Here is a 103,581-nt window from a genome sequence, read left to right on the forward strand (position 1 = left end):
ACGCCGTCGATGCCGCGTTGACCGAGCTGCGGGCCGTCGTGCCGGCACAACCTCTCGACCGCATCGTGGACCTCGGCGAGTGGGGTCTGCGCGTCGATGACTTCCTCCTGACCCGTGTCATGGAGCTGGTCGTGCACGTCGACGATCTGGCCGTCAGCCTCAGCTTGCCGACGCCCTCGATGCCGGCGGCAGCGACCGAAGCGACGATCCATCTGTTGACCAGCCTCGCCGCCTGGCGACACGGTTCCCTGAACGTGATGCGCGCACTTGCTCGACAAGAACGAGCTCCCACCTCGATCGCCGCCCTCTGAACGCCGCAAAGCAGTGCGGCGTCGCCGTGATCTCCGCCAAGCTCACCGCTCCGGCACACCAGCAATCGCCGATGTTTGCCGCCTAGCACTGCGCAGGATGGGACGCTGGCACCTGGACTGGGCAGGAAGTCGGGGGAACCTGGCATCGGGATTACGGTGAACGGCCTCTGATGCGTACCGCGTTGATCGTAGTAGCCGCGCTGGCGGCGGCGGTGGTCGTGGACTTGATCTCCGGCTTGCTGATTCGTCGGGTAGCCCGTGGCCGTTATCGGTGGCTGCTGGAGCCGTTGCGGCATTCCTGCCGGCGCCCGGCGGCAGCGGTGCTGCTGACCGGGGCGCTGTACTACGCGCTGCCGCTGGATTCGGTCGGTTGGCAGCGTCATCTGCGGCACGCGGTCCTGGTGGCCCTGGTTCTGTCCGGGGCCTGGTTGGTGATCAGGGCGTTGCACGTCGCCGAGGCGGTCGCGTTCAGCCGGCTGCCGGGTGACCCGGTCGCCAGTCGGCGGGTCCGGCGTGCTCGGACGCAGATTCGTCCCGTGCGACGGCTCACCGTCGCCGTGGTCACGATCGTCGCGATCGGCCTGATACTGATCACCTTTCGACCGGTACGCCTCTTCGGTGTCTCCGTGTTGACGTCGGCGGGGGTGGTCGGGGCGTTGATCGGTCTGTCCGCCCGTACCGCGCTGGGCAACGCGTTCGCCGGCGTCCAGGTCGCCTTCGCCGACGGGCTGCATGTCGGCGACGTTCTGGTGGTGGACGGTGAGTGGGGCCGGGTCGAGGAGGTGAAGCTCACCAACGTGGTGATCCGGCTCTGGGATGAACGGATGCTCATCCTGCCGACGACGTACTTCACCGAGCGGCCGTTTCAGAACTGGACCCGAAACGAGTCCCGCGTGATCGGCAAGGTCCAGATTCACGTCGACCACACCGCCGACCTGGATGACCTGCGCCAGGAAGCGCGCCGGCTGGTCGAGTCCTCACCGCTCTGGGATCGCGGCCAGTGGGTGCTCCAGATGGTCGACTCCACACCGCAGACGGTGGTCATCCAGGTGCAGGCCTCGGCCGCCGACGGCGCCAGCGCCTGGGACCTGCGCTGCGACCTACGCGAGGGACTGGTCTGCTACCTGCGCGACCATCATCCGCAGTGGCTTCCCCGCACCCGCAGTCAGTATCAGCCCTGAAGGACGCCGCAGGACACGCATCCGGCCACCGGGCGCGTCGCGGTGGCCGGATGCGGGTGGTCGTCAGGGCTTGAGAACGACCTTCTCGCAGTTGTCCTGCTTGTTTTTGAAGATCTCAAAGCCGCGCTCCGCCTGGTCGAGCGGCAGGGTGTGGGTGATGACCCGGGTCGGGTCGATTTCCCCCCGTTCAATGCGCTGGAGCAGCGGTTTCATGTAGCGCTGCACGTGGCATTGACCGGTACGCAGGGTCAGCGCCCGGTTCATCCACGCCCCGGCGGGGAACTTGTCGAGGAAGCCGCCGTACACGCCGATGACCGACACGATGCCGCCGCTGCGGCAGGACAGGATCGCCTGGCGTAGCGCGTGCGGCCGCTCGGTCTCCGAGCGGACTGCCTGCTTGATCCGGTCGTACGCGTGCACGTGCGCGGCACCGTGGGTGGATTCCATGCCGACCGCGTCGATGCACTTGTCCGGCCCCCGCCCACCGGTCAGTTCCAGCAGTCGGGACCGCACGTCCACGTTCTCGAAGTTCACCGTCGTGTGGCCCGCACGTTCGGCCATCTGCAGCCGGTACGGCTCTTTGTCGATGGCGATGACCTTCGCGGCGCCGAGTGCCCGGGCGCTGTCCATCGCGAACTGCCCGACCGGGCCAGCGCCCCACACCGCAACCACGTCGGTGGGCTGGATGTCGCACATCTCGGCGCCCATGTAGCCGGTGGGCAGGATGTCGGAGAGGAACAGCACCTGCTCGTCGGTGAGGTCGGCCTCGATCTTCAGGGGACCGACGTCGGCGAACGGAACCCTCGCGTACTGCGCCTGACCGCCGGCGAAGCCACCGGTCAGATGCGAATAGCCGAAGATCCCGGCGACCGGATGGCCGAACATCTTCTCGGCGATTCCGGCGTTCGGGTTGGAGTTCTCGCAGCAGGAGTAGAGCTCTGCGGCGCAGGCGCCGCACGCGCCGCATGCGATCGGGAACGGCACGACGACCCGGTCCCCGACGCGTAGCCGACCCGGGTCGACGCCCCGGCCGACCTCGATTACCTCGCCCATGAACTCGTGGCCCATGACGTCGCCGTCCTGCATGGTGGGCACGTACCCGTCGAGGAGGTGCAGGTCCGAGCCGCAGATCGCGGTAGAGGTGATGCGTACGACGGCATCGCGATCGTTCAGGATCTTCGGGTCCGGCACGTCACGGACCTTGACCTTGTTGCGGCCCGCCCAGGTGTTCGCCCTCACGCGCCTGCCCCCTTGGCCAGCTCGGAGTCCGACAGCGGCTGCGCCGGACGCTGCGGGAACTCCTTGCGGGCCCGCTTGCCCCACGGGGCGCCCTCGGATCGGACCACCTGCCCGGTCTCCAGCACCTGCTTGAGCCGGCGCAGGTCGTCGTCGAGCTGCTGGTGCGGTTCCTCACCGAAGTACCTGGCGACCGCCTTGCCGACCGCGCCGCCCGGGAGGTCGTAGGACATGACGACGTGCACCTCGGTGCTGGCACCATCCGGAGCGGGCACGAAGCGGACCGTGCCGGCGTTCGGCACGTCGGCGTTACCGGTGGACCGCCACGCGATCTTCTCCCCGGGCGCCTCGTCGGTGATCTCCGCGTCCCACTCGACGTTCCTGCCGAAGGGAGCGCTCGCGGACCAGTGGCTCGTGCGGTCGCCGGTGGCACGGATCGTCTCGAGATGTGCCATGAACGTCGGGAGGTTGTCCAGGTCACGCCAGAACGCGTACACGGTGGGTGGGGATTTGCGGATTGTCGTCGTGGCTGTCAGCTCCATGGATCCTCCTCCGCGTGAACCTCGTATCGCCGGCGCCGAACCGATCCTCTTGACGCGGGTGGCCTGCACGGCGGTCAGCAGGTCCACCACCGTGATTCCGACGATGGCGCTGGTGACACCGACGAGGCGACGCCGGCGGTGCCCGCCACGGTGGGGCATGGCCACCCCGAGAGAGGCCAGGTCCATCGCATCGCCCAGCACTCGGGTCCACACCCAGATGCCCTTGCGACGGCTCGTCAGGAGCCCGGCCGCATGGACCAACTCCCGCGCCCCGACAAGCGGCACCACCGCCCGGGAGGTCGACGAGTCGTCCACCCCGCTGATCCGGCGCACCGTGTCCGGTGCCGCGAGCTGTGCCACGCCCAGACCGAGAATTCATCCAGCCCAGCCGGCGTCCTCGCCGTCGCACGTCGTCCTGCCTGGCCTGCGCTGCCTCTCGGGTTGCTAGTTGAGTCACGGGTGGCCCTCCGTATCCGGTCGCTTCCCGGCCGAGCCATTGCGGCCCACGGAAGTCCGGGGACGCGACCTGTAGAGCCCGCATACCCCTCGAAAACCACCTCAATCCGTGCATCGGTCGCGTCATGGAGGTGATCCCTGTCCCGCTGCTCAGCACGGGGTCCGGGCCGCGACCGCCAGCGGCAGCCGCTCAGGCCCGGGCTGATCCACCGGAACCTGAACCCCACCGTGTCAGGCCGACGCCATCTGACGAACGTTCTCGCCCTGGGCGAACACCTCGACCATCTTGGCGCAGAAGGCCGGAAGGTCGCTGGGGTTGCGGCTGGTGACCAGGCCGTTGTCGACCTGTACCTGTTGGTCAACCCAGTTGCCGCCCGCGTTACGGATGTCGGTACGCAGGCTCGGGAATGAGGTGAGGGTTCGGCCCTTGACCATGCCGGTCTCGACCAACGACCAAGGGCCGTGGCAGATCGCCGCCACCGGCTTCTGTTGCTGGAAGAACGCCCGGACGAAGTCCATCGCCTGCGGGTTCATCCGGAGCCGGTCGGGGTTGACAGTCCCGCCCGGCAGCAGCAGGGCGTCGTAGTCGGCCGCATTGGCATCGTTCACGGTCCGGTCCACCCGAAAGCGGTTGGCCGGGTCGATGTCCTGGTTCATCGACTGGATCTCGCCGGAGTTCAAGGAGATCAGGTGGACCTCGGCGCCCGCCTGCTCCGCTGCGGCTCGGGACTGGGTGTACTCCACGTCCTCCACCCCGTCGGCGGCGAGGCAGGCGATTCGTTTGCCGGTCAGTGGCTGCTGGCTCTGCGCCATCTTGGGCGGCCTCTCCTTCGCGGCGCCGCCCCGTCGGCGGCGCATCGTTCGTTCGCGGTCGTCTTCCCGGTGGCAGAACCGGGAAACAGCTCACCGAGCGCCGCTCAAGGGCGGACGGGTCGATCCGCTCGCCGATCAGGCAGGTCTGCGCACCCTACGAGAGTGCTTGCTGTCGGAGCGGGTAACGCACACAACCACCGGTGCCGAGGCCCAGAAAGGCCGACATGACCCTCCCTACCGCTCCCATCGAACTGCCCTCCGGTCAGACCATGCCCGTGCTCGGCCAGGGCACGTGGTACCTGGGGGAGCGCCCCGCGCGGCGACGGGACGAGATAGCCGCCCTGCACACTGGCCTGGACCTGGGTATGACCTTGATCGACACCGCGGAGATGTACGGCGATGGCGCGTCCGAGGAACTTGTCGGCGAGGCTATTGTCGGACGACGCGGCGATGTGTTCCTGGTCGACAAGGTGCTGCCGTCCAACGCCAGCCGGCAGGGAGCCGTGCAGGCCTGCCGCCGCAGCCTGCAACGACTCGGCGTCGACCACATCGACCTCTATCTGCTGCACTGGCGCGGCACACATCCACTGGCGGAGACGATCGAAGCATTCGCCGAACTCGTCGACGCCGGCGACATCGGGCAGTGGGGCGTGAGCAACTTCGACCTTTCCGACATGACCGAGCTACTCGACGCGGGCGGAAACGGCTGCGCCACCAACCAGATCCTGTACAACCTCACCCGCCGCGGCCCCGAGTACGACCTGCTGCCCTGGCTACGTGAACACCGGATCCCAGTGATGGCGTACTCCCCGATCGAGCAGGGCAGACTGCTTGGCCACGAACAGGTCGCGGAGGTCGCCGCGCGGCATGAGGCGACGCCCGCCCAGGTCGCGCTGGCCTGGGTGCTGAGGCAGGAAGCGGTCGCGGCCATTCCCCGATCGTCCAACTCGGAACACACCCGGGAGAACGCGGAAGCACGCGACCTGAATCTGACCGACGATGACCTCACGTCACTCGACAAAGCATTCCCGCCTCCTACCGGCCCGCAACCGCTGGAGATGTTGTAGGGCTGCCTGCGGCGGCCCAAACCGCTGCGGCGACGTCCTGCCGAGTGCCTGCCGGTCCGATCGCGACGCACGAGTGCGTGCGCCCACTCACCTCCCGTTACGAGACTGTCCGTGGCCTTTCTCGTCCCGCCAGCTGCCGGGTTGAGGGTGGTAGCCGTAGGCGGCCGACCGGACCGTCTCCTCGTTTTCCAGCCCTGAGCCGATCGCGCCGCCGACGGTGGCCAGTGAGCTGGTGATCCAGGCGAGCGTCAGATAATCGCTGGCATTCGCCGGGCGCTGCAGTACCTGTTCGAGCACTGATGTGTCGATCAGTAGCGCTCCGACGAGCACCGTTCCCACGAACAGCACCACGTAGGACACCGCCGTCGCCAGAGTGAGAGTGAGGATCGTACCCAGGTTGAACAGCCGTGCAAGCTCAGCCGGGGTTTCGCGGCTCGGCTTCTCCCACAGGTCGTGCGCAACGATCAACCAGGCCACCAACGCACTCAGCCCGAGCAGCATGATCACGGTGAGCCGGAGTCCGCCGAGGGCATCGCCCATCTGCCAGATGGTGTCCGTGGTGAGCGCGAACGCAGCCGTGCCGAACGCGCCGACCAGGAGTTTGGACAGGCCCAGCAGGGCGCGTCCCGGGCGATTGGCGCGGACCATGCCGGTCAACAGGCGCGCCCGGCCGATCAGCCCTGATGCCAGGTAACGCCGCTCACCGTCGTCGGCTTCGCCGCTCACGCGATGGACTGCGGGAATATGCCGTGTCGTCCCGGCTGGTGCCCGGTCGGCCAGTGGCACCCGGCCGGGGGCCTCTGCCAGCAGCCGGCCCACCAGATCCGGGACGGCTGCGCGGACCGAGCGCAGCTGGTGGAGTCCCAGCGCGGGCAGGGAAATCATCCCGACCTGGCGCCGACCGGAGGTCTGGGCGACCAAGGGCACCCGCTCGGCGTGCAGTGGCAGGTCGGTCAAGCAGATGGCGACGTCCCACTGGTCGTCCGTGCGCCGCCGGGCAAGATCGTCGAGCAGCGCGTCCGCGCCGCCGTCGCGGCGCGGCGCCACCTCTCCCCAGCCTTCCCGGACGATCCACCGCACGTCCGCGCTCACCTGCTCGGTGAGTCCGCTGGCCAGTTCCGTAGCGAGCCTCGCGGCCACCCGAGCCGGCTGGTCGGGCGGAGTTGCCACCAGTCCCACGACGATCTCCGGGCGATGCCGTTCGGTCTGGGTCACCGCTGCTCCTCACCGATAGCCGGGCTCGGACGCCGACGGCGAAAATCAGGGCATCACGGGACGTCGCGGCAGTTCCCGCTCCGGCTGACGTGGTGGTAGAGCCAGGCCGCAAGGGGAACGCCCCGACCAGTCCGAACAGCGCCACACGATGCTGCGTCGAACCGGGCGGCCCGCCCATGCAGCCTAAAAGACCATCCCGAATGGTGCAGCGGATTCGATGGGCTCAGGCCGGCCCGAAGGCAGCCCATAGGTGGGCCAGGCGAGGGCTCGCTGCTTCCCGGCGCAGACTGCCTGCCCGGGAAAGCGAATCAAACGTTGTCGCAGCGGCAGGCCCAGCTATGTCGATGAGCGGATATCCGCCACCGCCGCGATGATCAAAGATGTAGCCATGAGCCACGTACACCGCACCTTTCACAACCCTCCGCCGGCAACGCCGGCCGATGTGCGGCGGGCTCTCGACCGCAACGACATCGCCGGGGCTACGGATGCCATGGTCGGATGCGCCCTGTACGGCGACGGCGACTGGAGGGAATTGCAGGAGCTCTACCTGACCCTGCTCGATCACCCTGACCGTCAGGTGCAGGCGCTTGCAGCCACGTGCCTCGGGCACCTCGCGAGGGTCTACGGTCAACTCGATGAGGATCGTGTCGTCCCCGCACTCCGCCACGTACGCGCCAGGCCTCACGTCAGGGGGACTGCCGGCACCGCGCTGGAGGACATCGAGGCCTTCCTGCATCCGCGGCGTGCGCGCTGGCGCGGGCGTCTGTGGCGACTGACGCGACCGGGCACCTGGTTCTGACGCAGCTTGGCGGACGACGCCTTCCACACATTCACCAGGGTGCACACCCAGCTATTCCTGAGCACATGTACTCCCCGCCGGAGCGGTGTCGCTCCTTCCCGCAGGTCGTGGCCGACGGCATCGCAAGCTCAGGGTTCCGGTACGCGGATCTGCGGTCGACCGCGCTACGCCCAGTCGCGATGCAGTACTCACTCGAGTAGCGCGGCCGCCGCGGCCAGAGTGGCCAGCGACAGTGTCGTGGTGACCACCACCGCCCGATTGGCCACCGCCTCGCCGACGCCGTACTCCTGGCCGAAGATGAACGTGTTCTCCGCTGTCGGCAGGCCCGCGCACACCACCACGGCGAGCAACTGCGGCGCGGACAGGTGCAAGGCCAGGCCGGCCGCGTACGCGATGACCGGCTGTGCGACGAGCTTCAGCGCGGTGATCACGGCCAGCTCGACCGGCGCGGTCGGCTCTGCCGTTGACGGCACCGTGCGGTGCAGTGACGCGCCGAGCGCGACGAGAGCAGTCGGGACGGCGGCGCCCGCCAGCAGGGTGAGCGACGCGTCGGCCGCCGACGGCAGGTGCAACTCGGCAGCCGAGAACGCGACACCGAGCAGCGACGCCAGGATCACTGGGTTGCGTACCGGCAGGGAGGCGATACGGCGGACCCGTACCCGCCCGGTCGGGTCACTGTGCCGGTCCAGGGCGATCAGAATCACGGGACTCACCACCAGCACCTGTAGCAGCACCACCTCCGCCAGGAAGGACACGTTGCCGAGGACCTGCGTTGCGATCGGGATGCCGAGGTTCGCGGAGTTCACGTACCCGGCGGCCATGCCCCAGATCGGCCGTTCTCCGGGAGTGCGACCGAACAGCCAGCTCGCGGCGACCCAGCCGAAACCGACGACTGCGGCTGTGCTCACCCCGAAGGCGAGCAGCGAGCGGCCGGCGAACCCGGACAGCGGCATTCGGGACAGGGTCAGGAACAGGGCGGACGGCATCGCGAGATGGAATACGAACCGGCCGAGCACCGACGCCACCGCCTCGCCCAGCAGGCCGCAACGACAGGCCGCGTAACCGACTGCGGTGAGGGCCCAGATCGGCACGAACGCCGATACCAGACTCATACGGGCGTCACCGGTGGCGGGCGTCGGGCCGGCTCAGGGCATGAAGGGCGTCCGGGGGGTACGAGCCGGAAGATCCGGCGACAATGTACGTCGATCGGGGAGCCTGCTGTTGCTTGGCCGCGTCGTCGGCGGTGATGTCCGGGCTGGCGTCAAGTCTGGCGGTGATCTGGGCCCGCAGTTGATAGGGATGTTCGACAGGCAGGTGAGCTGCCGCCGCGTGCTCGTGTCCGCTGCGCAGAAGGTCCCGGATCCGATGAACGGTGGGGGTGATGTCCGTGACGGCCACAATCCAGTCGTCAACGTATCGATCGACCGCCTCGCCCGACAATCCGACCTGCAGCGACCGGTACGGCAGCGCCTTCAGGTGCAGTGATCGTTCTGGATCCCACTGCACTCGTACGGGGCTGGTCTTCAGTTGCCGGGTCCAGGAAGCCCTGTCGCCGTGCAGGTCGCGGTCGTAGTGGCTCAGGCTGGCTCGTGCCAGCGCCCACTCGAATCCCTCCCGCGTGATGTCGATGGACAGCACGTGCTCCTGCCCGGGCTTGGTGGCCCAGCCGCAGCGGTACATCATCCACAGGAATGAGGGCTTGATCCACGTCATTCGGTCCCGCTTGAAGGGGGCCACGAAACGGCCGGCCTCCACCGCTGGCAGCGCAACCTGCGGAGGGTATGCCTGGTAGACGGTGATGGTGTCGGTCGAGTGGCGGGCGCGAATCTGACGGGCGGGTACGGACACGGCTTGATCGTCACGGATCGGGACTCGCCTGCGCCACCGAGATTGCGGGTCAACACCAGCACCGGCCGACATGGACCCGCGGCTGCACCCGATTCGGCGCACTTCCGGTGCTGACGTCGACGTGCTTTGGTAATCACATCACCGCCAACCATCAATGGGAGTAGAGATGATGCGATTTGTTGGCAACCGTTTATTGGCCAGTCTGACCGCAGGCACCCTCATCGCGACGCTGGGCCTGCCCGGCGTCGCCACGGCCGAGTCGACGCACCAGAGCGTCTCGACCTGTGCGCTACAAACCCTGCCCTATCCGACGGACATGCATGGTCGAGCTACGGCCGTCGACCCGACCGGCAAGTTCATCGCCGGTATCGGTTACGGGGTCGATGACGACGGGTGGCGGCCGCGGCTGCTGCTCTGGGCCGGAGCGCGCCCCGGGGCGTGGAACCAGCCGCGCCTCACCATCGTCGAGACAGCAGTGGTGGAGGAGGTCGAGGGCATCAATCGCAACGGCGTCGCCGTTGGCAACGCCGTCGTCGACCACATCTACCGCCCCTGGCGCTACCGCGACGGGCGGCTGGAGTGGCTGCCCGTCCTGCCGGGGGCCTCCAACGTCTTCACCTCTGGGATCAACTCGCGCGGCGACATCGTCGGACGTGCCTCCGTTGAGGAGACCGAGACATCTCTGCCGCTGCTCTGGCCGGTCGACCGACCGGGCACCGTCGAGGTGATCGACGCCCCGTACGACGCCGGCGCGACGGAGATCCTCGACGACGGCACCATCATCGGCGGCGCTGGCGGCTTCGGCTGGGTACGCCATCCCGACGGAACGACTGATCGACTCACCGTCCCCGGCGCCCGGTGGGCGGGGATCGTCGCGGCTCGGGGGACCTGGGCGGTCGGTAGCATCGGTACCGGCCCCGGGGAAGAGGACAGGGCCCCGGTGCGCTGGGACCTACGGACTGGCGTGGCGACCGCCGTGCCCCCGGCGTTGGTGTCAACTCTGGACGTCAACAGTCAGGGCGCGGTGCTCGGTGACCGGGCCGTCGCCCACGGCGACCGGATCGTCCCACTGGGCGGCGTCATCCCCGGTGTCCAAGACCCCTTCGGCTGGGGAATCGCCGACAACGGCCTCGTCGTAGGCTCCGTCAACGGCTCCCGACTGCGCCCGGCGCGCTGGACCAACTGCTGATATCCATGCATCGGGCATCCTCGCGCGAGGATGAGACGTTTGCGGGCAGGGCGCTAGAGCACACGGCGGCGTACCCGCCACACCACCACACCGATCAGGACCATCGCGACGGCGGCGAACAGGGCCGCCTCGACCAGCTGGAACGTCCAGAACCGCTCGGCCGGATGGTAGACGCCGAACTGCTGGATGCCGCGCGCGTGCAGGAACTGGTTGAGGTTGGTGCCGGCCCGGTTGGCGGCGTCCTCCAGTTCGAGGTACTCGGTCGAGCTCAGCCTCCGCCCGGTGGCGTCTGCGTAGCCGCGTTCGATCATCCAGCCGGCGAAGCTGGGCACGGGTCGGTGCCCCGCCTGGTCCTCCGCGCCGCCGACGGGGACCGGTGCCATGGTGGTGAGCGGGGTGGCGTACGCGGGACGGGCCAACAGCGCCACCGCCATCCGGGCGGCGAGGAACGCCCCGAACGCGACGCCGAACGCGGGCAGACTGCGCCGCAGGATCGCCCCGGCGGCGGTGGCGACGGCGAACGCGAACAGCGCGTACGCCAGCGGGACAAGTCCTTCCAGGTCGAAGGCGTCGTACTGGAACCGCCCTTCCCAGGCGTCGAATGGCTGACGGAACCAGGTGAGCACGGCGGTGAAGACCCCGGTGAGCGCGACGGTGACGCCGGCCAGTGCCGCGAGCTTGGCCGCCAGCCAACGCATGCGCGGCACGGCCTGTGTCCAGGCGAGCTGCCAGGTGCCGTCCTCCAGTTCGCGGGCGAGCAGTGGCGCACCGAGGAACGCACCGATGACGACGGGGATCAGATAGAAGGCCGCCAGGAGGTTCTCGACGTACCCGTACTCCTCGTCGAGCCGGCGGAAGGAGGCCGTGCAGCCCTCGTTGACACCGGCCTCTCCCGCACACCGGGCGGGACCGCCCGGGAACAGGTCGTGGGCCTGCGTCCCGAGCACGAGCAGGGCGATGCCGAACAGGCCGACGAGCAGACCCAGGACGAAGACCTCGGTCCGGTGCTGGCGCCAGATCAACCACGTCATGCCGCCACCCCCGACGTGACCGCGGCGCTCGGCTCGGGCGGCCGGCGCAGGTACGCCAGCACCAGGTCCTCCAGCGCGACCGGCTGGGTCTGCCACCCGGGCGCGGCCGGGAGCGCGCCGTCGCGTACCAGCAAGGTTGTGTGCCGGTCGCTGTGGACGGCCTCCACGACGGTGCCGGCCCGGTCGAGGTCGGTGGCCGTGCGCGGGCCGACGAGCAGTCGGTGCTCGGCGAGGAGGGTGTCGATGTCGCCGGTGAGCGTGACCCGGCCCTGGTTGAGCACGACCAGGTGGTCGCAGACGCGCTCCAGCTCGTGCAGGACGTGGGAGGAGAACAGGACGGTCACTCCGCCGTCGGCCACCGCGCCCATGAGGATCTGTAGGAACTCGTGCCGGGCCAGCGGGTCGAGGCTGGCCACCGGCTCGTCGAGGACGAGCAGGTCCGGCCGTTTCGCCAGCGCCAGAGCCAGAGCCACCTGGGCCTGCTGCCCGCCGGAGAGCGTACCGGCCCTGCGGTCGAGCGGGATGCCCAGCTTCGCCAGTCGGCGCTCGGCCAGCCCCTGGTCGAACCGCAGGTTGCAGGCCCGGCCGAAGCGGAGCATCTCGGCGACGGTGAAGCGCCTGTACAGCGGGTGGTCCTGGGCCAGGAACCCGACCCGGGACAGAGTCTGCGGGGTGCTGGCGGTGACGTCGTGGCCGAGGACCTCCACCGTGCCGGTGCTCGGCGCCAGCAATCCGACGGCCATGCGCAGCAGCGTGGTCTTGCCCGCGCCGTTCGGCCCGACCAGCGCGATCACGCCGCCCGCCGGCAGGGCCAGTGTGCAGTCGCGCAGCGCCCAGCCCTTCCGGTACCGCTTGCCCACACCATCGGTGCGCAGCGCCAAATCGACCGCTGTCACGCCACGTCCTCATTCCTCGTCTGCCGGTGGACGGAAGTAAAGAGCGCGTTGACCGCCTGCTCGTCGAGGCCGGCCGCGTAGGCGCGGCGCAGCCAGGTCGCCAGGCTGCGGTGCAGCGAGGTGTACGTCGATGCCGACATCACCGCCGACTGCTGCTCGTTGACGAACGTGCCCTGGCCGGGCCGGCCGGTGACCAGGTCCTCCTGCTCCATCTGCCGGTAGGCCTTGGCGACCGTGTTCGGATTGATCGCCAGGTCCTCGACCACCTCGCGGATGAGCGGGAGTCGGTCACCGGGTTGGAGGAAGCCCAGCAGCACCGCCTGGCGGACCTGCTGGACGAGTTGCAGGTACGGCGGCACACCGGAGTGGGTGTCGAGCCGGAAGACGAACACGGTCGCTCCTTAACTGCTTTCCTAGTGCCATAGTAAAGCAACAGGAGGCTCGGCCGGCCTCGTCCGGTGGGTATCGGGGTCGCCGGACCGGTCCCGACCCGGCATGATCCTCAAGCCGCCGCACCCGACGGGCCGGTCATCCTGCGCGTGATGACGTGAAATATCGAGCTCATCCTGGCTGGCAGAGGCTTGGTTGCGCTGCTGAGCAGAACACTGTGCGCTGCACGACATGCGGGACCGAACTTGAAAGCCCCGGCCAAGGTCATACGTGTCGGTCATCGGCACCTCCGCCCGCGCCCAGGGCGGCAGGTTGGGACGTCGCGACCTGGTTCGTGGCCGGGTTCGCCATCCTCTACGCGCTAGCCGCGATCGCCGCAGCCATCTTCGGCAGCGCATCGAGCGACCCTGCCCGGCCGCTGCGGTTGTCCTCGGCCAGCACCGACGCCGCGATCGGGTTCGTCCTGGCCAGCCTGATCCTTGTCGTCGCCATCATCGGCCTGGCCGTCAGCGGGCTGATCTGGGGCCGCGCCACTCGTCGGATCGCCGAAGCGAACGGCTCCCCGGGCCGCTCCTACAGCCGCCACTGGGGCCTGCGCGTCTTCTCCTCCTGCCTGGTCTTGAGCACCGCGATGTCCTGTTTGGCCACCGACCGGACCGTCCCGGCCGTCCTGTTCGGTCAGGCGGCCCTGCGCACCCTCGGAGCGGCCGCGCTGATCGGCGGCGTGCTGCACAGCCGGACGCGGGTTCTGCGGCTGATCGCCCAGGTCGACCGGGTCATCGCGGGGCACCACTCGCCGGTCGCCCGGCAGGACCCGGCGTGGCCGCTGTCGCCCACTCCGACCAGCGCCGACTGGAATGCCAGCCAATGGGACCCGGAGGTGTTGCGCGACATCGAAGCCCGCCGGCACCGTGACAGCACCTGATCTCGCTCGTCGAGAAATTCGAGGTCGTGTGCACCTGCGTCAGCGGATCTCGTTGTCGGGGTGGTCGCTGTCGTAGGCCTGACGGGCTTCGGAGATGACTGCGCGGTGTGCCAGTGACCAGTCCGCGAGTGCCTTGACGAGATGGGTGAGGCTTGTGCCGGTCTCGGTGAGGCGGTAGTCGACCTGGGCGGGCACGGTCGGGTACGCGGTCCGAAGGACGAGGCCGTCTCGTTCCAGGCGGCGCACCGTGAGGGTCAGCATGCGCTGGGAGATCCCGTCGATGGCGCGCTGGAGCTGGCGGAAGCGTCGCGGCCCGTTGGCGAGTTCGACGATCACGAGAACCGACCACTTGTCGCCCACCCGGTCAAGAACGTCTCGGATGCCGCAGTCCGGGTGATCCGGCTGTCCGCATGGTTCGAGGTCGGCGGCGCCCGTGGTTACTTCGGTGTGCGCTGGTGACACGAGACTGCCTCCTTGTGGGCCGCCGGGCGGGCGTCCAGGCTCTCACTGTAGTTACTGAAGAGAACCACGGTGGGAGGCCGATCCGCGTGATCATGGTGACCGGTGCCAACGGACAGCTCGCTGCGCTCACACTCACGGAGCTCAGCCAGCGGGAGATATCTGTCCTGGCGGGGAGCCGCACTCCCACCGGCGCACAGCGCCACCTTGACTTCGACGACCGCGTAACCCTCGACCTCACAGGCGTCTCGACCCTGGTCCTCGTCTCGGCCGGATATGCCGAGGACGACCAGGTCATCGCGCGTCACCGGACTCTCCTCGACGCTGCACGCCGCGACGGCGTGAGCCACGTCGTCTACACCAGCCTGACCAGCGCGGGGGACCACCTCGGGTTCGCACTCGCCCACCGGGCCACCGAGCGGATGATCAGAACCAGCGGGCTCGCCTGGACCATCCTGCGCAACGGGCTGTACGCCGAGCTCTTCGGCGCCTTGCTCACGTGGACACCCGACGGCCTGGAATCAGCATTCGGAGCCGGCGCGCTCTGCGCGGTAGCGCGGGCTGACCTGGCGGCCGCCGCAGCCGTGGTCGCCAGCGAGCCCACCGCGCACATCGGCAAGGTCTACGACCTGGTCGGTGCCCCGATCACCGCTGGCGATGTCGCCGACCGTCTCGGCGTCGCGCACCGCACAATCGAACTGGGTGAGTACCGAACCCGCCTCCTCGGCGACGCCAACCTGCTGCCGTTCCAGCCGCCGATGCTCGCCTCGATCGCCACCAGTGTCCGCCACGGGTTCCTCGACAACGCCAGCCCCGACCTCGTTCAACTACTGGATCGACCGCTCACCGATCCACTCACCGTCGCTGCGGATGTCACGGCCGCCCTGCGCCCAGGCACCCACTGACGCACGTGCTTCGAAAGAGGGCCGTCGGTGCGCGGAGAGGTCACAGACCCCGTTCGTGGAACTGGGCGAGTCGGTCCGGTGGGAGGCAACCGATCAGGTTCCGTTCCAGGTCGACCAGTTCGAGGTCGACCGCGTACACCACGAAATCTTCGGTGACCGGCAGTGTGGCCGACCAGTCGCGCAGGTTCAGTCGAGCCGCAACCGCGCACAACAGTCGCCGGCCGGTTTCGGACCCGGCGGCCACGTCGTGATCGTCCGCGTCGAGCAGGGCGAGTTCCTGCCGTACCAGCCGCGAGGGCCCCGTGTCGTCGAGGCCGATGTCGGTGTTCGTCTCGAACTCCTCCGCCGCCCAGGCAGCCTGGGCATCGATCGTGCTCAGGTCGCCGCGCTCAGCCTCGGTAGCCACGCTGATGCCGATCGACAACTGCGTGGGTTCGGCATAGCTGAGGGCGAGGCAGGCGATGGGCTCGTCGACGTCCAGCCGTGCCGCAGCCTCCGGGATCAGCGCGACCAACTCGTCCTCGACGGCACGGCACGCCGCATCAAGATCGAAATCCGCTGGTGGCCGGACGTACAGTACGTGCGATTCGTTGCTCGTGGTCTGGACGAGGCGGAGCAGGCCGAGGTCGTCGTGCTCGGCGGCCAGTACGGCGTGCGGGCCGCCGTTGTGCTCGACCTCGACGCGGCTGATCCGCCCGTCGGTGTACGTATACGACTCTCGCCCCGAGCCGCGCCGCGCGACCATGGTGGCCGAGCGCATCAGCCCGCCTCCGAAGCGGTACTCGTGGAGGTAGATCGGATCCTCCGTGGCAAAGTGCGCCACCTGCACGAGGTCATCGTCGTGGCGGAAGAACGTCTCGGCGTGCAGCTTCCCGTGCAGGAATCCGCTGTACTCCGCGATCACGGTCAGGCGCCCCCGGGCATCAAACCCGATCCGCAGGACATCCCGATTCTCCGGCGGACGGTCGTCCAGGCGACGCCCAGGCTTGAGGAGATCCCGCTCGAAGTGCAACGGGCGCAGATCAAGGCCCGGCCAGGTGTACCAGTCCCAGCCCTCAACGAGCGCGTGTGCCGCCCGCTTCCGGGACTCGTATTCGTTGCCAAGCTGGCCGAACCGCGCGGCAGGATCAGGCATGTCCGGGATCGTACGGATGCCATGCCCGGCTGACCCGACTCGTAAACGCCCGACGGTGGGAGCCTCCTCATAAGAACCTGCCGTCGGACTCTGCCCTCGACTCGGCCGCCCCTGGGAAACAGGCCATTGCCACCTGAGAGGAGAGTGCACGCGGGCCGAGTCGACAACCTTGCGGCGGGTTTGGGGTTTTCCGACCGTGTCCGAGATTGACGAGAAGCGTCAGCTGGCGGACGAGACACCGAGCTGTGCATCGGTCGATAGTGGCCGGCATGACTCGTCTCAACGTCGCGCTCGAACCGCCCGCGCCCGTCGCAGCAAGACTCGTTCATCTGGCGGCGGAACTCGTGCCCTCCGACTCGGTCTTCCGCATCGGTGAGGACGGTCGACATCCTCACCTGACGCTCTACATGGCCGATTTTGAGCCGTGGGCGTTGGACGCCGTGCTGGCCAATATTGCCGACGCCGCCCGCGAGGCGCCCGGCGCGGCGGTCTGCACCGGGCAGAGCCTGGCGTGCACCGCGGGCGGTTACGTGGAGCTCGGCTATGCCAAGACGGGGGCGTTGCTCGGCCAGCAACTCAAGATCGCCGACCGGCTTCGGGACCTGGCGGTCCCGGCAACTATGCCGCCGCATCTCACCCCGACCGACGACCAATGGCGCAACCTTGAGTCCTACCATTACGAGCTGATGGGGGACAGTTTCCGCCCGCACGTCACCCTCGGCCGGCTGGCCTCGAACGGGCGCTCGTCCCTGTTCGACGCGGGATTCCCGGCCTTCTCCTTCGTGCCGACCGCCCTCATGGTCGCCGTCGCGGACGACCAGGGCGCCGCCCGGCACATCGTTCTCCGGGCGGCGCTAGCGGTTCGCTGACCCGTCATCCACCTCGCGCCGGCGTTCGGCACACCGGGATCTCACCATTGTGCCCGGCAGGGGTGGTGTACTTCGCGAGAACCCATCCGACATACGGATCACCGGGCGAGTCGAATCTTGCGGTCACGTCGCCGGGAGTATTGGTCGGCCACGTGATCGCCAGCCAGTCGGTGGTCGTGTCGTTACCGTTGAAGCCAGAATCGAAATGGCACCGTGCATAGATCAGACTCGCATTGCGGGCGAGCCCGATCTTTTCGCACAGTGCGTTTTTGCAGCCGCAGAGCTGGTACGGGCAGGACCGCACGGTCAGACCCAGGTCGGTACCTGCGACGACAGTGTCGGCGACCCGGAAGGCCCACGGCCCGGGACCCGGCGGTGTCTGGTCGGTCCGATATGGAGTCTTCTCTTCGATAGGCCCTGGGTTGCAGTAGGCAGTGCCGTTGTTGCCCATGTTGACGCAGTTTCCATTGCCGTTGTTGATCGCCACACCGCTGTTCGCTGGCGAATCCTTGTGGTTCTGTACGTAGACTGTGGCTCCGGCGGTGACGAGCGCGGCCACCAGCACCGGAATGCCGGTGATCATTACTTTCTTGAGGCTGGGCACGAGCGGACTCCTCCCCGGTGAAAGCTTGGTCATTCGAATATGACCGATCGACCCATCAGCGTCGTGTCCGCCGACTGCCAAGTTGTGTCAGTGGATGCACAACGCCCGGACGAGGGGTGATCTTGTCCTCGAAGCGAGCACCGAGCGCGCGCTCCGCCGCGCGGGTCACCTGGGGCAACGTCGTCGCCGAAGCGCTGCGCAAGCGGAATCTGTCGGTCAACGCCGCCGCCCGGGCGATCGACGTCAGTCGCAACACCCTGCAGAATTGGCTCAACGGCGAGGCCGACGCCGACCTGCGCACGTTCGATCGACTTTCCGAACTCACCGGACTGTCGCATGTGCTGTTGCTGGAGCTGGCAGGGGTCCTGCCACCCGAGCTGGGGCCGATCGCGTACCAGACCCAGGCTGCGCACGAGCTGCGGGAGGGTCTTCGCCGGGTCAAGCGCTGGGTCGACCAAGCCATCGACGTGGCCGACTCGCCGCCCGCCGCTCAGGTGGCTGCGGCGCTGCTGTCCCGAAGCAGGGAGTGGGAGGTCACGCTTCGCCCGGCGCTGCGCGGACGCGAACACCGTCTGCTTCAGCACACCTACCTCGCGTTGAAGCCCATACATGAGCCCGCCCTGCCCGAGGAGGTCGCCCGCGAGGAAGTTCATCACCTGCTGGCCGACCTCTACGTGCCGTACGGCCTGACTTGGCGGGAGCAGGAGGCGCACGACTTTGTCGGCCATCCACCGTTCGTCCTTCAGGTGCCCGACCACGAGCGCCCGCGCGGGCCGCGGGCGGCCGATCCGCACGCGCCGCCGTCGATCCTGGCGCTGGGCCTCCCGTACGCCCACGCGGAGTTCCTCGGCAGCTACGTCGCCCACGCACTCGGCTACGGCTATGCCGACCTTCGCTACGGTCCGCGCGCACCGAGCGCGATGCGCGATGAGGACGGGCGTGTCGCGGCGATGATCGAGCACGCCCAGCACCTGATGGCCGATGACACCCGCCGCCAGGTCTGGTCGCTGGCCGACCACCGGGTGCTACGTGCGCTCGACGAGGAGTTGGGCAGCGCGAGCCTTCCGCTCGTACTGGTCGTGGAGCCCGGGCCACGGCTTCGCGCTCGAGGCTGCGAGGTGTGGAACGTGCCCGCGGAGGAGATGGCCACGCGCTACCGACAGATGCGTCGTTATCTCGAGGACCCGCCCTGGCCGATCGTCCACCTGTCGGTCGACGACGACCTGGGGCCGGACGGTGCCGTCGACCCCGACACGCTGGTGGACGTCATGGCACGGCTGTCGATCGAGGCTCTCACCGCTATCCACCGCGACCACAACGGGCCCGGCCCCCGGCGGTGGCTGACCTTGCCGGGCCATCCGTAGCGGGTGCCGGGGCCATTGCGTGTGTAGAGCAGCCGGCTGGGGCGCGGGAGGATGCCCGGTCGAGCCCGGTCGACGGATCTCTCGCCGCAATCGTGGCCACGATCAGCCACGGCGTCGGCCCGTGAGGTCGTACCTCGTCGTCTAGAATTCGCCGCCCGCGGACGCCGCGGGGACCGCCGGTGCCGCCAGTTTGGCGCGCGGGCGGTCGGCGTCCGGGTGACGCAGCTCGTCGAAGATCGTCAGTGCCTCGCGCCAGGCCCGACGCGCGGCGTCGAGGTCACCGGCGGCCCGCAGGCTGTCGCCCAGGTTGTCCAGCACCTCCGCCTCGTCGTACCGGTCGCCGAGTTCCCGGTGTAGCGCCAGCGCCCGCCGGTAGCAGTCCGCGGCCTGGTCGTGGTCGCCGAGGCCGTGCCGGACGTACCCGAGACTGTCCCAGGTCAGCGCCGCGCCGTGCCGGTCGCCGGTCTGCTCGTGCAGCCGCAGGGCGGCCTGGCAGCAGTGCAGCGCCGGCCCCGGCTCGCCGAGCCGGGCGTGCATCCAGCCCAGATTGTTGAGCGCCTTGGCCTGCCCGACCCGGTAGTCGGTCGCCCGGTAGAGGTCGAGGGCCAGCCTGGTCTCGTCGAGAGCGGCGCGCAGCCGGCCCTGCCGTGCCAGTACCCAGCTCACACCGAGGTGCGTGTGCGCCCGTCCGGTGTCGTCGCCCAACTCGCGGTACAGCTCCAGGTCGCGTTGGTAGTGCCGGTGTGCCGCCTCGTGATTGCCGGACCAGGTGCAGGCGATGGCGAGGCCCCGGTGCGCCAGGGCCTGACCCGCCAGGTCACCGCGGCGCAGCGCCGCCGCCAGGGCGGTCCGCTGCGCGCCGGCCAGCTCCGGCCAGTGCCCGCTGCGATCGAGGTACGTGGTGAGGGCCGCCGCCAGCGTCCACGCGTGCCGGTCCAGGCCGGTGTCCGCCGCCTGCTCCACACAGGCCAGCAGCACGTGGTGCTCGGCGGCGAACCAGGCGGTCGCCCACGCGTGCTCCGGGCGGTCACCGACCGTCACCCCGGGCGCGGGCGGCGGCAGCGCGGCCGGCCGCGCCAACCGGTACGGGTCGAGCAGGTGGTCCGCTGCGTGCGAGGCGTGCAGATAGTGGTCGAACAGGCGGCGTCGGGCGGCTGTGCGCTCGGCCTCGGGATCGGCGTCCTGACACAGCTCCCAGGCGTACGCGCGAAGCAGGTCGTGCATCGCGTACCGGCCCGAGGTGCGCTCGGTGAGCAGGTTCGCCCGCGTGAGGTCGGCCAGCAGTGGGCCGACCCGGGCGGGCGGCAGGCCTGCGAGGCTGGCCACCGCCGCCCGTCCGACGTCGGGACCCGGGTGCAGCCCGAGCAGCCGGAACAGCCGGGCCGAGTCGGCGGCCAACGCCCGGTACGACCAGGAGAACACCGCTCGCACGTCGGTCATGGGGTCGCCGGTGGCCAACGCGGTGAGCCGCTCCGAGTCGGTGTCCCGCAGTTCGGCGGCGAGCGCCGTCAGCGGCACGTCGGGCTGCCCGACGGCGCGGGCCGCGACGACGGCCAGGGCCAGCGGCAGGCCGGCGCAGCGGCGCACGATCTCGTCCAGCGCCGCCGTGTCGCGCGCGGCGCGCCCGCGACCGAGCCGACCGGCCAGCAGCTCCCGGGCCTCGGCCGGCGGAAGCAGGTCCAGCGTCACCGGGTGGGCCCCGGCGTTGACCACCAGGCCGGTGAGCCGGTTGCGGCTGGTCACCACGACCAGGCTGCCCGAGGAGCCCGGCAGCAGAGGTCGCACCTGCTCGTCGTCGCGCGCGTTGTCGAGCAGCACCAGGACGCGCCGGTCGGCGAGCAGGGTCCGGAACAGCGCGGCCTGCCCGGGCAGGCCGCTGGGCATCCGTGGGGGCGGCACGTGCAGCGCCTCCAGGAAGCCGCGCAGCGCCTCACCCGGCGACACGGCCCGGCCGTCGAGGTCGAACCCGCGCAGGTTGACGTAGAGCTGCCCGTCCGGGTACCGGTGCGCGACCCGATGTGCCCAGTGCACCGCGAGGGTGGTCTTGCCGACCCCGGCGGTGCCGGCGATGGCGGAGATGACCACCGCGCGGCATGGGCCGCCGTCCCGGGTGTCGCTGGTCGGCTCGGCGGGCAGCAGCGCGTCCAGTTGTCGCAGCGCCGCCGCGCGGCCGGTGAACCAGGCGGGGGCGCTGGGAAGCTGCGCCGGAGGCCGGCCGCCCGGCTTCGCGGGTGACGGCTCGGTCGGCGTCTCCCCCCGCAGCACCCGCAGGTGGGCCCCGCTCAACTCGGGACCGGGCTCCACGCCCAACTCGTCGACGAGGTGGCGGCGGGTCTCGGCGTAGAGCCGCAGCGCGGCGGCCTGCTGGCCACAGCCGGCCAGGGCGAGCAGGTACCCGGCCACCAGCGGCTCCCGCAGCGGATGCTCGGCCACCAGGGGGCGCAGGGTACGCGCGGTCGCGGCGAACCGGCCGAGGCCGAGCTCCACGGCGGCGAGCCGTTCGTACGCGAGCAACCGCTGCTCGTCCAGGCCGGCGGCGGCAGCGTCGACGAAGGCGCCGGTCGCGCCGGCCAGCGCCGGCCCCCGCCACAGCGCCAGGCCGTCGCGTAGCAGTCGCGCCGCCTCCGCACCGCGACCGGCCGCCTCCTCGGCGCGGGCCCGCTCGACCGCCGCGGTGAACTCGGCGAGGTCCAGATCGGTGACGCGTACGGCGAGCCGGTAGCCACCGCCCTGCGTCGTCAGCAGATCGGCCGCACCCGCCTCGCGCAGGGCCGACCGGATCCGGGAGACGCAGACCTGGACCTGGGTCCGGGCGCTGGCCGGAGGGTCGTCGGCCCAGAGCGCCGCGACGATCTGCCCGAGGGACACCAACCGGTCGGCGTTGAGGAGCAGCAGCCCGAGCACCGCGCGTTGCTGAGGGCGGTCGATGGGAAGGACCCGCCCTCCGGCGGTCACCTGGACGGGGCCGAGGAGGGACCACCGCATGGCTTTCCTCATCAGTCGTGATCGGACGATCACAGTCTATGGACGACGCGGACGGCACGGCCGGCGCCAAGCGGTCGGATAGCGGACGACAAGCGAGCCCGCCCAGGCTCTCCTCAGCCGTCGGACCCGAGAGTCCGGCGGGCGAGGCCGGCACGGCGTCGGCCGAGGCGGACAGGGAGAGCGACATGCGAGTAACCAAGGGACGGGGCATGCTGACGGCCGTCGTGTCGACGGCTGCCGTGGTGGCCGGCATGGGCTGGGCGACACCGGCCTCGGCGGAACCGGCGGGGCTGGAGACGGTCACCCAGTCGGCGGCCGAGAGCAGTCTGGACAAGTCCGCGTTCGCGTCCTGCCCGGCCGGCAAGGTGGTCACCGGGGGTGGCGGCTTCCTCCCTGCCGGCTCGTCGGCCGCTGGACGGGTCGGGTTGGACCGGTTGGAGCCGCTGGCGAACGGCACCGGGTTCTTCGTGACCATGCGGGAGGCGGGCCCGGTCAACTTCGCGGGCGACTGGGGGCTACAGGCCCTCGCCCAGTGTGCCACCGCGCCGGCCGGCTACCAGGTCGTGGCCGCGACGGGGGCGGTCGGAACGGAGTTCGTCACGGCGAGCTGCGGGACCAAGAAGGTCATCGGCATGGGTGGGCGGATCAACAGCGGTCTGGGCGACGTCGTGCTCGACCAGGTGGTGCCGTCGTTCGACCTGACGTCGGTGACCGTCCGGGCGGTTGCGGTGCAGGGCACCTCGCCGGCCGGCTGGAGCGCCACCTCGATCGCGGTCTGCGCCAACGGACCCGCCGGGCTGGAGCGGGTCGTGACGACGGGGGCGAGCGCGAGCGACCCGTCCTCCACCCACCTCAAGGCGTGCCCGGCCGGCAAGGGCCTCTACAGCGCGGGTGCGGACATCAACGCCGGGAACGGTCAGGTACTGCTGACCGCGATCAACATCACCGGGGGGAACACGGCGCGGGTGCGGGCGGATGAGGACGCCGACGGCCTCGCCGGCTCGTGGAGCCTCAACGCGTACGGCATCTGCGGAAGTTGACCTGACCGGGGCCGGGGCCGCCAGTGGCGGCCCCGGTCGTCGTTCGGTTCGGGGCGACGGCCGGACAGGAATTCAAGCTTCTCTCCAGCTTTCCTGTAGGCCCGCCCGGCACCTTTGCACCAGTGGAGCGGTCGACGGGGGCCGCCCGGACGTGTGAGGAGTGTTCGATGATCTCGAAGATCGAGTCTTTGGGCAGCAGGCTTCTGGCCAGGCTGGTGCCCGCGGTGGAGGCCTCGGCGGCGACGTGCTCGTCCCCGTGGGGTCCGAAGTTCTTCCCGAGCTGCTACCAGTGCGCCGGCGGAGCCGCCTGCACCGCATGCTGCCGGAGCGGATACGGGTGCAAGGCACCCTACCAGTGCTACTACTGACCGACGCTCTGATGCCGTCCGGTGGGAGGGCGGAAGCCTCCTCCCGCCGGGCGGGTCCGCGTGATCGCGATGGAGAGGATGCCTGCGGTGCAGTACCTTGCGATCGGTGTTCGTTGCCTGCTGGTGATGGTGTTTCTGACCGCCGTCGTCGGTAAGGTGGCGCCCCGGGGTGGCTTCGGTCTGTTCGTCGCCTCGATACGTGACATGCGGTTGCTGCCCGTGGGTTTGGCCCGGCCAACGGCACTCCTGGTGCTGGCCGCCGAGTGCTCGGTGTGCGTGTTACTCGCCTCCCCGGCCGCCGGCGTCGCCTCGATCGGCTTGGGCCTGGCCACGCTGCTGCTGATCGGGCTGACCGCGGCCGTCGTGCTCGTCAACCGCCGCGTGGACGCCGTCTCCTGCCGGTGTTTCGGCGCGTCCAGCAGCCCGTTGGGCGCTCGCCACGTGTTCCGTAACGCCTTCCTGACCGTGCTGGGCGCGGCGGGCGTCATCGCCAGCCGCAGCGATGGACCCATGGACGCCGACGGCGTCGTGGTGGCGGTCTGCGCGGGAGCCCTGCTCGCCCTGCTGATCGTCAAACTCGACATTTTTGTCGATCTCTTTCAGACCTCCGCGAGGCCCTCCCCGGGCCGCCGGGAAGGTCGATGAAGACGAGGAGAATCCGATGCTCTTTCTTATCGCCGCTGTGATTCTGGTCGGCCTGGTGTGTGTGCTCGACCTGGTTCTCACGCTCGGTGTCATCAGGCGGCTCCGCGAGCACACCGAGCTGTTGAAAGCGGTTGAGAACCCGTCGCACGACCTGACGGTCGGTGACGCGATCGAGGCGTTCTCCGTCGAGGACGTGGAGGGGCGGCGGCTCAGCGCGGACCGACTGCCGGCGGGCACGGTCGTCGGGTTCTTCTCGGTGGGTTGTCAGCCGTGCCGGGCGGCGCTGCCGAAGTTCGTCGACCACGCCGCGACGATGCCGGGTGGGCGCGACCAGGTCGTTGCCGTGGTGGCCGGAGCGGACGCGGCGGATGCCGAGAGCCTGGTGGCGGCGCTGCGGCCGGTGGCCAGGGTGGTGTTCGGGGACTACGAGGGGGTTCTCCCCACCGCGTTCAAGATCAAGGGCTATCCGTCCGTGCTGATGGTCGACCCGCTGGCCGACGGACGGCTCGTGGTCACCAACGACAACGTGGACCTCAGCCGGGCCGAGTTGGTCGCCGCGGCATGAGTTCCCGGGGCAGCCGGCCGGCGGACGAGGAAGAAGGTGGGTCGGCCAGTTCCGACCTGGCCTTCCGTCCACCGGTCGGCATCAGGGAACTGGCCAGGTTGGTCCTCGCCGCAGGGGCCATCGCCGTCCGGGCCGCACCGCGGGCGCTCGCCTGCTACCTGGCCCTGACGGTGCTGGACGCACTGCTACCGGTGGCGGTCGCCTGGCTGATGAAGACCCTGCTCGACCACCTGGCCGGGTCGGCTGCCGGCGTCGACCCGGCCGTGGTCGTGGTAGCCGTCGGCGTAGCGGTGACCGCGCTGCTGGTCGGGCTGCTTCCCCACTCGTCGCAGTACCTACGCGCCGAGATGGATCGCGAGGTCGGCCTGCTCGCCCAGGACCGGCTGTACGCCGCGGTGGAGCGCTTCGTCGGCCTGGGGCGTTTCGAGGACCCGAATTTCCTGAATCGGCTACGGCTGGCACAGATGAGCGCGGGGTCGATGCCCAATCAGGTGGTCGACGGCCTGCTGGGCTGCGGCCGGAGCGTCATTCTGATGTCCGGCTTCCTGGTCTCGCTGCTGGTGATCGACCCGCTGATGGCGCTCCTGGTGGTCGGCGCGGGTCTGCCCGCCCTGGGTGCCGAGATGGCGCTCTCCCGGCTGCGCGCCGGAATGTTCTGGCAGGTCGGCCCCACTGAGCGTCGGGAGATGTTCTACAGCCAGCTGCTGTCGAACGTGGTGGCGGCAAAGGAGATCCGGCTCTTCGGCACGGGCGCGTTCCTGCGTGGTCTGATGCTCGCCGCACGGCGCTCGGCCAACTCGGCGAAACGCGCGGTGGACCGTCGGGAGGCACTCGTCCAGTCGGCGCTCGGGCTGCTGGCGGGGCTCGCCTCGGGCGCGGGGCTGTTGTGGGCCGTCGACGCGGCCGTTCGAGGGGCGTTGTCGATCGGTGACATCACACTCTTCGTGGCGGCCGTCGCGGGTGTGCAGGCAGCGCTGGCATCGCTGGCCGGTGAGTTCGCCCGTACCCATCAGGCCGTACTCATGTTCGGGCACTTTCGCACGGTCGCCACTGCGGGGCCGGACCTGCCGGTCGTGCCGGCGGCGCCACCGGTGCCCAGGCTGTCCGGCGAGATCGAGTTCCGCGACGTGTGGTTCCGTTACGCGGACGGGCATCCGTGGATCCTCCGTGGCGTCAACCTGCGGATTCCGTACGGCGAGACGCTCGCGGTGGTCGGGCTCAACGGCGCGGGGAAGTCCACGATCGCCAAACTGTTGTGTCGCCTGTACGACCCCACCCGCGGCGCGGTGCTCTGGGACGGCGTGGACATCCGCGCCGTCGAGGTGACCGCGCTGCGACAACGGGTGGCCGCCGTGTTCCAGGACTACATGCAGTACGACCTGTCGGCAGCGGAGAACATCGCCCTCGGAGACATCGACGCTCTCCACGACCGGGCTCGGATCGAGGCCGCTGCCCGTCGGGCCGGAGTCCACCACGTACTCGACGGTCTGCCCCGAGGTTACGACACGCTGCTGTCCCGGACGTTCTCCGGTCCGACCGACGACCGGGACGAGCCCGAGGTCGGTGTCGTCCTGTCGGGCGGGCAGTGGCAGCGGCTGGCCCTGGCGCGAGCCCTGCTGCGCGACCGGTGTGACCTGATGATCCTGGACGAGCCCAGCGCCGGGTTGGACGCCGAGGCCGAAGCCGAGATACACGACTCACTGCGCCGGCATCGCGCCGGCCGGACCAACGTGCTCGTGTCACACCGGCTCGGTGCGGTACGCGACGCCGACCGCATCGTCGTACTGGCGAACGGGCGGTTGGTGGAGGAGGGTGACCACGCCTCCCTGATGGCTGCCGACGGGGCGTACGCCCGGCTCTTCCGCTTGCAGGCCGCCGGCTACCAGAGCACCGGGGGACAGGACCAGCCCGACACGCCGCAGGCCGATCGGTCTGCCCGTCCGAGGATCGTGGCGATCACATGAGCCTGGTGAGGACAGGTCCCAGGTCGAAGGGACATGCTGCCCGTCCAGGGCGGGCGACGGGCCGCCGGGCGGCTCTGGTGGTGGAGCTGGCGCTCTGGGTGGCCGGAGTCGCCCTGCTGTGCGCCCGCGTACCGATCCGGGTCGTGGGTGGCGTGCTGCTGCTGGCGGCGCTGGGCCGCGCGATGGTCGCGTGGTCCCGGCTCAGCAGGCGGTTCATGGTGGTGACGGTCCGCGGCCAGAGCATGGAGCCGACCTTCTCGGAAGGCGACCGGGTGCTGATCAGGCGTGGACAGAGACTGCAGGCAGGTGACGTGGTCGTGCTGCGGACGGCGGCAGCCCGCAGCACCGCAGCCGCTCGGCCGTCCTGTGTCATCAAGCGGGTGGCCGCCGTCGCGGGCGAGGTCGTGCCGCCGTACATCGGTCCAGCAGGTGACCGGGTGCCCACCGGACGGCTCGTGCTCCTCGGAGACAACCGAAGTGCCAGCTTCGACTCGCGTCAGGTCGGTTACTTCCGAATCGACGATCTGCTCGGCACGGTGGTACGCCGGCTGGGCAGCCCATCTGCCCCACCTCGTCGCAACGCGCAACCAACAGATACCCAACATCCCGTTGCAAGACTGCGCCCAGCCAAGTCGGTCAATCTCAGATCGGAGACACTGTGGTGCGATCAGTCAAACGGCGAGGGCTCTTCATGGTGGTCGTGACGGCGATCCTGTCCCTGGTGCTGCCCGCGAGCCTCGCCTCCGCAGCACCCGCCGAGTCCGCGACCTCGACGGCGATGAGCAGGCAGGCCGCTGAATCGGCGCTGCTCGAATACGCGGCGCTGCATTCCCCGGCCGCCGTCGCCGCCGGCAACCGCATCGGCAATGCCTGGGGCGGCGGTCTCGGCGTCATCCACGTCCGCGACGGGAAATACACGTACGGCACGCACGACGCCGTCCTGCCCTTCGACCAGTGGTCCGACGCGTGGTTCGGTTGGGCCACGACCGCCGGCTGGTACACGGGGGCCGGCTACTGCACCATGCAGCTACGTTCCGACGGCGGTGGCCCCTGGTATCGCCAGCTACCGGATCTCGGGGCCGGTCAACACTTCATCGGTTTGCAGACCAGCTACATCGTCAGCATCTACGGCTGCTAGCGGAGCGGCGTGGCAGGGGAGATCCATCGCGGAGGTGGGTCTCCCCTTCACGAAGAGCGTCGCGCGCGCCGAGGTGGCGGCGCGTCCTCCGGTGCCGGCGCGGCGGAGCTGTCGGACAGCAACGCGGACAACAGACCGCGCATCTCGTCGAGGCGACGGTCGCCGAGCGGTTCGAGGATGGTGACGGCCTCGTGCAGTGCCGCGACGGCGGCGGGCAGATCTCGTCGCGCTGCCGCCACGTCGGAGCATCCGTGCAGGGCCCACGCCTCCCGCATCCGATCGCCGGTGCTGCGGGCGAGGCGGACCGCGGTGTCGTAGTGGTGTCCTGCCTCATCGAGATTGCCCCGCAGAAAGTGCACCCTGCCCAGATTGGTGTGGACGCTCGCCGACAGCCAGTCCCGGTTGTCGGACCGCTCGGCGGCCGACAACGCCGAGGTGTACGCGTCGAGCGCCTCCTGTTGGCGGTCAGCGCGCCGGTGCAGGTAACCGAGATTGAGTTCTACCTTGAAGATGAGATCGGGATCGTCGAGCGGGGCCGCGAGTTCGCGGGCGCGTAGCAGGGGCGCGAGTGCCTCGTCGAGCGCGCCGCTGTCGGCCAACATCGCACCCAGGCTCGCCTCGACGTCCGCCACGCCGGCGTGGTCGCCGTGGTCGGCGAAGAGCGCGCTGGCCCGCTGGTAGGCGGTCCGGGCTTCGGACCGTTGCAGCAGCAGACTGTGTGCCACGCCGAGGCTCCCGTACAGGGTGGCCTCGCCGGTGCCGCTGCCGGCCAGGACCGCGGCACGGATGCCCTGCTCGGTGACGGAGATCCAGGTGTCGCGCGGTGCCCGACGTTGCAGCCAGCCACGCATGTTCACGGCGAGGGGCCAGACGAGATCGGGGTGGGTCTGCCCGTGCTGGGCGATCAATCTGGCGATGGTGTCCGCCTCGGTGTCGGCCCACCGCAGAGCCGCCGCGGTGTCGGTCAGATCGGGTACGAAGAGGTGCCCTGCACCCCGGACCCCCGCACCGTCACGTGGGCTGGTCGTGGGCCGGATGCGCCGCTGCGCACGACCGCTCACCTGCCCGTACCAGTCGAGGGCCTGCCGTTCCGCGATCCGCCGGTCGACCGCGCTGTCCTCCCGTTGGGCCTGCTGGTGGGCGAACATGCGCGTCAGTTGGTGCAGAGCGATCCGGCTGCTCGCCTCGACGGTGACGAGGTTGGCCGAGGCGAGCCCGTTCACCAGTTCGGTCAGCGCGCTGACCGTGGTCGTGCCGGCCAGCGCGGCGGCGGCACCGAATCCGATGGCGGCAACATCCAGCAGTCCGAGCCGGCGCAGCAGCCGACGTTCCGCTGCGGTGAGCCGATGGTAGGAGACGGCGATGACGGCTCGTACGCTCACGTCTCCGTCGCTCGTGGCGAGCCGGGCCAGGCGGGTCTGCTCGTCGCGCAGGGCGGCGACGAGGACGTCCGGTCGGGCGTCCAGCCGGAGGCGTGCGCCGACGATCCGGATGGCCAACGGCATACCGTGGCACAGCTTCACCAGAGCGGGGATGTCGTCTGTGGCGGAGCCGGACAGTCCGGCGACCGCCCGCAGCAGGCGGGTGGCCGGCTCCTCGGGCAGCGCGCCGAGCACCAGCAGGTGAGTGCCCTCGCGAGCGATGAGCCCGTCCAGCCGGTTTCGGCTGATGATCACGAGCAGGCTGTCACCGCTGCCGGGGAAGAACGGCCGAGCCTGCCCGGCGCTGCTCACGTTGTCCAGGACCAGCAACATCGTGCGGTCGGACAGCAGTGAACGCAGTCGCGCCGCCCGTGCCTCCACCTGGCGTGGCAGGTCGTCGGGGGCGACGCCGAGGTCGACGAGAGCGCGGGCCAGCGCCACCGTCGCGGGAACGTCGTCATCGAGATCCAGGTAGAGCTGCCCGTCCGGAAAGCAGTGCCGGTTCTGGTCGGCCCACTGCGCGACCAGAGCGGTCTTGCCCATGCCGCCCGCGCCGGTCACGAGTACCGATCCGGAGCGGTGCTGACCAGAGCGCGATGCTCGTTGTACGGCGTCGAGGGCCGCCAACTCGTCGTCGCGCCCGACGAAGGTTCGGGGTGGCGCTGGTAGCTGCGCCGGCCGGACCGCGACGACCACGGCCGGCGTGACCGTGGGAGTGACGCCGCGCAGGATCGCCGTGTAGAGCTGTTGGAGTCGGCTGCCGGGGTCGGTTCCCAGCTCGTCGGCGAGCATGCGCCGGGTCCGCTCGTACACGGCCAGGGCCTCGGCCCGTCGGTCACTGCGCACCAGCGCCAGCATCAGCTGCGCCTGGAGGCGCTCGCGCAGCGCGTACTCCCTTGCCAGGGTCGACAGCTCCGCACACAACTCGCGGTGCAGCCCGAGGCTGAGCTCGATGTCGACACAGCTCTCGTGGACGCTCAGCCGCTGCTCGCCGAGGTGGTGCGCCGCCGCCCTGACCTGGTCGGTGTCGGCGGTGCCCTGGTAGGCGTCCGATCCCCGCCACAGGCGCAGTGCAGCCCGGTAGCGCACGCGCGCCTCGGTGAGCCGGCCCTGCGCCTCGTGCCGTGCGGCGGTCTCGGCGAACGTGACGAACTCGTCGGCGTCCAGCTGGTGGTCGTCCAGCCTGATCCGGTAGCCACCGCCGGCCCGGACTATCGTCCCGGTGCCCAGAACGCGACGCAGATGATGGACGAGAACCCGCAGTGCCCCGTGCTTGCGGTCGCTCGGATCACGGCCCCACAGGGCCTCCATCAGGACGCCGTCGGTGACCGTCCGTCCGTCCGCGGCCAGGAGGCAGGCGAGCAGCACTTCGTGCTGACGTCTGCCGACCGGCACCACCGATCCCGATGCGTCGACGGCTCGCAGTGGCCCCAGGACTTCGAACCGCATGATCCCTTCCCCGGCTGCGAGCAGGGCTGGCGCCGCGATGGTGGCACCGACATCACACGGCGGTGGGCGCGACTCCGACCGTCAACCAGCGACCGAATTCTTCGCCAACATCCAGCCAACATCCTCTCGTCAGACTCTGGCTGCACGGTTCGACGAAGTCCATCGTCCTGGAGGGGGAAACCATGAAAACCACGGGTGTACGACGAAGCCTCGCCGCCGCGGTCGGTCTGGGAGTTGTCGGGGCGCTCGCGCTCGCGCCCGCACCAGCGTCCGCTCACGACACCATGGCCTATGTCTACAACAACGCCGGCGTCGCGGTCGGCGAGGGATACATCTTCATCAGCCACACACTCTTCCGGGTCTGCGACATCAAGGCCGACAACGTGGGTGTCTACGGCCGGATGAAGCTCCGGAACGGCACCATCAAGGACATCCCGGACCTCGACGGGGCGGGGGGCTCCTGCGGCCAGGGGACCACGAGCTACGAGAACTACATCGTGTCCTACGAGGTCGTCTGGCGCGGGGGCAAGAGCTCCGGCTGGCGGACGGCCTGATTGGTCGGACCGTTCACGGGTGCTGTCGACGGAGGTGGGTTGTGTATCGGGGGGCGCCTCCGTCGTCGGCCACGCGTGAGCAGCTTCTTGTGCCTCCCGAGTATGGTGGTCGATGTCCAGCCGGTGGTGCCGAGGGGAGTGGCGTTGCGGGTACGGATCCTCGCGGATGGTCCCGCCGAGCTCAACGCCCTGTACGGCTGGCTGCGCATCGACCCGGCACTCGCCCGGAAGGCCGACGTACGGTCCGCCCCGCCGCCCGCGGGCAGCATGGGCGCTCTCGACGTGGTGGACGTGGTCCTGACCCACGCGACCGCGGTGTCCAGCCTCGCGGTGTCGGTGCTGGCCTGGTGGCAGAGCCGGCCCAGGTCCTCCTCGGTCACCATCGTCCGGTCCGACGGACACCGCCTCACCGTCGACGACGCGTCGCAGGTGACCGCCGAGATGATCGCCCAGTTCCTGGCCGCCGACCACACAGCCAGCGACGGTCCTGACGGGGACGCCCGCCCTCCGTCGCCGTGACCGTCGGTCTGCCCGATCCGGCGGGCTCACGGGCCGTCCTGATCGGAGTGTCCCGATACCAGGCGATGCCCGGCATCCCCGGTGCCGAGCGCAACGTGCGCCGCCTCTACGCCCTGCTGACCGATCCGACCGTCTGGGGCCTGCCACCCGAGCACTGTCGTATGGTCATCGACCCCACCTCCGGCGAGGAGGTGCTGAGGGCCGTGCACGAGGCGTCCTTGGCCGCGACCGACGCGCTGGTGGTGTACTTCGCCGGTCACGGCCTGCTCGACGACGTCGCCGAGCTGTACCTCGCGTTGCCCGAGGCCAGCCGCGAGCGGCTGTGGGGCGCCGTCCGCTTCGCCGACGTCCGCCGCGAGATCGTCACCGCCGCCCGGGGCTGCCGCGCGAAGGTCGTGCTGCTCGACTGCTGCTACAGCGGACGGGCCATGGCCGGATTCATGTCCGAGCCGGGTCAACTGGCCGACCAGGCCGTCGTCGAGGGCGCCTACCTGATGACGGCCACCGCCGAGAACATGCCGGCGATCGCCGCGGTCGGTGACGAGTACACCGCCTTCACCGGCGCGCTGGTGCAGGTGCTCCAGGACGGCGTACCTGGCGGGCCCCGCCTGCTCGACATGGACACCCTGTTCACCGAGGTCGACCAGAGCCTGCACGCGCGGAACCGTCCGCGGCCGCAGCGCCGCAGCCGAAACGGCGGGCACCGGATCGCCATCGCCCGCAACCGCGCCGCCGCCACCGAGCCGGACGGCACCTCGCACGAGGTGCGGGTCGAGGAGCCGGCTTCGCCCGGACCGGCCATTCGACCGGGGCACCGGTGGACGCGCGGGCGGTCGGTGTGGGCCGGCGTCCTCGGCGCACTTGTGTCGCTCCTGGCGGTCGTTGGTTGGCAGACTGGCCTGCTGGGGGGCGGGCCGGGGGCCTCCGATGGCAGGAGCGCGACCCAGAGGCCCAGCACCTCCACGGCTCCGTCCGGCCCTGCTCCCTCCGGCCCTGCTCCCTCCAGTTCCGCTCCCTCCAGCTCTGCCCCGCCGGCGGTCACGGCGTCGCCCGCGCCCGCGCGGGGTGGCGCGCCCGTCGAGATCGCCCTGTCGGAAGCTTCCGACCGCAAGATGCCCGTCGGCAGCACCCCCGACGGGTCGATCCGGGTCCGCGTTCTTGAGTGGGACACCAGTGAACAGCGAATCGGCTTCTTCGTGGTGAATGCGGAACAGACCTGCACGGTCAGCGCCGCGAGGGTCGGCCAGTCAGTGGTGATTCCGGAATCCGGTGGTGGGTGGATCTGGATCGTCGTGGAAGACGTCCGGACCGAGGTCCTCGGGGATGATGCCGGCGAGGTCTACCTCCGTGGGCTCCTCTCGGTGTCCCGTGGTGCCGGCTCCCCTCCCAGGAACGACGTCGCCTGTACGAGGCCCGGTCCAGCCGGTTCCGGTTGATGGCGACCGCACCGAGCAGGTGAGCCGTCAGCTGCCGCTGCGACGGCGGTGAACGTGCGTGTCGTGCCTGGTAGAGCGGCTGCCGCGGGGTGTGACGGCTACCGTGTCCGGATGGCTATCTCGTCGCACCTGGCTCGGCTGCGGGCCGTCATCGGCCACGAGTTGATCCAGCTGCCGTCGGTGGTGGTCCTCGTCGTCGACGACGACGCACGCCTCCTGCTCGTACGTCACACCGGCGAGCAGAACGGTTGGGCGGTGCCCGGGGGTGCGGTCGACATCGGAGAATCCGCGGCCGAGGCGGCCGCGCGTGAGATCCGTGAGGAGATCGGCGTCCAGATCAGCCAGCCGCGGCTGCTGACGGTGCTCGGTGGCACCGACTACGAGGTGACCTACGCCAACGGCGATCGGGTCGCCTACGTCCCCGCCGTCTACGAGGCAGGGATCGTCGACGGGACACCGGTCCCGGACCAGGAGGAGATCAGCGAGCTGGACTGGTTCACCCGGTCGCAGCTCCAGAGCGTGGACCTCAACCGGTTCAGCCGGGCGCTGCTGCGGGCCACGGGCCACCTCGCCAGTTGACGGCGGCACAGTTTCCACAGGACCGGGTCTGGCCTGTCGGAGCGAGCTCACGCGGTCCTGGCCCTCTGCGTGACGCGATGCGCGTCCACCTACGGCCGCTGTCGGGCGTTCGGGGGCAGCGGACGGCGGGGCGCATCACTACGGTGCCAAGGGTGGACAGTTGCGATCCGTTGGTGGCCGGCGTCGTGCACCACGCGCCCGGCTCGACCGTACGGCTGCGTCCGGTGGTCGAGGACGACGTGGCGATGTTGCGCCGGTTCGCGGTCGAGCCCGGGCTGATCGGGCTCGACTGGGCTGGCTTCCGGGATGCCGCCGCGCCGGCTCGCCGCCTCGCCGAGGACGGCTATCTCGGCGAGCGCACCGGCGGCCTGATCGTGCAGGTCGAGCCGGCGGCGGACTCCCGGGCGGGCTTCCTCAGCTATTCCCAGGGCCAGTACGGCGGTCGGGCGCCCTATTGGGAGATCGGGATCGTCCTACTGCCCGAGTGGCGCGGCCAGGGCATCGGCTGGCGGGCCCAGGCACTGCTCTGCGACTACCTGTTCAGCCACACCCCGGCCCAGCGCATCCAGGCCAGCACGCATGCGGAGAACGTCGCCGAGCAGCGGTCGCTGGAGAAGGCTGGTTTCCAGTTGGAGGGCGTCGTGCGGGCGTGCGAGTTCCGGGCCGGTGCCTGGCGCGACGGGTGGCTCTACAGCCGGCTGCGCGACGACCGTTCACCGCTGTGATCACCGTCCACCGCCTCGAGCGGGATCGGGAGAACTGCCTGTCGGTAACCGTCTGTCTGCCTGGCCTGCTGGTTGTGCACGCCCCTCACCTCCCGACGCGCGGGGTGGACCGGTGAGCGACAGTCTTCGTGAGATCGCTCGCCAGACGGTGGCGATCGCCGAGTCGGGGCGCTACCGCAGTGGCAACGGTGTTGATGTCGTCCTCGGCGAGGCGGTACGCGCCGCGGTCGCCGGCACGCGGCATCACCTCCCGGACGAAATGCTCGCGGTGCCGGACGCGGCACCCGGCGCCGCGCGGGTGGAGGTGACACACGAGTCGACGTTGCAGGCGGCGTACCGCCTCGGGCCCGGTGCGGCGTGTCTGGTGTTCGCGTCGGCGAGGAGCCCGGGCGGCGGGTTCCTGAACGGGGCACAGGCGCAGGAGGAGAGCATCGCTCGCTCGTCGGCGTTGTACCCGTGTCTGAGCGCCGCGCCCGAGTTCTACGCGTTCCACCGTGGGCAGCACGATCTGCGGTACAGCGACAGGGTCATCTACTCCCCGCTCGTGCCGGTGTTCCGGGACGACGACGCAAATCTGCTCGAGCAGCCGTACACGACGTCGTTCCTGACCGCCGCGGCACCGAACCTCGGCGCGATCGTCCGTAACCAGCCCGCGCATGTGCCGGACGTGCCGGCGGTGCTGGCCCGGCGTGCGCGGCGGGTGCTGGAGGTCGCCGCCGCCCACGGACACCGTTCGATCGTGTTGGGCGCCTGGGGGTGCGGGGTGTTCCGCAACGATCCCGCCACGGTGGCCGGCGCGTTCGCCGAGGCTCTGCACGTGGTCGACCGATTCGACCACGTGGTGTTCGCCATCCACGACGGCCTTCCGGGCACCCCCGTGTATCGCGCCTTCGTGAAACGCCTGGCGGGATCTGCCGAGGATGCGCCAGCGTCGGGTTAGTGCCGCACGGGACGACGAGAAGCTGCCCGACTACCTGCGTGAGTACGGCGAGATTTGGACGGCAAAGCCGAAGGTGCTCGTGTCCCGGGGCGTCACGATGCACCGGTACACCGTCCGCCTGCCCTGACGACGCCAGCTACGCCGAAGGCGCACGCTCCTGCCGTACGGCGACATCCCCGGCAGCGGGTACGCGATCCGGTCGGGCGACGAAGGCGGGGCGACGGGTGTTGCTGAACGCCGGCCCCGCCGCCACCGACGAATCGATCGCCGGGCTGGCTGAGTACGGCGAGATCCTCGGCTAGGTGCTCGACCCCGGCGACTACCCGGAGTTGACCGCAGCCGTACGCGCCAACGCCTTCGGTGCCGCCGAGGAATGGATCGACGACTCTGATGTCGCCTTCGGGATCGATCTGCTCCTCGACGGCATCGAGGCGCTCATCGCCCGCAGCGCCCGCGACGAGCCCGCGCGCGACTAGCGCCTGTTCCACAAGAACTGGCTGGCTGCGGCGGGCCCGGACGACATCCGGCGGCGTTGCGGTGGCGAGCCGCCGCCACTACGTCGCTTTCGGGTACGCCGTCAACCCCTCAGCGGCCACCCCGCACCCAGGCGAGGGCGGCGACGTCTGCCGTCATGAGTGGGAGCGGTGAGAGGCGACCCAGTCGGCGAACCCCGCGCGTACGTCGTCCAGGCTGATCGGCGCGGTCATGCCCCACCGCGGCCGGGCCGCGTTGAGCTTGCCGGCCATCGACCGGATCATGTCCTCCTCCGGGTATGGATACGGACCGCCCGCGACGAACAGTTGCGCGTATCGGATGGTGTCCACGATGGAGGATTTGATGCGCTCGTGGCCGAGGTACCCGTCGAGATCCGGCTCCCACCGGGCCAGATGCTCGGCCGGCATGGCAGCCTGCCAATGCTCGAGCAACACCGTCTCCTCGGCCGGCAGGTACGTCATCTTGTGGAGGTGAACGGCGAGGTCGTAGACCGGATCACCCCACAGGGCCAGCTCCCAGTCCAGGAAGACGCTGGCGCCGTTGTCGACAATGATGTTCTTGCGGTGCACGTCGGCGTGGACGCAGACGAACGGCCGAGACGTGAACGTGGGCCACATGTGGTCAAGCGCCGTCAGCGGGTCATCCGGAATGCCGAACCTGTCGAACAGTGGTCGGTACTCGTCGACCGAGGTGTCGTAGATCCACTGGGTGATTCGGGCTAGACGGCGTCCGAAGCCGCCGCTGTCGCCGTCGGCAGGCCAGTCGTCGGGTATCGGCGGCAGCTTGTCCCTGGGGACGTCGACTAGCTGCCGAAAGAGCCTCGCCACGTCATCCGGGACGTGCGGCGGGCAGGCGGTGCCGCGTGGTGCGATGTCGTTGAGCACGTCACCGGGGATGAACTGGTGGATCTGGAAGGCCGGATCGTCGTTGAGGAACAGCAGCCGCGGCGCCTCGATAACGTACGGCGCGATGGCCGGCAGCAGATCCTCCTCGCGCCACAATCGCAGGTCCATGACGTCCGCGCCGTGGATAGGGATCCGGACGATGACTGGTCCCGACTCGACCTCGACCCGGATGTTGTGGTTGTAGTAGCCGGCGGCGGCATCCACCCGCGACCGGGCCCGGTCGTAGATTTCCGTCCACGTCATGCCCGTTCCTCCAGGAGCGCCGCCACCAGTTGCCTGCCACGTTCCTCTAACGCGACGAGGGTGTCCAGCGCATCGATCTGGTCGCGGGCCACCGCAACGGAGTCGGTAACCCGCTGGTCGCGTTCGCCGAGGGCGTCGAGGAGCTGCCCAGCCAACACGATCAGGTTCGGGTAGACCTCCGCCTCGACCAGTTCGGTGACGGCCCAACGCGCGGCGTCCACAGCGTCGGCGCGGCGCCCCCGCCTGACGTCGAGGAAGGCCCGGAACAGCTCCGCCCGAGCACGCCCGGAGCGATAACCCGCCTTGTCCAAGGCCTCGGCTGCGGCCCGGAACGAGCCGGCCGACTCGTCGTACCGGCCGAGCCGGAGCTGCGCGATGGCCAGTGCCGTGAACGCCTTGCCGATCTCGTGCTGGGCGCCCATGGTGCGCTGCACCTCGATCGCCACCATCGCGGCCGGCACCGCGTCCGCCGGGTTAGTCCAGGCCAGCAGCTCGGCGCGGTTGGTCTTGAGGTTCGCCAACCCCACCACCGTGTCCGCCCGTCGGTACAACTCGTAGGCGTGATTCCACTGTTGCTCCGAGGCCGGGAAGTCGAGGGCGAACCGGTGCCCGAGGTGTAGCAGCCGAGCTACGTCCCCGCGCAGCACCGCGTCGTCCTCCGGGCAACCGGCGAGGATCTGCTCGGACATGGCGAACGCGGCCCGGAACCGGCCCTGCCACATCTCGATGTCCGCGAGACAGACACCCGCTCGATGCCGTACCGGTCCCGGGTGGTTCTCCCAGACCTCGGCGAACAACCGACGGGCCGCCTCGGTGGCGCCGCCGATCCGGCGTCCGTGGGCGGCGGCGAGCGCCAGCCGGGCACCCACCACCTCGTCCACCGGCCAGTCGAGCGTCGACGTGAGCGTCGTGGCGGCCGGCGCGTCACCCAGCACGACGGCCGCCTCAGCCTCCATACATCGCAGCGTGGCGGCCAGCTCGGGCGCGTCGCCGCTCTCACCGACGAACTCCTGGAGGTCGCGCCGCACCCCGTCCACCGCCTGCTTACCGCCACAGTTCAGTGCCTGGTCGGCGTACTCCAGTAGTCTCGCGCCGTCGACGTCCCCGGCGTGTAGCGCGGAGTAGGCGGTCTCCCGGATGGCCCTAGCCCTGGTCGCCACCCCGTCCTCCGTGCGTGCGGCCTGTCCGGACCGGTCCGCCCAGATGTCGCGCAGGAGCCGGTGTACGTCCCGGGCTGTGGCCGGCGAGACGTGCGTGCTCAGGGCGGACCGCATGAGTTGGTGCAGCCGATGACCGTGCTGGCCGGCCTTGTAGACGAACGAGTAGGCCGTGAGTGACTCCCAGGCCGGCCGGTGCCGAGGCAGGTCGAACGCGTCGGCGAGTGCCTGGAAGATCTCGAAGTCGAAGATCCGGGGGATGCTCAGCAATTCCAGGGTGCGGATCTCCTGGCCGCCCACGTGTTGCAGGAAGCGCTGGACGATCTCCTCGGGGGAGACGGCGCGTCCCGGATCGCCCGCGGCGGTCCAGGTGTCGATAGCCAGATGCAGATAGAACGGAAGGCCGGCACTCGCCCGGGCGATAGCGTCTCGATCCGCCGCGTCGGCGATGCCGCTCTCGGTCAGCAGCTCCAGCCGGGCATTCATCGGCAGCCCATCCACCTGGCACTGACGAGTCACCGTGGCCCAGCTCGGATCGTACGCGTGCCAGCGCAGCGGTTCGCGGCTGGCGACCACGACGAGACCCCGGTCGAGCTGTGCCACAAGGTCACGCAGCCAGACGTCGAGCATCGAGGCGCGGCCGGCCCGGACCGAGACCGACACCAGTGCCTCGTACGCGTCGACGAAGATGACGTACGGCCGTTCGGCGCTCGACTCCCGCAGATCCTCGGCGAACAGGAAGGTGACGGCGTCGACCAGGTCGACGTTGGAGAGGTCGTCGAGCGAGCGCAAGGTGTCGTCGATCCGGATCTGACGTCGACGACGCGCGCCTGTCGTTGCCCGCTCCGCCAACTTCACGAGGCCGATAGCCGTGCCGAACACCGGAATTCCGGACACGTCATCGAGGATCTGGGTGAGGGCCTCGCTCTCCTCGATGAATGGCAGTTCCTTGGCAGTGAGCCGCAGATGTGGGTGCAGCCGCTGCCAGTACACGGCGTAGCCGATGTCGAAACGGTCGAACCGCACCCCCTGTCGGCCCAGCTCCACCCTCAGTACGGCGAGGGCGTCTTCCTGCTGACGCATGGCGGGCACCTGGAGATCGAGAGTGGCCGTGCGGCGACCCTCGCCGGCCCGGTCGCGCAACTCGCGCAGCAACCTTGACTTGCCGATGCCGCCCACCCCGACGACATTGAGCACCCGAATGCCAGCGCCGACGTTCGCCAACTCCTCGGCGTACGTCTCCAGGATGGACTCGCGGTTGACGAATCGTCGGCGCAGCGCGGCCACGCGGCGAAACCTCGGCTCCAGCGGCATCCCGCAGTCCCTTCGGGGTCATGCGCTACGTGGTCGTGTGACGACCGATGCGCCGTGACTGTACCGGCAGGTGGCAACACGCTCAGCGATCCGCTGACTGCCGCAGCTCAGCGTTGAGTAGCAAAGACGGTCGACGCCCGCTGGCGAAACGTCGGCATTCGCGCGTGGTGAACGACGGGTATCCCTAACGACGGTTCAGCGTCGATCATTGCCCGAGATTGATATGAGTCATTCTCACCTCCGGGTGGAACGCCCGGGCGCGGAGGGCGAGACGTCGGCACCGTAGCCGGGCGAGACCGTACGGCCCGACTCCGCGTCCCCGGAGGATCGCCATGCCCCGTCCCGCACTCCGTACCCGGCTCGCGGCGTTCACCGCCGCCACCCTCACCGCCGGCGTCCTGACGGTGACCCCGCCGTCAGCGGCGCTCGCCGCCACCACGTTCGCCGCCGACGACTACTGCCTCGGCCAGTGCTCCGACATCCTGCCCCCGGGGCAGAACGGCAACGCCACGCTCGTCGCCATCCTGGCGCACCAGGCGCTCGGCACCCGACCGGCGCACTCCAGCGACCAGCTCGACGAGTACGCGAACCTGGTCTACAACTACGCCGGGCTGACCGACGAGCAGATCGCCCACTTCTACAACGACGCCTCGTTCGGCGTACCGGCCGCGCAGGTCGAGAGCACCGTCGCGCCGCGCGCCGACGTCACCATCGTGCGGGACAGGGCCACCGGCGTCCCGCACGTCACCGGCACCACCCGCGCCGGCACCATGTTCGGCGCCGGCTACGCCGGGGCACAGGACCGGCTCTGGGTGATGGACCTGCTGCGGCACGTCGGTCGGGGCAACGTCACCTCGTTCGCCGGGGGCGCGCCCGGCAACCGGGAGCTGGAGCAGAGCGTCTGGGCCAACTCGCCCTACACAGAGGTGGACCTCCAGGCCCAGGTGGACGCGCTGCGTACCAAGGGCGTCCGGGGCCAGCAGCTCTACACCGACGTGGTCGACTACATCGCCGGCATCAACGCCTACATCGACAAGTCGATCGCCGACGACAACTACCCGGGCGAGTACGTGCTCGCCGGCGCGGGCAAGCCGAAGCACTTCACCATGACCGACCTGATCGCCACCGCCGGCGTGATCGGCGGCCTGTTCGGTGGAGGAGGTGGCAGCGAGATCCAGTCCGCGCTGGTCCGGGTGGCCGCCCGGGCCAAGTACGGCACCACCGAGGGTGACCGGGTCTGGGCTGCCTTCCGGTCGCAGAACGATCCGGAGACGGTACTCACCCTCCACGATGGGCAGAGCTTCCCATACGGGGCGACGCCGTCCGGCGCGACCAGCGCGGTGCTCCCCGACGCCGGCACGGTGGTCGCCGAACCCCTGGCCTACGACGCCAGCGGTGGGGCTGCCGCCCGTACCGGGTCGAGCACCGCCACCCAGGGGCTGGTCGGCGGCCTGTCCAACCTGCGCGCGCACGGCATGTCCAACGCGGTGGTGGTCTCCGGGCGGCACACCACCACCGGCAACCCGGTAGCCGTGTTCGGGCCGCAGACCGGCTACTTCGCGCCGCAACTGCTGATGCTCCAGGAGTTGCAGGGGCCGGGGATCAGCGCTCGTGGGGCCGCGTTCGCCGGGCTCAACCTCTACGTGCTGCTCGGCCGCGGCCAGGACTACGCGTGGAGCGCCACCTCCGCCTCGCAGGACCTCACCGACACGTACGCGGTGCCCCTGTGCACCACCGACGGCACCGCGCCGACGCTGCGGTCCAACCGCTACCTCTATCACGGGCAGTGCCTCGCCATGGAGGCGTTGGAGCAGCGCAACTCGTGGTCACCCACGCTGGCCGACTCCACCCCCGCCGGCTCGTACACGCTGCGCGCGCTGCGCACCAAGTACGGGCTGGTCTCCTATCGGGGCCTGGTGAACGGGCAGCCGACGGCCTTCACCAAGCTGCGCTCCACCTACCGGCACGAGGCCGACTCGGCGATCGGATTCCAGGCCTTCAACGACCCGTCGGCGATGGGCAGCGCGGCGGCGTTCCAGGCGTCGTCCGCCAGTGTCGGGTACGCGTTCAACTGGTTCTACGTCAACTCGACCGAGGCGGCGTACTACAACTCCGGCTCGAACCCGGTCCGTTCGTCCGTCACCGACCCGAACCTGCCCGCGAAGGCGGAACCGGCGTACGAGTGGGCCGGCTGGAATCCCGACACCAACGACGCCACGTACGCCCCGGCGTCGGCGCATCCGCAGTCGGTGAACCAGGACTACTACGTCAGCTGGAACAACAAGCAGGCGCGGGACTTCGGGGCGGCCGACGGCAACTTCAGCTTCGGCTCCGTACACCGGGGTCAGCTTCTCGACGGCCCGGTGCGGGCCGCGATCGCCCAACGGAAGCTCGGCCGCGCCGACGTCGTCCAGATCATGGCGGATGCGGCGGTGACCGACCTGCGCGGCCAGCAGGTTCTCGGCGACCTGCTGCGCGTGCTGGACAGCACGCCGGTCACCGACCCGGCGCTGGCCGACGCGGTGGGCAAGCTGCGGGCCTGGCAGCAGGCGGGCGCCCGCCGGGTGGAGACGTCACCCGGCTCGAAGGTCTACCAGCACGCCGACGCCATCCGGATCTTCGACGCCTGGTGGCCGCTGCTGGCCTCGGCGGAGTTCCGCCCCGGGCTCGGGCCGGGGCTCTACGCCGCGTTGGTCGACGCCATCGAGGTCAACGAGGCCCCGTCGGGCGGCCAGAACGGTGGCCGTGACGGCGCGGCGAGCTGGGCGTTGCAGGGTCAGGCGCACAAGGGCTCGTCGTTCCAGCACGGCTGGTGGGGCTACGTCGACAAGGACGTGCGCACTGTGCTCGGCGACCAGGTGTCCGGCGGGCTGGGCCGCGCGTACTGCGGCAACGGCAACCTCGGCGCGTGCCGGCAGGCTCTGCTGGACACGCTCGGTCAGGCCGCCGTGGTGCCGGCCACCACTGTCTATCCGGGCGACAAGTCCTGCGGGGCCGGCGACCAGTGGTGTGCCGACTCGATCGCCCAGTCCGGGCTCGGCGGCATCACCCACCCGCTGATCGCCTGGCAGAACCGCCCCACCTACCAGCAGGTGGTCTCGTTCCCGGCGCGCCGGGGCGACGACGTCACCAACCTGGCCCAGGGCCGCCCGGCGACCGCGTCGAGCACCCAGTTCCTGACCAGCTACACCCCGGACAAGGCGGTCGACGGCAGCCTCGGCAGCCGGTGGGCCAGCAGCTACAACGACAACCAGTGGCTCCGGGTCGACCTCGGCGCTGCCCGCACTGTCAGCCGGGCGGTCCTGCGCTGGGAGTCCGCCTACGCAACCTCGTACCGGATCGAGGTCTCCGGCGACGGCAGCTCCTGGACGCCGGTGTTCACCACCACCGCCGGCAACGGTGGCGTCGACAACGCCACCTTCGCACCGGTCACCGCCCGCTACGCGCGGGTGTACGGCGTCAAGCGGGCCACCTCGTACGGATTCTCGCTCCACGAATTCGAGCTGTACGGACGGTGACCCTCCCCGCAGGGGCGGCGGGAACCATTCGCCGCCCCTGCGGGGACAGGGCCGTGGGGCGACATCGGGGACCTGCGGGCAGCGCCTGACCGGGGCTGTCCGGACAATGGGGGGATGAAGCGAAACGTTCGACTGGGGCAGTTGACCGCAACACGCGCCGACGGCGCGGTGGCGACGGGTGCGGTGGCCACCGGTGCGCGGGCTGCGGGGGCAGCGTCGCTCGGTGCCCTGGCTGTAGGGGCAGCGTCGCTCGGTGCCCTGGCTGTCGGGGCGCTGGTGATCGGGCGGCTGGCCGTCCGTCGGGCGATCGTCCGGGAGCTGCGCGTCGGTCGTTTGGAGATCGGCGAGCTGGTGGTGCACAGCCGAACGTGACTCTCCGGAGACGGCCGAACACGTGCTGAAAGCGCAGCCCAGGTCGAGCGGGGGCAACCGAAATTCGTGCCGAAAAAAGGTGACCAAATCGGCCCTCCGGCCCGTCTCTTAAGTGACGGATGGTCACGGCTGACGGTCGGCCGAGGGGGGTACGGGGCATGGGCGATGTGCGTGGGCGTTTCAGGGACGAACTGGCCCGACACGTCGCCCCACCGTTGGGTGATCTGGTCCAGCAGTCGGTGGTGCAGGGTCGCCGACTGCGCCGTAAGCGCCGCCTGACGCAGCTCGGCGCCGGCGGATCGGCGTTGGCGGTGCTGCTCGTGATCGGCCTGGCCGTCGGGCCACTCGGCGGCGGTGCCGATGGCGGCGGTCGGTCCGGCGAACCGAACGTCGGTTCGTTGGATGGGCTGGTCGACACCGTCACGCCGTCCCCAGATGGCGGGTTCGGTCCGGGCGCCGGAGAGGCGGCCGCGTCGCCGACGCCCAGGACCACGACCACGGTGATCGACAAGGTGCGGATCGGGGCGGGGCCGGACGGCGAGCTGCTGACGACCACACCGCAGGGCGCTCTGGAACTGTTGACCTGGCTCCTGCCGAAGGGGAAGACCAGCGGTTACGCGAGCCTGGAGAGCGGTGGGGCGGGCCCCGGCATGCCGTACGTCCAGATCTATCTGGATCGGGGCGACGGGCCGGGCATGGTGCGGCTCTCGGTCTACCAGGACCACCTCGGCGGCGACCCGGACCCGGGGACGGTGGAGCTGACGGAAGTACCCGGTAACTGCCTGCAGGACAAGATGGTCACGGTGCACCACCGCGACGGCCTGCAGATCGACGTGCTGATCTCCACCTGTCTGGCGTGGGACGGCAAGGAGGCCCCGCCGGCGCCGGCCGTCCTCACCGTGCAGGAGGCGACCTCGATCGCCGCCAACCCGATCTGGGGGACGAGGCTGCCGGCCAAGTTCGTCGAGAGCGGTGCCAAGAACTTCCCGCATCTGGCCAGGTCGAATGGCTGACGAAGACTTCGTGGAATTCGCGCAGGCGGTCGCTGGCCGCCTGCGCGATGCTGCCTTCCTGATGTGCCGGGACTGGCATCTCGCGCAGGACCTCACCCAGACCACGCTGGCCAAGGTGTACGCCAACTGGGGCCGGGTCTGTCGAGCCGACGACCCCTACGCGTACGCCCGCAAGATACTGCTGCGCTGCGTGATCGACCAGCAACGGCGTCGCTCCAGCCGCGAGCTGGCGATTCCGGTACCGCCGGATCGGGGTGAGGAACATCCGGCGGAGCTGCGCATGACCCTGCTCGACGCGGTCGCCACCCTGCCGGTGCGCGATCGGGCGATCATCGTCCTGCGCTACTGGGACGACCTGAGCGTGGAGACGACCGCCGAGGTCGTGGGCGTCTCCACGGCCGTCGTCAAGAGCCAGAGCATGCGCTCCCTCGGCCGGCTGCGCGAGTTGCTCGGCGAGACCCGTTCCGAGCTGTTCGCCGAGGAGCGTCATTGACCGGCCGGGAGGCGGCGGAGCGGATCCCCCGTGGTGTCGGGTCGCCCACCGGCAACGGCCGCGTTTGTCCCGAATTGATGGGGAGGGCACCACCACGTCTCGTCGGCAAGGGCGTGACCTGCGGTGGCAATCATCTGTGTCTGGGGAGGTTTCGGTGTCCGTACCGAGCAGCAGGAGCTGTCGAGGCCCGGTCGCTGTCGTGTCGTTGGTCCTGTCGACGTTTGTGGTGTTGCTCACGGGGTGCCAGCAGGGGGAGCCCGGCGTCGATGCCGACGAGTCGCCCACCGCGGCCGTCGAGCGGAGTGGTCTGAGCATGCTGCTGGGCGCGGGTGATCTGGGTTCGGGCTGGCACGAGGACGACGCCCGGACCGGCCTGCCGCCCTGGCCGTGGGAGCAGGACGACTGCCCCAACTACCTGAGCAGCGACTACACCGCGAAGTCGCACCGGCGCGCTGCGGTCGAGCGTTACTACCGGTTGCCGGACGGCTCGTCACCGGCGCACCATGTCGTGGAGACGTACGAACCTGGATGGGCCGAGCAGAACGTCGATGACGTTCGCCAGGTCCTCCGTCGGTGCGCGAGCTACGTGGTCCACGGTGCGACGGTCTCCTTCGACATCGTCGACTCGCAGTATCTGGGGGGCGTCGGACTGCTCGTCCGAGGCCGCATCTACCATTCCCAGACCCCTGCTACCACGAGGTACTTCGTCATGTTGAAACGAGGCGAGACGGTCTCGACCGTCAGCCTGCCCGACCTGGGCGACCAGGCAGCGGTCGATTCGATCGCGGCGAAGGCGGTGGCCCGCCTTGGCTGAGCGGGGAGGTCGGAAGCTGCCACGCCGCTGGGTCGTCTCCGCGGCCACCATGTCTCTCGCCGGCGTCGCGACGGCCGCCTACGGTGCCACGCGTGCTCGCGACGGTGACGGAGCCAGCTCGTCGCCCGGCCCATCGCCGGCCAAGCCGATCCCCACGACGCCGTCCGTCGACCGGGTCAAGGAGGCGAGGGCCCGTATCGAGGCCTTCGTGAAGCCGTACAAGGGCCATCTGGCGGTAGCGGTACTGGACCGACAGGGGACGGCTACCGTGACGGCCGGCACCGCGCGGTTCGAGACGGCCAGCATCGTCAAGGTCAACATTCTTGCGGCTCTCCTGCTGCGTCAGACGCCACCGGGCAAGGCCCTGAGTTCGGGGACCAGACGGCTGGCCGAGGCCATGATCGAGTCCAGTGACAACGAGGCTGCCGAGACCCTGTGGCTGAAGATCGACGGCTCGCGCGGTCTCACTGCCGCGAACCGCGCGTTCGGTCTGCGGGAGACCAAGCCCAGCGCGCACTGGGGGATAACCACCACCACGGCCGCCGACCAGCTCCGTCTGCTGACCGCGCTGACGTCGTCGAAGGGACCGTTGACCCCGCAGGACCGTACCTTCGTCATGGGCCTGATGAAGAAGGTGATTCCCGAGCAACGATGGGGAGTCACCGCCGGGCGGACGCCGGACGCCCGTTCCGTGTACGTCAAGAACGGCTGGGACACCGCCGACGCCGACGGTGGCCGGTGGATCGTCAACAGCATCGGCCGGATCGTGGAGGACCGCCACGACTGGCTGATCGCCGTGCTCTCCAACCATCACGTCAGCCAGGAGGCGGGCGTCCGCGTCGTCGAGAAGGCCGCCACGTACGTCCTCAAGGAGATGCGCGCCGCCACGGCGGACGACGGCCCCGCGCCCGGATAGGCCGGGGCGTCGCGGCGCACCTCGGACCGCTCGGGAGGGCGAGTCACCGAACGGCCGATCAGGTCCGGTCGGCGGCGGCGCGGGGCAGCTGCGCGACCGGCACGAGTCGCCGGACACCGCGGCTCGGGCTGGGCTGCTCGGTGCCCTTGACGGTCGCGATGTCGGCCGCGAGCGCCTCGATCTGTTGCCGGGTGACGCCCGGCATGCAGATCAGGTGACTGATGCCGCCGTCGGCGTTGGACAGGCCGTGGCGGCGGGCGATCGCCGGCGGCGGGGTCGTGAAGTACACCGTGAAGGCGTGCACGTTGCGCCAGGCGGGCCAACCGACGCTGGCCAGCAGGGAATGGGCGAAGCGGGCCGTCTCACGCGCGCGTTCGGCGCGCTCGCGGTGCCCGTCCTCGCCGAGCAGTCGCAGCGCGTACCACATCTGGACGGCGAGTTGCCCGCAGCGCGAGCCGCTGATGGTGCTGTCGGTCGTGGCGGTGTAGGAGATTTGTCGCGCTGCCCGTTGCAGTGAACGGCGGGTCATGACCAGGCCGCCGGGAACGGTGGTTCCGTAGAACTTGTGGCTGGAGATGGCCACGGAGTCGACCACGCTGCCGAGGTCGATGGCCACCGGCCGGTCCGGCAGCAGGGCCAACGGCACACCCGCGAGCGCGCCGTCGACGTGCAGGTGGGCGTTGCGGATCGCCAGCTCGGACAGGGCGCGGCGCACACGGGCGGGATCGTCCACCGCCTCCGTGACGGTCGTGCCGGCGTTGGCGACGACGATGGCGGGCCGGTCCCTGCGCCGCGCCAGCTCGCCCCGCAGATCGTCATAGTCGATCTCTCCGGTGGCGTCGGTGCGGATGACGACCTCGGGAAGGTTCAGCATGCCTGCGGTCTTGCGGATCCAGTCGTGGGTGGCCTGGCTGTAGTAGAGCACCGGACTCGTGCCCGCGAACCGGTCGCGGGCGAGCAGGATGGCTGCCTGGTTCGCCTCGGTGCCACCGCCGGTCAGATAGCCCCACCGATCGTCGGCGGGGGCGCCGAAAAGGTCCGCGTGCCAGTCGATGACCTTGCGCTCGTAGGCCTTCGTGTGGCCGGTGTCGGGGTCGGTCTCCGGGTCGCCGACGTTATTGATCAGCAGGCCGAACAGCGAGGTCACTGGTCCGTAGTCGATGTCCACTGCGGCCGGGAAGCCGATCGACCTGTGTGCTGTCAGAGTGGCTCGCAAGTGCTCGATCTCAGCAGCGAGAGACAGGTCGTCGGGAACGCTGGTGGGGGAGGTCACGGGTTCTCCGTTGATAGGCAACTAAGCGAAGAGTGGACCATGACGTCGACCACCAGGCAACCGCCGTTAAGCGCGATCAAGCCGACTCGTGGTGCATGGTTGATCGCGGTGTGTGTGCGATGAGAGGCTGTGGCGACGTCTTTGGAGGGACTACCAACGTGGCGTACGACAGGCCAGCAACTCGCTCGGGTCCTTTTGAGAGCAATCCCGAGGATTGGAGAGCGGCGGCGACCGCCGGAAGGACGGCGGCCGTGCCGTGGGACCAGCCTTCGGGCAGCCACTCGTCACCCCCGCCCGAGGTGCCGGCGACGGCCGGACGGCACGGGTGGGTCGCGCCCACTAGCGCGATGCCGTCACCGGTGGTCGAGCAACACCCACCGGTTCCCTGGCCGTCCGCGCCGTCCGCGTACCCGCCGCCGCCCGACCCGTCGCCGGCCGCACGGGAGTCACCGCCTGCGCCGCCGATCAGTGATCCGGAGACGCGGCGGATCTGGGCCTCACTGCGATCCTCCGCGCTGAGCCGGGTCGGGCTGATGAACACCATGCACGGCCGCCACGCGTGGGCGCAGCGACGGCGTAACCCGTTGTGCCCCTACGGCTTCGCGTTCCTGTACGCCGTGCCGGTCATCGGGTCCACAGTGGAGCGTGGGGTCTTCGAGGTCGGCGCGGCGACACGTCTCGACAAGGCTGGCGAGGACGTGTCGCACCTGCCCAGGTTGCTCTACGACCTCGCGCAGACAGCGCGGCACTACCTCGACCACGGTGGCCTGGACCCGCGTCAGCCACCACAGATGTGCAACCGTGTCGACGAGCGGGTCAACGCCGACTCGACGTTCATCGGCCTGGCGGTCAGCTCACTCGATGGTCCGCTCGGCACCTGGGAGCAGACGATGCGGCGGATCGAAGGCGAGGATCGTATCCCCGGACGCTTCTACATCCAGCTGATGGACCCCGAAGAGACCCGGATCGTGGTCGACCGGCCCACCGACCCGTGGGAGCGGCCGCTGATCCAGTCGACGACGCCGCTCTACGAGACGTGGCGACCGTTGCAGAGCTACCCGGGTGACGCTCCCATCTGGACCGGTATCGCCCAGCTGGCGACGCTCGTGCACCTGGGCGCTCAGCGGATCGGCTCGGCGAGAGGCGCGACGACGTAAGCCAGTACGACGACAGCAGGCGGTGCCGCCGAGGCGGCACCGCCTGCTCCAGGTCCGGAGACGGCGCTCAGAGCGTCAGGTGGCTCAGATCCTCGTCGACCTGTCGCGTGGGGTTGGTCTCGCGCTCACCGATGCCGGTGAGTACGTCCGGCCGACTGGTCCGCACGCTGATCGCCCAGAGCACACCGATGACGACGAAGACACCGACCGTGCCCGGCACCAGCCACGCCCGGTGTGAGCCGGGAGGCGTGCCGAGCGCCGCGCTGATGTTGACAAGCGTGACGAGCAGGATCACCGCGATGGCGATACCGCCCAGGGTGGGTGCGATCGCCCGCGCCCACAGCGACTCGCTGCGCCCACCACCGCGCGCGAAGTAGCGGACGGTGGCGAGCGAACTGGTCGCCATCAACAGCATCAGACTGACCGCGGCGATGTTGCTCAGCCAGGTGAACATGGTCAGCGCCTCGGCGCCGCTCACCACGAACAGCAGGATGACGATCAGGGCGGTGACCGACTGGGTGATCGATCCACCCTGCGGCGCGCCGGACCCACCCTCACGGATCGTCGCCAGGCGAGCGGGCAGCAGCCGATCCTTGCCGAGAGCGAAGAGGTACCTCGCCACGCTGTTGTGGAAGCTGATCATCGCCGCGAGGACGCTGCTGACCAACAGCAGGCCGCCCAGTGCCACCAGCAGCACGCCGGCACTACCGGCGCGGGAGCCCGAGAAAACCTCGAACGGCAGTGGCGCTGACGGGTCGCGGGCCAGGTCGACGACCCGGTCAGCACCCACCGTGGCCACCATCGCCCACGCGCACAGGGCGTAGAGCAGGCCCAGGCCGACGATGACGTAGATGATGCTGCGTGACACCGCCCGCGGTGTCCGCGCCTCCGCGCCGTACGCGGCGATGGTCTCGGTGCCGAAGAACGCGGCGAAGCCGAGCGGAAGCACCGCGAGCCCCGCCACCACGCCGGTGTCGAACAACTGCGTCGGGTTCAGCGCCGTGAAGGTCAGGTGACCACCGGCCGGGTGCGCGAGGCCGACCAGCACGAACACGAGCAGCAGGGTGATCTCGACGATCAGGATGGTCCCGAACATCGCGGTGCTGACGCCCGTGCGTTGCAGGCCGAACGCCGCGACGATGGCCCACGCGATGAGGGCCCCGATCCACCACGGCCCGCCGACCAGTCCGCTGATCACGGAACCCAGCAGCCCGTACAGCGAGATTTGAATGGTGTTGTAGGCGAGCAGAACCACCGGCGCGCCCGCCACCCCGACGAGCCGGGACAACCCGGCGGCGAGGGCGGTGTAGAAGATTCCACTGGGCTGCACGTAACGGGCGATGGCGATGTACCCCGGTGCCCAGAGGAGCATCACGACCGTCAGGAGCAGGAAACTGGAGGCCACACCGGTGTTACCGGTGGCCGCGTAGGTGGCGACGATACCGCCGACGAGAACGGCCATCGGGGACGACGCGGTCGCGCCGAACGTCACCAGCGAACTTGTCCGCAGAGTCTTGCGTGCCAGTCCCCTCTCGGCGGACACCGTCAGGGGGGTCACCGAAGGCGTGACCATATGTAAACCTCCACAGGTTCAAGGCGATCGATCGGGGGACGGGACGCGATGACCTTACAGGTGATCCCACCGTTACTGGCAGCAGTGGTCCGCAGAATTTGAACGGCCCGGAGAGCGGTGTCGTGATTCGACAGGCGGCACCTCGTGTCCTGTGTGGACGCCCTTGTTTCGACCGGTGACCGCCTCGCCAGGGGGAGATGGAATCACCCTGGCGAGGGAGGCTGGACGGCCCTCGACTCTGCGATGGTCGGGTCACGGCCGGTGGTTCGCCGGAGGATGCGAGGTAGCGCGGCGTGGCGGGTGGCTGCGGTCGCACGGGGGACGGGGTGACCATGACGAAGCAGGCTGTCCGGGCGGCACGGATGTTCGACGGCGAGCGGCTCGTGGAGGGTGGGGTGCTGGTCCTCGTCGAGGACGGGCGCATCGTCGACGTGCGCCGGGATCGGGTCGACGCGCCGGAGGGCTGGCCGGTGCGCGAGGTGCCGGACGGCACGCTGTTGCCCGGTCTGGTCGACGCACACGTGCACCTGTGCGCCGACGCCGGGCCGGACGCGCTCGGCCGGCTCGCCGAGCGCGCCGAGGCGGATCTCGACGCGGTCGTCGAGGCGTCACTGCGCGCGCACCTGGCGGCCGGCGTCACGACGGTACGGGACCTGGGCGACCGACGGGACGCGGTGCTCCGCTGGCGGGCTCGGGGAGTGCGCGACGACCTGCCGACGGTGGTGGCGTCCGGCGCGCCCATCACCAGCGTTGGCGGACACTGTTGGACGCTGGGGGGTGAGGCCAGCGGTGTCGACGGTGTGCGGGAGGCCGTGCGGCTGAGGGCGGCGGCCGGCGCAGACCTGATCAAGATAATGGCCAGCGGCGGGGTGTTCACCCCCGGCACGGACACCACCGGTCTGCAGTTCACCGATCAGGAGATGACCGCCGCCGTCGAGCAGGCCCGCGACCTGGACCTGCCGGTGACCGCGCACGCGCACGCGCTCCGCGCTGTCGAGCAGGCGCTGCGGGTCGGTGTGGACGGCATCGAGCACTGCACCTGCGTGACGGCGGCCGGGGCTCACGTCCCCGACGAACTCGCGGACCGCCTGGCCGCGTCCGGACTGGCGGTCTGCGCCACGCTCGGCACCGACCCGGCCGTGGTCACGCCGCCGGAGGTGGTGGCGATGGCGGAGCGGGCCGGGCTCAGCGCCGCGGCGCTACGTGCCGGCACCGCCACCCTGTACCGGGCCGGGGTCCGTCTGGTGGCCGGTTCCGACGCGGGCCTCGGCCCCGCGAAGCCGCACGGGGTCCTACCGGAGACGCTCATCGAGTACGTGGCCTGCGGCACTCCCGCCACCGCCGCTCTCACCGCGGCGACCGTGGTCGGTGCCGAGGTGTGTGGCGTGGGCGGCCGTAAGGGTCGCGTCCGGCCCGGATTCGAGGCCGACCTGTTGATCGTCGACGGCGATCCGACGAGCGACATCAGGGTGCTGCGCCGCCCGCTCGCCGTGTACCGCGCAGGTGTTCAGGTGGGCTGACCTGCGCAGGGTGGGTCATCGGCGGCGGCGGGCCATCCACTGCCAGATGTGGGTGCCGTGGTGGCTGGGGTCGTTGCGGGCCACGTAGATCCAGGACCAGTGACCGGGGAACTGGTATCCGTTCCAGACGACCTTGTCGTACAGGGTGACCAGTGATCCTTCGATGAGGTCGTGGGCGTGGACCGTGTTGGTCTCGGGCGGCACCGTGTCGTCGTCGCGCGAGGTGACCAGCCACGTCGGCGTGTGGATTCCGGCCAGTTCCGCGTCGGTGATCAGCGGCGGGCCGTCCCCGCCGAGCGGCTCGACGATGCCACAGATCGGCACCGACGCGGCGAACAGCTCGGGGTAGGTGACGGTCATCTCCAGGGACATGTAGCCGCCATTGCTGCAACCGACCACGTAGATCCGGTCGGGGTCGACCCGCTCGCGGCGTACGAGGTCCTGGACGACCTCGCGGATCAGCGGGGCGAACCGGGGGCCGTCCTCCATCCAGTAGGAGGTGCTCTGTGGAGCGACGACGTACGCGCCGGAGAAGATCCGCTGCGCCTCCGGGGTGGCGAAGCCCAGCGCGCCGCGGTTGGCGCGCAGCGTCGTCTCGTTGTCGTAGTAGTCGTCGGGCAGCGATGCGCCCTCGCCGCCGCCGTGCAGCCAGAGGATCAGTGGTCGGCGACCGTGGCGGGGCGAACGCTCCGGGGAGTACAGCCGGTACCTCAGGCCCGAGCCCGAGACGTGGTGGCTGAAGGCGTCCACCTCGGGGTTCGACAGCCGCCCCTGCACGAAGCGCGTGATGATGAGGGGGGAACCGTGGCGGCGGACGATCGGGGCGTTCTGCGTGATGGTGTAGACGAGGTCCAGCCGGACGTTGCGTCCCCTGCTGACGATGTAGCCGAGGGTGCCACCGCCGGGCTGACCTTCGGCGTGGCTCAGCTCCAGCACGATCTGCCCGTGTCGGTCGAGCCGGGCCGCGGTCACCGTGCGGTCCAGGTCGTACTCGCTGAAGATCAGGTCGCCGGGGGCGATCGGGATCGGGCTGGTGGCCTTGGCGTGCACGGAGAACGTGTCGGGAGTGAGCCCGGCGGGGTCGATCGACCCGAGCCGGCGGGTGTCGAGGGTGACCGAGGTGACCTGCTCACCGCCGTCGAGCGTTCGCGCGTCGAGCGTGAAGCTGACGCTGCTCTCGTGGTGGCCGCCGGCGTGCGCGGCGGTGCCGGGCAGCGCCAGGCCGAGGGCGGCGCCGGCGCCACCGGCCAGGACGGTACGGCGAGTGACAGGCGTGGACATGCGGCCCCCGATTTGTAGACAAACGTCGATGGGATTTCACCGTAACGGCGTGGAAATCCACTGGCAACCGATGCGGTCGGGCGGTCAGGGCGCCCGAGGCCGGGAGTCCCGGAGGGCGCCCTGATCGATCACGGACGGACGGTCAGCTCAGACGTTCGAACACGGAGAACGGGTAGACCCAGGCGGGGTTGAAGATCAGGCCCAGCCGGTGCAGGTAGCGCTGGCAGGTGTTCGGCTGCGCGGGGTTGGTGCAGAAGGTGAGCCACAGCTCGGAGTACCCGTCCTTCTCGGTCGGGCTGATGTGCACGATCTCGTCCCGCACGACGAACCGCATCGACGTCAGTCGGGGATCCTGCACGTCGTTGGGGAAGGAGAGGGAGGTGTCCAGGCCGTACAGGACGATCTCGCTGGGGAACAGGCAGACGCTCGCCTGGAAGTACAACTCGTAGATGGTGGCGTAGGTGGCGGTCTCGTAGACCTCCTCCGAGACCTCCTCGCGATAGCAGGGGGTGCCCGGCGGGAAGGCGGCCGGCGGGGGAACGGGGATGACATTGGTCCCGACGCCGCCGCTGACACGGGCCGGCTTGTGCGACGACACCACCGAGAGGCCGCCGTCGGCGCAGGTGGACTTCGTCTTGCAGATGGCCGCGTCGGGCGTCGTCGCCGACGCGGCCGTCGTCGGGATGGCGAGCGTCGCCGCGAGCACGGTCAGGGCGAAGATCAGAGGCTTGAGATGTACGGACACAGGACCTCCATCGATCGGATCTGTGCGCTCTGCACGGGAGCAGGGTCGCGTGTCGAATCCGCCTCTGGTCGGAATTCCGTACACCGCCGTACACTGACGAACGTCGATCTCAATGGTGGGGGGCAGGGCACTGGATGCCGCGGGGGCGCAGACGTCCGACGACCTCGCCCGCCTGTTGCGGGCGTTGCGACGACGGCACGCACGTCAACAGCGCGACGGTGAGCTGACCTATCGTGAGCTGGCCGCCCGCACCGGCTGGTCGCACACCGCGATCGCGGAGTACCTCACCGGCAAGACGCTGCCACCCACCGACCGGCTCGACGCCCTGGTCCAGCTCCTCGGCGCCACGCCGGCCGAGCAGGGCGAGCTGGCCACCGCCCGGGACCGCATCGAGGAGAGTCGCCGCCGTGCCCCGCGCGCACCCGGCCGACCGATACCCCGGCAGTTGCCCGCCGACGTGGCCAGCCTCGCCGGCCGCGACGACGAGCTGGCCGTCCTCGACAAGCTCGTCGCGGCGCCCACCTCCGTGGTGGTCGCCGCGATCTCGGGCACCGCCGGTGTGGGCAAGACCGCCCTGGCCGTGCACTGGGCGCATCGCGTAGCCGACCGTTTCGACGACGGTCAGCTCTACGTCAACCTGCGCGGCTTCGACCCGCGGGGGCAGGCGGTGAGCGCGGCGAAGGCGCTGGACGGCTTCCTGGACGCGCTCGGCGTTCCGGCCACGCGGGTGCCCGCCGACCTCGACGCCCAGGCCGCCCTGTACCGCAGCGCGCTCGCCGGAAAGCGGATCCTCGTCGTGCTCGACAACGCCCGCGACGCCGAACAGGTCCGCCCGCTGCTGCCCGGCACACCCACCATCATGGTGCTGGTGACGAGCCGCAACCAGCTCACCTCACTGGTCGGCCTGGACGGCGCGCACCCGCTCCCGCTCGGGCTGCTCAGCCAGGACGCGGCCGCCCACCTGCTCGCCCATCGGCTCGGTGTCGAACGGGTGGCCGCCGAGCCGAGGGCCGCCGAGGCGATCATCGCCGCGTGCGCGCGGCTTCCACTGGCGTTGAGTATCGCCGCCGCCAGGGTCCAGCAGTCCGGCTTCCCACTGGACACCCTCGCCGCCTCGCTGGGAGCGGCCGGTCAACGGTTCGGCGTACTCGACGCCGGAGACGCGGTCGGTGAGGTGCGGGCGGTGTTCTCCTGGTCGTACACCGCACTCAGCGCGCCGGCCGCCGGGCTGTTCCGGCTGCTGGGCCTGCACCCCGGCCCGGACATCACGGTGGCCGCCGCGGCGAGCCTGGCCGGTCGCCCGGTGGACGACACCCGCCGGCTACTGACCGAGCTGACCCGTGCGAACCTGCTCGCCGAGCACCGACCCGGCCGGTTCACGGCCCACGACCTGTTGCGGGCGTACGCGACCGAACTCGGTGACGGCACCGATACCGGGCCGGACCGCAGGGCCGCCACGATCCGGCTCCTCGACCACTACACCCACACCACCCACGCGGCCGACGCCCTGTTGCGTCCGCACAGCGACCCGGTCGACCATCTGATGACTTCGCCGGCGGTCGGTGTGCGCCCGGAGCGGCCCACCTCGCACGCGGAGGCGCTGGAATGGTTGACCGCGGAGCACCCGGTCCTGGTCGCCGCCCTCCGCCTGGCCGCGAGCGGCGGCTTCGACGCCCACACCTGGCGGTTGGGGCGGGCTCTCGACACGTTCCTGGACCGGCAGGGGCACTGGCACGATCGCGTCGAGACGTGCCGAGCGGCCCTGCTCGCCGCCGAACGCCTCGGCGATCCGGTCGCGCAGGCGGTCGCGCACCGCTTCCTCGCCGGGGCCCACACCGTGGTCGACCAGTACGCCGACGCACTCGGTCACCTCGAACGCGCCCTCGACCTGTACGTCGCCAGCGGCGACACCGAGGGCGAGGCGCGTACGCACCAGAACCTGGCCTCGCTGTGGGACCGCCAGGGTGAGCCCCGCAGGGCCCTCGAGCACTCGGAGCGGACCCTCGTCCTGGCCCGGACGGTCGGCCACCGCAGGGCTCAGGCGGACGCGCTCAACGCCGTCGGCTGGTGCCACGCCCAGCTCGGCGAACACCTCACGGCGGTGACCTACTGCCAGCAGGCACTCGACCTGCTCCAGCAGCTCGACGACCGGGCGGGCGAGGCGGCTACCTGGGACAGCCTCGGGTATGCACACCACCACCTCGGCCAGTTCGGCCGGGCCGTGGAGTGTTACGAGCGCACGCTGGACCTGACCCGGGATCTCGGCGACCTCTGGGGCGAGGCGGACACGCTGAGCCGGCTGGGCGACACCCGCCTCGCGCTCGGCGACCCCGCTTCCGCCCGAGCCGACTGGCAGGGGGCACTGGACATCTTCACGGCCCTGGACCACCCGGACGCCGCAGCCGTCCGCGCCAGGTTGCAGGCGCGGTGAGCCTCCGGGCCATCCGGACGATGGTGTGGGCGCCGGTTTAGCTCCTTGCGCGGCGGGGATTCCCGGCAGCGCTCCGGCGGCAGTCGGGTACGGGTGGGGGAGGCTGATGCGCAAGATCCGGACCTCCTGCGGTGCCACCTCGAACGGGGCGACCAGATCCCGAAGGCCGATCGGAGCGGAACGTGACCCGAGCCGGGTGGTCACCTTCAGCGACGCCGTCATGGCGATCGCCATCACCCTTCTCGTCCTGGAGATCCGGCCGCCCATGGACACCGAGCACCTCATGCGCGAGCTGCTCGGCCTGTGGCCGTCCTACCTGGCCTACGGCGTCACCTTCCTGCTGCTCGGCCAGATCTGGGTGAACCACCACGTCATGTTCGACCACATCCGTTCCGCCGACCGCCTGCTGCTCCTGCTGAACACCCTGCTCCTGATGGTGATCGCGCTCCTGCCGTTCGTCTCGTCGGTGCTGGCCCGCGCCTTCGAGGAGGGCCCCGGCACGCGGACCGCGCTCGTCTTCTACGGCATCGTCTACGGGGCCGCCGCCATCCTCTTCAACGTCATCTGGGAGTACGCCAGGAACGGTCACCGCCTGTTGACGTCCACCACCGACGAGGCCACCGCCCGAGCCATCAGCAGGCGTTTCCGGGCGGCCCCCATCTGGATCGCCGTCGGAACCGCCCTGTGCATCGTCCACCCGATCGCCGGCCTGATCGCGGTCGCGGCGTTCATCCCCTTCTACTGGCTACCGATCAACGGTGAGATCGACAGCATCAGACGTACCCGGGCCCAGACCGCGCACGGCCCGCCCTGAACCCGGTCCTGTCGTGGGCCTCGGGGCGGGCCAGCGAGGGCCTCAGCGGCCCTGGAGGCGCTTCACGTTGTCGCCGAAGGTCCACCCCTTCGACCCGTCCCAGTTCGCCGACCAGGTCATCAGGCCCTTGAGGCCGGGCACGGAGTTCCAGGCCTGCGTGACCAGCGACGTCGACAGGTAGCCGCCGCCCGCGCCGGTCTGGGCCGGCAGACCGGGAACCTGCTTGTCGTACGGCACGCGGATGGTGGTGCCCTGAATGGTGAGGCCGTTGTTCAGGCACTGCGTCTGCACCGTGAAGCCCTGCACGGTCCCCGCCGGGTACGAGTCGCCGGAGCAGCCGTACATGCTGCCGTTGTAGTACTGCATGTTGAGCCACCACAGCCGGCCGTTGTCGACGTACTTCTTGATGATCGGCAGGTACGAGCCCCAGATCGAGCCGTAGGTGACGCTGCCGCCGGTGACGTAGGCCGTCTCCGGCGCCATGGTCAGGCCGAAGTTCGAGGGCATCCGCGCCAGTACGCCGTCGATGATCCTGATCAGGTTGGCCTGCGACGTCGACAGGGTGTTGATGTTGCCGCTGCCGGTCAGGCCGGTCTCGATGTCGATGTCGATGCCGTCGAAGTGGTAGGCCGTCAGGATGGGCACGATGGTCGCGACGAACCGGTCGGCGACCGCGCTGGAGCTCAGGTCGATGCCCGCGGCGGCCCCGCCGATCGACATCAGGATGGTGGCGCCGGCCGCCTTGGCCTGGCACATCTCAGCAGGGGTGGCCACCTTCACGCCGGCGTCCATGCCGTTCTCCCAGAGGACCGTGCCGTCCGCGCGGATCACCGGGAACGCCGCGTTGATCACGTTGTAGCCGTGCTGGCCGAGCCGGCTGTCGGTGATCGGTATCCAGCCGAGCCCCGGGTGTACGCCGTTGGAGGCGCCGTCCCAGTTCTCCCAGTAGCCCTGCAACACCTTGCCGGTGGGCCGCGACTTGACCGCGCAGGTCCCGCCGGTCGGCGGCGGCGTGGTGGGAGGAGCCGTGGTGGGAGGAGCCGTGGTCGGTGGCGGCGTGGTGGGCGGCGCGGTCGTCGGCGGCGCCGTGGTGGGTGGGGGAGTGCTTCCCGAGCAGGCGCCGAGGTCACGCCACAGGGACGGTGTCGAGGCCGGGTTCCAGCCGGCGCCGGCGTACGCGGTGTGGGTGACCAGGGCCTGGTAGAGGCGGCCGCCGTAGGTGACCTGGGTGCCCGCCTGGTAGGTGTTCCCCTCGGCCCAGCCAGGTGCGGTGCAGGCGACCAGCGCGACGGCGTTGGCCGAGGACACGGCGGCCATGCTGCTGGGGACGAAGGCGACGGCGGCCGTGACGGTCATCGCCGCCCCGGCCACCAGTGCGACGATGCGACGGCTTCTCATGGCTCACTCCCCAGGCTTCGGCGACCCGCGACCTCCACATATTGACGTTCGTGACGTCTAATATCAAGGGTTGTTTACAGATAACCGTGGAACGTCACCGGGCGGCGCCGTTCGGTGTCGGGCTCCGAGTGCCGTGGGCCGCCATGATGATGAGGTCGGCTATCGCCTCCGGGTGAGTGACCATGGCGAGGTGCGACGAGTCGACCTCGATCGTCGTCGCGTTCATCCGCTCGGCCAGGAACTGCTCGAGCTCGGGTGCGGTCGTACGGTCCTGGCGCGAGATGGAGTAGTAGCAGGGTTTGTCCCGCCAGGCCGCTGTTGTCGTACGCGCCTTGAACAGGAGGCCGGCGATGGGACCCTGAACGACGTAGAGGGCGCGCGCAAGGGCCTCGTCGACGCCGCCGGCGAAGTCTTCGAGGAAGGCGCTCTCGCTGAGCTGCGTACCCGTTCTACATCGGGCAGGGTGCGGGTGGTCGGCCGGTAACCCTGTTCCTCGCGCCGCTGGCGATGGGGCCGCGCGGCCAGGTGGCGGAGGCACGAGAAGTCTCGGCACCCATCACGGGCCACCGGGGCGCTTTCGTCGTATCGGTCAGTCGGCCTGGTCGGGTCGATGTTCAGCGATCCACCGGGCAACATCGCGCCGACGCCACACCTTGCCCATCGCGAGCACGGCAACCGGGTCAGGGAAGCCCTTGCTGTTCGCGATGATGCTGACCCGCTGCCGGCTGATCCCGCCGAGCATGTCTCGGATCTCCGCAACGCCGACCAGATCCATGCCCTTGACGGTAGGCAACAACGTGTGGTAGCCGAGCGACAACGTGCCACATTGGTGCCGCACGTTGTTGACGCATGACACCAATGAGCGACAGCATGTGAGCATGACGTTGCGCCACACCCCATCCGGTCAGTGCCTGCCGATCTCCGCAGGACACGCACCCATCCGCCCGATCTGGCACTGCCGCCGGGGGTGCGGAGTCTGGCCGTGCGCAACCGCCCGACTGACCCTGCGAGCCGTGTTCGACGGCGACCCGGTCGGGCTGTCGATCGAGATGGCCGGCTACCTCTTCGACGCGACCGGCGACATGGTGAAGCTCAACCCTCACGACATGCCCGGCCCTGACGCCCTGTTCGTTAGGTTCGTCGGATGGACCAGGCGCAGGCCGTTCACGTAGCCAGAGAGGAGGGCGCCCCGGCACCTCGGGGCGACCGGGGCCCTGGCGCTTGATCTCGGCGGTCCCGCTAGAACGACTCTGGAACCGTGGCACGATCTCGGGCGCTGAGACATGGCAGTACGGCAGTTTGGCGCACCCCCAGGTGCCCCGCTATCGCTGACGTTGTAGCTCGGGCTCAGTGCTCTCGCCGACGGACCGCGTCGAGGGTGGAACCTACGGTTTGCGGGCGAGCAGCCCGACGAAGGTGTGATAGGTGTCGGTCTGCTGCGGAGCGGACGCGCCCGGCTCCGGACGCCACTCGGCCAGCGGCACGAGCCCAGGTTCCAGCACCTCCAGGCCGTCGACGAAGGAAAGAATCTCCTCGTCCGTGCGCCAGCGGCCGGTGCCCAGCGACTCGTTGAAGACCCGCTCGACCTCGCGGGCCTTGCGGGAGCCCTCCGGGTCGCGCTCGCCCGGGTCCCGGAAGTGCGAGACCGCCACGTAGCTGCCGGAGGGCAGCGCGTCGATCAGCTCCGCCGCCACCGCTCGGGGGTCCTCGTCGTCACCGAGGTGGTGCAGGATCGCGAAGAGCAGCAGCCCGATCGGCCGGTCGAAATCGAGGAACCGCCGTACGTCCGGGTGGTGCAGAATCTCCTGCGGCGTCCGGATGTCCGCCTGGATCACCGTCGCGGTGCCGTCCGCGGCGAGCAGTGCCCGCCCGTGCGTCAGGACTATCGGGTCGTTGTCCACGTAGACGACCTGAGCCTTCGGGTTCTGCTCGGTGGCGACCTCGTGCACGTTGCCCTGCGTGGGCAGCCCCGATCCGATGTCGAGGAACTGGTCGATGCCCGCCTCGGAGACGAGGAAGCGGATCACCCGACGGAGGAAGGCCCGGTTCGCCTGGCCGGCGGCCGGCCCGTCCGGGGTGATCCGTAGGGCGTGCTCGGCGACCTGTCGGTCGGCCTCGAAGTTGTCCTTGCCGCCCAGGAAGAAGTCATAGACCCGGGCGACGCTGGGAATGCGGGGGTCGATGCCCGGGGGTGCCGCCTTGTCGCGGGTCACAGGCGTCTCCATTCGATGCGATTCAGCGCAGGCTGAGGACTGTGGACGGTGCCGGCGTTGCGGCGAGTGTAGCGATCGGGCAGAAAGATTTTCGCCCCGGCTGGTATCGCTCCCAGCAAGTCGTCCGCTCACCAGCGCACACATTGGCCGACGTGCCGAAAGGGCACCGACCGACTGGTGAGACGCGTTGGCGATCATCGATATGTGGCCGGCATCGTCGACGTATGACAGGAGTCTCGTCGTACTCGCTGTTCCGCCGTTCGGGGCTGGGTCTGCTGGCCGCCGTCATGGTGTCGACGGTGGTGCTCGCCACCGCTCTGGGCACCGCGCCGGCGGCCGACGCCGGCACCGCGGCGCCCGCCGCGTACCCCGGGGTCGCCCCGGCACCCGCCGGGGCCGCGATGCCCGCCGCCGACCCGACCGGCACCGCGCCGCCGCCTCCGACTTCGGCGCCCAGCACGCCGAACACCTCACCCTTTCCGCCGGGCCCGCCCACGAACCTGACCGCCAGCGAGGTGCGGGCCGGCTCGGTGACCCTCACCTGGACGGCCGCCAAGCCCGGCTGTTGCGCCATCGCCGGGTACGACATCACGTACTACCAGGCGTTCGACGACGTCATCTACAGCGCCAGCGTCGGTGCCGTCACGAGCACCACGATCAGCTTCTACATCGGGCCGGGCAAGCAGTACTCGTTCCGGATGGTCGCCCGGGACACCCTCGGGCACGGCTCGACCACCACCGACACGCTGACCGTGGTCACGCCGGTGACGGACACCGGCCCGGACACCACCCCGCCGAGCGCCCCGCAGACCCTGACCGTCGCCGAGGTGAACGCCTCGACGGGCACGCTGTCCTGGTCACCGTCGACCGACAACGTCGGCGTCCTCGGCTACAACGTCTACCGCTTCGACGGCTGGTTCAGCTCGACGCTGATCGCCACCGTGCCCGGGACGACGTACACGACAGCGCTGCCGGCATCCACACCGCTGCGGAACCTCTACTACGTGCGGGCACGGGACGCGGTGGGCAACGTGTCGATCGCGTCCAACACGGTCACCCTGCCCACGACGTCCACCCCGTCGCCCCCGCCGCCCTCGACCTGCCGGGTGACCTACCGGAACCAGTCCGAGTGGCAGACCGGTTTCGTGGCGTCCGTGACCGTCCAGAATTTCGGTGCGGCACCGGTCGACGGCTGGATCGTCACCTTCGCCTTCACGGGGGACCAGCAGGTGACGTCGGCGTGGAACGCCACGGTCGCCCAGACCGGCGCCACCGTGACCGCCCGTAACGTCGACTGGAACCGTGTCCTGGCGCCGAGCGGCTCGGCGACCTTCGGCATCCAGGGCCGGTGGAGCGCCAGCGACGCGCCGCCGCTCGGCTTCACGCTGAACGGCGCCCCGTGCACGGTGGGTTGAGCCCGTCCCCCTTCCTGAGGAGTCTCGTGAGCAGCACACCCCACCGCCGGCGGACGACCCTTGTCGGGGCTGTCCTGGCCGGCATCCTCGTCGCCACCACACCCGCCGCCCCGAGCGCACCCGCCTGGGCCGCGAACACGCTGAGCATGCGGGGCGCCGATGTCTCCTCGTTGCAGCGCAGCCTGGATCTGGGTGCCCGGTACTACGACGCGGGCGGCGTCGCCCGCGACCCGCTGGACATCCTGAGGTCCATCGGCGTCAACTACGTCCGACTGCGCGTCTGGAACAACCCCGTCAGTGGCTACAACAACAAGAGCAGAGTGTTGGGTCAGGCGAGGGCGGCCAGGGCGAAGGGCCTGAAGGTGCTCGTCGACTTCCACTACTCCGACACCTGGGCCGACCCCGGCAAGCAGTACAAGCCCGCCGCGTGGAACGGCCACACCCTGAGCCAACTGGGCGCCGACGTCTACAACTTCACCTACGACGTCTGCGCCAGCCTGCGCGGGCAGGGCACCCTGCCGGACAGCGTGCAGATCGGCAACGAGATCAACGTCGGGATGCTGTGGAACGAGGGCAAGGTCGTCAACAACGACTTCGCCCCGCTGGCCGGCCTGCTGAAGCAGGGCTACAACGCCACGAAGGCGTGCGGCAGCGGCATCCCGGTGATGATCCACACCGCCAACGCCGACAGCAACGCCAACGCCCGATGGTTCTACGACGGCATCCGCGCCCAGGGGGTGCAGTGGGACATCACGGCCCTGTCCTACTACTGCATGTGGCACGGCAGCCTGGCGAACCTCTACAACAACATCGTCGACCTGCGCGGTCGCTACGGCAGGCCGGTGGTGATCGCGGAGACCGCGTACCCCTTCACCCGCAACAACGCGGACAGCGAGCCGAACGCCATCGGCGACGCGACGTGCGACGGCATCAGCGCGACCTGGTCGGGCCAGGCCCAGGAGTTCGACTGGGTCCAGAACACGGCTCGCAACGCCGGGGCCGTCGGTGTCTTCTACTGGGAACCGACCTGGTACGCCGTCAACGGCAACGGCTGGGACCCGGCCAACATCAACGGCACCGGGAACCAGTGGGACAACATGGCGGTCTTCGACTGGTCCGGGCGGGTGAACCCGAACGTACGCTGGACGCCCTGACCTCCGCTGAGACGCGGTGACTCGTCAACGCGAAGCGCCCCCGCCCGATGAGCGGGGGCGCTGCCGTGCAGATCGTCAGACGGTCGTACGCGACCACTGCTGGTTGGCGCCGCTGTTGCACGTGTACTGCTTGAGGACCACGCCGTCGGCGGTCGACGAGGCCGGTACGTCCACGCACTTGCCGCTGTGCCGGGCGCGGAGCTGGAAGTAGCTGCCGTTGGCGACCATCTGGAACTGCTGGTTGGTGCCGCTGCCGCAGGTGTACTGGATCAGCTCGGCGCCGTCGGCGGTCGAGGCGCTCGTGACGTCGAGGCACTTTCCGCTGTTCCTGCTGATGATGCGCCAGTAGCCGCTGCCGGCGTCCTGGAACTGCCACTGCTGCCACGCGTTGCCGCCGTACGTGTACTGGCCGACGCGCGCGCCGTTGTCGGTGTTCGGCGACTGGACGTCCATCGCCTTGCCGCTGTGCCGCACGTCGATCCGGTAGAACGTCCCCGTCGTCGGCGGAGGCGTCGTGGGATCGCCGCCACCGATGGTGTCACCCCACCCGTAGCGGATGCGGTCTGCGCCGGAGGTGTTGCGGATGGTGAGGTTGAGGTCGGTGCCGCTGCCGCTGAGCGAGTACATCGAGTACCAGTCGTAGCCGATGCTGCCCGGCTTGCCGCCGAGGGCGGGCCAGTAGGTGCCGCCCATCTGGTTGTCCCGCATGACCTGGGCCATGGCGCGGATGTAGCGCACGAAGTTGTCGGTGCTGTTCGCGTCGCCGTAGTTGCGGCCGTCGTTCATGGGCGCGCCGAACTCGGTGGCGACCGCCCGTGCGGCGCAGTTGCCGAGGCGTGCCTGGATGTGGCTGCGGAAGGCGTCGTAGGTCATCGCGCCGTAGAAGAAGGCGTAGTAGTGGAAGGACAGCAGCGTCGAGTTGAAGCGGCTGTCGTTGCAGATGTCCCGCAGGTCCTGGCTGAACCCGGTGCCACCGATGAGCACCCGGCTGGGCGCGGCCGAGTAGTGGTAGGTGAGCCAGTTGGCCGCGACGTTGCGCCACTCGGTCGAGCTGTAGCCGTGCGGCTCGTTCATCGGCTCGAAGTAGACGTTGGTGTTCGCGCCGTACGTGTTGGTCACCGTGGACCACATGGCGTTCCACGCGGCGAGATTCGTGATCCTGCCGCCGGAGGCGGCCCCGTCCTCCCAGTAGGCGAGGATCACCTTGAACCCTCGGGCCGTGGCGGCGTCGATAGCGCCTCGATACGCCTCCCACCAGGCCGTCCCCACGGTGTGGGTGTTGATGGGCAGTCGGACGGTGTTGACGCCCATGGTGGACGCGAGGTCGTCGTAGAGGGCGTTGGCCTTGGCCCGCACCGTCGCGTTGCTGTCGGACATGCTCAGGCCCTGCACGACGAGGGGACCGGTACTGAAGTTGTCACCCAGCACGGCCCAGTTCATGCCTCGGAACTGACTGGTGGCGGCGGCGGCCGGCGTCGACATGACGGCGACGCCGCCCACCATCGCGGTCAGCGCGGCCACCAGAGCGACAAGCGTCCGTCGTAACAGTCGTGGATCGCGCGTCGAATCAGGTGCGCGGCCAGCGGGTGGTGTGACCATGATGCCTCCGTGGCGGTCGTGAATGTGTTAGCGCTAACACGAACCGCGGACGTGAGTGGTCGCATCGCGGCGTGATGTAGGTGCCGCACAGGTGGACTCGGCACCTCACCCTGATGCGGACAGCGTGTGTTCTACGTGTTAAGCGCGTGTTGCAGCCAAGTGTTAGCGATCGCATCTGGGGTGTCAAGGCATCGACGTCTCTCGCTGGTGAGGCGATGGCCGGCCTCGTCGCGGGGCAGCGGGTGCCGATCGACCGGTGACAGGATCGGTCGATGCGTGTTCTCTTCGACGGCCCGGTGCCGGTCGACTACGGGCAGATCTATGTGACGAGCCGCGAGCTGCCCACCATGGAACAGGCGTTCGCCGGGCAGGCGAACGGCCTGTGCGGGGGCGGTCACCCGGGCGGACTGTTCCTGATGACCGGCACGCATTCCGGGCGGGTCCGGTTCCGGATCGAGTGGTACGACTCCGAGCCGTCGGCCGCAGCCCCGCAGTGGGAGGACGTGGTGGAGGTGTCCTTCCTGCCCAGGGACTCCGTGGTCGACCTGGTCCCGTGGGGCGACGGTGCACTGGCCCGGCTGCCGTTGACCCCCGACGGGCACGACGGCGGTCGGCTACCGGCCTACCGCGTGCGGTACTGCGCGGCGGGCATGGACGAGGGTAGCGATCCGTTCGGAGGGCTCGACCCCGACGGGATCGACGAGGACGATCACTCCTACCTGGACCGCCGGCCGGACCGCTACCTGCTGTGCTTCTGGCCGCAGGGCAGCGCGAGTGGCGACCCGAGTGCCGGAGTCGACCGTACCGACACGATCCTGCGCCAGAGCAGCGACAGCGCCGCGTACTGGCACGGTTGGGCGCGCGGGTTGCCGCCCGCGCTCACGCTGTGGGAGCAGGTCGAGGCCGAGCTGCTCCGGCGGGCGGAGGAGGATCGCCGCAGGGAGGAGTACCGGCGGCGGGAAGAGCTGCGGCGCTGGGGTGGGCGTCCGCCGAGTGACCGACTCCGGCGGGTACGCGGCAACATCCACGGCCTCGTACTGCTGGACCGGGACCTGGTCGACGGGGTGGCCGGCGCCGACGCCGTCACCCAACGGCAGATCGCGATCTGGGCGGCGCGGCAGGCGGGCACCCTCGCCGGTATCGCTGACCTCGACTGGATGGCGCCGGTGTGGGCGGCGCTGGACCGGGGCGAGCCGCTACCCGACGATGTCACCGACACGAACGCGTTGTGGGAGCGCATCCTGGGCCGGCCGGCCGTCACGTTCGCGGTCCATTCGCTGCGCCGGGCGGGTGAGGCGCCGTCCGACCTGCTGCGCGCGGGTCTCGACGCGCCGGTGGACCCGGTCCCGATGGCGCTGCCGGCACTCGTGGCCGCCGGGGAGCCGGACCCCTTGCAGGCAGCCTTGGAGGCGCTGTGGGCCGCGGTCGGCACCTACGCCTTCCGGCGGGACGAGTTCCTGGCGGAGGTGCGGCGGGTCTTCCCGATCGTCGACCGGCCCGACCAGGACTGATCCGCGCTGCCGCCATACCCGGGACGGCTCCTCGTCAGGTGGCGGCGGCGGTCCAGGATGTCGCCGAGCGGCACGAGCAGCAGGACGCCGACGGCGTACCCGATCTGCGTCGCGGTGACGAGCCAGCCCGCGGTCGCGGTCGGCGCGTCCAGGTCCTCGGCGATGAAGCTGAGCAGCGGCTGCGCCCAGTGCAGGTTGGCGATGGCCGCGCCCGCCGCCACCGCGAGGAGGAAGGTCAGCCGGCGGTTCAGCGCCGAGGGCGATGCCGGGCGGGGCCCTGCCGCCCCGCCACGCTAGTCGACAAGCGGTCCGCGCCGCAGTTCGCGCAGTACGCCGTGCCGGCGCGCCGCCCAGGCGAGACGCCGGACGCTCTGGTGCCGTACGAACAGCGCGGCCGCTCGGCGGATCATGCCGAACCGGTGGTCACTGACCTGGTTCTCCATCGCTTGCCAGATCAGCTCGCGTACCTTCGCGTTGTCCAGGACGGACCGCAGCTCACTACGTACCGCAGGGTCTTCGCCCGCCGAGGCGATGGCCGCCGCCAGGCCCGGTCGGTCGGCGAGCGGCTCCACCGCCGCCGCGACGAGCGGCCGGCGCACCTCGTCCCGCTCCAACAGCAGCAACACGGCCTCCCGGATCTCGACCGTCTCCAGGCTCGACCGCAGCAGGTCCAGCAGACTGCGCTCGACCGCACCGTCGTGATCCGGTACGGCCAGCGTGGCCAGCAGCACGGACACCTCGTCGAGGTCGATGAGGTGTCGCAGCCCGTCGCGGAACTCGGGCAGCCCCCACGCAACCTGTAGCGCCTTCACGAGATCGCGGTTCATGCGCCATCCGCTACCCGCAATCGACACCGGGCGAAACTCCCACGACCACGGCCGGGGTCGGACTCCGACCGGTCGGAGGCGTGCCGGGGCCGGCGGGGCACTATCGTTCTGGAGTGCGCATCCGTTTCGACGTCCCCGCCGATCCCGCCTACCCCGCTCGCGTGGCGGCCACCCTCGCCGGTGTCCGGCTGCGCCGGTACAGCTACGTCGGCGCGGTGCTGGTGGTGGTCGGGGCGATCGGTCTGGCGCTCTCGCGCGGGTTGGCCTGGGGCGAGCGGGCGTCACCGCTGTGGACGGCGTTGCTGGTGTGCGGCGTGCTGTCGATGCTGTACCTGCCGTGGGTGCGGTCGCGGGCACGACGCCGCTCGGGTAGTTACGCCGTCGAGGGCGCCTACGAGATCACCGACGACAACATCATGATGCGCAGCGGGTCGGAGTCCGGCGGTATCGCGTGGGACGGCGTCGCGCAGGTGCGGGACACCCCGGACTTCTGGATCGTGTTCGTCGGCCGGATGCCGGCGACCGTGATCCCCCGGTGGTTGATGTCCGCCGAGGATGCCGAGACGTTGCGGAGCTTCATGGCCGACCGGGATCTGCTCCGAGCGCGGTGAGCGCGGTCACCCCTTCCGGGGCGCGTCAGCGGTGCCTCTTGGTGAGGCCGCGTCCCTGACGGCGCGGGGTCGGTTCTGCGGCTGGGCGAGGAAGCGCAGGTACGCCGCACGGTCGAACGGGTTGCCGTCGGTGCGGGGCCGGCGCGGCGGCTCGCCGGACACCGGTCGGTCACCGCCGGGACCCGATGACCACAGGCCCTCCCCGCTGGACAGGTCGGGCAGGTGCCGCTGCGCCTGCCGTTCGAGCCGCGCCGGCAGCACGCCGGTGATCCGCCAGCCGGCAGCGACATCGTCGGTGCCGTCGACCCGGGCGCCGAGCTGGCTCAGGTACGACGTGACAGGGCCGAGGCGGCCGGCCGGCACCTCCGCCTCGAAGCGGCGGTACGGCTCGAAGACCCGCGTGCCGGCCCCGGCGAGCGCCTGCATGAGGACGTAGGGCGCGAGGTCCCGAAAGTGCCCGGCGGTGGTGATCGGCGACCAGTAGCCGCTGTGGGTCAGGGTGATCCGGATGTCGGTGACGGGCCAGCCGTGACAGCCCTGGTCGAGGGCCGCTCGGGTGGCCTCCTCGATGGCGGTGTGGAACGACAGTGGCAGCGAGCCGAGTTCGACCTCCCGTCGGTAGTCCACACCGGTGCCGGGCTCGACCCGGAACCCGACCGTCCCGAAGAAGCCGTGTCCGATGATCTCCACGGCGGTGCCCGTGCCGGCCGGCCGTTCGACGTGCATGAGCAGCCCCGGCCCGAACTCCGCCTCGATCCCGTACGTCTCGAGGAGCGTGGCGGTCAGCACCTCGCGCTGCACATCGCCGTAGAGCAGCACACTCGTGCCGCCGTCCGGAGCCACCCGCGTCCGCAGGAACGGGTCGGTGTCGGCGATGTCCACCAGCGCGGCGTGCAGGGCCAGCGTCCGGGACACCTCGCGGGGTCGCACCACCGCCTCCAGGGTCGGCGCGGGAAAGTACGACCGACCGTCGAGGCCGGCCGGGCTGCCGAGCTGGTCGCCGAGACGTACACCGGTCAGGCCGGCGACCCGGGCGATGTGGCCGGCGGTCAGCGCGGTGGGCGCGGCCGGGGCGGTGGTCGCGCCGACCACGTCGAGCCGGGTGATCCGCCCGCGTGTCGCGGTGGTCCGGCCGTCCGGCCCCCGGCGGTACGCGGTGACCCGTTCGCGCGCCCGGAACTGCCCGCCGTACGCGCGCAGATACGCCACCCGCTCGCCAGAGGGGTCGCGCTCGATGGCGAACACCCGCGCCCGCGGATCCGGCTCGGCCGGCGGGGACGCCGGGAGCACCGTCGCGATGGCGTCCAGCAGCTCGGGTACGCCGGTGCCGGACAGCGCCGAGCCGAACAGCAGCGGGTGCACCTGCCCGGCCGCGACCTGGGTCCGAAGCGCCTCGTCGATGCGGTCGGCGTCGGGTGGCAGGTCGTCCACCAGGGCGGCCAGTAGTTCGTCGTCGTGCTCGGCGAGCGCCTCGGCGAGCCGGTGGGCGGCGTTGTGGTCGTACCCCGGATGGTGTGGCCGGTAGGTGGCCTCGGGGGTGCCGGGCGCGCGGACCGTGCCCAGCGGGACGACGGCCGGGGTGAGGAGCCGGCGCACGTCCGGGACCAGCTCGTCGGCGCGGGCGCCGACCCGGTCGATCTTGTTGACGAAGACCAGGGTGGGCAGTCGGAGCGACCGGAGGATCCGCATGATCCGGCGACTGTGCGGCTGGACGCCCTCGACGGCCGACAGCACCAGAACGGCCGCGTCGAGCACGCCGAGCGCGCGCTCCACCTCGGCCACGAAGTCGCTGTGGCCGGGGGTGTCGAGCAGGTTGACCCGGCGGTCCCGCACGGTGAACGAGGCGACGGCGCTGCGGATGGTGATGCCCCGGCGGCGCTCGATCTCGCCATTGTCGGTCTGGGTGGTGCCGGCATCGACGCTGCCGAGCCGGTCGATGACACCGGTGGCGTACAGCAGGCGTTCGGTCAGGCTGGTCTTACCGGCGTCGACGTGGGCGACGATGCCAAGGTTGATGGTCTGCACAGGCTGTCAGGTCCTCGAAAGCTCGCGTCCGGATGGGCGGGGTTTCGAGTCCTCGCATCGCCGTGCTCCTGTCTGCGGGCTGGTGCCGAGCCGTGGGAACCCGGTCCTCCTCCGGTCAGGCTGGCACGGTCGGGGACGTCGGGCCACCGATTAACGCGCATGCTTGATTAGATAGTGATCAGTCAATAGATTGAGGGCGGGCGTCACCGGGGGCCGGGCAACAACCGGACCGGTGACTGACAGCTCCACCTCGAGCCGGGCACGTCGGTCGTACGCACCGACCAGTCGCTGTGGCGCATCGCCGCGCCGCACCCGGCGTGTCGGCGCACCGCGTCCGCCCCGGACGCGCGCTGCCGCGCCGGTTCCTCCCGCTCGATGGCAGAAGGACACTTTCCATGACGATTTTCCGCGCCCGCCCCGCCCCGACCCTCGCGGTCGTCGCCGCGCTGGCCGCTGCCGTGACCGCGACCGGCACGGCCCTGCTCGTCGTACCGGCTGCGGCCGCCCAGGGCTGCCGGGTCGACTACACGCCCAACCAGTGGCCTGGCGGCTTCACCGCCAGTGTCAAGGTCAGCCCGGGCGACACCGCCGTCTCCAGTTGGACCGTGACCTGGACCTACGGCGGGAACGAGCGTGTCACGAACGGCTGGAACGCCACGGTCAGCCAGTCCGGATCGACGGTGACCGCCCGCAACATGTCGTACAACGGCGGCATCCCGGCCGGCGGCGCCACCGAGTTCGGCGTCCAGGGCACGTACGGCACCAGCGGAGGCGCGCCGACCGGGTTCACCCTGAACGGCGTGCCGTGCAACGGCGTCGCGCCGACCACGCCTCCGCCGACGACGCCGCCCCCGACGACGCCTCCGCCAACGACGCCTCCGCCGACGACGCCGCCCCCGACGACGCCGCCCCCGACCACGCCTCCGCCGACGACGCCGCCCCCCACCACGCCTCCGCCGACGACGCCGCCCCCCACCACGCCTCCGCCGCCGGTCGGTTGTGCCGGGGCGGTGCTCTGCGACGGCTTCGAGAACCAGACCGGCTCGACGCCGTCCGGCGACTGGGCCGTCGTGAACCCGGACTGTTCCGGGGCTGGGACCGCCACCATCGACACGGCCACCACGCACAGCGGCAGCCGGTCCGTCCGGATCAACGGCGCGGCCGGGTACTGCAACCACGTCTTCATCAGGTCCACGAAGAACCTCGGCAGCCTGGGCAGTGTCCGGTACGGGCGGATCTGGGTCCGGCACACCACCGCCCAGCCCACCGACCACACCACGATGATGGCGATGACCGACGCCGCCGACGGCAACCGGGACCTGCGGATGGGTGGCCAGAACGGCGCCCTGCAGTGGAACCGCGCCTCCGACGACGCGACCCTGCCCGAGCAGAGCCCGGCCGGGGTGGCGCAGAGCGTGCCGCTGCCCACGAACCGGTGGACCTGCCTGGAGTTCATGGTCGACGGCTCCTCCGGTCAGCTCCGAACCTGGCTGGACGGCACCGCCATCGCGGGACTGACCGCCGACGGCGTACCGACGCACGACATCGACGGACAGTGGTACAACCGCACCTGGCGACCGCAGCTCACCGACCTGAAGCTGGGCTGGGAGAGCTACGGCAACGGCGCTGACACCCTCTGGTACGACGACGTCGCGGTCGGGGCCAGCCGGATCGGCTGCTGACCGCTGGACGAGGTCGGGGGTGTGCGCGGCTGTCGCGGCGCACCCCCGACCCTCCCCGCGCCGGTGCCGGAACGGTCCACCTGGTGGAGGCTGACGGCACGACGCGGCGCTAGCCTGCTGGCATGGCGAGCGCCGAACTTGAAGAGTTGATCGTCGCGGATGCCGACGCGCTGCGCGCGTGGTTGTCCGCCAACCACGCCGCGTCGCCGGGCGTCTGGCTCGCCCTGACCAGGAAGGGCGGCACGGTCACGACGCTGACCTGGCAGCACGCGGTCGACGAGGCCCTCTGTTTCGGCTGGATCGACGGGCAGGCCCGCAAAGGGGACGAGCATTCCTCCTGGATCCGGTTCACCCCCCGCCGCCCCCGCAGCGCCTGGTCACAACGCAACGTCGCCCACGTGGCCCGGCTGGAGGAGCAGGGGCGGATGACGCCCGCGGGCCGAGCCGCGGTGGAGGCCGCGAAGGCCGACGGGCGCTGGGCGGCCGCGTACGCCCCGCCGTCGGAAGCCGAGGTGCCGGCCGACCTGCTCGCCGCGATCGCGGCCGACCCCGACGCCCAGGCCATGTTCGACGTGCTCACCAAGACCAACCGGTTCGCTCTCATCTACCGCGTCAACGCCGTCAAGCGGGCGGAGACCCGCGAGCGCAAGATCGGCGAGTTCGTCGCCATGCTGGCCCGGCACGAGACCGTGTACCCGCAGAAGGCCAGGCCGTCGAGCACCCCGTCCTCGTGATCATCGGTGCGGAGGCGCCGCTGGTCGTCCTGCACGGCACAGGAAGCGTCAAGTAGCTGTCCACTGGGTCCGGCCATCCTTGTCCGACCCACCACCGGAACGAAGGACAGAGGAACCTGGTGTCCAGCCTCGCACTGGTCGTAGCGGTTGGCGTCGCGATCCTGGTCGGTACGGGCGCGGCCCGACGGCTCCGGATCGCCCCACCCGTACTGCTCCTGATCGCCGGTGTCCTCCTCGGGTTCGGGCCCGCGCTGCGTGGGGTGCACCTACCGCCCGAGGCCGTTCTCCTGGTGTTCCTTCCGGTGTTGCTCTACTGGGAGGCGTTCTCCTCGTCGTTGCGCGAGATCCGCCGGAACCTGCGGGTCATCGTGCTGCTGAGCACCCTCCTCGTGGTGGCGACGGCGGCCGGTGTGGCGGCCGCCGCGCACGCGCTCGGCCTCGGCTGGGGAGCGGCGTGGGTGCTCGGCGCCGCCGTCGCTCCGACCGACGCGACGGCGGTCGGCGTCCTGGGCCGGATGCTGCCGCGTCGCATCGCGACCACGCTGCGCGCGGAGAGCCTGGTCAACGACGGTACGGCGCTGGTGATCTACACGCTCGCAATCGGCATCACCCTGGGCGAGGAGCACCTGAGCGTCGGTCGGGTCGCCGGCCTGTTCGCCTTCTCGTACCTCGGCGGTATCGCGTCCGGCGCGATCGTGACGTTCCTCGTCCTACAGGTCCGTCGCCGGTTGACCGACCCGTTCCAGCACAATCTGCTCGCGCTGTTGACGCCCCTGACCGCCTACCTGATCGCCGAGGCGGCCGAGGTGTCCGGTGTGCTCGCGGCAGTGGTCAGCGGACTGTGGGTGGGCCGCGTCTCGCCACGGCTGTTCCCTGGTAGAGCCCGCAGGCAGGTCCACACCGTCATGGAGTTCGTGACCATGTTGGCGAACGCGGCGTTGTTCGTCCTGGTGGGGTTGGAGGCGCAGTCGGCGGTACGCGGGCTGGACAGCACCGGTCTGGCACACGGCATGCTGGTCGCGGTCGTGGTGTGCGCGGTCATCGTCGCGGTGCGGTTCGGCTGGCTCTTCACCAGCCCGTACGTGATCCGGGCGATCGACCGCCGACCGCAACAGCGCGAACGACGGCTCAGCGGGCGGCCACGGGCGCTCATGTCGGCCGCCGGGTTCCGCGGCGCGGTGTCGATGGCGGCGGCGCTGGCCGTACCGCACACCCTTCCGTCCGGGGCCGGGTTCCCGGACCGGGACCTCATCGTCTTCGTCACGGCCGTGGTGATCGCCGTGACCCTGCTGCTCCAGGCGCCGCTGATGCCCCGGGTGACGCGGTGGGCCGGGCTGGGCGCCGACGGGGAGGCCGAGCGGGAACGCCGGCATGCCGAGATCACATCCATGGACCGGGCGCTGGAGTCCCTGCCCACGATGGCGGCCGAGTTGGGTACGAGCGACGACGTGCACGAGCAGTTGCGCACGGAGTACGACCGTCGTCTGCGTGTGCTGCGCGACGGCGACGCCACCTCCGGCCCGGACGAGGCCGCGGCCGACTACGAGAAGCAGTATGCCGACCTGCACCTCGCGGTCATCGACCACCGCCACGGCACGGTGGTGCGCATGCGCGATTCGGGCGAGATCGACGACGAGGTGCTCCGCCGGGTCCAGGACGGCCTCGACCTCGAACAGGTCCACATGGCCCAGCGGCGGGACAACGACACGCGTTGAGCGTCCCGCCGCCGGTGGTGGTGGCTCAGTCGACGCCGTCCACGCGGGCGGCGATGTCCCGCAGGGCGGCGATGTGGGCGCTCAGGGCCGTCCGACCGGTCGTGGAGAGGTTGATCCACGTCCGGGGCCGCTTGCCCACGTAGCCCTTGCGCACCTCGACGTACCCGCTGTCGCTCAAGGTCGAGATCCGCTTGGACAGGGCCGAGTCGCTGAGTTCCATGGCGTCACGGACGAACGCGAACTCGGCCCACTCGGTCCCCGCCAGCAGCGCCAGGATGGCCAGCCGGGTGGGATCGAGCAGGGCCGGGTCCAGCTTCGGGGCGGCCGCCACGGTCAGGCCGAGCGGGTGAGGACGCGGCGCTGCCACCACGGCCCCGCGGCGGCCATCAGCACACCGACGATCAGACCGCTCCACACCCAGACGTGCGGGACGTCCAGGGCGCTGGCGAGCGTCGTGCCACCGATCAGCAGGGCCACCACCAGGACCGACCACAGCAGGGCCGACGTGTCGGCGGTGGCGCGGGGACGCACCGGCCGCTTCAGCAGGGTCGCTCCCCACCTCGTGTTGGGGAGCATCGCGACGACCAGCAGCAGGATGACGATGGTGGTGCCGTAGGTGCGCACGAAATCCGGATACTGGTCGGCGGCGAACCCGCAGGCCACGACGGCGACACCGCTGGCGAGCCAGGCCCACCACGGCCAGCCCGCGGCTGCCGCCGTCTGGTCCCGGCGCCGGTCGACGTCCTGGAGAGCTCGTCGGGCCTCTTCTGGGGTGGGGGTGGTGCTCATCGCGCAACTCCTTGAGCTAGGGAAAGTACTTGCTCGGATGGAAAGTTAACACTCACTTTCCGTACGAGCAAGTACTTTCCCCGCCGGTGGCGCGCGTCACGGCGCTGCCGCCAGGACGGGGTGTCAGCCCGGCGGCAGCGCCGTGCGGGTTCACTCCGGGAGCTGGTAGAGGCGGTAGCGGGTGACGGTGTCGAACCCGATCTGCCGGTATACCGGCTCGCCCTCACTGCTCGACTGCAGGGTGACGATCTGCCGTCCGGCCCCGCGGGCGACGCGCAGCGCCTCCAGGGTGAGGGCGGTCGCGATGCCCCGCCGGCGGTGGTCGGGGTGGGTGGCGATGCAGTAGAGAGCGCCGACGTCGGTGCCGAGCGACAGGGTGCACGTGCCGACGGTGCGGCCGTCCACGATGCCGGCCAGGCGGACCACCTCCGGATAGGCGAAGGCGAGTTCCCGGTCGGCGACGAGCCCGAGGTCGCCCGAGATGCCGAGCGGGCCGGCGTACGCCTCGACGTACTCCCGCACCTCGGCCGGCGTCGCGGCGACCTGGATCCGCAGGTCGGCGGGAGCCTCGCTCTCGGCCACGCCGGTCACGTCCATCGCCATGACGGGCATGTCGGAGATCTGCGTCGCGCCGCGCGCGAGCAGGCCCTCGGCGGTGCCCTCGTCGCTGTCCGCGCCCACCCACCAGCCCCAGGTGGAGCCGGTCAGGTGCTTCCTCGCCTCCGTGATCGCCTCGTCGAGCTCCCGCCCGCGCACGCGCAGGACCCCGTTGAGCAGCGGGTGGGGGATGTCCGTGCGGTAGGTCGGCAGATCGGTGTCGGGCTGGGCCCCGGCCCAACCGCACCAGTACCGGCGGTTAGCGGCGAGCTGCGGTTCCAGATCATGGATGGAGTACGTGGTCATACCCTCAGGACGCCGCTCGGCCGGCGGAAGTTCGATTCCGCGGGGGAGTTGTCTCCGGTCGGGCCGGCCGTGGGGTGTGCAGAAGGCGCACCTCGCGCACCAGGCCCTCTTGCTCCCTGAGCAGCCAGGTTGCCCCCGGCGGGCAGTGGTACGGGTCCTCCAGCGGGTTGATGAAGGCGTTCTCCCAGATCGTGATGCCGGAGCCCGCGACCACGCCGGTGATTTCGTGGCGGACGCCCGAGTCGTAGTCCTGTCGGATGACCGCGAAGACCGGTTCCCGACCGATCGTCCGGGTGCCGTTGGGCCACCAGAAGCTCATGTCCTCGGCCCAGCGGGCCGCCACCTCGTTCAGCGGCGCGCCGCCCGGCACCGCCGCCAGGATGGTCGTCGCCTCCTCCTGTCGTTCGGTGCGGAGCGCCACGGTCTCGCCGTGCCGCTCGTCGTGCACGCGAGGCAGGACCTCGGCCAACTGCCGGCGCGCCTCGCTCAGGCGACTACGGACGGTGCCGACCGGGGTTCCGCAGAGGGCCGCGATCTGCTCGTACGAGTTGTTCTCGGTGAAGTACCGCAGCAGCGCCACGGTCTGCGCGGCCGGCGACAACTGCCGTAGTCCGTGCCAGACCCAGTCCCGCATGGCGCTGCGCTCGATGCGGGCTACCGGGTCGTCCAGCTCAGAGGCCAGCAGGTTCTCACCGGCAACCCCGACCGGTACGGGGAGACGGTCGCGGAGCATCGTCCGGCAGTTGTTCCGCACGATGGTGTGCAGCCAGGGCCGCGCCGCGCTGGGGTCGCGCAACTCCCCGATCCGGCTGAACGCCGTGATAGCCGCGTCCTGGCACGCGTCCTCGGCGTCGGGGCCGCCACCCAACAGGCGGCGAGCCACGGCGAGCATGCCGGCGTAGTGACGGTCGAAGAGCAGCGCGAAGCTGGCCGTATCGCCCTGCTGGGCGCTCCGCACCAGCTGAGCCGTGTCGCCGGCCGGCACGAGCGCCGAGGTCGGAAGAAGCATCCGGGAACGCTAGCGCGCCGGCGGGAAAAACCCGTCCAGGGGATCGAACTTTCCTCTCGTCAGCGACGTCTGCTGAGCATGGGTTACAAGACAGGGCCGCACCATGGCGTCGCCGACCGGTTCGATGCGTGCCGTCTTCGACCCGGAAGTCGGTTTCGCCGGGCCCGGGATTGTCGGATCGTCCGTCGCGCGCCCGGAAATGTCCAATCCAGTCATCGTCAAGTCAGCCTCCACCAGGTGGACGCAGCGTGATCAAGGTGAGGGAAGACGTCGGCTCCGGTCGGACAGAGGAATCGGCGTTGCAGGAGGGACCACGCCTACAGATCATGGGTCCGCTGCGGGTGTGGCGCGGCGCGACCGAGCTCGACGCGGGCCCGCGTCAGCAACGCCGTCTCCTGGCGGTCCTGCTGGCCCGCCAGGGGCGCCCCACCACCACCAGCGATCTGTTGGATCTCGTCTGGGGCCCTGATTCGCCGGCCAGCGCCGTGAACGTGATCCACAAGTACGTCGCGGCGCTGCGCCGCCTGCTCGAACCCGACCTGCCCCCGCGGGCCGTCGGCTCGTACCTGTTGCGGCACGGCAACGGGTACCTCTTCGTGGCCGGGCCGGAGGCGCTCGACCTCGTCGCGTTCCGCAGCGACGTCTCGGCCGCGAAGTCCAGCCTGGCGCAGGACCGTCCGGACGACGCGTTGGAGCACTACCTCGACGCGCTGCGGCGTTGCCACGGCTCGTCCGGTGACGGCCTGGTCGACAGCGCCGCCGCCGCGGCAGTCCTCGCGGGCATCGACGGCGAGTTCTTCGACGCCGCCATCGCCGCCGCCGCGGTGGCCGTGCGACTGCGGCAGCCCGCCCGGGTGCTGGCGCCGCTGCGGCTCGCGGCCGCGATGGGTCAGCTCAACGAGCCGGTCCACGCGAGCCTCGTGACGACCCTCGCCGCGGCGGGCCAGCAGGCCGAGGCGTTGGCGGTGTACGGCGCGATCCGGACGCGCCTCGACGAGGACTTGGGTATCGACCCCGGCTACCACCTTCAGGACGCCCACCGACGGGCCCTCACCCAGACGGCGCTGGCACCCGTCGAGGACGCCGACCCCGTGGTGGCCCGACGGACGACGCTGATCCGCCCGGCGCAGCTCCCGCCGGACCCACCTCTCTTCGTGGGCCGCGAATCCGAACTGCTGATCCTGCGCGATCTGAACACGGGAACGCGGACCGCCGAACGGACCAGCCCCCTGGTGATCGCGATGGACGGCATGGGCGGGGTGGGCACCTCGACGCTCGCCGCGCACTTCGCGCACCGGGTGGCCGACGAGTACGCCGACGGGCAGCTCTACCTCGATCTGCGCGGCCACCTCTGCGCGGGCGGGCGCCTGTCGGCCGACGACGCCGTGCGTTCACTGCTGCACCTGGTGGGCGTGCCCGCCTCCGACGTACCCGACACGTTCGACGCGCGCATCGGGATGTACCGCAGCATGACAGCCGGCAGGCAGATGCTCTTCCTGCTGGACAATGCTCACGACGCCGCCCAGGTACGCCCGCTACTGCCGAACTCGGCACGAAGTCTCGTGATCGTGACCAGCCGGCGGGCCCTCGTCGGCCTCGCGGCGTTCGACGGTGCGCACCTGCTCCGGGTCGACCCGCCCGATCTGCCGACGGCCCGTCGACTTCTCGAACGTCGGCTCGCCGGCCTGCCGAGCCGGTCGACCGACGACGGAGGCTGTGCCAGCACCGCCGACGAGATCATCGAGCTGTGCGGCCGGCTTCCACTGGCGCTGGCCATCCTGGCGGCCCGGATCGCCGCTCGTCCGGGGCTGTCGCTCGCGACCATCGCCGCGGAGCTGCGCGACAGCGCCCGCCGACTGGAAGCGTTCGCGGGTGGGCCTGGGCTGAACGACCCGCGTACCGCCTTCTCGTGGTCCTACCGGCAGCTCAGTCCGGACGCCGCCCGGCTGTTCCGGCTCCTGTCGGTAGCCCCGCTGCCCGGTGTCACGGCCGAGGCGTGCGTGAGTCTCGCCGACCGCGACCCGGACAGCACGCGCGCCCACCTCGCCGAGCTGATCGACGCGGCGCTGGTGACCGAGCACGAGGACGGCCGCCTCACCTCCCACGTCCTGGTGAAGGCGTACGCCGAGGAGCTGCTGGAGGCCGAGGAGTCGACGGCGGAGCGCGAGGCGGCGCTCTCCCGCCTGTTGCAGCACTACCTGCACACCAGTTACCAGGCACAGCTGGTCCTGGACCCGAACCGGCCACCGATCGAGCCGCCACCGCCGCTGCCCGGTGTCGTCCCTCAGCGGCCGGGCACGTACGACGAGGCCATCGACTGGTTCGACCGCCAGCGGGAGATGCTCACGGAGGCCGTACGCCTGGCCGCCGACGTCGGGTACGGCATCGTGCCGTGGCAGCTCGCCCTCGCCATGCAGCAGTATCTGCAGTGGGCCGGACGCTTCCAGGACTGGGAGGACGTCATGCGGATCGCGCTGCGGGACGCGCGGGAGCGCGGCGATGTCGTCGGGGAGGCGCACGTCCTGCGCAGCCTGGCCGGCGCACGGTACCTGCTCGGCGCCCACGAGGAGGCGCTGCGCCTGCTCGGTGAGGCCGCACGGACCTACCGGGACCGGGACATGCGTCTGGAACAGGCGCTGGTGCACAACAACTTCCACGAGGTGTTCAGCGCGCTGGGCCGGCACGACCGCGCCCTCGAGCACAGCGCGAAGGCGCTGTCGCTGTTCCGCCTGCTCCACAATCGTCGGGGCCAACTCGGCAGCCTTCTGGGCACGGGACGGTCGTTGACCGCCCAGGGCAAGGTCACGGAGTCGATCGGGGTGCTCCGGGAGGCGCTTGACCTCAGCCAGCGGGTGGGGCGGGGGCACGAGGAGAGCGAGATCCGGGCCGCCGTCGCGGACAATCTGGCCGAGACCGGACGCGTCGCCGAGGCGGTCACCGAGCTGGAGATCGCGGCGAGCGCGGCGCGGCGCGTGGGGGACCGGCCGTCGCAGTTCGATGCGCTGCGACAGATGGTCGACGTTCTCATCGCCGCTGGTGACGTCGCCGCGTCGCGTCGGGCTCTCGAACAGGCTCGCACGCTTCTGCACGAGTTTCCCGACGGTGGCACCGACAGCATGCGTGCCTCCGTCACCCGTCTCGCCGAGAGACTGAGCTGAGGGCGCGGTTTGGACACCTCGTGCCCGGGGAAGCCGGCATTCGTCCCGGGCACGAGGTGTCCCGTTGTCGAGTGCTGGCGCGACGAGGTCGGCCAGCGCGGATGGGAGTACGCGTGAAGGCAGTCGTTTGGCATGGCATCGGTGACATCCGGGTTGACGATGTGCCCGAACCCCGCATCGAACAACCCACGGACGCGATCGTCCGGGTGACCACCGCGGCGATCTGCGGTACCGACCTGCACTTCGTGCGCGGCACGATGCCGGGGATGAAGCAGGGCAAGGTCCTCGGTCACGAGGGCATCGGGGTGGTCGAGGAGGTGGGCTCGCAGATCCACAACTTCCGGCCGGGTGACCGGGTGGTGATCTCCGCGGTGTGGGGCTGTGGGTCCTGCTGGTACTGCCGCCGGGGCCTCTTCGCGCAGTGCGACAACGCCAACCCGCTCGGGCCGCGGATCGGCACCGCCTCGCCCGGCTCACCCGAGATGCAGGGTCCGTTCAACGGGTTGCAGGCCGAGTACGCCCGTGTGCCCTTCGCGCACACCAACCTGATCTCGTTGGGCGAGAACGTCACCGAGTCGCAGGCCATCACGCTCTCCGACATCTACCCGACCGGCTACTTCGGCGCGGTTCTGGCCGACGTCAGCGACGGCAAGGTCGCCACCGTCTGGGGCTGCGGTCCGGTGGGCCAGTTCGCCATCCTCTCGGCGTACCAGCGCGGCGCGTCCCGGGTGATCGCTGTCGACGGGCACGCCGACCGGCTGGAGCACGCCCGCAGCCGTGGCGCCGAGGTGATCAACTTCAACGAGGTCGACCCGGTCGAGGCCATCATGGAGTTGACGAACGGCATCGGGGCCGACTGCGCCATCGACGCCGTCGGAGTGGACAGCGAGAGCGCCAAGTCGGGGCCCGCAGCGGGTAAGGACGACGCGCGCAACGCCGAGGAGCAGCGCAAGATCTCCCCGGACCTCGACAGCGCGGGCCAGGACGGGCACTTCAAGCCGGGTGACGCGCCGAGTCAGGCGCAGACCTGGGCGGTGGACAGCCTCGCCAAGGTCGGCACGCTGGGCATCGTGGGCGTCTATCCGCCTGGCGACCGGTACTTCCCGATCGGGATGGCCATGGGGCGCAACCTGACCATCCGCGCCGGCAACGGCAACCACCCCCGGTACATCCCCAAGCTGGCGGCCATGGTGGCGTCCGGTCAGGTCCGTCCGGAGGACGTCGTGACCGAGCACGAACCGCTCACCGACGCGGTCGCCGCGTACCGGGAGTTCGACATGCGCAACCCGGGTTGGCTGAAGGTCGCCCTGCAAACCACCTGAGGTCGCCCACGTGATGACGGCGGCGGCACCGGCCCTGAACCGATCCCGGACCTGTTCCGTGTGAGGGGCGAACGGTTTCCGGACCTCCTGGAAGCCGGGTGACCGCTGGAGATTCCCGATGATGCGCAACCACGTGACACCCTTCATCGCCGCGCTGGCCGTCGGCGCGGTGACGCTCACGGCGTGCGGCCCGAGCCAGGTGCCACCCGGCCCGGCGCGGGCCGCCGACCTGAGCGGCAGCCCGGCGGCGTCGCCGCAGGGCGGGGCCGGTGTCGCCGACCTCGCTCTGACGTCCGGCACCGCCAAGTCCAACAACGCGGCTCCGGGGACCGGTGACTGGGCGGTACCCGACGGCGGGGTGGCGACCGGGGCCGCCCGCGAATCGGCTCAGCGCTGGGTCCAGATGACCGTGGGCAGGGCGGGCAAGCTCGACCCGGTCGTCGTCAACGGTGCGGGGCTGACCCTCTACCGATTCGACAAGGACAGCAACAACCCGCCGACGTCGACCTGCGACGGTGACTGCGCCGCGACCTGGCCGCCGGTCACGGTGATGCCGGGCGGCAAGATCTTCGTCGCGGGGGTCAAGGCGGAGGCCGTCGGCACCGTCCGGCGCTCGGACGGCAGCCGGCAGGTCACCATCGGGGGCTGGCCGGTCTACCGCTTCGCCAAGGACACCAAGGCAGGCGACACCAAGGGCCAGGGTGTCGGAGGCACCTGGTTCGGCGTGACCCCGACCGGCGGCAAGGCCGGCGTGTCCGGTGACGAGCAGCCCGCCGCGGAGTCGCCGGCCGCACCGGCCACCAGCGCGGTCCTCTTCGACGACCCGAACTTCGGCGACGGCGCCGGTTCGCAGGGCGTCGCGGGAACCGGCTGCCGCAACCTGAGCCGCCCGGGGGTCTCCTCCTCGGTGGCGGCGCCTGGCTCGCTCAAGCTCTGGGCCGGCCCGGACTGCACCGGCCGGTCGAAGGTGATCAACGGGGACGTCGCGGATCTGGCGACTGTCGACTTCGACAACGCGGTCGTCTCGGTGCGCCTGGGCTGACCTTGCGCCACGGCTCGCGCCGGCCCGGCCACTGGCCCGGGCCGGCGCTGCTGTCTGTCGCCCGGCCGGTCGAACACAACCATCGGCCACTGACGATGGCCGGTGGCCGGCTCAGCCACCGGCCACCGACGAGGGCTGGCTACAGCTTCGCGCTGACGTACGCCATGCCGTCGGTCGTCTCCACCCGGACACTGTCGATCTGGGCCTCGTCGATCAGGGCGCTGCCGTCCAGGGTCACACCCTCGGCGGCCCCGCGCTCCGACACCAACCAGCTGCCCGCCAGCACCGTGCTGCCGTCCCTGCCCACGACCAGGAGGCGGCAGCGTTGGCCCTGCGGGATGCCGGAGACCGTGGCGTTGACACGTACCCAGCCGGGGGCCGGTGTGACGGCCACGGCGAGACGAGCCCCCGTGCGTGGGTCGGAGGCGCTGGTTGAGCGGACGGTCGGGTCGGCCGCGACGGTCGGGGTCGGCGGCGGCGCTGTCGCGTCCGTCGTCCCGTCTCCCCGGGGAAGGAAGAGGGCGCCACCGAGGACCGCGGAGGCGACAACGGCCGCCGCGACTCCGGTGACGGTGTGATGGCGACGGCGCTGGTCGGCGGCCTCCCCGCGGATCTGGCGCAGAGTGCGCTGCAACAGCAGGTCGCCGTCCTCCGGCGGGCCGTCCAGCAGCATCACGTCGGGTACGTTCTCGAGCGCGCCCGCCCACGTCCGCAGCGACTCGACCTCGGCTCGACACTGCGCGCAACCCGCCAGGTGCTCCTCGGCTCGGTGGGTCGCCTCCTCATCGAGTGCCCCCAGCAGATAGCCGCCGATGTCGAAGTGGTCGGCGCGGGGCGATGAGCTGTCGGAATTCATGAGGCAGGCCGTTCCACCCCGGCGCGACGCTCGGCGAGATCGCGGAGTGCTCGGAGTGCGTAGTAGGAGCGAGACTTCACGGTGCCCGGTGGGATACCGAGGACCTGTGCGGCTTCCGCGACTGTACTCCCGCGCAGGTAGACCTGCTCGAGCACCTGTCGGTGCTCCGTGGAGAGGCGGTTGAGCGCGTCGGTCACGACAATCGAGTTCACCACCTGGTCGGCGTGGTCACGCTCGACCGCTGATTCGGTCGGGCCCTCCGGCACCTCGGGTGGGCGCGCGTTCCGGGCGCGGATGGTGTCGGTCACGATGTTGCGGACGACAGTCAACAGCCAACCCCGTACCGAGCCCTTGCCGTTGACCAGCGCGTCGGGGTGCCGCCACGCGCGTACCAGCGCTTCCTGGACGACGTCCTCCGCGGCCGCGCGGTCGCGGGTCAATTGTGTCGCATAAGCGAGCATCGCGCGTCCGTGCTCCTCGAATATGGACCGGACCAGTGCTTCGCCTGCCACTTCGCGCCGACGAACAGGTCCCGATCCCGCCATTGCTACCACCCTTTTGCTGACCCTCACGTCGTCGGCGTTCCCGCCGGATGCCTACGGGTCCTCAGGATGCACGTCCTGTTCGTACCGTTAGTTGATCACTAGAAGATCTGTCTACTGACCCACGTCGAGGCCGAATCGAGATGTCAACCGTCGCCGATGCGGGTCCGGCCACCCGGTCCGCGCTGGGCTCGGACGACACGTCCGAGCCCAGCGCGGTGGTACGTCACGGACCTGTCGGTGCTGGCTCGCCCTGGACGGCGATGTCCCGCAACGCGTCGGCGAACAGGCGCATGGAACGCGGCCCGCCCGGATTGAGCAGCACGTCGACGCCGTCCGGGAGCAGCGTCAGCAGCTCGCGCAGGTCGACCTGCCGCCAGTCGACGGCGTCGACCCGGGCCTGGTCGACGGCACCGGTCGCGACGAGCACACAGGGGACGTCATCCGGCGCCGGTGCCACGATCACGCCACCCTCGGCGTCCAGCGCGACGTCCACGAGGCTGTCCCGCAGCGCCAGGAGCACCACGTCGACGCCGGCCCGACCGGAGGCGACAAGGGACGCGGAGGCGTCCACCGGGCTGGTAGGCAACGCCGGGTCCTCCGGCCGGTACAGCGGATTGGCGGTGAAACGGCCGACGGTGCCGTCGGGCTCGACCAGCCAGCCACCGACGATGGCCTCCACCGGTGGCACGTCTGTCGCATCCGCCGCACCTTCGTCGGGCGCGCTCCACCGCGCGTCCGTCAGCAGCATCCAACTCCGCTGCCGATCACCGTTGTCGTGCTCGCTCATCAACTCGCCCCCTCGACGCTCGGGTGGATCTGCTTGAACTTGCCGCCGTTCTGCACTGCCAACGTCGCGATGTCCCGGCCCGCGTCGGTCAGCAGGCCGCCCTCGTCCACACCCTGAGTGGTGACGACCGTCTCGTTCGCCGCGAAGATCCGCCGCTGACTGCCGAGATCCCGCATGGCGTTGGCGAAGTCCTGCCCCGCCGTGCCGGAGGTGTTGCCGAAGTTGCAGGAGATCATCGCGATGGACCGCTTCGGGTCCGTGGCGGTGTTGCTGGCCCGGAAGATGTCGTTGTGGTGCAGGACCTTCGCGAACTGCCCACCCGGGACCTGGAGCACGGTTCCGTTCTTCAGGCGCACGGCGGCGCCGTCCGGGCTGCCGTGCGCGATGACCAGGGTGGGGTCGGTCTTGAGCCGGGCCCACGGCGCGACCTGGAACTGGTTGTCCGCGAAGCCGGTTTCGGTACCGGGCAGCCTGCGGATCGCCTTCGTTCCCGGTTCGGCGATCTCCCCGCCGATGTTCCGGCCGAAGGCGAGGTTGGCGTCGGTCCGGGCCCAGCTCGTGAAGCTCTCGTTGTCGGTGGCCCTACTCGGGAAGAGCACGCCGATCTGTTTGCCGTTGTTGTCCACCAACGGTGTCGACTCGACGTCCGAGGCGTGGAACGTCTTGAGGTGACCCTTGCTGTTCTGGCCGAGGATCAGCGTCGGGTCGTTGGCCTGCTTCTTCCTGGCGGCCTTGAGGTCCCGGTCGAACCGTATGTCGAACAACTTCTGGTCGATCCGGTTGAACACACCCTTGACGGTCTTGCCGATGCCGACCTCGGTGACCGTGGCGTCGATCCCGCGTCCCGGAGCCGCACCGGTACCCGGCACGCCACGGCTGCCGCCGGTGACCTCCCTGGTGTTGTTCCTGATGCCGTCCGCGACGCTGCCGGGGCGGATCTTGCCGGCGAACTTGTTGGCGAATTTGAGGACCCGGCTGACGATTCGTCCACCGGGCACGAGGCCGAGGGCGAGTCCGCCGGCGGCGAGGGCGATCTCGGCGGGGTCGCCGCCGACGGCCGCCGCGGCGAGATCGATGGCGCCGGAGAGGAAGCCGATGGCCGAGCCCAGGGGCGGGAAGATGAACGAGGCGACGACGGAGAGCACGTCGAGGATGGTGGTGATCCACTCGATGACGGTGCTCTGGAGGAAGTCGACGAACGCCTCGAACGCCTCGACGATCTTGTCCCAGAGTGACCGTTGCGGCGCGTCCTTCGCCAGCTGGTGCAGGGTGTCGGCGGCGGTACGGGCGGCCTGGTCGCGCAGGGCTGTCGCCTGACCGAGCAACGACTTCGCCCCGTCCAGCGCCTGCTGGGCGTCGGCCTGCCGGTTCTTGGCGGCGGCGGCGTCGTCGGTGGCCTGCTCCTTGCCGTCCGGACTGGTCGCGGTCTCGGCGTTCAGCACGAGCAGCGTCGCCGCCGCGGTGACGGCTGCGGCCTGGGCGGCGCTCTGGTCTCCGGCCGCCTGTCGGGCCTGGTCGAGGGCGCGCAGTGACATCGTCTGCGCCTCCTCCAGCGAGGGCAGGTACCGCAGGTACGCGTCGGCGGCGCTGGCGTAGGAGTTCGCCATCTGGTCCAGTCGCCCCGGCAGCTTGCCGATCAGGTCGCGGAAGGCGTCCATTGCCTTGCCCTGGCCGACGTCGATCTGACTGCCCGAGGCGAGCAGGTCGTGCGCCTCCTGGGTGGTTCTGGCCAACTCCTGGTATGCCCGGGTGATCTCCTCGAAGGACTCGGGATCACCCGGCACCGGATCCGAGTCGAGCTGCAACACGGACCACTCGGCGTCGCCCGGACGCGTCATGACAAGTCCTCCCACCGCATCGTCACACCGACGCCCGGACCGTCCGCCGGGAGCCGGATCGCACACGTAGCCGGCGGGAGATCGGTTCAGCAGGTGAACCAGGCTGGCCGCCGATCCGTGTACGGCGCAGTTGCCGTGACGGTCTGGAGGGTGCGGAGATGAGCGATGCGATGGGCAGGCCGGCGGGGGAGCGCGCGGGATGAGCGAGATCCTCGTCCCGGGCGCAGAGCTGGAACGCGTACACGAGCTGCTGCGGCGTACCAAGGAGTTGATGGACGGCGCGTCGGTCCGGTCGATGGGCGCGGTGGTCGACACCCTCGGGCAGCGCGGCCTGGAGGACGCCGCCCGGCACTTCGAGAAGCGGTGGGGCGACGGCCGGCACGTCGTGGGCAAGGACCTCGGTGGCGTACGCGACGCCGCGAAGGCCGTCGCCGACGCGTTCCGGGAGACCGACACCCAGACGGTCAACGCGTTGACCGCGCCGGACCAGCAGGCCGCACAGTGAGCGCCCCGACCCAGGCCCATGCCGCGACGCCCACCCCGACCGGCTTCGAGCTGCGCACTCCGCAGGCGTGGGTCGACTTCCCGGTGGCCGACGAGGCGAGTGAGAACCGGATGGGCGAGGAGGCACGGGGACACGCCCTGACCGGCGGCTTCACCGCGGACCAGGCGGGCCGCTTCGCCGAGCAGGTACGCCGGTCGGTACGCCAGGCCCGGCGCAGCGGCGCGGTGCACGCCGCGGGCGTCTTCGAGATGTACGAGGACGGCCCGCTCACCGCCACCGTGGTGGTCGCGGTGGTCACGCCACCGGCCAACGGTGACATCCTCGGCGCGCTGACCGCCGTGGGGCAACCGACCCGGGTCGACGGGACGTGGCGGCGGGTGACGACCGCGGTGATCCCCGGGATCGGCACCGTGGGCCGTGTGTACGGCATTCAGAACGTCGTCCAGGACGGCGCGACGATGCGGTGCGCGGTGATGCACACCGTCGTGCCGATGCCGGGGTCGGCGGACGTCGTGGTGGTGACCGGATCGAGCCCGAACCTCGCGGAGGCGGAGGAGATCTTCGGACTCTTCGGCGCGATCACCGAGACGCTGGCGTTCACCTGGGACGACGAGCAGCCGGCGTTGACCGCGCGTCCGGAGTCGAGGGATGCGACCGCGACCGACGCCTGAGTGCGGTACGCGACGAGGGGGGACACCGCGCAGCGGTGTCCCCCCTGTCGTATCCGGCTCTACCTCACTCCTGCACCGGGGCGGCCTCCGCTGGCGTCACCAGCGTCCGTAGCGCCGCCGGGTCGGTCCGGGGCACCTGCACGAGGCGGACGGTACCGTCGCCCAGGTGCAGCAGCGCCCGGCCCAGGCGTCCCCCGCCGAGCTGTCCCCGGCTCAGCTTGGCGCCGATCAGCTCGCCGTCGCCGAGGCCCTGCGGGCTGAGGAGCGCGCCCTGTCGGTTGCGCCGGGCGTCGACGTGCCAGCCGCCGAAGCCGCCGGACAGGCCGTCGATGGTGCCGGCCATGATCAGTCCGAGCTCTCGTTCCGTGCCGGACCGCGCGATCTCCCCGAGTTCGCTTCCCGCGTCGCACTTGAGCAGCAACTCGGCGTCGTCCAGTACGACCACCGCCGGCCCGCTCCGTTGCTCCAGCGCGGCCGTCAGAGCGGCGGAGGTGAGGTTCTCGCCCGGAACGAGGTCGAGCACGCCCGGCAGGCCGGCCAGCTCGCGCAGCGGCGATCTGCGGGGCGCCGCCACGACCACCTGCGTGCCCTTGCGCAGCAGCCCGGCCACCATCGTCAGCAACGCGGTGCTCCGGCCCGAGCGCGGCGGACCCGCCAGGACCAGGGTCGGGACGATCGTCAGATCCGGTCCGATCGCGGTGAGTTCGTCGCCACCGACGCCCAGCATGGTCCACAGCGGTCCGTCGGGTCGGCTGAGCGCCTCCGTGTCCGCGAGAGTCAACTCGTCGGGCAGCACGTCGATCCGGAACGGGCGGTCGACGGCCGCGACGTCCGCGTCCCGCTGCCGGGCCGTCTCGGCGATGTCGGCGAGTACGCGCGCCTGCCCCTGACCCGAGGTGTCCTCGCCGAGCACCGCGATCTGCGCCTCGGCGCCGTCGGCTGCCCGGATCGCGCGGCCCGCCTCGATCTCGTCCGGCAGTTGCCGGTGGTTGATGCCGACCATGCTGTAGTCACCGCGTTCGGTCAGGCGTAGCACCAGCTTGTCGTCGCTCGTGGACGAGATCCGGCTGGAGAACATCGCCCGGTCACCCGCCAGCACCACGTGGATGCCCACTCCGGCGCCCTCGCGGAGCAGCGTGAGCAGACCAGCCATGATCGTGCCGTTGTCGTAGTCGGCGAACGTCTTGTCGAAGACTTCGAACCGGTCCAGGAGCACCAGGATGTGCGGCGGTCGCTCACCGGCGGGCGTACCGGTGCGGTACTCGACCATGCTCGCCGAGCCCCGTCCGGCGAGCAGTTGCTGCCGCCGGCCCAGTTCCGCGACGAGGCGGGCGAACAGCCGGCCGAGCCGTTCCGCCTCGGTACGCTGCACCACCGCTCCGCAGTGTGGCAGGCCGTTGAGGGCGAGCAACGCCCCGTTGCCGCAGTCGACGCCGTAGAGGTGGACGTCGGCCGCGGAGTGGACGCGGGCGAGAGCGCCGGCGATCGTCCGGAGCGTCTGCGATCGGCCGCTGCGCGAGGAGCCGATGACGTGCAGGTGGCCGAGCGTGGAGAGGTCCAGCGCCAACGGCACCTGGTCCTGCTGGGCGGGAAGGTCGACCAGCCCGTAGGCGACCGCCGGGAGGTGGTAGTCGCTGGCGCGGGCCGGGGGCAGCGCGTCCACGGTCAGCGACGTCGGCAGCGCGGGTAGCCAGGGGCTGTGCTGGGCCGGGATGCCGAGCCGTTCGCTGGCATCCCGGATCGCCGTCACGAGCACCGCCAGGTCGGTCAGCTCGGCCGATGGCGCCGCTTCGCCGGAACGGCGACGAGGCGCGGGCCGGCCGAGGTCGGGAAAGGACAGTGGCGCCAGCCAGGGGGCCGGTCGCTCGGTGCTGCGCGCCCCGGGGCGGAATCCGCCGACCCGGCCGGCCTGGAACGGCACCAGCGACGACTGGGCGAGACGGACGAAGGCGCGGCCCGGCGTCGACTTCGAGATGGTGGCCGCGTCCGGGGCGTTCAGCACGTCCTGGCTCTCGCTGCTGTCGGTGACCCGCAGGGCGATGCGCAGGTTGGTGTTGGCCCGGATCTCGGGGGAGACCACACCGCCCGGCCGCTGGGTCGCCAGCACCAGGTGGATGCCGAGCGACCGGCCTCGCTGGGCGATGTTGACCAGCCCGGTCACGAAGTCGGGCAGGTCACGGACCATCGACGCGAACTCGTCGATCACGATGAGCAGCCGGGGCATCGCGACGCGGGACGGCTCGCGGCGCAGCAGCTCCACGTAGTCGTCGATGTCCTTCGCTCCGGCCTCGGCCAGGATGTGTTCGCGTCGCCGCAGCTCCGCCGAGAGCGAGGTCAGCGCCCGGCCCACCAGGTGGGTGTCCAAATCGGTCACCATGCCGACGGTGTGCGGCAGGAGGACGCAGTCCTTGAACGCGCTGCCGCCCTTGTAGTCGACAAGCACGAACGTCATCGCGTCCGGCCGGTTGGCCACGGCGAGGGACGCGACGAGGGTCTGCAGCAGCTCCGACTTGCCGGAGCCGGTGGTGCCGGCGACGAGCCCGTGCGGTCCGTCCCGCTTCAGGTCGAGCGCGAACGGCCCGTCGAGCGACACACCGAGCACCGCCTCGGTGGTCCGACCACCCGAGGTCCACCGGGCCGTCACGGCTTCCGGCTCCGGCGGCTCCATCCCGAGTACGTCGAGCAGCCGACTCGCGCCGGGCAGGGCGCTCTCCTCGTCGGCGCCACCGATGTCCCGCAGCGGCGCCAGCGCCCGCGCCACCCGATACAGCCACTCGGGCGGGACGACGTCCGGGTGGACGTCGGCGATCGGGGCGGCGAGGGTCTGGGTCACCAGCAGCGATCCGTCCTCCTGCTGGGCGATGACCGCCTGGCACTCCTCGGGCAGCAGCCTCTCCTCGGCGTCCAGGCAGATGGCGTACACCCCGACCGCTGGTCCTTCGCGCAGGATCTGGGTGACGCCGGGCAGGGACCGCAGCTTGCGGGCCCCGTCGAGCACCACGAGGACGTCCCGGAACGCGCCGTTGGCCCGCTCACCGGAGCGGGACGAGATGATCGTCACCAGTTCACCGACCCGGCGGGCCAGGGTCTGGGTGTCGGTGCCGACCGTGGCGAGGGTGTCCTGACCGTCGCGGGGCCGCAGGTGTGGCAGCCATCCGGCCCAGGCCCACCCGGCCTCGTCGGCGGTCCCGCAGAGCAGGTAGATCTGCAGGTCCTCCGGACTGTGCAGGGCACTGGCCTGGGCCATCATCCAACGAACCGTCGTACGTGCGACGGCGTCGCCGGCCACCCCCACGACTCCGTGCTTACGCACCGGCACGGTCGCGGGCACGTCGAGGGCGCTCCACCGGACCTCGCGCCGGTTCTCGTCCTGGCTCAGGTCCCGCAGCACCACCTCGGAGGGCAGGTCCGCGCTGCCGACCCGCAGCTCCAGAAAGTCGGGGTCGGTACGCCGTCGCTCCCAGAGGCGACGCTGCGGCCCGACGGCGATCAGCCCCATCGCGGCGGGGTCGGGGCAGTTGTCCCGGCGGACCAGCCGTTCGGTGGCCAGCGCCTCCTCGGCCTCGGCGCTGATGCGTGCCCTCTTCTTGTCGTACTCGGCGAGCCGGGAGCGGTACGTGGCCCGGCCCTGACGCCGCGCGCCGATCTGACCGGCGATGAGCACCAGGGGCGACAGGATGGCGAAGAGCAACGTGAGCGGGTTGCGGGTGATGACGAACGCGGCGCCGGAGAGCACGACCGGCGCCAACACGGTGATCAGCGTGAGTGGCCGCCGCTCCGGCGGCGCCGGCGGCCCGGGGAGCGTGAACTGGGTGGTCCGCGCCGCGGGCAGCAGGCGGGGCGGACGGTTGTAGTCGAGGCCCGTACGGTCCTCCGAGATCTGGAGTGCCGCCTCGTCCGCAAGGGGGCGGCGAAGCTCCAGCAGGGACGAACCCGCGGCGAGTTGCGCCCCGGTCGCCCAGATCCGCTCCTGCTCGTCGATCTCCACCCGGTCGAGCAGCAGCCCGGGTCCGGTCGGGTGGAGCCAGCACTCCCCGTCCTCGGTCACGCGCAGCCGCGCGAGCGCGGGCGCGAGCGGGTCGTCGTGCACGAGCACGTGGTCGTCGTCGGAGGGGCCGATGGCGTGCTCGCCGATGTCGAGCGGGTAGAGGTTGCCGGCGCCCAGACCGCTGACCACCCGGATCTCCAGCGGACCCGGCGTCCGTGCGGGCGACACGGGTGCCGGGCGGTCCAGTTCGAGAACGCTGCCCTGCCAGAGCGGCGCGTCGGCGAGTGTGAGCCCGGGGTCCAGCGGCGCGCCGGCGACGAAGATCGTCGGCGGGCGGGTGCCGGGTTCCGGACGACGCCCCGCCAGCACCTCGGCGAGCTCCGCGACGGTGGAGTCGAGGGCGGCCTCGACCTGGTAGTCGGTCGCGGGGGTGGACTGGTCCGTCACGGTGAGCAACAGGCGCACGGGTATCTCCTGGTCGGATGATCCGTCGGGAACACGGTCGGGGCCGCGCGGTGAATGCTCACCACGCGGCCCCGACCGTTCGTTTCGTCAGCGGCTGAGGCTGGCGGCGGTCTGCGTGTCGGTCTCGGAGAAGGCGTCGCTGACCTGCGTGAGGTACTGGCTGATGCCTTCCATGCCGTGCAGGGTCTGGTCGACGCTGCCCTTGTACTCCTCGAAGTACGGCCCGAACTGCTGCTGCGCGCCCGGGGTGTTGTAGCCACCCTGGATCAGTGTGTCGATCTTGCTCTTGGCCTGGGTCATCCCGTCCAGCAGGGTCTGCATGTTCTGCTGCAGCCAGCTCGCGGACTCCTGGATGTCCTCGCTGACGATGTGGTAGGTGGCCATGTCGCCCTCCCGGTTTCTCGGTTTCCCGGGTCGGCGAGCCGGTCCCCTCGTGGACCGTCTTGCGCCGACGCCGCCACCCACACGGATGCTCACGCCATCCGGTTCAGCGCAAGTTCGAGTCGGACGCGGGCGTCCGTCGTGACGCGGTGGTGAACCGTTTCGGTACGACGTCCGTGTGGGTGCCGGACCTGTGCACGAGCCCGGTCCACACCGAGTACGAGGTGGAGCGAACATGGTGCAGAGAGCGCGGATCGCGATCGCGGTGATCGGCCTGGCGGCGCTGACCGCGTGCGGGGACTCCACGGGGGCGGGCGGCACCGCGACCGCGCCGACCCAGGGGGCGTCTCCGGTGGCATCCGTCAGCGCGAGCGCGGACCCGACCCCGCAGGTGATCGAGGTCAGCCCGGTGCCGCCACCGACCGTGGCGAAGACGCAGCGCCGCGTGCAGATCTACAGCGGGCCGTCCGACGTACCCGTCCCGGCCAGCCCGGACCGTGGTCAGGGCAACTCGGTGGTGCAGTTGCGGGCGACGGACCAGGCCGACATCGGCACGTACGTCGCGGACGGCCAGGGCAGGACGCTCTACCGCTTCGACAAGGACTCGGCGCGGCCGCCGAAGGCGACCTGCGCGGGCGACTGCGCGAAGACGTGGCCCCCGCTGCTCATCTCGTCACCCGGTCGGATCTACCCGGACGGCGTCGACCCCCAACTCGTCGGGTACGTCGAGCGGGCCGACGGCACCTGCCAGGTGACCATCGGCGGCTGGCCGGTCTACCGGTTCGCCAAGGACCTCGCGCCCGGTGACATCCGGGGCCAGGGAGTCGGTGGCACCTGGTTCGCGGTCGCTCCGACCGGCGAGAAGACGAAGCCGCTGCCGGAGGTCGTCGCCGTGCCGACCCCCACCACCCGCTGAGAGCGTGGAGCCGACGATGAACGACAGCCCTGCGGGCACCGGCGCGGGGACGGCCCTGCTGGCACCCCGTTGGAAGCCCGCGCCCCCGCCGCACTGGGGCCCGGCGGCGAACGCGCCGACGGCGAGTCGTTGGCGGCGACCGTCCCCGAAGCTCGTGGTGGCCGTCGCGGTCCCGCTCGTGCTCCTGGTTGTCGCGGGGACGGTCGTGGCCGTGACCCGACCCGACCTCCCGCGCCAGAAGGTCCTCGACACCGCCGCCCTGCAACGGCAGGTGCTGACCGTGCTCCGGGACGACTACGGGCTGAACGCGGACACCGTCGCGTGTCCGGTCGACCAGCCGGTCATCGAGGGACACCGGTTCACCTGCACGGCCGAGGTCGACGGGGCGACGGTCACGACCTGGGTGACGGTCCGGTCCACGGGTCAGCTCGACGTCGCACGCCCGAGGTGATCGGCCGGGGACTCGGGGTGCGCCGGGGCGCCGGCGCGGGCCGGTAAGAGTTCGTCACGACGTTGGTAACTGGCGGACCGTAGGGTCGGGGATCGGGTCGATCGTCGGTGCCGGTCGCAGGACGGTGTCGGCGGCGGGCCCGCTCGCACACCCGCTCGCTAAGGACCAGGCACCCGCCAATGACAACGGCTCACGAGACCTGCGCGGCGTCCGGTCGGACTCCCGCGCTGGACGAGTTGATGGCCGATCACACCCGGCCGCTGCTCACCTTCGTCGAGAAGCTCGTTGTGGACCACCACCTCGCCGAGGACATCGTGCAGGAGACGTTCATCCACGCCTGGCAGCATGGTGGCCGACTCCGCCTCAACGAGGTCCCGATCCGGGACTGGTTGATGACGGTGGCGCGTGATCTGGCCGTGACGTCGCTGCGGAAGGTCGCCGTCGGGCGTGAGCGACCCGCGCCGGAGGTCGACGTCGCCCAGCCGGACCACGCGGACGCCGCCGTCGCGGCCGCCGAGACGGTCTCCATGCTGCGGCGGTTGTCGGTCGAGCACCGCGCGGTGCTCCTGCACACCTACCTGGCGGGACGGACCACGCACCAGACGGCCCGCATACTCGGAGTCCCGGTCCGTACGGTGCGGTCCCGGCATCACGAGGCGCTGTCCAGCCTGCGGACGAGCTTCCTGACCGCCTGACCCGGTCGACCCGCCCGTCGTCAGGCCAGGGAGCGCAACCGCGAACCGGAGGCGTCCACGCTCCGTTTCGCGCCGTGCACGCTGAGCCCGGTCAGCCGGATGCCGCCCAGTTCCTCGGGGATGTGCGGGTCCGTGCCGAGGACGCCGTCGCTGACGTCGAGCCCGAGCATCGTCCGCAGGAAGAGCAGGGGCGCGCCGCTGGCCCACGCCTGGGGGTTGCAGGCGGTGGGGTACGGAACGGGTCGTCGTCCCAGCGAACGGTCGTACCCGGAGAACGCCTCGGGCAGGCGGTAGTCGAAGTGGGCCGCCGCCTCGAGCATCGCCATCGCGATGCGGTTGGCCTCGTCCCGGTGGCCGTACCGGGCAAGGCCGGCGGCGATGATCGAGTTGTCGTGTGGCCACACGGTGCCGAGGTGGTAGCCGATGGGGTTGTACCCGACGTCCACGGTCGCCAGGGTACGCACACCCCAGCCGGAGAACATCTCGTCGGACATCAGGTGCCGCGCCACCACGGCGGCCCGCTCGGGCGGAACGATCCCGCTCCACAGCAGGTGACCCATGTTCGAGGTCATCGAATCGATGGGCCGCTTCCCGGCGTCGAGCCCGATCGCGTAGTAGCCCCCGCGCTCCGGTAGCCAGTAGTCGCGGTTGAACCGCTCGCGCAGGTCGGCGGCCTCGGCCCGCAGTCGTCGTGCCAACGGGGCGTCGGCCCAGGGCCCGTCGGCGAGTTCCGCGGCGCGTAGCTTGGCGTCGTAGGTGTACCCCTGGATCTCGCAGGTGGCGACCGGCAGGTCGGGGAGCCTGCTGTCGGCGAACTGCACACCGTCCGGCGAATCGCGCCAGCACTGGTTGCGCATCCCGTTCGGAGAGCGGGTGGCGTACTCGACGTAACCGTCGCCGTCGCGATCTCCGAATTCGTCGATCCACCGCAGCGCTGCGTCGGCATTCGGTCGCAACTGCCGCACCAACGCGTCGTCGCCGGTCCACCGCCAGTACTCGGAGAGCAGGATGAGCCACAGCTGGGTGGTGTCGGCCGCGCCGAAGCAGGGGCCGTAGGGCTCGATGCCGAGCTGCGTCAGCTCACCCGAACGGAACTCGTGCAGGATCTTGCCGGGGTCCTGGTCGCTGAAGTCGTCGACGACGGTGCCCTGGTGCGCGGCGAGAGTCAGCAGTGCACCGCGCGCGACGTCCGGGCCGCAGGTGACGCTCTGGTACGCCGTGATCAGCGTGTCCCGCCCGAACACGGTCAGGAACCAGGGCATGCCGGCGGCCAGCAGGACGATCTCCTGGCCGTTGATCTCCTTGACGATGCGCATCGACACCAGGTCCGCGGCCGATTTGTGGTAGACGTTGCGCAACAGTTCCGAATCCGCGCTCAGGTGCGGTTTTCTCGCTACCCAGCGCGTCGCCGGGTCGTCGGCGTCGGCGTCGTGCGACTCGCCGAAGGCGCGGCTGCTGGGCTGGAACTCCCTACCCTGACAGGTCAGCAGGACGCGTAGCTCGCAACTCCAGGTGCCGCCCCGTTCCAGGCGCACGTCCCAGGCCAGTGAGTCGCCCTCGACCCGCTCGGCGGGCGGGTCGGCCTCGACCGTGGTGGCGACCGACCAGCGCGAGTTCTGGTAGGAGAAGCGCAGGGCGGAGCCGTCCGACTGGTGGTTCCGCCGGATGTCGGCCAGCCTGCTCGGACCCGACCTCTTGATCTCGAAGAGGTCGGCGAAGTCCGCGCCGACATCCAGCCGCAGACGTACGGAGACCGGCTCGGCGCCGAAGTACTGCAACACGACGCGCTCGTACATGCCGTCCCCGACGAAACGTTCCCGGCGTACGCCGAGCCCGTTCGCCCGTAGGTCCGGCAGTTCCGGGTTGGCGAGAAAGAAGGCCGCCGAGTAGGCATCGACGGTACTCGCGCTGAGCACCAGTGGAGCGAGTCCGCCCAGGGTCATCTCCCAGCGGCTGATATAGCGGGTGTCGTCGTGCACCAGTCCGGCGATGGAATCGTTTGGCACGTCGCCGACAGAATTGGACAACACGAAGGTCCGGCCCTCGAATATGCCAATGGAATCCGAGCCGAGTTCCGGCGGCATGTCGCGGTTGGCCCCGCCGTGGTGGCTCTCCTGCTGTTTCGTCGGCCGAGAATTCATGAACCCGCACCTCTTCCGTGGCAGGGGGCGGCCCCGCCGGACACGCTCGCAGTCTAGGACCCGAAAAGACGGCCTCGCTGCCGTTTGGCGCGGGATCACCGGCCTCGACGGGAGAAGGACGAACGGTGCCGGGACGTCATTATCCGACGTATTCCCCGCAGTGAGATATCTGTTGCCGCCGCCCCGGTCCGGCGTTTCGTCCCGTTCCGCCCTCGGCGACGAGCTCTGCCGGCGGGCCTCCCACGTAGACTGGGAGCGCGGGTGGTAGCCGATGGTGGCGACGGGTCAAGGCGAAACAGGAGATTGAATTGTCGAGTTCGGTCGATGTCCGCCATGGGCAAGACGGACCTCGGCCGACCGCCGCCGCGCTGCGTTTCGAGATCCTGGGTCCCCTGCGGCTGTGGCGCGACGGTGTCGAGGTGGACGTCGGCCCTCGTCAGCAGGGTCGTCTGCTGGCCCTGCTCCTCGCCCGCGCAGGGCGACCCGTCAGCGCCGCCGACCTCATCGAACTCGTCTGGGGCGAGGACGCCCCGGCCAGCGCCTCCAACGTCATCCACAAGTACGTCGGCGCGCTTCGGCGACTGATGGAACCCTCGCTTCCGCTGCGGGCGTCCGGCTCGTACCTGCGCCGGCACGGTGGTGGCTACCTCTTCGCGCCGGCACCCGGCTCGCTGGACCTGTTCAGCTTCCGCGAGCTCGTCGGCGCCGCGCGGGCGAGCCTCACGGCCGGCAATCGTCACGAGGCACTGGACCGCTACGTCCAGGCCCTGGGGCTGTGGCGCGGGCCGGCCGGTGACACGTACGCCCACGGCACCACCGCGATGTCGATCTTCGCTGCGCTTGATCGGGAATTCCTCGACCTCTGCGTGCCGGCGGCCGAACTCGCCATGTCACTGGGACGTCCGACGCACGTGTTGCGGCCCCTGCGGCTGGCCGCCACGATGGCGCCGTTCCACGAGCCGGTGCAGGCGAGTCTGATCGCCACGCTGGGTGCCGGTGGCCACCAGGCCGAGGCGCTGGAGTTGTACCGGTCCGTCCGCACCCGCCTCGCCGAGGAGCTGGGCATCGATCCGGGCGAGGCACTCCAGTCCGCGCACCGGCGGGTGCTGGCCGGGACGGCGACGACCTCGGAGGGGAACGGCCCGACCGGCGGCGGGACACGGCGGAGCGTCCGGTCGGGGCCGGTGCCGCTGGTACGACCGGCGCAGCTACCACCCGACCTGCCCGCCTTCGTCGGGCGTACCGCGGAGCTCTCGGCTCTCGCCGGCCTGCGCGCGGGGGCTGCCGACGCGCGAGGAACGGGTCCGCTGGTCGTCGCTCTGGACGGAATGGGCGGCGTGGGAAAGTCCACGCTGGCCGCGCACTTCGCCCACCTGGTCGCCGGGGGTTTCACCGACGGTCAGCTCTACCTCGACCTGCGCGCGGAGCAGCCCGAGACCGACGGCCTGTCCGCCCGGGACGCGCTCGGATCGCTGCTGTCGTCGCAGGGCTTCCACATGTCCAGCGTCCCGGAGACGCTCGCCGCGCGGGTCGGCATCTACCGGAGCCTCACCGCGGGCAGAAAGATGCTCCTACTCCTCGACAACGCGCGAGACGCCGCCCAGGTGCGCCCGTTGCTGCCCAACTCCCCGCAGTGCCTGGTCCTGGTGACCAGCCGGAGTCCGCTCGTCGATCTGGCGGTCCGCGACGGCGCACACCTGCTGCACCTCGACCCTCCGGACATGCCGACCGCCCGCAGGCTGGTCCAGCGCCGGCTGAACGACGCGCCGAACCGCGCCCTGGCGGGCAGCGCTCCGGTGTCCGATGCTCTCGACGAGATCATCGAGATGTGTGGCCGTCTACCCCTCGCGCTGGCGATCCTGGCGGGCCGGCTGAGCGCGCGTCCGCGACTCGCCCTGGAGGACGTGGCCGCCGAGCTCCGCGACGGCGCGCAACGACTCGCCGCCTTCTCCAACAATCACGGGGTATGCGATCCGCGTGCCGCCTTCGCCTGGTCGTACCGCCAGCTCAGCCCGGACGCGGCCCGGCTCTTCCGCCTGTCCTCCGCCGCCATGACGGCCGGCATCTCGGCCGAGGCGTTCGCCAGCATGTCCCAGACCCCGCCGGCCCAGACGCGCGCGATGGTGCGGGAACTTGCCGACGCGGCCATGCTCGACGAGGACGACAGGGGCCGGTTCACCTCGCACGTCCTGCTCAGGGCATACGCGCAGGAACTGTTCCTCGCCGAGGAGCCGGTGCGTGAGCGGGAGGCGGCGGTCAGCCGGCTCCTGCGGCACTACCTGCACAGCAGCTATCAGGCCGCGCTCCTGCTCGCGCCGATGAGCCCGGCGGTCGCGCCGGCCCCGGCCCCGGACGGTGTCGTCGCGGAACGACCGCCTTCCTACGACGCGGCGGTCCGCTGGTTCGACGACCACCGGGAGACCCTGTTCGAGGCGGTACGTCGCGCGGCCGAGGGCGCCTACGGCGTCCTGCCGTGGCAACTGGCGCTCACCACCTGGCCGTGGTTGCAGCTCACCGGGCGCTTCCACGACTGGCAGGACGTGATGCGGGTGGCACTTCGGGCCGCCCGCGACAGCGGGGACGAGGTCGGTGCGGCCCACGCCATGTGGGGCCTGGCCGACTCCTGCCACTACCTGGCCACCTACGACGAGGCGCTGGACCTGCTCACGGATGCGCGGAGGATCTTCGCGGAGCACGGCATGATCGCCGAGTTGGCCGGTGTCCATGGCGCGCTACAGCGGGTCCACAGTCAGCTCGGCCAGCACGACCGGGCGCTCGAGGAGAACGAGAGGGCGCTGTCCCTGTACCGTGCCGCGGGCATCGAGCACGGTGAGATCTGGGCATCCGTGGCCCGGGGGCACTCGCTCGTCCAGCTCGGTGCTCCCGGCGAGGCCATGGCATGCCTCGACGATGCGCTCGCCCGCAGCGAGAAGTCCGGACCGCAGACGGACGAGGCCGCGATCCGGACTCTGATCGGCGAGTGTCTCGCTCTGCTGGGGCACCAGCGCCAGGCTCGGGACCAGCTCGAGCAGGCGTTGCAGGCGGCCGTCGAGGCGCGGAGCCGGATCCGCGTCTTCGAGGCGTCGGTCCGGCTCTGTGGGACGTTCCTGGATCTCGACGACGTGCCCGGCGCCTGCCACGCCTGGCGGCAGGCCTGCGACGCCATGCACGCCATGCAGAACGGCGGGACCCGTTGCATGCGGGACATGGTGTGCGACCTGGGGGACAGGCTGCTCGGTGTCACCGACTACAGTCCTCGATCCGAGGCCAGGTAGACGGGACACCCGTTCGGGACGGCGGATGCGCCGCGCTCCGGCCAGCCCTCTGACCAGCGCTTTCGACCGATGATCACTGGGCCGCACCGCCCACTGTGGCCCGTTGCGCGGCACTCGGCCGGTTGAGCATGTTATCGATAACATGCTATGTTCCGGCGCGGGGAGCGAAGGGCACGCTCCCAGTCACCGCGGACAGTTGGCGCAGGCACGCCGAGGGCTCGCCTTCCCGCCGCCGCGCCGGTCGGTGACCAGTCCGGGCCGCTCCGCCACTGCCAGGCGACCGCGCGGTCGTCGGACGCCCCGGTCCGACTGCACCCCCCCGCATCCATGCCCCGTCGCGGACAACCCCGGCAGCGACGGTACGGCCCGTACGCCACCCGTGTACGCCGCACCGGCCGCCGAAGCACGCCGGCCCCGCAACGGAAGGACGTCCTGTCACGGCGCCTCGTCGGCCGACCCCTCGTTCCGCGTGTGCGGGGCGAGCACCCCCACCGGCACGAACCGGAGCTCGCCGACCGCCAGGCGAGGCGCATGTCGTACGCACGATCAACGGCAAGGAGTCGAGCAATGGTCAGACGGAGAAAACTACTGACATTCGTCGCGGCCGCGGCGGTACTCGTCGTGGCGACCGGCGGCGCGCTGAGCGCCGGGTTCCGCGGTGAGGCGGCGGCTGCCACGAACGGCACCCTCGCGGCGACCGCGGGCTGCGGCAAGGCACCCACTCTCACCAACGGGACGCGCACGATCACGAGCAGCGGTCAGAACCGCACCTACATCCTCCAGATCCCGAGCGGGTACGACAGGAACCGCCCGTACCGGCTGATCTTCGGCTTCCACTGGTTGAACGGGTCGGCCAGCAACGTCGCCTCGGCCGGCTACTACGGCCTCGCGCCGCTGTCGAACAACAGCACCATCTTCGTCGCGCCGCAGGGCATCAACGCCGGGTGGGCCAACACCAACGGGCGGGATCTGACCCTCTTCGACGACATCTCCCGACAGGTCGAGAACGACCTCTGTGTCGACACGACGCAGCGTTTCGCTCTGGGCTGGAGCTACGGCGGGGCCATGAGTTACGCGGTGGCCTGCGCCCGACCCAACGTCATCCGTGCGGTCACCGTCCTCTCCGGCGCGAACCTCAGCGGCTGTAACGGTGGTACCCAGCCCGTGGCGTACTTCGGTATCCACGGCATCTACGACAGCGTGCTGAACATCTCCCAGGGTCGGGCGTTGCGCGACACGTTCGTCAGGAACAACGGCTGCACCGCGCAGAGTCCCCGTGAGCCCAGTCGGGGCAGCCTGACCCACATCACCACCACCTACTCCGGCTGCCGTGCGGGATACCCCGTGCAGTGGGCGGCGTTCGACGGCGACCACACCCCGAGCCCGGTCGACGGGTCGTCCAGCCCCAACGATTCCCGGACCTGGACCTCGGGGGAGATCTGGCGGTTCTTCAGCCAGTTCCAGTCCACCACTCCGCCGACCACCCCGCCGCCGACCACGCCCCCGCCGACGACGCCTCCCCCGACGACGCCCCCGCCGACCACCCCGCCGCCGACGACGCCTCCGCCGACCACCCCGCCGCCGACCGGTGAGCCGGGCACCTGCGCCGCCACCTACCGGGCCGTCAACAGTTGGCCGGGTGGCTTCCAGGGCGAGGTCACCGTCACCAACAGCACCGCCAGCACGGTCGACGGCTGGACGGTACGGCTGACCCTGGCGAGCGGCCAGGCCATCAGCAGCCTCTGGAGCGGCACCAACACGGGCACCACCGGCGACGTCACCGTTCGCAACGCCGCCTACAACGGCACGCTCGCGCCGAACGGCTCGACGACCTTCGGGTTCACCGCCACCGGCGACGGCGCCACCCCGCCCAGCAACATCACCTGCACCAGCCCCTGAGTACCGATGCCCGGGTCCGAGGCCACCGGCTTCGGACCCGGGTGCGGTGGTTGGGCACCACCGCAGGGCGTACGCCGACGGCCGAATCGCCGCAAGCGCGCCCGAGGCATGGGGGTCGCGGACGATAGATGCGCCGACGTCGATGTCAGCGTCGGTCATCCCGCGTCGCCGGGCGCGTCGGTCCGACCGTGGGCACTGTGGATGACGCGGCTGGCAGGCGTGCGACCGGCGTCGATGGGCCGAGCGGGCCGCGACGGCCCCGTTTTACGCGGATGTTACGTCTTGACGAACAGCATGTTATCGCTCACAGTCGATGGGCAAGGGCGACGTCGGATGCGATACACCGCCGGCCGGCATCGTCGGCCGTGAATCAGGCGCACGTCCCCAGCATGCCGGGATCCTGTTAACGCGAACATTCCCGCCGTATGCGCCCGGTCCCGTGTCGCGAAGCGCCCAGCTTCGGGGTGGCCGTTCGGCTCCCCGGTGATTGAGGAGGATCATGTCTGCCATCGGTACGTCTCCGGCGATAGCACCGCCGTCACGGCGGCGAGGTTGGTTGGTACGAGCGGCAGCCGCCACTGTGACGGCGGCGGTGGTGGCTGGCGCCGCCGCGATGGCGGTGTCGTCGCCCGCCGCCGCGGCCACTGTCGACACGAGCGCGTGGTACGTGTTGGTGAACCGCAACAGTGGCAAGGCGTTGGACGTCTACAACCTGGCCACGAGCGACGGTGCGCGGATCACGCAGTGGACGCGTAACAACGGCAACCAGCAGCAGTGGCAGTTCGTGGACTCCGGCAGCGGCTACTACCGGGTCAAGTCGAGGTTGTCCGGCAAGGTGTTGGACGTTTCCGGCCGTTCGACGGCCAACGGCGGGGCGATCGTGCAGTGGTCCGACAACAACGGGACCAACCAGCAGTTCCGGCTCGCCGATTCGGACAGCGGTTATGTCCGGTTGATCAACCGCAACAGCAGCAAGGCGATGGAGGTGCAGGGCGCCTCGACGGCTGACGGCGGCAACATCGTGCAGTACGACGACTGGAACGGCACCAACCAGCAGTGGCAGCTCGTGCGCGTCGACGGTGGCGGTAACCCCACCACGCCACCCCCCACCACGCCACCCCCGGGTGGCACGTGTGACCTGCCGTCGTCGTACCGGTGGTCGTCGACCGGCGCCCTCGCGCAGCCGAAGTCGGGCTGGGTCTCGCTCAAGGACTTCACCGTCGCGCCCTACAACGGCCGGCAACTCGTCTACGCGACCACGCACAACACCGGCACGTCGTGGGGCTCGATGAACTTCGGCCTGTTCACCAACTGGTCCGAGATGGCCTCCGCCAGCCAGAACACCATGAACAACGCCACCGTCGCACCGACCCTGTTCTACTTCGCACCCCGCAACATCTGGGTCCTGGCCTACCAGTGGGGCGGCACCGCCTTCTCCTACCGCACCTCGACCGACCCCACCAA

The 103,581-nt window shown here is 70.5% G+C and carries 91 protein-coding genes (1 of these 91 cut by a window edge); 52 read left to right on the forward strand and 39 right to left on the reverse strand.

Annotated elements, in window-relative coordinates; genetic code table 11:
- Together ABZV06_RS12445 and ABZV06_RS12450 are read left to right on the forward strand one after the other, a co-directional pair.
- Positions 1–311: the end of a maleylpyruvate isomerase N-terminal domain-containing protein gene (locus ABZV06_RS12445; RefSeq protein ID WP_355620936.1), read on the forward strand. It extends 316 nt beyond the left edge of the window; only the last 311 of its 627 coding nucleotides appear in the window; its start codon lies beyond the left edge, outside the window; it ends in the stop codon at positions 309–311.
- Between the two features lie 170 nt (positions 312–481).
- Positions 482–1,492: a mechanosensitive ion channel domain-containing protein gene (locus ABZV06_RS12450; protein WP_355244057.1), complete on the forward strand. Its 1,011-nt coding sequence runs from the start codon at positions 482–484 to the stop codon at positions 1,490–1,492.
- A 63-nt stretch (positions 1,493–1,555) separates the two neighbouring features.
- Here ABZV06_RS12450 and ABZV06_RS12455 read toward each other — a convergent pair whose 3' ends face one another.
- The 3 genes from ABZV06_RS12455 to ABZV06_RS12465 all read right to left on the reverse strand — a co-directional run bounded on the left by ABZV06_RS12455 (position 1,556) and on the right by ABZV06_RS12465 (position 4,539).
- Positions 1,556–2,731, reverse strand: a complete 1,176-nt coding sequence (locus tag ABZV06_RS12455) for a zinc-dependent alcohol dehydrogenase (RefSeq protein WP_355244054.1) — start codon at positions 2,729–2,731, stop codon at positions 1,556–1,558.
- Positions 2,728–3,630 (reverse strand): SRPBCC family protein, encoded by a 903-nt coding sequence (locus ABZV06_RS12460; RefSeq protein ID WP_355244052.1) that lies wholly within the window; start codon positions 3,628–3,630, stop codon positions 2,728–2,730. The genes ABZV06_RS12455 and ABZV06_RS12460 overlap by 4 nt, the downstream gene beginning before the upstream one ends.
- A 327-nt stretch (positions 3,631–3,957) precedes the next feature.
- Positions 3,958–4,539 (reverse strand): type 1 glutamine amidotransferase domain-containing protein, encoded by a 582-nt coding sequence (locus ABZV06_RS12465; protein ID WP_355244049.1) that lies wholly within the window; start codon positions 4,537–4,539, stop codon positions 3,958–3,960.
- A 224-nt stretch (positions 4,540–4,763) separates the two neighbouring features.
- On the opposite strand from ABZV06_RS12465, the gene ABZV06_RS12470 reads away from it, so the two are divergent.
- Complete coding sequence (locus ABZV06_RS12470; RefSeq protein ID WP_355620938.1) at positions 4,764–5,606, forward strand: aldo/keto reductase; 843 nt, start codon at positions 4,764–4,766, stop codon at positions 5,604–5,606.
- Positions 5,607–5,693: 87 nt separating this feature from the next.
- Here ABZV06_RS12470 and ABZV06_RS12475 read toward each other — a convergent pair whose 3' ends face one another.
- Positions 5,694–6,821 carry a hypothetical protein gene (locus ABZV06_RS12475; protein ID WP_355244044.1) on the reverse strand — a complete coding sequence of 376 codons (1,128 nt, stop codon included), beginning with the start codon at positions 6,819–6,821 and terminating at the stop codon, positions 5,694–5,696.
- Between the two features lie 388 nt (positions 6,822–7,209).
- Here ABZV06_RS12475 and ABZV06_RS12480 point away from each other — a divergent pair, with 388 nt between their 5' ends.
- Positions 7,210–7,620 carry a hypothetical protein gene (locus tag ABZV06_RS12480; RefSeq protein WP_355244041.1) on the forward strand — a complete coding sequence of 137 codons (411 nt, stop codon included), beginning with the start codon at positions 7,210–7,212 and terminating at the stop codon, positions 7,618–7,620.
- Positions 7,621–7,808: 188 nt separating this feature from the next.
- Here ABZV06_RS12480 and ABZV06_RS12485 read toward each other — a convergent pair whose 3' ends face one another.
- Together ABZV06_RS12485 and ABZV06_RS12490 are read right to left on the reverse strand one after the other, a co-directional pair.
- Positions 7,809–8,732: an AEC family transporter gene (locus ABZV06_RS12485; RefSeq protein WP_355244038.1), complete on the reverse strand. Its 924-nt coding sequence runs from the start codon at positions 8,730–8,732 to the stop codon at positions 7,809–7,811.
- A gap of 7 nt (positions 8,733–8,739) precedes the next feature.
- Positions 8,740–9,468 (reverse strand): DUF4291 domain-containing protein, encoded by a 729-nt coding sequence (locus ABZV06_RS12490; protein WP_355244035.1) that lies wholly within the window; start codon positions 9,466–9,468, stop codon positions 8,740–8,742.
- A 166-nt stretch (positions 9,469–9,634) separates the two neighbouring features.
- Between ABZV06_RS12490 and ABZV06_RS12495 the strand changes: the two genes are divergently transcribed.
- A complete protein-coding gene (locus ABZV06_RS12495) occupies positions 9,635–10,657 on the forward strand; it encodes a hypothetical protein (RefSeq protein ID WP_355244032.1) in 1,023 nt (340 codons plus the stop codon).
- A 53-nt stretch (positions 10,658–10,710) separates the two neighbouring features.
- Here the strand turns inward: ABZV06_RS12495 and ABZV06_RS12500 are convergent, their stop codons facing one another.
- The 3 genes from ABZV06_RS12500 to ABZV06_RS12510 are packed head-to-tail and all read right to left on the reverse strand — an operon-like array spanning position 10,711 to position 12,976.
- Complete coding sequence (locus ABZV06_RS12500; protein WP_355244029.1) at positions 10,711–11,688, reverse strand: ABC transporter permease subunit; 978 nt, start codon at positions 11,686–11,688, stop codon at positions 10,711–10,713.
- Positions 11,685–12,584, reverse strand: a complete 900-nt coding sequence (locus ABZV06_RS12505) for an ABC transporter ATP-binding protein (RefSeq protein ID WP_355244027.1) — start codon at positions 12,582–12,584, stop codon at positions 11,685–11,687. The genes ABZV06_RS12500 and ABZV06_RS12505 overlap by 4 nt, the downstream gene beginning before the upstream one ends.
- Entirely contained in the window at positions 12,581–12,976 is a 396-nt protein-coding gene (locus tag ABZV06_RS12510) for a GntR family transcriptional regulator (RefSeq protein ID WP_355244024.1), read from the reverse strand. The genes ABZV06_RS12505 and ABZV06_RS12510 overlap by 4 nt, the downstream gene beginning before the upstream one ends.
- A 332-nt stretch (positions 12,977–13,308) precedes the next feature.
- Between ABZV06_RS12510 and ABZV06_RS12515 the strand changes: the two genes are divergently transcribed.
- Complete coding sequence (locus ABZV06_RS12515; protein WP_355244021.1) at positions 13,309–13,899, forward strand: hypothetical protein; 591 nt, start codon at positions 13,309–13,311, stop codon at positions 13,897–13,899.
- Between the two features lie 39 nt (positions 13,900–13,938).
- On the opposite strand, the gene ABZV06_RS12520 is transcribed toward ABZV06_RS12515, so the two are convergent.
- Positions 13,939–14,361 (reverse strand): helix-turn-helix domain-containing protein, encoded by a 423-nt coding sequence (locus tag ABZV06_RS12520; protein WP_355244018.1) that lies wholly within the window; start codon positions 14,359–14,361, stop codon positions 13,939–13,941.
- 92 nt (positions 14,362–14,453) lie between these two features.
- Between ABZV06_RS12520 and ABZV06_RS12525 the strand changes: the two genes are divergently transcribed.
- A complete protein-coding gene (locus tag ABZV06_RS12525; RefSeq protein ID WP_355244072.1) occupies positions 14,454–15,263 on the forward strand; it encodes an NAD(P)H-binding protein in 810 nt (269 codons plus the stop codon).
- A gap of 40 nt (positions 15,264–15,303) precedes the next feature.
- Here ABZV06_RS12525 and ABZV06_RS12530 read toward each other — a convergent pair whose 3' ends face one another.
- The gene (locus ABZV06_RS12530) at positions 15,304–16,548 is read right to left on the reverse strand and encodes a hypothetical protein (RefSeq protein WP_355620941.1); all 1,245 of its coding nucleotides are present in this window, start codon (positions 16,546–16,548) and stop codon (positions 15,304–15,306) included.
- 119 nt (positions 16,549–16,667) lie between these two features.
- On the opposite strand from ABZV06_RS12530, the gene ABZV06_RS12535 reads away from it, so the two are divergent.
- On the forward strand, positions 16,668–17,267 hold the full coding sequence (locus ABZV06_RS12535; protein ID WP_355244012.1) for a hypothetical protein: 600 nt from the start codon (positions 16,668–16,670) through the stop codon (positions 17,265–17,267).
- 4 nt (positions 17,268–17,271) lie between these two features.
- Here ABZV06_RS12535 and ABZV06_RS12540 read toward each other — a convergent pair whose 3' ends face one another.
- Positions 17,272–17,871 carry a hypothetical protein gene (locus ABZV06_RS12540; RefSeq protein WP_355244009.1) on the reverse strand — a complete coding sequence of 200 codons (600 nt, stop codon included), beginning with the start codon at positions 17,869–17,871 and terminating at the stop codon, positions 17,272–17,274.
- Positions 17,872–17,993: 122 nt separating this feature from the next.
- Between ABZV06_RS12540 and ABZV06_RS12545 the strand changes: the two genes are divergently transcribed.
- On the forward strand, positions 17,994–19,235 hold the full coding sequence (locus ABZV06_RS12545; RefSeq protein ID WP_355620944.1) for a helix-turn-helix transcriptional regulator: 1,242 nt from the start codon (positions 17,994–17,996) through the stop codon (positions 19,233–19,235).
- A 141-nt stretch (positions 19,236–19,376) separates the two neighbouring features.
- Here ABZV06_RS12545 and ABZV06_RS12550 read toward each other — a convergent pair whose 3' ends face one another.
- Positions 19,377–22,220 carry a BTAD domain-containing putative transcriptional regulator gene (locus tag ABZV06_RS12550; protein WP_355620947.1) on the reverse strand — a complete coding sequence of 948 codons (2,844 nt, stop codon included), beginning with the start codon at positions 22,218–22,220 and terminating at the stop codon, positions 19,377–19,379.
- 185 nt (positions 22,221–22,405) lie between these two features.
- Here ABZV06_RS12550 and ABZV06_RS12555 point away from each other — a divergent pair, with 185 nt between their 5' ends.
- The 6 genes from ABZV06_RS12555 (at position 22,406) to ABZV06_RS12580 (ending at position 27,940) form a co-directional block, all read left to right on the forward strand.
- The gene (locus ABZV06_RS12555; RefSeq protein ID WP_355244000.1) at positions 22,406–23,260 is read left to right on the forward strand and encodes a hypothetical protein; all 855 of its coding nucleotides are present in this window, start codon (positions 22,406–22,408) and stop codon (positions 23,258–23,260) included.
- Between the two features lie 437 nt (positions 23,261–23,697).
- Positions 23,698–24,273: a MauE/DoxX family redox-associated membrane protein gene (locus tag ABZV06_RS12560; RefSeq protein WP_355244069.1), complete on the forward strand. Its 576-nt coding sequence runs from the start codon at positions 23,698–23,700 to the stop codon at positions 24,271–24,273.
- Between the two features lie 16 nt (positions 24,274–24,289).
- Positions 24,290–24,838 carry a hypothetical protein gene (locus tag ABZV06_RS12565; protein ID WP_355620950.1) on the forward strand — a complete coding sequence of 183 codons (549 nt, stop codon included), beginning with the start codon at positions 24,290–24,292 and terminating at the stop codon, positions 24,836–24,838.
- Positions 24,835–26,802, forward strand: coding sequence for an ABC transporter ATP-binding protein (locus ABZV06_RS12570; RefSeq protein ID WP_355620953.1), 1,968 nt, complete (start codon positions 24,835–24,837; stop codon positions 26,800–26,802). Before ABZV06_RS12565 ends, ABZV06_RS12570 begins: the two co-directional genes overlap by 4 nt.
- A gap of 80 nt (positions 26,803–26,882) precedes the next feature.
- A complete protein-coding gene (locus ABZV06_RS12575) occupies positions 26,883–27,506 on the forward strand; it encodes a S26 family signal peptidase (RefSeq protein ID WP_355620955.1) in 624 nt (207 codons plus the stop codon).
- Positions 27,494–27,940, forward strand: a complete 447-nt coding sequence (locus ABZV06_RS12580; RefSeq protein ID WP_355620958.1) for a hypothetical protein — start codon at positions 27,494–27,496, stop codon at positions 27,938–27,940. The genes ABZV06_RS12575 and ABZV06_RS12580 overlap by 13 nt, the downstream gene beginning before the upstream one ends.
- 47 nt (positions 27,941–27,987) lie before the next feature.
- Here the strand turns inward: ABZV06_RS12580 and ABZV06_RS12585 are convergent, their stop codons facing one another.
- Positions 27,988–30,810: a BTAD domain-containing putative transcriptional regulator gene (locus ABZV06_RS12585; RefSeq protein WP_355620961.1), complete on the reverse strand. Its 2,823-nt coding sequence runs from the start codon at positions 30,808–30,810 to the stop codon at positions 27,988–27,990.
- 182 nt (positions 30,811–30,992) lie between these two features.
- Between ABZV06_RS12585 and ABZV06_RS12590 the strand changes: the two genes are divergently transcribed.
- The 8 genes from ABZV06_RS12590 (at position 30,993) to ABZV06_RS12625 (ending at position 36,039) form a co-directional block, all read left to right on the forward strand.
- Complete coding sequence (locus ABZV06_RS12590) at positions 30,993–31,364, forward strand: hypothetical protein (protein WP_355243985.1); 372 nt, start codon at positions 30,993–30,995, stop codon at positions 31,362–31,364.
- Between the two features lie 102 nt (positions 31,365–31,466).
- A complete protein-coding gene (locus ABZV06_RS12595; RefSeq protein WP_355243983.1) occupies positions 31,467–31,883 on the forward strand; it encodes a hypothetical protein in 417 nt (138 codons plus the stop codon).
- Positions 31,880–33,319 carry a caspase family protein gene (locus ABZV06_RS12600; protein ID WP_355620965.1) on the forward strand — a complete coding sequence of 480 codons (1,440 nt, stop codon included), beginning with the start codon at positions 31,880–31,882 and terminating at the stop codon, positions 33,317–33,319. The genes ABZV06_RS12595 and ABZV06_RS12600 overlap by 4 nt, the downstream gene beginning before the upstream one ends.
- A 111-nt stretch (positions 33,320–33,430) precedes the next feature.
- Positions 33,431–33,898, forward strand: coding sequence for an NUDIX domain-containing protein (locus ABZV06_RS12605; RefSeq protein ID WP_355620968.1), 468 nt, complete (start codon positions 33,431–33,433; stop codon positions 33,896–33,898).
- Positions 33,899–34,050: 152 nt separating this feature from the next.
- Complete coding sequence (locus ABZV06_RS12610) at positions 34,051–34,623, forward strand: GNAT family protein (protein WP_355620970.1); 573 nt, start codon at positions 34,051–34,053, stop codon at positions 34,621–34,623.
- A gap of 112 nt (positions 34,624–34,735) precedes the next feature.
- On the forward strand, positions 34,736–35,563 hold the full coding sequence (locus tag ABZV06_RS12615) for a TIGR02452 family protein (RefSeq protein WP_355620973.1): 828 nt from the start codon (positions 34,736–34,738) through the stop codon (positions 35,561–35,563).
- Positions 35,544–35,690, forward strand: coding sequence for a hypothetical protein (locus ABZV06_RS12620; RefSeq protein ID WP_355243969.1), 147 nt, complete (start codon positions 35,544–35,546; stop codon positions 35,688–35,690). Before ABZV06_RS12615 ends, ABZV06_RS12620 begins: the two co-directional genes overlap by 20 nt.
- A 175-nt stretch (positions 35,691–35,865) precedes the next feature.
- Complete coding sequence (locus tag ABZV06_RS12625; protein ID WP_355620976.1) at positions 35,866–36,039, forward strand: hypothetical protein; 174 nt, start codon at positions 35,866–35,868, stop codon at positions 36,037–36,039.
- A 153-nt stretch (positions 36,040–36,192) separates the two neighbouring features.
- Here ABZV06_RS12625 and ABZV06_RS12630 read toward each other — a convergent pair whose 3' ends face one another.
- On the reverse strand, positions 36,193–37,206 hold the full coding sequence (locus ABZV06_RS12630) for an aminoglycoside phosphotransferase family protein (protein ID WP_355243964.1): 1,014 nt from the start codon (positions 37,204–37,206) through the stop codon (positions 36,193–36,195).
- Positions 37,203–39,677 (reverse strand): hypothetical protein, encoded by a 2,475-nt coding sequence (locus tag ABZV06_RS12635; protein ID WP_355620979.1) that lies wholly within the window; start codon positions 39,675–39,677, stop codon positions 37,203–37,205. The genes ABZV06_RS12630 and ABZV06_RS12635 overlap by 4 nt, the downstream gene beginning before the upstream one ends.
- Positions 39,678–40,009: 332 nt before the next feature.
- Here ABZV06_RS12635 and ABZV06_RS12640 point away from each other — a divergent pair, with 332 nt between their 5' ends.
- The 6 genes from ABZV06_RS12640 (at position 40,010) to ABZV06_RS12665 (ending at position 46,803) form a co-directional block, all read left to right on the forward strand.
- Complete coding sequence (locus ABZV06_RS12640) at positions 40,010–43,195, forward strand: penicillin acylase family protein (protein WP_355620981.1); 3,186 nt, start codon at positions 40,010–40,012, stop codon at positions 43,193–43,195.
- 114 nt (positions 43,196–43,309) lie between these two features.
- Positions 43,310–43,567, forward strand: coding sequence for a hypothetical protein (locus ABZV06_RS12645; protein WP_355620984.1), 258 nt, complete (start codon positions 43,310–43,312; stop codon positions 43,565–43,567).
- A gap of 158 nt (positions 43,568–43,725) precedes the next feature.
- Positions 43,726–44,580, forward strand: a complete 855-nt coding sequence (locus ABZV06_RS12650; RefSeq protein WP_355620986.1) for a hypothetical protein — start codon at positions 43,726–43,728, stop codon at positions 44,578–44,580.
- Positions 44,573–45,073 (forward strand): SigE family RNA polymerase sigma factor, encoded by a 501-nt coding sequence (locus ABZV06_RS12655; protein ID WP_355620989.1) that lies wholly within the window; start codon positions 44,573–44,575, stop codon positions 45,071–45,073. Before ABZV06_RS12650 ends, ABZV06_RS12655 begins: the two co-directional genes overlap by 8 nt.
- Positions 45,074–45,272: 199 nt before the next feature.
- The gene (locus ABZV06_RS12660; RefSeq protein ID WP_355620992.1) at positions 45,273–45,887 is read left to right on the forward strand and encodes a hypothetical protein; all 615 of its coding nucleotides are present in this window, start codon (positions 45,273–45,275) and stop codon (positions 45,885–45,887) included.
- Positions 45,880–46,803 carry a serine hydrolase gene (locus tag ABZV06_RS12665; RefSeq protein WP_355243948.1) on the forward strand — a complete coding sequence of 308 codons (924 nt, stop codon included), beginning with the start codon at positions 45,880–45,882 and terminating at the stop codon, positions 46,801–46,803. The genes ABZV06_RS12660 and ABZV06_RS12665 overlap by 8 nt, the downstream gene beginning before the upstream one ends.
- A gap of 58 nt (positions 46,804–46,861) precedes the next feature.
- Here ABZV06_RS12665 and ABZV06_RS12670 read toward each other — a convergent pair whose 3' ends face one another.
- On the reverse strand, positions 46,862–48,076 hold the full coding sequence (locus tag ABZV06_RS12670) for a histidine decarboxylase (RefSeq protein WP_355620995.1): 1,215 nt from the start codon (positions 48,074–48,076) through the stop codon (positions 46,862–46,864).
- Positions 48,077–48,423: 347 nt separating this feature from the next.
- Between ABZV06_RS12670 and ABZV06_RS12675 the strand changes: the two genes are divergently transcribed.
- A complete protein-coding gene (locus ABZV06_RS12675) occupies positions 48,424–49,233 on the forward strand; it encodes a hypothetical protein (RefSeq protein ID WP_355620998.1) in 810 nt (269 codons plus the stop codon).
- A gap of 67 nt (positions 49,234–49,300) precedes the next feature.
- Here the strand turns inward: ABZV06_RS12675 and ABZV06_RS12680 are convergent, their stop codons facing one another.
- Positions 49,301–50,791 (reverse strand): APC family permease, encoded by a 1,491-nt coding sequence (locus ABZV06_RS12680; protein ID WP_355621001.1) that lies wholly within the window; start codon positions 50,789–50,791, stop codon positions 49,301–49,303.
- Positions 50,792–51,138: 347 nt separating this feature from the next.
- Here ABZV06_RS12680 and ABZV06_RS12685 point away from each other — a divergent pair, with 347 nt between their 5' ends.
- Positions 51,139–52,326: an amidohydrolase family protein gene (locus ABZV06_RS12685; protein ID WP_355621004.1), complete on the forward strand. Its 1,188-nt coding sequence runs from the start codon at positions 51,139–51,141 to the stop codon at positions 52,324–52,326.
- Between the two features lie 15 nt (positions 52,327–52,341).
- Here the strand turns inward: ABZV06_RS12685 and ABZV06_RS12690 are convergent, their stop codons facing one another.
- Both ABZV06_RS12690 and ABZV06_RS12695 read right to left on the reverse strand, forming a co-directional pair.
- Entirely contained in the window at positions 52,342–53,607 is a 1,266-nt protein-coding gene (locus tag ABZV06_RS12690) for a PHB depolymerase family esterase (protein ID WP_355621007.1), read from the reverse strand.
- A 142-nt stretch (positions 53,608–53,749) separates the two neighbouring features.
- A complete protein-coding gene (locus ABZV06_RS12695) occupies positions 53,750–54,352 on the reverse strand; it encodes a hypothetical protein (protein ID WP_355621010.1) in 603 nt (200 codons plus the stop codon).
- A gap of 112 nt (positions 54,353–54,464) precedes the next feature.
- On the opposite strand from ABZV06_RS12695, the gene ABZV06_RS12700 reads away from it, so the two are divergent.
- Both ABZV06_RS12700 and ABZV06_RS12705 read left to right on the forward strand, forming a co-directional pair.
- Complete coding sequence (locus ABZV06_RS12700; RefSeq protein WP_355243928.1) at positions 54,465–56,783, forward strand: tetratricopeptide repeat protein; 2,319 nt, start codon at positions 54,465–54,467, stop codon at positions 56,781–56,783.
- A gap of 106 nt (positions 56,784–56,889) precedes the next feature.
- Positions 56,890–57,597 carry a TMEM175 family protein gene (locus tag ABZV06_RS12705; protein WP_355243926.1) on the forward strand — a complete coding sequence of 236 codons (708 nt, stop codon included), beginning with the start codon at positions 56,890–56,892 and terminating at the stop codon, positions 57,595–57,597.
- A 42-nt stretch (positions 57,598–57,639) separates the two neighbouring features.
- On the opposite strand, the gene ABZV06_RS12710 is transcribed toward ABZV06_RS12705, so the two are convergent.
- The 3 genes from ABZV06_RS12710 to ABZV06_RS12720 all read right to left on the reverse strand — a co-directional run bounded on the left by ABZV06_RS12710 (position 57,640) and on the right by ABZV06_RS12720 (position 59,770).
- Positions 57,640–58,995: a glycosyl hydrolase family 18 protein gene (locus ABZV06_RS12710; protein ID WP_355621013.1), complete on the reverse strand. Its 1,356-nt coding sequence runs from the start codon at positions 58,993–58,995 to the stop codon at positions 57,640–57,642.
- 94 nt (positions 58,996–59,089) lie between these two features.
- Entirely contained in the window at positions 59,090–59,533 is a 444-nt protein-coding gene (locus tag ABZV06_RS12715) for an alpha/beta fold hydrolase (protein WP_355621016.1), read from the reverse strand.
- A gap of 51 nt (positions 59,534–59,584) precedes the next feature.
- Positions 59,585–59,770: a hypothetical protein gene (locus ABZV06_RS12720; RefSeq protein WP_110562400.1), complete on the reverse strand. Its 186-nt coding sequence runs from the start codon at positions 59,768–59,770 to the stop codon at positions 59,585–59,587.
- A gap of 238 nt (positions 59,771–60,008) precedes the next feature.
- Here ABZV06_RS12720 and ABZV06_RS12725 point away from each other — a divergent pair, with 238 nt between their 5' ends.
- On the forward strand, positions 60,009–60,167 hold the full coding sequence (locus ABZV06_RS12725; protein WP_355243917.1) for a hypothetical protein: 159 nt from the start codon (positions 60,009–60,011) through the stop codon (positions 60,165–60,167).
- Between the two features lie 213 nt (positions 60,168–60,380).
- Here ABZV06_RS12725 and ABZV06_RS12730 read toward each other — a convergent pair whose 3' ends face one another.
- A complete protein-coding gene (locus tag ABZV06_RS12730) occupies positions 60,381–61,208 on the reverse strand; it encodes an SAM-dependent methyltransferase (protein WP_355243914.1) in 828 nt (275 codons plus the stop codon).
- Between the two features lie 224 nt (positions 61,209–61,432).
- Between ABZV06_RS12730 and ABZV06_RS12735 the strand changes: the two genes are divergently transcribed.
- Both ABZV06_RS12735 and ABZV06_RS12740 read left to right on the forward strand, forming a co-directional pair.
- Positions 61,433–62,623 carry a cellulose binding domain-containing protein gene (locus ABZV06_RS12735; RefSeq protein ID WP_355621019.1) on the forward strand — a complete coding sequence of 397 codons (1,191 nt, stop codon included), beginning with the start codon at positions 61,433–61,435 and terminating at the stop codon, positions 62,621–62,623.
- Between the two features lie 26 nt (positions 62,624–62,649).
- Positions 62,650–63,777, forward strand: coding sequence for a glycosyl hydrolase 53 family protein (locus tag ABZV06_RS12740; protein ID WP_355243909.1), 1,128 nt, complete (start codon positions 62,650–62,652; stop codon positions 63,775–63,777).
- 75 nt (positions 63,778–63,852) lie between these two features.
- On the opposite strand, the gene ABZV06_RS12745 is transcribed toward ABZV06_RS12740, so the two are convergent.
- Positions 63,853–65,376: an RICIN domain-containing protein gene (locus tag ABZV06_RS12745; protein WP_355243906.1), complete on the reverse strand. Its 1,524-nt coding sequence runs from the start codon at positions 65,374–65,376 to the stop codon at positions 63,853–63,855.
- A 272-nt stretch (positions 65,377–65,648) separates the two neighbouring features.
- On the opposite strand from ABZV06_RS12745, the gene ABZV06_RS12750 reads away from it, so the two are divergent.
- Entirely contained in the window at positions 65,649–66,887 is a 1,239-nt protein-coding gene (locus tag ABZV06_RS12750; protein ID WP_355621021.1) for a hypothetical protein, read from the forward strand.
- On the opposite strand, the gene ABZV06_RS12755 is transcribed toward ABZV06_RS12750, so the two are convergent.
- Together ABZV06_RS12755 and ABZV06_RS12760 are read right to left on the reverse strand one after the other, a co-directional pair.
- Positions 66,809–67,108, reverse strand: coding sequence for a hypothetical protein (locus ABZV06_RS12755; protein ID WP_355621024.1), 300 nt, complete (start codon positions 67,106–67,108; stop codon positions 66,809–66,811). The two genes, ABZV06_RS12750 and ABZV06_RS12755, sit on opposite strands and share 79 nt — an antisense overlap.
- A 72-nt stretch (positions 67,109–67,180) precedes the next feature.
- Positions 67,181–67,714, reverse strand: coding sequence for a hypothetical protein (locus ABZV06_RS12760; RefSeq protein ID WP_355621027.1), 534 nt, complete (start codon positions 67,712–67,714; stop codon positions 67,181–67,183).
- A 113-nt stretch (positions 67,715–67,827) separates the two neighbouring features.
- On the opposite strand from ABZV06_RS12760, the gene ABZV06_RS12765 reads away from it, so the two are divergent.
- Positions 67,828–68,325: a YcxB family protein gene (locus tag ABZV06_RS12765; protein WP_355243895.1), complete on the forward strand. Its 498-nt coding sequence runs from the start codon at positions 67,828–67,830 to the stop codon at positions 68,323–68,325.
- A gap of 6 nt (positions 68,326–68,331) precedes the next feature.
- Here the strand turns inward: ABZV06_RS12765 and ABZV06_RS12770 are convergent, their stop codons facing one another.
- Positions 68,332–70,350, reverse strand: a complete 2,019-nt coding sequence (locus ABZV06_RS12770; protein ID WP_355621030.1) for a GTP-binding protein — start codon at positions 70,348–70,350, stop codon at positions 68,332–68,334.
- Between the two features lie 395 nt (positions 70,351–70,745).
- Here ABZV06_RS12770 and ABZV06_RS12775 point away from each other — a divergent pair, with 395 nt between their 5' ends.
- The 3 genes from ABZV06_RS12775 (at position 70,746) to ABZV06_RS12785 (ending at position 74,481) form a co-directional block, all read left to right on the forward strand.
- Positions 70,746–72,032 carry a cellulose-binding domain-containing protein gene (locus ABZV06_RS12775; RefSeq protein WP_355621033.1) on the forward strand — a complete coding sequence of 429 codons (1,287 nt, stop codon included), beginning with the start codon at positions 70,746–70,748 and terminating at the stop codon, positions 72,030–72,032.
- A 122-nt stretch (positions 72,033–72,154) separates the two neighbouring features.
- The gene (locus ABZV06_RS12780; protein ID WP_355243886.1) at positions 72,155–72,766 is read left to right on the forward strand and encodes a YdeI/OmpD-associated family protein; all 612 of its coding nucleotides are present in this window, start codon (positions 72,155–72,157) and stop codon (positions 72,764–72,766) included.
- Between the two features lie 119 nt (positions 72,767–72,885).
- Complete coding sequence (locus ABZV06_RS12785) at positions 72,886–74,481, forward strand: Na+/H+ antiporter (RefSeq protein ID WP_355621036.1); 1,596 nt, start codon at positions 72,886–72,888, stop codon at positions 74,479–74,481.
- Positions 74,482–74,506: 25 nt separating this feature from the next.
- On the opposite strand, the gene ABZV06_RS12790 is transcribed toward ABZV06_RS12785, so the two are convergent.
- The 4 genes from ABZV06_RS12790 to ABZV06_RS12805 form a co-directional block, all read right to left on the reverse strand.
- Positions 74,507–74,848 (reverse strand): transcriptional regulator, encoded by a 342-nt coding sequence (locus ABZV06_RS12790; protein WP_355621039.1) that lies wholly within the window; start codon positions 74,846–74,848, stop codon positions 74,507–74,509.
- Positions 74,815–75,270 (reverse strand): hypothetical protein, encoded by a 456-nt coding sequence (locus tag ABZV06_RS12795; protein ID WP_355621042.1) that lies wholly within the window; start codon positions 75,268–75,270, stop codon positions 74,815–74,817. The genes ABZV06_RS12790 and ABZV06_RS12795 overlap by 34 nt, the downstream gene beginning before the upstream one ends.
- 150 nt (positions 75,271–75,420) lie before the next feature.
- Entirely contained in the window at positions 75,421–76,173 is a 753-nt protein-coding gene (locus ABZV06_RS12800) for a GNAT family N-acetyltransferase (RefSeq protein ID WP_355243874.1), read from the reverse strand.
- A gap of 4 nt (positions 76,174–76,177) precedes the next feature.
- Complete coding sequence (locus ABZV06_RS12805; RefSeq protein ID WP_355243871.1) at positions 76,178–77,182, reverse strand: RNA polymerase sigma factor; 1,005 nt, start codon at positions 77,180–77,182, stop codon at positions 76,178–76,180.
- Positions 77,183–77,439: 257 nt separating this feature from the next.
- Between ABZV06_RS12805 and ABZV06_RS12810 the strand changes: the two genes are divergently transcribed.
- The 3 genes from ABZV06_RS12810 (at position 77,440) to ABZV06_RS12820 (ending at position 82,704) form a co-directional block, all read left to right on the forward strand.
- Entirely contained in the window at positions 77,440–80,340 is a 2,901-nt protein-coding gene (locus ABZV06_RS12810; RefSeq protein WP_355243869.1) for a BTAD domain-containing putative transcriptional regulator, read from the forward strand.
- Between the two features lie 113 nt (positions 80,341–80,453).
- Positions 80,454–81,662: a zinc-dependent alcohol dehydrogenase gene (locus ABZV06_RS12815; protein ID WP_355243866.1), complete on the forward strand. Its 1,209-nt coding sequence runs from the start codon at positions 80,454–80,456 to the stop codon at positions 81,660–81,662.
- A gap of 118 nt (positions 81,663–81,780) precedes the next feature.
- Complete coding sequence (locus ABZV06_RS12820) at positions 81,781–82,704, forward strand: hypothetical protein (RefSeq protein WP_355621053.1); 924 nt, start codon at positions 81,781–81,783, stop codon at positions 82,702–82,704.
- A 139-nt stretch (positions 82,705–82,843) separates the two neighbouring features.
- On the opposite strand, the gene ABZV06_RS12825 is transcribed toward ABZV06_RS12820, so the two are convergent.
- The 4 genes from ABZV06_RS12825 to ABZV06_RS12840 form a co-directional block, all read right to left on the reverse strand.
- Complete coding sequence (locus ABZV06_RS12825; protein ID WP_355243861.1) at positions 82,844–83,560, reverse strand: zf-HC2 domain-containing protein; 717 nt, start codon at positions 83,558–83,560, stop codon at positions 82,844–82,846.
- Positions 83,557–84,105, reverse strand: a complete 549-nt coding sequence (locus ABZV06_RS12830) for a sigma-70 family RNA polymerase sigma factor (RefSeq protein WP_355243858.1) — start codon at positions 84,103–84,105, stop codon at positions 83,557–83,559. The genes ABZV06_RS12825 and ABZV06_RS12830 overlap by 4 nt, the downstream gene beginning before the upstream one ends.
- Positions 84,106–84,328: 223 nt before the next feature.
- Positions 84,329–84,892, reverse strand: coding sequence for a type VII secretion system-associated protein (locus ABZV06_RS12835; RefSeq protein ID WP_355243855.1), 564 nt, complete (start codon positions 84,890–84,892; stop codon positions 84,329–84,331).
- Positions 84,892–86,730 carry a putative T7SS-secreted protein gene (locus ABZV06_RS12840; RefSeq protein WP_355243852.1) on the reverse strand — a complete coding sequence of 613 codons (1,839 nt, stop codon included), beginning with the start codon at positions 86,728–86,730 and terminating at the stop codon, positions 84,892–84,894. Before ABZV06_RS12840 ends, ABZV06_RS12835 begins: the two co-directional genes overlap by 1 nt.
- A 199-nt stretch (positions 86,731–86,929) precedes the next feature.
- Between ABZV06_RS12840 and ABZV06_RS12845 the strand changes: the two genes are divergently transcribed.
- On the forward strand, positions 86,930–87,235 hold the full coding sequence (locus tag ABZV06_RS12845; protein ID WP_355243849.1) for a hypothetical protein: 306 nt from the start codon (positions 86,930–86,932) through the stop codon (positions 87,233–87,235).
- Entirely contained in the window at positions 87,232–87,906 is a 675-nt protein-coding gene (locus ABZV06_RS12850; RefSeq protein ID WP_355621059.1) for a hypothetical protein, read from the forward strand. The genes ABZV06_RS12845 and ABZV06_RS12850 overlap by 4 nt, the downstream gene beginning before the upstream one ends.
- Before the next feature lie 64 nt (positions 87,907–87,970).
- Here ABZV06_RS12850 and ABZV06_RS12855 read toward each other — a convergent pair whose 3' ends face one another.
- Positions 87,971–92,359, reverse strand: a complete 4,389-nt coding sequence (locus ABZV06_RS12855) for an FtsK/SpoIIIE domain-containing protein (protein ID WP_355621062.1) — start codon at positions 92,357–92,359, stop codon at positions 87,971–87,973.
- An 87-nt stretch (positions 92,360–92,446) separates the two neighbouring features.
- Entirely contained in the window at positions 92,447–92,743 is a 297-nt protein-coding gene (locus ABZV06_RS12860) for a WXG100 family type VII secretion target (protein WP_007457407.1), read from the reverse strand.
- A gap of 232 nt (positions 92,744–92,975) precedes the next feature.
- On the opposite strand from ABZV06_RS12860, the gene ABZV06_RS12865 reads away from it, so the two are divergent.
- The 3 genes from ABZV06_RS12865 to ABZV06_RS12875 all read left to right on the forward strand — a co-directional run bounded on the left by ABZV06_RS12865 (position 92,976) and on the right by ABZV06_RS12875 (position 94,802).
- On the forward strand, positions 92,976–93,656 hold the full coding sequence (locus ABZV06_RS12865; RefSeq protein ID WP_355621065.1) for a hypothetical protein: 681 nt from the start codon (positions 92,976–92,978) through the stop codon (positions 93,654–93,656).
- Positions 93,657–93,672: 16 nt separating this feature from the next.
- Positions 93,673–94,107, forward strand: coding sequence for a DUF4333 domain-containing protein (locus tag ABZV06_RS12870; RefSeq protein ID WP_355243838.1), 435 nt, complete (start codon positions 93,673–93,675; stop codon positions 94,105–94,107).
- A gap of 179 nt (positions 94,108–94,286) precedes the next feature.
- The gene (locus tag ABZV06_RS12875) at positions 94,287–94,802 is read left to right on the forward strand and encodes a sigma-70 family RNA polymerase sigma factor (protein WP_355243835.1); all 516 of its coding nucleotides are present in this window, start codon (positions 94,287–94,289) and stop codon (positions 94,800–94,802) included.
- 20 nt (positions 94,803–94,822) lie between these two features.
- Here the strand turns inward: ABZV06_RS12875 and ABZV06_RS12880 are convergent, their stop codons facing one another.
- Positions 94,823–96,943 (reverse strand): glycogen debranching N-terminal domain-containing protein, encoded by a 2,121-nt coding sequence (locus tag ABZV06_RS12880; protein WP_355621068.1) that lies wholly within the window; start codon positions 96,941–96,943, stop codon positions 94,823–94,825.
- 419 nt (positions 96,944–97,362) lie between these two features.
- Between ABZV06_RS12880 and ABZV06_RS12885 the strand changes: the two genes are divergently transcribed.
- The 3 genes from ABZV06_RS12885 to ABZV06_RS12895 form a co-directional block, all read left to right on the forward strand.
- Positions 97,363–100,218 carry a BTAD domain-containing putative transcriptional regulator gene (locus ABZV06_RS12885; protein ID WP_355621071.1) on the forward strand — a complete coding sequence of 952 codons (2,856 nt, stop codon included), beginning with the start codon at positions 97,363–97,365 and terminating at the stop codon, positions 100,216–100,218.
- 567 nt (positions 100,219–100,785) lie between these two features.
- Positions 100,786–102,117, forward strand: a complete 1,332-nt coding sequence (locus ABZV06_RS12890) for a cellulose binding domain-containing protein (RefSeq protein ID WP_355243830.1) — start codon at positions 100,786–100,788, stop codon at positions 102,115–102,117.
- A gap of 499 nt (positions 102,118–102,616) precedes the next feature.
- A partial coding sequence (locus tag ABZV06_RS12895; RefSeq protein WP_355621074.1) for a non-reducing end alpha-L-arabinofuranosidase family hydrolase occupies positions 102,617–103,581 on the forward strand: 965 nt, incomplete at its 3' end.

This window comes from Micromonospora sp. NPDC005172 (assembly GCF_040608555.1).
Classification (GTDB): Bacteria; Actinomycetota; Actinomycetes; order Mycobacteriales; family Micromonosporaceae; genus Micromonospora.

Bases quoted from the DNA above. Each gene is read 5' to 3' on its own strand.
- ABZV06_RS12465 (WP_355244049.1), bottom strand. From the start codon at position 4,539: ATGGCGCAGAGCCAGCAGCCACTGACCGGCAAACGAATCGCCTGCCTC.
- ABZV06_RS12830 (WP_355243858.1), bottom strand. From the start codon at position 84,105: ATGGCGGGATCGGGACCTGTTCGTCGGCGCGAAGTGGCAGGCGAAGCA.
- ABZV06_RS12580 (WP_355620958.1), top strand. From the start codon at position 27,494: ATGGTGGTCGTGACGGCGATCCTGTCCCTGGTGCTGCCCGCGAGCCTC.
- ABZV06_RS12840 (WP_355243852.1), bottom strand. From the start codon at position 86,730: ATGACGCGTCCGGGCGACGCCGAGTGGTCCGTGTTGCAGCTCGACTCG.
- ABZV06_RS12890 (WP_355243830.1), top strand. From the start codon at position 100,786: ATGGTCAGACGGAGAAAACTACTGACATTCGTCGCGGCCGCGGCGGTA.
- ABZV06_RS12700 (WP_355243928.1), top strand. From the start codon at position 54,465: ATGGTGGGGGGCAGGGCACTGGATGCCGCGGGGGCGCAGACGTCCGAC.
- ABZV06_RS12690 (WP_355621007.1), bottom strand. From the start codon at position 53,607: ATGTCCACGCCTGTCACTCGCCGTACCGTCCTGGCCGGTGGCGCCGGC.
- ABZV06_RS12710 (WP_355621013.1), bottom strand. From the start codon at position 58,995: ATGAGAAGCCGTCGCATCGTCGCACTGGTGGCCGGGGCGGCGATGACC.
- ABZV06_RS12865 (WP_355621065.1), top strand. From the start codon at position 92,976: ATGGTGCAGAGAGCGCGGATCGCGATCGCGGTGATCGGCCTGGCGGCG.
- ABZV06_RS12555 (WP_355244000.1), top strand. From the start codon at position 22,406: ATGCGAGTAACCAAGGGACGGGGCATGCTGACGGCCGTCGTGTCGACG.
- ABZV06_RS12485 (WP_355244038.1), bottom strand. From the start codon at position 8,732: ATGAGTCTGGTATCGGCGTTCGTGCCGATCTGGGCCCTCACCGCAGTC.
- ABZV06_RS12870 (WP_355243838.1), top strand. From the start codon at position 93,673: ATGAACGACAGCCCTGCGGGCACCGGCGCGGGGACGGCCCTGCTGGCA.
- ABZV06_RS12620 (WP_355243969.1), top strand. From the start codon at position 35,544: ATGCGCCAGCGTCGGGTTAGTGCCGCACGGGACGACGAGAAGCTGCCC.
- ABZV06_RS12650 (WP_355620986.1), top strand. From the start codon at position 43,726: ATGGGCGATGTGCGTGGGCGTTTCAGGGACGAACTGGCCCGACACGTC.
- ABZV06_RS12640 (WP_355620981.1), top strand. From the start codon at position 40,010: ATGCCCCGTCCCGCACTCCGTACCCGGCTCGCGGCGTTCACCGCCGCC.
- ABZV06_RS12880 (WP_355621068.1), bottom strand. From the start codon at position 96,943: ATGAATTCTCGGCCGACGAAACAGCAGGAGAGCCACCACGGCGGGGCC.
- ABZV06_RS12860 (WP_007457407.1), bottom strand. From the start codon at position 92,743: ATGGCCACCTACCACATCGTCAGCGAGGACATCCAGGAGTCCGCGAGC.
- ABZV06_RS12685 (WP_355621004.1), top strand. From the start codon at position 51,139: ATGACGAAGCAGGCTGTCCGGGCGGCACGGATGTTCGACGGCGAGCGG.
- ABZV06_RS12675 (WP_355620998.1), top strand. From the start codon at position 48,424: ATGCCGTCACCGGTGGTCGAGCAACACCCACCGGTTCCCTGGCCGTCC.
- ABZV06_RS12535 (WP_355244012.1), top strand. From the start codon at position 16,668: ATGACTCGTCTCAACGTCGCGCTCGAACCGCCCGCGCCCGTCGCAGCA.
- ABZV06_RS12795 (WP_355621042.1), bottom strand. From the start codon at position 75,270: ATGAGCACCACCCCCACCCCAGAAGAGGCCCGACGAGCTCTCCAGGAC.
- ABZV06_RS12525 (WP_355244072.1), top strand. From the start codon at position 14,454: ATGGTGACCGGTGCCAACGGACAGCTCGCTGCGCTCACACTCACGGAG.
- ABZV06_RS12560 (WP_355244069.1), top strand. From the start codon at position 23,698: ATGGAGAGGATGCCTGCGGTGCAGTACCTTGCGATCGGTGTTCGTTGC.
- ABZV06_RS12825 (WP_355243861.1), bottom strand. From the start codon at position 83,560: ATGAATTCCGACAGCTCATCGCCCCGCGCCGACCACTTCGACATCGGC.
- ABZV06_RS12630 (WP_355243964.1), bottom strand. From the start codon at position 37,206: ATGACGTGGACGGAAATCTACGACCGGGCCCGGTCGCGGGTGGATGCC.
- ABZV06_RS12570 (WP_355620953.1), top strand. From the start codon at position 24,835: ATGAGTTCCCGGGGCAGCCGGCCGGCGGACGAGGAAGAAGGTGGGTCG.
- ABZV06_RS12750 (WP_355621021.1), top strand. From the start codon at position 65,649: ATGCGTGTTCTCTTCGACGGCCCGGTGCCGGTCGACTACGGGCAGATC.
- ABZV06_RS12720 (WP_110562400.1), bottom strand. From the start codon at position 59,770: ATGGATCTGGTCGGCGTTGCGGAGATCCGAGACATGCTCGGCGGGATC.
- ABZV06_RS12470 (WP_355620938.1), top strand. From the start codon at position 4,764: ATGACCCTCCCTACCGCTCCCATCGAACTGCCCTCCGGTCAGACCATG.
- ABZV06_RS12800 (WP_355243874.1), bottom strand. From the start codon at position 76,173: ATGACCACGTACTCCATCCATGATCTGGAACCGCAGCTCGCCGCTAAC.
- ABZV06_RS12780 (WP_355243886.1), top strand. From the start codon at position 72,155: ATGGCGAGCGCCGAACTTGAAGAGTTGATCGTCGCGGATGCCGACGCG.
- ABZV06_RS12655 (WP_355620989.1), top strand. From the start codon at position 44,573: ATGGCTGACGAAGACTTCGTGGAATTCGCGCAGGCGGTCGCTGGCCGC.
- ABZV06_RS12495 (WP_355244032.1), top strand. From the start codon at position 9,635: ATGATGCGATTTGTTGGCAACCGTTTATTGGCCAGTCTGACCGCAGGC.
- ABZV06_RS12450 (WP_355244057.1), top strand. From the start codon at position 482: ATGCGTACCGCGTTGATCGTAGTAGCCGCGCTGGCGGCGGCGGTGGTC.
- ABZV06_RS12775 (WP_355621033.1), top strand. From the start codon at position 70,746: ATGACGATTTTCCGCGCCCGCCCCGCCCCGACCCTCGCGGTCGTCGCC.
- ABZV06_RS12845 (WP_355243849.1), top strand. From the start codon at position 86,930: ATGAGCGAGATCCTCGTCCCGGGCGCAGAGCTGGAACGCGTACACGAG.
- ABZV06_RS12820 (WP_355621053.1), top strand. From the start codon at position 81,781: ATGATGCGCAACCACGTGACACCCTTCATCGCCGCGCTGGCCGTCGGC.
- ABZV06_RS12480 (WP_355244041.1), top strand. From the start codon at position 7,210: ATGAGCCACGTACACCGCACCTTTCACAACCCTCCGCCGGCAACGCCG.
- ABZV06_RS12585 (WP_355620961.1), bottom strand. From the start codon at position 30,810: ATGCGGTTCGAAGTCCTGGGGCCACTGCGAGCCGTCGACGCATCGGGA.
- ABZV06_RS12635 (WP_355620979.1), bottom strand. From the start codon at position 39,677: ATGCCGCTGGAGCCGAGGTTTCGCCGCGTGGCCGCGCTGCGCCGACGA.
- ABZV06_RS12500 (WP_355244029.1), bottom strand. From the start codon at position 11,688: ATGACGTGGTTGATCTGGCGCCAGCACCGGACCGAGGTCTTCGTCCTG.
- ABZV06_RS12550 (WP_355620947.1), bottom strand. From the start codon at position 22,220: ATGCGGTGGTCCCTCCTCGGCCCCGTCCAGGTGACCGCCGGAGGGCGG.
- ABZV06_RS12595 (WP_355243983.1), top strand. From the start codon at position 31,467: ATGGTGGTCGATGTCCAGCCGGTGGTGCCGAGGGGAGTGGCGTTGCGG.
- ABZV06_RS12805 (WP_355243871.1), bottom strand. From the start codon at position 77,182: ATGCTTCTTCCGACCTCGGCGCTCGTGCCGGCCGGCGACACGGCTCAG.
- ABZV06_RS12760 (WP_355621027.1), bottom strand. From the start codon at position 67,714: ATGAACCGCGATCTCGTGAAGGCGCTACAGGTTGCGTGGGGGCTGCCC.
- ABZV06_RS12605 (WP_355620968.1), top strand. From the start codon at position 33,431: ATGGCTATCTCGTCGCACCTGGCTCGGCTGCGGGCCGTCATCGGCCAC.
- ABZV06_RS12590 (WP_355243985.1), top strand. From the start codon at position 30,993: ATGAAAACCACGGGTGTACGACGAAGCCTCGCCGCCGCGGTCGGTCTG.
- ABZV06_RS12705 (WP_355243926.1), top strand. From the start codon at position 56,890: ATGCGCAAGATCCGGACCTCCTGCGGTGCCACCTCGAACGGGGCGACC.
- ABZV06_RS12835 (WP_355243855.1), bottom strand. From the start codon at position 84,892: ATGAGCGAGCACGACAACGGTGATCGGCAGCGGAGTTGGATGCTGCTG.
- ABZV06_RS12745 (WP_355243906.1), bottom strand. From the start codon at position 65,376: ATGGTCACACCACCCGCTGGCCGCGCACCTGATTCGACGCGCGATCCA.
- ABZV06_RS12565 (WP_355620950.1), top strand. From the start codon at position 24,290: ATGCTCTTTCTTATCGCCGCTGTGATTCTGGTCGGCCTGGTGTGTGTG.
- ABZV06_RS12875 (WP_355243835.1), top strand. From the start codon at position 94,287: ATGACAACGGCTCACGAGACCTGCGCGGCGTCCGGTCGGACTCCCGCG.
- ABZV06_RS12645 (WP_355620984.1), top strand. From the start codon at position 43,310: ATGAAGCGAAACGTTCGACTGGGGCAGTTGACCGCAACACGCGCCGAC.
- ABZV06_RS12735 (WP_355621019.1), top strand. From the start codon at position 61,433: ATGACAGGAGTCTCGTCGTACTCGCTGTTCCGCCGTTCGGGGCTGGGT.